This window comes from Rhodopseudomonas telluris, assembly GCF_042432815.1.
In the GTDB taxonomy this organism is placed as follows: Bacteria; Pseudomonadota; Alphaproteobacteria; order Rhizobiales; family Xanthobacteraceae; genus Rhodopseudomonas; species Rhodopseudomonas telluris.
In genome coordinates this window covers 112,846-225,414 of record NZ_JBHLWM010000001.1, presented here as the reverse complement: position 1 = coordinate 225,414, position 112,569 = coordinate 112,846, and the positions used below count along the sequence as shown (strand labels likewise).

Annotated in this window: 106 protein-coding genes, 2 tRNA genes and 1 riboswitch (2 of these 109 cut by a window edge); of the genes, 48 read left to right on the top strand and 60 right to left on the bottom strand. The window is 66.2% G+C overall.

The window, feature by feature from the left end:
- Together tlpA and ACFFJ6_RS01065 are read left to right on the top strand one after the other, a co-directional pair.
- A protein-coding gene (gene tlpA, locus ACFFJ6_RS01070) for a thiol:disulfide interchange protein TlpA (RefSeq protein ID WP_378383466.1) crosses the window boundary here: on the top strand, positions 1–595 show its 3' portion. The gene continues 71 nt to the left of window position 1, outside the view; 595 of the gene's 666 nt are visible here — the last part of the coding sequence; the start codon falls outside the window, past its left edge; it ends in the stop codon at positions 593–595.
- Positions 596–709: 114 nt separating this feature from the next.
- Positions 710–1,066, top strand: coding sequence for a DUF1428 domain-containing protein (locus ACFFJ6_RS01065; protein ID WP_378383464.1), 357 nt, complete (start codon positions 710–712; stop codon positions 1,064–1,066).
- 26 nt (positions 1,067–1,092) lie between these two features.
- Here the strand turns inward: ACFFJ6_RS01065 and ACFFJ6_RS01060 are convergent, their stop codons facing one another.
- Together ACFFJ6_RS01060 and ACFFJ6_RS01055 are read right to left on the bottom strand one after the other, a co-directional pair.
- Positions 1,093–1,281 carry a hypothetical protein gene (locus ACFFJ6_RS01060; RefSeq protein WP_378383462.1) on the bottom strand — a complete coding sequence of 63 codons (189 nt, stop codon included), beginning with the start codon at positions 1,279–1,281 and terminating at the stop codon, positions 1,093–1,095.
- Positions 1,282–1,373: 92 nt separating this feature from the next.
- On the bottom strand, positions 1,374–2,177 hold the full coding sequence (locus ACFFJ6_RS01055; RefSeq protein WP_378383460.1) for an NAD(P)H-dependent oxidoreductase: 804 nt from the start codon (positions 2,175–2,177) through the stop codon (positions 1,374–1,376).
- Positions 2,178–2,270: 93 nt separating this feature from the next.
- On the opposite strand from ACFFJ6_RS01055, the gene ACFFJ6_RS01050 reads away from it, so the two are divergent.
- Entirely contained in the window at positions 2,271–3,185 is a 915-nt protein-coding gene (locus tag ACFFJ6_RS01050; RefSeq protein WP_378383458.1) for a LysR family transcriptional regulator, read from the top strand.
- A 168-nt stretch (positions 3,186–3,353) separates the two neighbouring features.
- Here ACFFJ6_RS01050 and ACFFJ6_RS01045 read toward each other — a convergent pair whose 3' ends face one another.
- From ACFFJ6_RS01045 to ACFFJ6_RS01025, 5 genes are all read right to left on the bottom strand, one after another.
- Entirely contained in the window at positions 3,354–4,235 is an 882-nt protein-coding gene (locus ACFFJ6_RS01045) for a 3-hydroxybutyryl-CoA dehydrogenase (protein WP_378383456.1), read from the bottom strand.
- Between the two features lie 152 nt (positions 4,236–4,387).
- Positions 4,388–5,338 (bottom strand): electron transfer flavoprotein subunit alpha/FixB family protein, encoded by a 951-nt coding sequence (locus tag ACFFJ6_RS01040; protein WP_378383454.1) that lies wholly within the window; start codon positions 5,336–5,338, stop codon positions 4,388–4,390.
- Position 5,339: 1 nt separating this feature from the next.
- Entirely contained in the window at positions 5,340–6,089 is a 750-nt protein-coding gene (locus ACFFJ6_RS01035; RefSeq protein WP_378383452.1) for an electron transfer flavoprotein subunit beta/FixA family protein, read from the bottom strand.
- Positions 6,090–6,189: 100 nt separating this feature from the next.
- Entirely contained in the window at positions 6,190–6,762 is a 573-nt protein-coding gene (locus ACFFJ6_RS01030; protein ID WP_378383450.1) for a cob(I)yrinic acid a,c-diamide adenosyltransferase, read from the bottom strand.
- A 64-nt stretch (positions 6,763–6,826) separates the two neighbouring features.
- Positions 6,827–7,021: a twin transmembrane helix small protein gene (locus ACFFJ6_RS01025; protein ID WP_378383448.1), complete on the bottom strand. Its 195-nt coding sequence runs from the start codon at positions 7,019–7,021 to the stop codon at positions 6,827–6,829.
- A 121-nt stretch (positions 7,022–7,142) separates the two neighbouring features.
- Here ACFFJ6_RS01025 and ACFFJ6_RS01020 point away from each other — a divergent pair, with 121 nt between their 5' ends.
- Complete coding sequence (locus ACFFJ6_RS01020) at positions 7,143–8,036, top strand: YihY/virulence factor BrkB family protein (RefSeq protein WP_378383446.1); 894 nt, start codon at positions 7,143–7,145, stop codon at positions 8,034–8,036.
- Here the strand turns inward: ACFFJ6_RS01020 and ACFFJ6_RS01015 are convergent.
- Positions 7,963–9,192: an ATP-binding protein gene (locus tag ACFFJ6_RS01015; RefSeq protein ID WP_378383443.1), complete on the bottom strand. Its 1,230-nt coding sequence runs from the start codon at positions 9,190–9,192 to the stop codon at positions 7,963–7,965. The genes ACFFJ6_RS01020 and ACFFJ6_RS01015 overlap by 74 nt on opposite strands.
- A gap of 106 nt (positions 9,193–9,298) precedes the next feature.
- Positions 9,299–10,180: a tRNA glutamyl-Q(34) synthetase GluQRS gene (gene gluQRS, locus ACFFJ6_RS01010; protein WP_378383441.1), complete on the bottom strand. Its 882-nt coding sequence runs from the start codon at positions 10,178–10,180 to the stop codon at positions 9,299–9,301.
- A gap of 148 nt (positions 10,181–10,328) precedes the next feature.
- Between gluQRS and ACFFJ6_RS01005 the strand changes: the two genes are divergently transcribed.
- The 4 genes from ACFFJ6_RS01005 (at position 10,329) to ACFFJ6_RS00990 (ending at position 15,012) form a co-directional block, all read left to right on the top strand.
- Positions 10,329–10,988, top strand: coding sequence for a DNA-3-methyladenine glycosylase family protein (locus ACFFJ6_RS01005; RefSeq protein WP_378383439.1), 660 nt, complete (start codon positions 10,329–10,331; stop codon positions 10,986–10,988).
- 387 nt (positions 10,989–11,375) lie between these two features.
- Positions 11,376–11,729 carry a PRC-barrel domain-containing protein gene (locus ACFFJ6_RS01000; protein ID WP_378383437.1) on the top strand — a complete coding sequence of 118 codons (354 nt, stop codon included), beginning with the start codon at positions 11,376–11,378 and terminating at the stop codon, positions 11,727–11,729.
- 140 nt (positions 11,730–11,869) lie between these two features.
- Positions 11,870–13,561 carry an alpha-amylase family protein gene (locus ACFFJ6_RS00995; RefSeq protein WP_378383434.1) on the top strand — a complete coding sequence of 564 codons (1,692 nt, stop codon included), beginning with the start codon at positions 11,870–11,872 and terminating at the stop codon, positions 13,559–13,561.
- Positions 13,562–13,704: 143 nt separating this feature from the next.
- Positions 13,705–15,012 (top strand): TadE/TadG family type IV pilus assembly protein, encoded by a 1,308-nt coding sequence (locus tag ACFFJ6_RS00990; RefSeq protein ID WP_378383432.1) that lies wholly within the window; start codon positions 13,705–13,707, stop codon positions 15,010–15,012.
- A 293-nt stretch (positions 15,013–15,305) separates the two neighbouring features.
- On the opposite strand, the gene ACFFJ6_RS00985 is transcribed toward ACFFJ6_RS00990, so the two are convergent.
- Positions 15,306–16,922, bottom strand: coding sequence for an alpha-amylase family glycosyl hydrolase (locus ACFFJ6_RS00985; protein WP_378383429.1), 1,617 nt, complete (start codon positions 16,920–16,922; stop codon positions 15,306–15,308).
- Positions 16,923–17,406: 484 nt separating this feature from the next.
- On the opposite strand from ACFFJ6_RS00985, the gene ACFFJ6_RS00980 reads away from it, so the two are divergent.
- Both ACFFJ6_RS00980 and ACFFJ6_RS00975 read left to right on the top strand, forming a co-directional pair.
- The gene (locus ACFFJ6_RS00980) at positions 17,407–17,931 is read left to right on the top strand and encodes a hypothetical protein (RefSeq protein ID WP_378383427.1); all 525 of its coding nucleotides are present in this window, start codon (positions 17,407–17,409) and stop codon (positions 17,929–17,931) included.
- Between the two features lie 239 nt (positions 17,932–18,170).
- A complete protein-coding gene (locus tag ACFFJ6_RS00975; RefSeq protein WP_378383424.1) occupies positions 18,171–18,563 on the top strand; it encodes a hypothetical protein in 393 nt (130 codons plus the stop codon).
- Between the two features lie 67 nt (positions 18,564–18,630).
- Here ACFFJ6_RS00975 and ACFFJ6_RS00970 read toward each other — a convergent pair whose 3' ends face one another.
- The 7 genes from ACFFJ6_RS00970 to ACFFJ6_RS00940 all read right to left on the bottom strand — a co-directional run bounded on the left by ACFFJ6_RS00970 (position 18,631) and on the right by ACFFJ6_RS00940 (position 26,449).
- Positions 18,631–18,771, bottom strand: a complete 141-nt coding sequence (locus ACFFJ6_RS00970) for a hypothetical protein (RefSeq protein ID WP_378383422.1) — start codon at positions 18,769–18,771, stop codon at positions 18,631–18,633.
- Between the two features lie 166 nt (positions 18,772–18,937).
- A complete protein-coding gene (locus tag ACFFJ6_RS00965; protein WP_378383420.1) occupies positions 18,938–19,909 on the bottom strand; it encodes a ketopantoate reductase family protein in 972 nt (323 codons plus the stop codon).
- Between the two features lie 47 nt (positions 19,910–19,956).
- Complete coding sequence (locus ACFFJ6_RS00960) at positions 19,957–20,709, bottom strand: class II aldolase/adducin family protein (RefSeq protein ID WP_378383418.1); 753 nt, start codon at positions 20,707–20,709, stop codon at positions 19,957–19,959.
- A gap of 66 nt (positions 20,710–20,775) precedes the next feature.
- Entirely contained in the window at positions 20,776–21,540 is a 765-nt protein-coding gene (locus tag ACFFJ6_RS00955) for an ABC transporter ATP-binding protein (RefSeq protein ID WP_378383415.1), read from the bottom strand.
- The gene (locus tag ACFFJ6_RS00950) at positions 21,537–24,401 is read right to left on the bottom strand and encodes an ABC transporter permease subunit (RefSeq protein WP_378383413.1); all 2,865 of its coding nucleotides are present in this window, start codon (positions 24,399–24,401) and stop codon (positions 21,537–21,539) included. Before ACFFJ6_RS00950 ends, ACFFJ6_RS00955 begins: the two co-directional genes overlap by 4 nt.
- 117 nt (positions 24,402–24,518) lie before the next feature.
- Positions 24,519–25,664, bottom strand: coding sequence for an ABC transporter substrate-binding protein (locus tag ACFFJ6_RS00945; RefSeq protein WP_378383411.1), 1,146 nt, complete (start codon positions 25,662–25,664; stop codon positions 24,519–24,521).
- Between the two features lie 308 nt (positions 25,665–25,972).
- Positions 25,973–26,449, bottom strand: coding sequence for a MarR family winged helix-turn-helix transcriptional regulator (locus ACFFJ6_RS00940; protein ID WP_378383408.1), 477 nt, complete (start codon positions 26,447–26,449; stop codon positions 25,973–25,975).
- A gap of 642 nt (positions 26,450–27,091) precedes the next feature.
- Between ACFFJ6_RS00940 and ACFFJ6_RS00935 the strand changes: the two genes are divergently transcribed.
- The 8 genes from ACFFJ6_RS00935 to ACFFJ6_RS00900 are packed head-to-tail and all read left to right on the top strand — an operon-like array spanning position 27,092 to position 32,627.
- Complete coding sequence (locus tag ACFFJ6_RS00935) at positions 27,092–28,252, top strand: acyl-CoA dehydrogenase family protein (protein WP_378383406.1); 1,161 nt, start codon at positions 27,092–27,094, stop codon at positions 28,250–28,252.
- 52 nt (positions 28,253–28,304) lie between these two features.
- The gene (locus tag ACFFJ6_RS00930) at positions 28,305–29,576 is read left to right on the top strand and encodes an aromatic ring-hydroxylating oxygenase subunit alpha (RefSeq protein ID WP_378383403.1); all 1,272 of its coding nucleotides are present in this window, start codon (positions 28,305–28,307) and stop codon (positions 29,574–29,576) included.
- Between the two features lie 2 nt (positions 29,577–29,578).
- Entirely contained in the window at positions 29,579–30,100 is a 522-nt protein-coding gene (locus ACFFJ6_RS00925) for an aromatic-ring-hydroxylating dioxygenase subunit beta (RefSeq protein WP_378383401.1), read from the top strand.
- The gene (locus ACFFJ6_RS00920; RefSeq protein ID WP_378383398.1) at positions 30,097–30,858 is read left to right on the top strand and encodes an SDR family NAD(P)-dependent oxidoreductase; all 762 of its coding nucleotides are present in this window, start codon (positions 30,097–30,099) and stop codon (positions 30,856–30,858) included. The genes ACFFJ6_RS00925 and ACFFJ6_RS00920 overlap by 4 nt, the downstream gene beginning before the upstream one ends.
- A gap of 8 nt (positions 30,859–30,866) precedes the next feature.
- Positions 30,867–31,382 carry a flavin reductase gene (locus ACFFJ6_RS00915; RefSeq protein ID WP_378383396.1) on the top strand — a complete coding sequence of 172 codons (516 nt, stop codon included), beginning with the start codon at positions 30,867–30,869 and terminating at the stop codon, positions 31,380–31,382.
- Between the two features lie 13 nt (positions 31,383–31,395).
- Entirely contained in the window at positions 31,396–31,962 is a 567-nt protein-coding gene (locus ACFFJ6_RS00910; RefSeq protein ID WP_378383393.1) for a nuclear transport factor 2 family protein, read from the top strand.
- Positions 31,963–31,998: 36 nt separating this feature from the next.
- Complete coding sequence (locus ACFFJ6_RS00905) at positions 31,999–32,406, top strand: DUF4440 domain-containing protein (protein ID WP_378383391.1); 408 nt, start codon at positions 31,999–32,001, stop codon at positions 32,404–32,406.
- Positions 32,403–32,627 carry a hypothetical protein gene (locus tag ACFFJ6_RS00900; protein ID WP_378383388.1) on the top strand — a complete coding sequence of 75 codons (225 nt, stop codon included), beginning with the start codon at positions 32,403–32,405 and terminating at the stop codon, positions 32,625–32,627. The genes ACFFJ6_RS00905 and ACFFJ6_RS00900 overlap by 4 nt, the downstream gene beginning before the upstream one ends.
- Positions 32,628–32,644: 17 nt before the next feature.
- Here ACFFJ6_RS00900 and ACFFJ6_RS00895 read toward each other — a convergent pair.
- Positions 32,645–32,718: transfer RNA gene (locus tag ACFFJ6_RS00895), tRNA-Gly, on the bottom strand.
- 212 nt (positions 32,719–32,930) lie between these two features.
- Here ACFFJ6_RS00895 and ACFFJ6_RS00890 point away from each other — a divergent pair.
- Positions 32,931–33,509 carry a methylated-DNA--[protein]-cysteine S-methyltransferase gene (locus ACFFJ6_RS00890; RefSeq protein WP_378383386.1) on the top strand — a complete coding sequence of 193 codons (579 nt, stop codon included), beginning with the start codon at positions 32,931–32,933 and terminating at the stop codon, positions 33,507–33,509.
- A 30-nt stretch (positions 33,510–33,539) separates the two neighbouring features.
- On the opposite strand, the gene ACFFJ6_RS00885 is transcribed toward ACFFJ6_RS00890, so the two are convergent.
- Together ACFFJ6_RS00885 and ACFFJ6_RS00880 are read right to left on the bottom strand one after the other, a co-directional pair.
- Positions 33,540–34,988 (bottom strand): MATE family efflux transporter, encoded by a 1,449-nt coding sequence (locus ACFFJ6_RS00885; protein ID WP_378383384.1) that lies wholly within the window; start codon positions 34,986–34,988, stop codon positions 33,540–33,542.
- 113 nt (positions 34,989–35,101) lie between these two features.
- Positions 35,102–36,142, bottom strand: a complete 1,041-nt coding sequence (locus ACFFJ6_RS00880; protein ID WP_378383382.1) for a hypothetical protein — start codon at positions 36,140–36,142, stop codon at positions 35,102–35,104.
- 145 nt (positions 36,143–36,287) lie between these two features.
- On the opposite strand from ACFFJ6_RS00880, the gene ACFFJ6_RS00875 reads away from it, so the two are divergent.
- The 3 genes from ACFFJ6_RS00875 to ACFFJ6_RS00865 all read left to right on the top strand — a co-directional run bounded on the left by ACFFJ6_RS00875 (position 36,288) and on the right by ACFFJ6_RS00865 (position 38,711).
- Positions 36,288–37,631 (top strand): PQQ-dependent sugar dehydrogenase, encoded by a 1,344-nt coding sequence (locus ACFFJ6_RS00875; RefSeq protein ID WP_378383380.1) that lies wholly within the window; start codon positions 36,288–36,290, stop codon positions 37,629–37,631.
- Between the two features lie 79 nt (positions 37,632–37,710).
- Entirely contained in the window at positions 37,711–38,331 is a 621-nt protein-coding gene (locus ACFFJ6_RS00870) for a Uma2 family endonuclease (RefSeq protein ID WP_378383378.1), read from the top strand.
- A 17-nt stretch (positions 38,332–38,348) separates the two neighbouring features.
- Positions 38,349–38,711 (top strand): nucleotidyltransferase family protein, encoded by a 363-nt coding sequence (locus ACFFJ6_RS00865; protein WP_378383376.1) that lies wholly within the window; start codon positions 38,349–38,351, stop codon positions 38,709–38,711.
- On the opposite strand, the gene ACFFJ6_RS00860 is transcribed toward ACFFJ6_RS00865, so the two are convergent.
- A complete protein-coding gene (locus ACFFJ6_RS00860; protein ID WP_378383374.1) occupies positions 38,683–39,774 on the bottom strand; it encodes a hypothetical protein in 1,092 nt (363 codons plus the stop codon). The two genes, ACFFJ6_RS00865 and ACFFJ6_RS00860, sit on opposite strands and share 29 nt — an antisense overlap.
- 99 nt (positions 39,775–39,873) lie before the next feature.
- Positions 39,874–40,980: a 2'-deoxycytidine 5'-triphosphate deaminase gene (locus ACFFJ6_RS00855; protein WP_378383372.1), complete on the bottom strand. Its 1,107-nt coding sequence runs from the start codon at positions 40,978–40,980 to the stop codon at positions 39,874–39,876.
- 104 nt (positions 40,981–41,084) lie between these two features.
- A riboswitch (SAM riboswitch) is annotated at positions 41,085–41,164 on the top strand.
- 75 nt (positions 41,165–41,239) lie between these two features.
- Here ACFFJ6_RS00855 and ACFFJ6_RS00850 point away from each other — a divergent pair.
- Positions 41,240–42,466, top strand: a complete 1,227-nt coding sequence (locus ACFFJ6_RS00850) for an O-succinylhomoserine sulfhydrylase (protein WP_378383370.1) — start codon at positions 41,240–41,242, stop codon at positions 42,464–42,466.
- Between the two features lie 436 nt (positions 42,467–42,902).
- A complete protein-coding gene (locus ACFFJ6_RS00845) occupies positions 42,903–43,550 on the top strand; it encodes a L,D-transpeptidase (protein ID WP_378383368.1) in 648 nt (215 codons plus the stop codon).
- 13 nt (positions 43,551–43,563) lie between these two features.
- Here the strand turns inward: ACFFJ6_RS00845 and ACFFJ6_RS00840 are convergent, their stop codons facing one another.
- From ACFFJ6_RS00840 to ACFFJ6_RS00830, 3 genes are read right to left on the bottom strand one after another with little or no spacing between them, the layout of a single operon-like run.
- Positions 43,564–44,520, bottom strand: coding sequence for an SGNH/GDSL hydrolase family protein (locus tag ACFFJ6_RS00840; protein WP_378383366.1), 957 nt, complete (start codon positions 44,518–44,520; stop codon positions 43,564–43,566).
- On the bottom strand, positions 44,521–45,270 hold the full coding sequence (locus tag ACFFJ6_RS00835) for an SGNH/GDSL hydrolase family protein (RefSeq protein WP_378383364.1): 750 nt from the start codon (positions 45,268–45,270) through the stop codon (positions 44,521–44,523).
- Positions 45,271–45,320: 50 nt separating this feature from the next.
- Positions 45,321–46,589 (bottom strand): OpgC domain-containing protein, encoded by a 1,269-nt coding sequence (locus ACFFJ6_RS00830; RefSeq protein ID WP_378383362.1) that lies wholly within the window; start codon positions 46,587–46,589, stop codon positions 45,321–45,323.
- 315 nt (positions 46,590–46,904) lie between these two features.
- Between ACFFJ6_RS00830 and apaG the strand changes: the two genes are divergently transcribed.
- Positions 46,905–47,297 (top strand): Co2+/Mg2+ efflux facilitator ApaG/CorD, encoded by a 393-nt coding sequence (gene apaG / locus ACFFJ6_RS00825; RefSeq protein WP_238733171.1) that lies wholly within the window; start codon positions 46,905–46,907, stop codon positions 47,295–47,297.
- Between the two features lie 104 nt (positions 47,298–47,401).
- Here apaG and ACFFJ6_RS00820 read toward each other — a convergent pair whose 3' ends face one another.
- The 3 genes from ACFFJ6_RS00820 to ACFFJ6_RS00810 form a co-directional block, all read right to left on the bottom strand.
- Complete coding sequence (locus ACFFJ6_RS00820; protein WP_378383359.1) at positions 47,402–48,400, bottom strand: Hsp33 family molecular chaperone; 999 nt, start codon at positions 48,398–48,400, stop codon at positions 47,402–47,404.
- Positions 48,401–48,643: 243 nt separating this feature from the next.
- Positions 48,644–49,576 carry an ornithine carbamoyltransferase gene (argF, locus tag ACFFJ6_RS00815; protein WP_378383357.1) on the bottom strand — a complete coding sequence of 311 codons (933 nt, stop codon included), beginning with the start codon at positions 49,574–49,576 and terminating at the stop codon, positions 48,644–48,646.
- A complete protein-coding gene (locus ACFFJ6_RS00810; protein ID WP_378383355.1) occupies positions 49,576–50,787 on the bottom strand; it encodes an aspartate aminotransferase family protein in 1,212 nt (403 codons plus the stop codon). The genes argF and ACFFJ6_RS00810 overlap by 1 nt, the downstream gene beginning before the upstream one ends.
- Before the next feature lie 457 nt (positions 50,788–51,244).
- Between ACFFJ6_RS00810 and ACFFJ6_RS00805 the strand changes: the two genes are divergently transcribed.
- Entirely contained in the window at positions 51,245–51,754 is a 510-nt protein-coding gene (locus ACFFJ6_RS00805; protein ID WP_378383353.1) for a GcrA family cell cycle regulator, read from the top strand.
- Between the two features lie 381 nt (positions 51,755–52,135).
- Here the strand turns inward: ACFFJ6_RS00805 and phoB are convergent, their stop codons facing one another.
- The 10 genes from phoB to ACFFJ6_RS00755 all read right to left on the bottom strand — a co-directional run bounded on the left by phoB (position 52,136) and on the right by ACFFJ6_RS00755 (position 62,009).
- The gene (gene phoB, locus ACFFJ6_RS00800) at positions 52,136–52,849 is read right to left on the bottom strand and encodes a phosphate regulon transcriptional regulator PhoB (protein ID WP_378383351.1); all 714 of its coding nucleotides are present in this window, start codon (positions 52,847–52,849) and stop codon (positions 52,136–52,138) included.
- 53 nt (positions 52,850–52,902) lie between these two features.
- The gene (phoU, locus tag ACFFJ6_RS00795) at positions 52,903–53,619 is read right to left on the bottom strand and encodes a phosphate signaling complex protein PhoU (RefSeq protein ID WP_378383349.1); all 717 of its coding nucleotides are present in this window, start codon (positions 53,617–53,619) and stop codon (positions 52,903–52,905) included.
- 25 nt (positions 53,620–53,644) lie between these two features.
- Positions 53,645–54,469 carry a phosphate ABC transporter ATP-binding protein PstB gene (gene pstB, locus ACFFJ6_RS00790; protein ID WP_378383347.1) on the bottom strand — a complete coding sequence of 275 codons (825 nt, stop codon included), beginning with the start codon at positions 54,467–54,469 and terminating at the stop codon, positions 53,645–53,647.
- Positions 54,466–55,329, bottom strand: coding sequence for a phosphate ABC transporter permease PstA (gene pstA / locus ACFFJ6_RS00785; RefSeq protein ID WP_378383345.1), 864 nt, complete (start codon positions 55,327–55,329; stop codon positions 54,466–54,468). Before pstA ends, pstB begins: the two co-directional genes overlap by 4 nt.
- Positions 55,330–55,331: 2 nt before the next feature.
- A complete protein-coding gene (gene pstC / locus ACFFJ6_RS00780) occupies positions 55,332–56,333 on the bottom strand; it encodes a phosphate ABC transporter permease subunit PstC (protein ID WP_378383343.1) in 1,002 nt (333 codons plus the stop codon).
- Between the two features lie 236 nt (positions 56,334–56,569).
- Positions 56,570–57,580: a phosphate ABC transporter substrate-binding protein PstS gene (gene pstS / locus ACFFJ6_RS00775; RefSeq protein ID WP_378383341.1), complete on the bottom strand. Its 1,011-nt coding sequence runs from the start codon at positions 57,578–57,580 to the stop codon at positions 56,570–56,572.
- A gap of 153 nt (positions 57,581–57,733) precedes the next feature.
- The gene (locus tag ACFFJ6_RS00770) at positions 57,734–59,062 is read right to left on the bottom strand and encodes an ATP-binding protein (protein WP_378383339.1); all 1,329 of its coding nucleotides are present in this window, start codon (positions 59,060–59,062) and stop codon (positions 57,734–57,736) included.
- 2 nt (positions 59,063–59,064) lie between these two features.
- Positions 59,065–60,099: a lysylphosphatidylglycerol synthase domain-containing protein gene (locus ACFFJ6_RS00765; protein WP_378383337.1), complete on the bottom strand. Its 1,035-nt coding sequence runs from the start codon at positions 60,097–60,099 to the stop codon at positions 59,065–59,067.
- A 214-nt stretch (positions 60,100–60,313) separates the two neighbouring features.
- The gene (locus tag ACFFJ6_RS00760; protein ID WP_378383335.1) at positions 60,314–60,610 is read right to left on the bottom strand and encodes a hypothetical protein; all 297 of its coding nucleotides are present in this window, start codon (positions 60,608–60,610) and stop codon (positions 60,314–60,316) included.
- A 4-nt stretch (positions 60,611–60,614) separates the two neighbouring features.
- A complete protein-coding gene (locus ACFFJ6_RS00755; RefSeq protein WP_378383333.1) occupies positions 60,615–62,009 on the bottom strand; it encodes an OmpA family protein in 1,395 nt (464 codons plus the stop codon).
- 157 nt (positions 62,010–62,166) lie between these two features.
- Between ACFFJ6_RS00755 and ACFFJ6_RS00750 the strand changes: the two genes are divergently transcribed.
- Both ACFFJ6_RS00750 and ACFFJ6_RS00745 read left to right on the top strand, forming a co-directional pair.
- Entirely contained in the window at positions 62,167–63,225 is a 1,059-nt protein-coding gene (locus tag ACFFJ6_RS00750) for a polysaccharide deacetylase family protein (RefSeq protein WP_378383331.1), read from the top strand.
- Positions 63,226–63,312: 87 nt separating this feature from the next.
- Positions 63,313–64,119, top strand: coding sequence for an SDR family oxidoreductase (locus ACFFJ6_RS00745; protein WP_378383329.1), 807 nt, complete (start codon positions 63,313–63,315; stop codon positions 64,117–64,119).
- Positions 64,120–64,192: 73 nt separating this feature from the next.
- Here ACFFJ6_RS00745 and ACFFJ6_RS00740 read toward each other — a convergent pair whose 3' ends face one another.
- The 6 genes from ACFFJ6_RS00740 to htpX form a co-directional block, all read right to left on the bottom strand.
- On the bottom strand, positions 64,193–65,347 hold the full coding sequence (locus ACFFJ6_RS00740) for an ABC transporter substrate-binding protein (protein WP_378383327.1): 1,155 nt from the start codon (positions 65,345–65,347) through the stop codon (positions 64,193–64,195).
- 91 nt (positions 65,348–65,438) lie between these two features.
- Positions 65,439–66,161, bottom strand: coding sequence for an ABC transporter ATP-binding protein (locus ACFFJ6_RS00735; protein WP_378383325.1), 723 nt, complete (start codon positions 66,159–66,161; stop codon positions 65,439–65,441).
- Positions 66,158–67,930, bottom strand: coding sequence for a branched-chain amino acid ABC transporter ATP-binding protein/permease (locus ACFFJ6_RS00730; RefSeq protein ID WP_378383323.1), 1,773 nt, complete (start codon positions 67,928–67,930; stop codon positions 66,158–66,160). The genes ACFFJ6_RS00735 and ACFFJ6_RS00730 overlap by 4 nt, the downstream gene beginning before the upstream one ends.
- On the bottom strand, positions 67,927–68,964 hold the full coding sequence (locus ACFFJ6_RS00725; RefSeq protein WP_378383321.1) for a branched-chain amino acid ABC transporter permease: 1,038 nt from the start codon (positions 68,962–68,964) through the stop codon (positions 67,927–67,929). Before ACFFJ6_RS00725 ends, ACFFJ6_RS00730 begins: the two co-directional genes overlap by 4 nt.
- A gap of 192 nt (positions 68,965–69,156) precedes the next feature.
- Positions 69,157–70,578, bottom strand: a complete 1,422-nt coding sequence (locus ACFFJ6_RS00720) for an MFS transporter (protein WP_378383319.1) — start codon at positions 70,576–70,578, stop codon at positions 69,157–69,159.
- A 429-nt stretch (positions 70,579–71,007) separates the two neighbouring features.
- The gene (htpX, locus tag ACFFJ6_RS00715; RefSeq protein WP_378383317.1) at positions 71,008–71,979 is read right to left on the bottom strand and encodes a zinc metalloprotease HtpX; all 972 of its coding nucleotides are present in this window, start codon (positions 71,977–71,979) and stop codon (positions 71,008–71,010) included.
- A gap of 140 nt (positions 71,980–72,119) precedes the next feature.
- Between htpX and ACFFJ6_RS00710 the strand changes: the two genes are divergently transcribed.
- Positions 72,120–73,454, top strand: coding sequence for an adenylate/guanylate cyclase domain-containing protein (locus ACFFJ6_RS00710; protein WP_378383315.1), 1,335 nt, complete (start codon positions 72,120–72,122; stop codon positions 73,452–73,454).
- A 122-nt stretch (positions 73,455–73,576) separates the two neighbouring features.
- On the top strand, positions 73,577–74,956 hold the full coding sequence (locus ACFFJ6_RS00705) for a cytochrome P450 (protein WP_378383313.1): 1,380 nt from the start codon (positions 73,577–73,579) through the stop codon (positions 74,954–74,956).
- Between the two features lie 184 nt (positions 74,957–75,140).
- On the opposite strand, the gene ACFFJ6_RS00700 is transcribed toward ACFFJ6_RS00705, so the two are convergent.
- Positions 75,141–75,983, bottom strand: a complete 843-nt coding sequence (locus ACFFJ6_RS00700; protein WP_378383311.1) for an SDR family NAD(P)-dependent oxidoreductase — start codon at positions 75,981–75,983, stop codon at positions 75,141–75,143.
- 171 nt (positions 75,984–76,154) lie between these two features.
- On the opposite strand from ACFFJ6_RS00700, the gene ACFFJ6_RS00695 reads away from it, so the two are divergent.
- From ACFFJ6_RS00695 to ACFFJ6_RS00680, 4 genes are all read left to right on the top strand, one after another.
- On the top strand, positions 76,155–77,969 hold the full coding sequence (locus tag ACFFJ6_RS00695) for a putative bifunctional diguanylate cyclase/phosphodiesterase (RefSeq protein ID WP_378383309.1): 1,815 nt from the start codon (positions 76,155–76,157) through the stop codon (positions 77,967–77,969).
- Positions 77,970–78,153: 184 nt separating this feature from the next.
- Positions 78,154–78,591: a hypothetical protein gene (locus tag ACFFJ6_RS00690; RefSeq protein WP_378383307.1), complete on the top strand. Its 438-nt coding sequence runs from the start codon at positions 78,154–78,156 to the stop codon at positions 78,589–78,591.
- Between the two features lie 7 nt (positions 78,592–78,598).
- On the top strand, positions 78,599–78,946 hold the full coding sequence (locus tag ACFFJ6_RS00685; RefSeq protein ID WP_378383305.1) for a c-type cytochrome: 348 nt from the start codon (positions 78,599–78,601) through the stop codon (positions 78,944–78,946).
- Positions 78,947–79,018: 72 nt separating this feature from the next.
- Positions 79,019–80,281, top strand: a complete 1,263-nt coding sequence (locus ACFFJ6_RS00680; protein WP_378383303.1) for an acyl-CoA dehydrogenase family protein — start codon at positions 79,019–79,021, stop codon at positions 80,279–80,281.
- Here ACFFJ6_RS00680 and ACFFJ6_RS00675 read toward each other — a convergent pair.
- Positions 80,278–80,472, bottom strand: coding sequence for a hypothetical protein (locus ACFFJ6_RS00675; RefSeq protein WP_378385684.1), 195 nt, complete (start codon positions 80,470–80,472; stop codon positions 80,278–80,280). The genes ACFFJ6_RS00680 and ACFFJ6_RS00675 overlap by 4 nt on opposite strands.
- Positions 80,473–80,907: 435 nt before the next feature.
- Between ACFFJ6_RS00675 and ACFFJ6_RS00670 the strand changes: the two genes are divergently transcribed.
- From ACFFJ6_RS00670 to ACFFJ6_RS00630, 9 genes are all read left to right on the top strand, one after another.
- Positions 80,908–81,312, top strand: a complete 405-nt coding sequence (locus ACFFJ6_RS00670; protein ID WP_378383301.1) for a hypothetical protein — start codon at positions 80,908–80,910, stop codon at positions 81,310–81,312.
- Between the two features lie 333 nt (positions 81,313–81,645).
- Complete coding sequence (locus ACFFJ6_RS00665; protein ID WP_378385682.1) at positions 81,646–84,255, top strand: bifunctional diguanylate cyclase/phosphodiesterase; 2,610 nt, start codon at positions 81,646–81,648, stop codon at positions 84,253–84,255.
- A gap of 221 nt (positions 84,256–84,476) precedes the next feature.
- Positions 84,477–84,566 (top strand): K(+)-transporting ATPase subunit F, encoded by a 90-nt coding sequence (gene kdpF / locus ACFFJ6_RS00660; protein WP_156332441.1) that lies wholly within the window; start codon positions 84,477–84,479, stop codon positions 84,564–84,566.
- Positions 84,567–84,576: 10 nt separating this feature from the next.
- On the top strand, positions 84,577–86,280 hold the full coding sequence (gene kdpA / locus ACFFJ6_RS00655) for a potassium-transporting ATPase subunit KdpA (RefSeq protein WP_378383298.1): 1,704 nt from the start codon (positions 84,577–84,579) through the stop codon (positions 86,278–86,280).
- A gap of 15 nt (positions 86,281–86,295) precedes the next feature.
- On the top strand, positions 86,296–88,368 hold the full coding sequence (kdpB, locus tag ACFFJ6_RS00650; RefSeq protein ID WP_378383296.1) for a potassium-transporting ATPase subunit KdpB: 2,073 nt from the start codon (positions 86,296–86,298) through the stop codon (positions 88,366–88,368).
- A gap of 11 nt (positions 88,369–88,379) precedes the next feature.
- Entirely contained in the window at positions 88,380–89,000 is a 621-nt protein-coding gene (locus tag ACFFJ6_RS00645; protein ID WP_378383294.1) for a K(+)-transporting ATPase subunit C, read from the top strand.
- Between the two features lies 1 nt (position 89,001).
- Positions 89,002–91,704, top strand: coding sequence for a DUF4118 domain-containing protein (locus ACFFJ6_RS00640; protein ID WP_378383292.1), 2,703 nt, complete (start codon positions 89,002–89,004; stop codon positions 91,702–91,704).
- Positions 91,701–92,393: a response regulator gene (locus ACFFJ6_RS00635; RefSeq protein ID WP_378383290.1), complete on the top strand. Its 693-nt coding sequence runs from the start codon at positions 91,701–91,703 to the stop codon at positions 92,391–92,393. The genes ACFFJ6_RS00640 and ACFFJ6_RS00635 overlap by 4 nt, the downstream gene beginning before the upstream one ends.
- A gap of 125 nt (positions 92,394–92,518) precedes the next feature.
- Entirely contained in the window at positions 92,519–94,111 is a 1,593-nt protein-coding gene (locus tag ACFFJ6_RS00630) for a gamma-glutamyltransferase family protein (protein ID WP_378383288.1), read from the top strand.
- Positions 94,112–94,470: 359 nt separating this feature from the next.
- On the opposite strand, the gene ACFFJ6_RS00625 is transcribed toward ACFFJ6_RS00630, so the two are convergent.
- Positions 94,471–94,860 carry a hypothetical protein gene (locus tag ACFFJ6_RS00625; RefSeq protein WP_378383286.1) on the bottom strand — a complete coding sequence of 130 codons (390 nt, stop codon included), beginning with the start codon at positions 94,858–94,860 and terminating at the stop codon, positions 94,471–94,473.
- 157 nt (positions 94,861–95,017) lie between these two features.
- The gene (locus ACFFJ6_RS00620; RefSeq protein ID WP_378383284.1) at positions 95,018–96,622 is read right to left on the bottom strand and encodes a hybrid sensor histidine kinase/response regulator; all 1,605 of its coding nucleotides are present in this window, start codon (positions 96,620–96,622) and stop codon (positions 95,018–95,020) included.
- 233 nt (positions 96,623–96,855) lie between these two features.
- Between ACFFJ6_RS00620 and ACFFJ6_RS00615 the strand changes: the two genes are divergently transcribed.
- Positions 96,856–97,263 carry a YccF domain-containing protein gene (locus tag ACFFJ6_RS00615; protein ID WP_378383282.1) on the top strand — a complete coding sequence of 136 codons (408 nt, stop codon included), beginning with the start codon at positions 96,856–96,858 and terminating at the stop codon, positions 97,261–97,263.
- Positions 97,264–97,439: 176 nt separating this feature from the next.
- Positions 97,440–97,516: transfer RNA gene (locus ACFFJ6_RS00610), tRNA-Arg, on the top strand.
- Between the two features lie 593 nt (positions 97,517–98,109).
- Here ACFFJ6_RS00610 and ACFFJ6_RS00605 read toward each other — a convergent pair.
- Genes ACFFJ6_RS00605 through ACFFJ6_RS00595 form a run of 3 tightly spaced genes read right to left on the bottom strand, consistent with a single transcriptional unit; the run spans position 98,110 to position 99,801 of the window.
- On the bottom strand, positions 98,110–98,307 hold the full coding sequence (locus ACFFJ6_RS00605) for a hypothetical protein (RefSeq protein WP_378383280.1): 198 nt from the start codon (positions 98,305–98,307) through the stop codon (positions 98,110–98,112).
- Positions 98,308–98,365: 58 nt separating this feature from the next.
- Positions 98,366–98,914, bottom strand: a complete 549-nt coding sequence (locus ACFFJ6_RS00600) for a DUF2147 domain-containing protein (RefSeq protein WP_378383278.1) — start codon at positions 98,912–98,914, stop codon at positions 98,366–98,368.
- The gene (locus tag ACFFJ6_RS00595; RefSeq protein WP_378383276.1) at positions 98,911–99,801 is read right to left on the bottom strand and encodes a DUF3313 domain-containing protein; all 891 of its coding nucleotides are present in this window, start codon (positions 99,799–99,801) and stop codon (positions 98,911–98,913) included. The genes ACFFJ6_RS00600 and ACFFJ6_RS00595 overlap by 4 nt, the downstream gene beginning before the upstream one ends.
- 125 nt (positions 99,802–99,926) lie before the next feature.
- On the opposite strand from ACFFJ6_RS00595, the gene ACFFJ6_RS00590 reads away from it, so the two are divergent.
- Positions 99,927–100,538 carry a TetR family transcriptional regulator gene (locus tag ACFFJ6_RS00590; protein WP_378383274.1) on the top strand — a complete coding sequence of 204 codons (612 nt, stop codon included), beginning with the start codon at positions 99,927–99,929 and terminating at the stop codon, positions 100,536–100,538.
- A gap of 442 nt (positions 100,539–100,980) precedes the next feature.
- Here ACFFJ6_RS00590 and ACFFJ6_RS00585 read toward each other — a convergent pair whose 3' ends face one another.
- The 6 genes from ACFFJ6_RS00585 to ACFFJ6_RS00560 all read right to left on the bottom strand — a co-directional run bounded on the left by ACFFJ6_RS00585 (position 100,981) and on the right by ACFFJ6_RS00560 (position 109,354).
- Positions 100,981–101,922 (bottom strand): diguanylate cyclase domain-containing protein, encoded by a 942-nt coding sequence (locus ACFFJ6_RS00585; RefSeq protein WP_378383272.1) that lies wholly within the window; start codon positions 101,920–101,922, stop codon positions 100,981–100,983.
- Between the two features lie 166 nt (positions 101,923–102,088).
- Entirely contained in the window at positions 102,089–103,267 is a 1,179-nt protein-coding gene (locus ACFFJ6_RS00580; protein ID WP_378383270.1) for an amidase, read from the bottom strand.
- A gap of 37 nt (positions 103,268–103,304) precedes the next feature.
- Positions 103,305–104,540, bottom strand: a complete 1,236-nt coding sequence (locus ACFFJ6_RS00575) for an amidohydrolase family protein (protein WP_378383268.1) — start codon at positions 104,538–104,540, stop codon at positions 103,305–103,307.
- Complete coding sequence (locus ACFFJ6_RS00570) at positions 104,537–107,071, bottom strand: branched-chain amino acid ABC transporter ATP-binding protein/permease (RefSeq protein WP_378383266.1); 2,535 nt, start codon at positions 107,069–107,071, stop codon at positions 104,537–104,539. The genes ACFFJ6_RS00575 and ACFFJ6_RS00570 overlap by 4 nt, the downstream gene beginning before the upstream one ends.
- Positions 107,072–107,073: 2 nt before the next feature.
- Positions 107,074–107,943 carry a branched-chain amino acid ABC transporter permease gene (locus ACFFJ6_RS00565; RefSeq protein ID WP_378383263.1) on the bottom strand — a complete coding sequence of 290 codons (870 nt, stop codon included), beginning with the start codon at positions 107,941–107,943 and terminating at the stop codon, positions 107,074–107,076.
- 229 nt (positions 107,944–108,172) lie between these two features.
- A complete protein-coding gene (locus ACFFJ6_RS00560) occupies positions 108,173–109,354 on the bottom strand; it encodes an ABC transporter substrate-binding protein (RefSeq protein WP_378385680.1) in 1,182 nt (393 codons plus the stop codon).
- A gap of 245 nt (positions 109,355–109,599) precedes the next feature.
- On the opposite strand from ACFFJ6_RS00560, the gene ACFFJ6_RS00555 reads away from it, so the two are divergent.
- Complete coding sequence (locus ACFFJ6_RS00555; protein ID WP_378383261.1) at positions 109,600–110,034, top strand: nuclear transport factor 2 family protein; 435 nt, start codon at positions 109,600–109,602, stop codon at positions 110,032–110,034.
- Between the two features lie 142 nt (positions 110,035–110,176).
- On the opposite strand, the gene ACFFJ6_RS00550 is transcribed toward ACFFJ6_RS00555, so the two are convergent.
- Positions 110,177–110,914 carry a GntR family transcriptional regulator gene (locus ACFFJ6_RS00550; RefSeq protein WP_378383259.1) on the bottom strand — a complete coding sequence of 246 codons (738 nt, stop codon included), beginning with the start codon at positions 110,912–110,914 and terminating at the stop codon, positions 110,177–110,179.
- 176 nt (positions 110,915–111,090) lie between these two features.
- Between ACFFJ6_RS00550 and ACFFJ6_RS00545 the strand changes: the two genes are divergently transcribed.
- Positions 111,091–111,936 (top strand): alpha/beta hydrolase, encoded by an 846-nt coding sequence (locus ACFFJ6_RS00545; protein ID WP_378383257.1) that lies wholly within the window; start codon positions 111,091–111,093, stop codon positions 111,934–111,936.
- A 3-nt stretch (positions 111,937–111,939) separates the two neighbouring features.
- Here ACFFJ6_RS00545 and ACFFJ6_RS00540 read toward each other — a convergent pair whose 3' ends face one another.
- Both ACFFJ6_RS00540 and ACFFJ6_RS00535 read right to left on the bottom strand, forming a co-directional pair.
- On the bottom strand, positions 111,940–112,311 hold the full coding sequence (locus ACFFJ6_RS00540) for a Rieske (2Fe-2S) protein (RefSeq protein ID WP_378383255.1): 372 nt from the start codon (positions 112,309–112,311) through the stop codon (positions 111,940–111,942).
- On the bottom strand, positions 112,304–112,569 hold the end of the coding sequence (locus ACFFJ6_RS00535) for an ABC transporter ATP-binding protein (protein WP_378383253.1). Its footprint extends 439 nt past the window's final position; the window shows 266 of its 705 coding nt (coding positions 440–705); its start codon lies beyond the right edge, outside the window — the gene reads right to left on this strand; it ends in the stop codon at positions 112,304–112,306. The genes ACFFJ6_RS00540 and ACFFJ6_RS00535 overlap by 8 nt, the downstream gene beginning before the upstream one ends.

Genomic DNA, 112,569 nt, shown 5'->3' with positions numbered 1-112,569 from the left:
GGCCGTGCTGGTGGTCGCCGGAGCAGCGGGGGTATACGGGATCGCCGGGCTGCAGCGCAATGCGGGCGATCCCACCTGCCGTCCGGCCGTGGCATTGGCGCAGCAACTGAAGCCGCTGGCGCGCGGCGAAGTCGCGGCCGTGACGGTCGCCGCCGAGCCGCTGAAGCTGCCTGATCTCGCCTTCGAGGACGGCACCGGACAGCCCAAGAAGCTCTCGGATTTCCGCGGCCGCACCGTGCTGGTCAACCTGTGGGCGACCTGGTGCGTGCCGTGCCGCAAGGAAATGCCGGCGCTGGACAATCTTCAGGCCAAGCTCGGCAGCCCGCAGTTCGAAGTGGTGGCGATCAACATCGACACCCGCGACCCGGCCAAGCCGAAGAAGTTTCTCGAGGACGAGAAGCTGACCAAGCTGAGCTTCTTCAGCGACGCCTCGGCGCGGGTGTTCCAGGAACTGAAGGGCGTCGGCCGCGCCCTCGGCATGCCGACCTCGGTGCTGGTCGACGGGGAGGGCTGCGAAATCGCCACCATCGCCGGTCCGGCCGAGTGGGACAGCGCCGACGCACTGGCGTTGGTGAAGGGCGCGCTCGCCCGCTGACCGGACTCCCTGCCGCGACAAAAAGCCCCGGCGGTCCGCCGTCAGAAGCGGGCATCGTCCTTCGTCTTGCAGACGGCCGCTTCACGTGCGGCGGAATCAAGCGGGAGGAAACGCATGTCCTATGTCGACGGGTTCGTGCTGCCGGTGCCGAAAGCCAGGCTCGCGGACTACACCAAGCTCGCGCGCAGGGTCGGGAAGGTGTTCCGCGAACACGGCGCGATCGAGTATCGCGAGTGGGTCGCCGATGACGTCCCGCCTGGCAAGCGGACCTCGTTTCCGCGCAGCGTAAAGCTGAAGCCGGACGAGGTCGTGGTGATTTCCTACATCGTCTACAAGTCGCGGAAGCACCGCGACCGGGTGATGGCCAAGACGATGGAAGACCCGCGCACAAGCCGGATCATGACCGAAACGATGCCGTTCGACACCAAGCGGATGTTCTTCGGCGGCTTTAAGACGCTGGTGGATGTTTAGGACATCACCGCCACGGGCTTGCGCGATTAAGCGGTGACGTTGACGTTTCCGCCGACGCCCGCGCCGACATTTGCGAGCGACGGCGCGCCGCCCTGGCCGATGCCCAGCAGCGTCTGCACCGTGTCGCGCTCCGTGCGCGCATTCGACGCCTGGATCGTCGTCGCGGTCTGCATCTGCGTGCTGCTCGCCTGCATCGCGAGAGCCGCGCTGACCATGCTCATGTCCATGGATGAAGCTTAGCGACGAAGCGTTAACAATCTTTCGCTTCGTCGCCCGCAATTGGCCAGGCTGGCGATGACGCCGTCCGTCATCGGGGCGAGGCCGAGTCCTCCTCCCTCACATGCAGCGCGAAGCCCGTGCGGCCCGGAGCGCCGAGCCCGGGACGCAGCTCCATGCTGGGGATCAGATAGTCGCCGCCGTTCTGTCGCCGATAGGGCATCGGCGCTGTGGTGGCGAGCGTGCGCATCCGCTCGCGAAGGCGTTCGGCGGTGGCTTCGAACCTGGCTTCATCGAGGTGGCCCGCTTGATGCACGACGAACGGCGGCAGCACGTCAAAGCCCGGATAAAACAGAATGCCGTGATGGATCGGAAACAGCAGATCGTTGATCGGCCCGTTCACACCGCGAGCGCCGTAATGCTGCTCCCAACCGCCGGTCGTCACGATCAGCATCGCGCGCTTGCCGGCCATGTTGCCTTCGCCGTAGCGGTCGCCCCATCGCTTGTCGCTGTGCTCGCCGACCCCATAGGCAAAGCCGCACGCATAGACGCGGTCGACCCAGCCTTTCAGGATCGCCGGCATAGTGAACCACCACAGCGGGAATTGCAGGATCAGCACGTCGGCCCAGCGCAGCTTATCGATTTCGTCGCTGACGTCCTGTGTCAGCTGGCCGGCCTCGAACGCCGCCTTGGAGGCCGCCGCCGTCACCAACTGCTCGTCGGGCGCAAGACCGGGAAAATCCGCGCGATCGACCGCGGACTTCCAGCCCTGGGCATACAGGTCGGAGACCTTCACCTCGTGGCCTTGGCGTTGCAGCTCCGCAACCGCGACGTCGCGTAGCGCGCCGTTGAGCGAGCGAGGTTCGGGATGGGCGAAGACCAGCAGAACTTTCATGGCGGGTGTCCTCAAAGGGGGCTGACTACCTCCGAGTAGACCTCCGCCAACTATTCCGATAGACATCGAATATCGATATGATTGTGCCGAAAAATGGATAGATCAGCCGTCACGATCGAGCGCATCCGTACCTTCGTTCGCGTCGCCGAACGCGGCAGCCTCTCGGCCGTTGCCCGCGAACACAATGTCGGCCAGTCCACCGTCACACGGCAACTGCAGGAGCTCGAAGCGGCAATCGGCGCGCCGTTGCTGAGCCGCACCACCCGCCGGGTGACGCTGACCGAAGAAGGCAACCGCTATTACGCCCGCGCGGTTCAGATCTTGCGGCTGCTCGAACAGGCCAGCGACGAAGCGCTCGGCTCGTCCGGAGCGCCGGCCGGCACGGTCCGGATGACATGCACGGCATCTTTCGGCGTGATGCATATCAGCCGGCTGATCTTCGCGTTTCAGGATCGCTATCCCGATATCGGCATCGATTTCGGCCTCACCGATCAGCAGGTCGATCTGGTCGGCGAAGGCGTCGACCTGGCGCTTCGGCTGGCTCCGTTGACCGAGAGTTCGCTGAAACTGCGGCCACTCGGCCTTAGCCAGCGCCTGATGGTGGCCTCGCCTAAGTATCTGGCGATCCACGGCACGCCGACGACCCCACAGGATCTCGCCCGCCATCAGGGCATTCGCATGATGAATGTGGTCGGCAGCGACATGCTGACCTTCGAAGGACCCGATCGGGAGATCCATCGCGTGCCGTTCGGCGGCCGACTCCGGGTCGATCACGGCCTGGCGGTTCGCGAAGCCATGATGGCGGGGCGCGGCGTCGCGGCGACGCATCGCTGGCTGGTCGACGATCTCCTGGCCTCAGGCCGGCTGCAGGTCATCCTGCCGGACTACCGACTGCCGTCCGTGCCGCTCTATTTGCTGATCGTGCCCGACCGCGCCGGCATCGCGCGCGTGCGCTTACTGATCGATTTCCTGGTGAAGCAGATTCGGACCGTTCCGGGGATCGTGTGAAGATGAAGCCCCGCCGCGCCTCGTGTGCCGGCGCCTTCTCAGTAATCCGTCGTGCCCCGGGTTGTCTCTGGCATCAACAAACGAACGGACGACGCCTGACGAAAACGTTGATGGCCGGGACGAGCCCGGCCATCACGTTCAAGAAATAACAAATCAGGACGCCCGCGATCAGCGGGTCGGGACCGGCTTCTCGCCGCGGTAATCGTAGAAACCGCGGCTGGTCTTGCGGCCGAGCCAACCGGCTTCGACGTACTTCACCAGCAGCGGACACGGCCGATACTTGGAGTCGGCCAGCCCCTCGTGCAGCACCTGCATGATCGACAGACAGGTATCGAGACCGATGAAGTCGGCCAGCTCCAGCGGGCCCATCGGATGGTGCGCGCCGAGCCGCATTGCCGCGTCGATCGCCTCGACATTGCCGACGCCTTCGTACAGCGTGTAGATCGCCTCGTTGATCATCGGCAGCAGGATGCGATTGACGATGAAGGCGGGGAAATCTTCCGAGACGGCGATCTGCTTGCCGAGCTTGGCGACGAAGGCCTTGGAGGTTTCGAAGGTGGCGTCGTCGGTGGCAATGCCGCGGATCAGCTCGACCAGCTCCATCACCGGAACCGGATTCATGAAGTGAATGCCGATGAAGCGCTCCGGACGGTCGGTCGACGCGGCGAGCCGCGTGATCGAGATCGACGAGGTGTTGGAGGCGATGATCGCCTCGGGCTTCAGCGTCGCGCACAGATCATGGAAGATCTTGCGCTTGACGTCTTCCTTCTCGACCGCGGTTTCGATCACCAGGTCGCAGTCGGCGAGCCCGTCGAGCCTGTCGGTCGCGGTGATGTTGGCGAGCGCCTGCTTGCGCTGGTCCTCGGTGATGATCTTGCGGGAGATCTGCCGGGTGAGGTTGCCATTGATGGTGGCCATCGCAGACTTCAGCCGGTCTGCCGAGATGTCGTTCAGAACGACCGTAAAGCCGCCGAGCGCAGCCACATGCGCGATGCCGTTGCCCATCTGGCCGGAGCCGATCACGCCGACTTTCTTGATTGTTAAGGCCATCTGTCATCTCGTTGGACGCCCGGTCGCAGGACGGGCCGGAGCATTGTGGCAACTTTCACGCCGGAAGCGGCCGGAGCGGAGCAGTATCGCGACAAACACTTAAACTTTGCCAACGGATCCGGCCGTAGCCGGATCCGTGCGCAAGCTGGCGATTACTTGCCGAGCTTGCCGAGCTCTTCGGTCAGTTCCGGGACCGCCTGATACAGGTCGGCGACCAGACCGTAATCGGCGACCTGGAAGATCGGCGCGTCTTCGTCCTTGTTGATCGCGACGATCACCTTGGAGTCCTTCATGCCGGCGAGATGCTGGATCGCGCCCGAAATGCCGATCGCGACATACAGCTCCGGCGCCACGACCTTGCCGGTCTGGCCGACCTGCCAGTCGTTCGGCGCGTAGCCAGCGTCCACCGCGGCGCGCGAGGCGCCGACACCGGCGCCGAGCTTGTCGGCGAGCGGCTCGATGTACTTGGTGAAGTTCTCGCGGCTCTGCATCGCGCGGCCGCCGGAGACGATGATCTTGGCCGAGGCCAGCTCCGGACGATCGCTCTTGGCGACTTCCTCGCTGATGAAGGTCGACAGGCCCGGATCTTCCGCCGCCGCCACCGACTCGACGCTGGCGCTGCCGCCCTCGCCGGTCGCCTGGAAGGTCGAGGTGCGGACGGTTATGACCTTCTTGGCGTCCTTCGACTTCACGGTCTGGATCGCGTTGCCGGCATAGATCGGCCGCTCGAACGTGTCGGGCGCGACGACCTTGATGATCTCCGACACCTGCATCACGTCGAGCAGCGCGGCAACGCGCGGCATCACGTTCTTGAAGCGCGAGGTCGCCGGGGCAACGATCGCGTCGTAGTTGCCGGCGAGCGAGACGATCAGCGCGGCCAGCGGCTCGGCGAGATCGTGCGCGTAGGCCGGAGCTTCGGCGACCAGCACCTTGGCGACGCCCTGCAGCTTCGCAGCCGCTTCGGCCGCAGCCTTGGTGCCTTCGCCGCCACCGGCGACGAGGACGTGAACCTCCGAGCCGAGCGCAGCGGCAGCGGTCAGCGCCTTGTTGGTCGCGTCCTTGAGCTGGGCGTGGTCGTGTTCGGCAATCAGCAGCGTGGCCATATCAGATAACACCCGCTTCGTTCTTGAGTTTCGAAACCAGTTCGGCGACGTCCTTGACCTTCACGCCGGCCTTGCGGCCGCTCGGCTCGACGGTCTTGACGACTTCCAGACGCGGCGCGACATCGACGCCGTAGTCCGCCGCGGTCTTCTCGGCGATCGGCTTCTTCTTGGCCTTCATAATGTTCGGAAGGCTGGCGTAGCGCGGTTCGTTGAGCCGCAGGTCGGTGGTGACGATCGCCGGGCCCTTCAGCTTCACGGTCTGCGAGCCGCCGTCGACTTCGCGCGACACCTTGAAGTCCGAACCTTCGACTTCGAGCTTCGAGGCGAAGGTCGCCTGCGACCAGCCGAGCAGCGCAGCCAGCATCTGACCGGTCTGATTGCTGTCGTCGTCGATCGCCTGCTTGCCGAGAATGATCAGCCCGGGCTGCTCTTCGCCGGCGACGCCCTTCAGGATCTTGGCGACCGCGAGCGGCTCGACGACGCCATCGACCTTGACCAGGATGCCGCGATCGGCGCCCATCGCCAGACCGGTGCGCAGCGTTTCGGACGCCTGCGCGGGCCCGATCGAAACGACGACGACTTCGGTCGCCTTGCCGGCTTCCTTCAGCCGCAGCGCTTCCTCGACGGCGATCTCGTCGAACGGATTCATCGACATTTTGACGTTGGCGAGTTCAACGCCCGATCCGTCACTCTTGACCCTGATCTTGACGTTGTAGTCGACCACCCGCTTGACCGGCACCAGAACCTTCATCGATCCTCTTTCGTTTTCGCTGGGTTTATCTTGTCGTGGCGGCGGAACCTAAAGCCCCGGATATCGGCGGTCAACGCGGCAGAGCCAAAAACGACCCAACCTAACGGTTCTGGCCGGGAACCCAGAGCACGTCGCCAGCGCCGTCGTCGTTCACCGCGCGGCTGGCGACAAACAGGAAGTCGGACAGCCGGTTGACGTACTGCACCGCTGCCGGAGTGATCTTTTCCTCCGGCTTGGCGGCGAGTTCCACCATGACGCGTTCTGCGCGGCGGCATATTGTGCGCGCCAGATGCAGGTAAGCGGCACCGGGTTTACCCCCAGGCAGAACAAATGACGTCAACGGCGCGAGACGTTCGTTGAGCTGATCGATTTCGCGCTCGAGCCGTTCCACCTGCGTCGATAGGACCCGCAGCCGCTCCGGCTTACCCTCGCGGTCAGGTACCGCCAGATCGGCGCCGAGATCGAACAGATCGTTCTGAATCCGGCCCAACATGGCATCTAACTCCGGCAGCCCGCCGAGATGCACCCGGGCTACGCCGATCGCGGCGTTGGTTTCGTCGACCGTGCCGTAGGCGGCAATCCGCAGATCGTGCTTCGGCCGGCGCTCCCCGGTGCCGAGCGCGGTGGAGCCGTCGTCCCCGGTCCTGGTGTAGATTCGATTGAGAACGACCATTGCGCAGGACCTCGGCAGGCAGAACCGGCTTGTTGTCGGAAGATCTAAAGAATGGCGCCCGTGGCTAGCGGCCCAGCGCCCAGATCGCAAGCATGGTCACCACGATGGCTGCGAATTGCAGCAGCACCCGCAGCCGCATCAGCTTCTGCGATCGGTTAGGCGACCCGCCCCGCATCATATTGATCAGGCCGAGCAGCAGGACAAGCGCCACCGCGCAGAGCGCGACCGGCAGGACAAGGTTGCTGAGAAAGGTGGCCATTTCGGTCTCATAGCACCGTCATTCCGGCCGCGCCACCCGGCCGCACCCGCAACGAAGTTGGTTTGAGCGGGTTAGTAGCCGATGCTAGTGTTCCGCGCTGCAACCTTCCGTCAGGTGACCTGTGAGGCAGATCCGCTACGTCTACGCGGTCGTAATGGACGCTTTTTATACGTTTCTGGCGGATGACGGATGGGCGATCGCCAGCCATATCGCGCTGTCGTCGCTGATGGCGCTGTTTCCGTTTCTGATCGTCCTGACCTCGCTGGCCGGCTTCGTCGGCTCCAAGGACCTTGCCGATCAGGCCGCGGAGCTGATGCTGGACATCTGGCCGGCCCAGGTCGCCAGCACCCTGTCGGGCGAAATCCACGATGTGCTGACGACCACCCGGGGCGGCGCGCTGACCATCGGCCTGCTGCTGGCGCTGTATTTCGCCTCGAACGGCGTCGAGAGCCTGCGGGTCGCGCTCAACCGCGCCTATGCGGTGATCGAAGTGCGCCCCTGGTACATGCTGCGGCTGGAATCGATCGGCTATACGCTGGTGGCGGCGTTCACGGCGCTGGCGATGGCGTTCCTGATCGTGCTCGGACCGCTGATCCTGGCGACCGCCCGGCACTACGTCCCGCTGCTGGTGGAAGATAACCAGACGCTGCTGACCGTCGCCCGCTACGGCATCGCGATCGGCGCGCTGACGGTGGCGCTGTTCATCCTGCATGCGCGGCTCCCCGCCGGTCGCCGGACGATCAAGCAGATCGTTCCCGGCATCGTCTTCACGATGGTGGCGTCGCTGGTGTCGGGAATGGGATTCGGCCTGTATCTGGCGCGCTTCGCCAACAACTACGTGACGATGTATGCGGGCCTGGCGTCGGCGATCATCGCGCTGGTGTTTCTGTATTTTATCTCGGCGATCTTCGTCTATGGCGGCGAACTCAACGCCGCCATCATCAAGTCGCGACTGCCGGACGGCGTGACACTTCAAGCAGCGCAGTTGCGAGCGCACGGGGAGACACCGGCTTGAGCAGGAAGGCGTCGGCTCCCGCTGCGCGGGCCGCGACTTCGTCCTCATCGCGGCCGGACACGCCGATGATCGGGGTCGTGCCCACTGGCGCAGGCAGCCCGCGAATCCGGCGGATCGCCTCGGGCCCGCTGATGCCGGGCAGCACCATGTCCATCAGCACCGCATCGAAACCGCCTTGCGCCAATCGCTCCGGCGCCGCCTCGCCGCTGCCGATGAACTCGGTGTGATGACCTAGCTCAGTCAGGATCGCGTTGAGGACGACGCGGCCGAACGGATTGTCCTCGACGCTGAGCAGGCGCAGTGGCTGGCTCAACGCGCCGGCGGAACTATGCGGCCCTGATGTCTGCGGCTGCGGCGGCTTTGCGCGCGTGAGTTTGACCGTCAGGGTGAAGATGGCGCCGCCCTTCGGCCGCGGCGTCACCGCAACGTCGCCCTGCATCGCCCGTGCGATCTGCCGCACCGACGACAACCCCAGTCCGGCGCCGCCGAACCGCGACGCGATGCTGACGTTGGCCTGAGAGAAAGGCCTGAACAGCCGCTTGATTTCGCCGAGCGTCAAGCCGATGCCGCTGTCCGACACGGCGAAGCTGATCAGCGCGGCATTCTTGCCGCCGCTGGCGGAGCTGACCTTGAGGGCCACGTCGCCCTGCTCGGTGAACTTGACCGCATTGTCGATCAGATTTTCCAGCGCGGCGCGCAGCCGCACCGCGTCGCCGACCACGAAGGCCGGCAGCCGCGGCGAGATCGTTACGACCGCGCGCAGGCCCTTGGCGGCGGCGCGGCCGGACAGTGAATCGCCGGCGTGACGGGCAAGCGCGCGCAGATCGAAGAACTCGTTGCGGGTGCCGAGACTGGCACCGCCATCCATCGCGCCGAGCCGTGCGGCGTCGACGAAAAGCGTCGCAAGCCCAGCAAGATGCTCGGCGCCGGCCTTGATGGTTTCAACCCAGCGGCGCTCGCGCTCGCCGAGATCGGAGGTCGCCAGCAGATCGCTGACGGCGAGGATGCCGGTGAGCGGCGTGCGGACTTCATGCGCGAACACGGCCAGCGCCGTCTCGACCATGCCGGGAGCGGCCGCTTTCTGGCGTACGCGCTTGACCGGCGCCCGCTTGAGCGCCGTTCGCCCGCTCCGCAGGGCGCGCGACTTCACTGCCATAAAACCCCCACCCCAACGCCCGGCACCATGCCATGGCGTCGTTAACGGAGTCATCGGGAAAACGAAATTCCCCCGCCGCGAACCATGCGGCAAACCTGGGGCAAGCTCAGCCAGCGGGCGCCAGCCCGACCATGCTGCGAATCTGTTGCGGCGAGACGCCAGCCGCTCGCAACTCGCGCAGTCCGGTGGCCGCGGACGACTTCGACAGTTTGCGGCCCTCGGCATCGCGCAACAGTCGATGGTGTCGATATACCGGCGTCGGTAAATCGAGCAGAACCTGCAGCAGGCGGTGCACGCTGGTCGCCCAGAACAGGTCGGCGCCGCGGACCACCTCGGTGACGCCCTGCAGCGCATCGTCGATCACGACCGAGAGGTGATAGCTGGTCGGCGTCTCCTTGCGGGCGATGACGACGTCGCCCCAAGCGTCGGGCCGCGCCGCGACCGTGCCGGTCTCGCCGGCGGGCCCCTCGCCGCGTTCGGACCAGCTCAGTTCGCCGACGAGCGCGCGCGCGGCGTCCATATCGAGCCGCAGCGCATAGGGCGTGCCGGATGCGATCAGCTTCGCCCGTTCGGCCGCGCTGAGCGTCTTGCCGCTGCCGGGATAAAGCGGCGCGCCGTCGGGATCGCGCCGCCAGGGCGCGACCGCATCCCGGGCGGCGACCAGGCGGGCGATCTCGGCGCGGCTTTCGAACGCCGGGTAGACCAGGCCACGCGCGGTGAGTTGCGCGACAGCGTCGCGATAGAGATCGAGGTGATCGGACTGGCGACGGACCTCCGGCTCCCAGGCGATGCCGAGCCAGGCCAGATCCTGATAGATCGCCGCTTCGTAGTCCGGCCGGCAGCGGGTGGTGTCGATGTCCTCGATCCGCAGCAGCAACCGCCCGCCGCCAGCCCGCGCCAGATCGGCGTTCAGCAGCGCCGAATAGGCGTGGCCGAGATGCAGATAGCCGTTCGGGCTCGGGGCGAATCGGAAAACGGGTGGCGGCATCGAAACCCCGGCGTCATTGCCGGGCTTGATCCGGCAATCCATCGCGTAGACGATTTATCTTACGATCGCGGATGGATGCCCGGGTCAAGCCCGGGCATGACGGTCTCGGCGCATGCAGCCGCCCATCACCACAAGGCGACCACGAGCCATGACCATCCATCTCGACACCCAGGCCGACCTCCAAGCCGCGATCACCACGCTGGTGAAGCAGGACCCGCGGCTGCGGCCGGTGCTGAAGACGGCCGGCATGCCGGCGCTGCGGCGGCGCGATCCCGGCTTCAAGGGGCTGGCCGCGATCGTCTGCGGCCAGCAATTGTCGGTGGCGAGCGCGGCGGCGATCTGGGCGCGGGTCAGCGAGGCCTACGATCCGTTCGACCACGCCGCGATCAAACGCGCCCGCACCGACCGGCTCGGGCGGCTCGGCCTGTCCGCCGCCAAGATCAAGACGCTGAAGGCGCTCGCCAAGGAGCTGCACGCCGAACGCCTCAATCTCGACGTCCTCGCCAATGAGGACGCCGACGTGGCGCACGCCACGCTGACCGCGCTGCACGGCATCGGGCCGTGGACCGCGGACATCTATCTGTTGTTCTGCCTCGGCCACGGCGACGCCTGGCCGGCCGGCGATCTCGCCGTGCAGGAGGCGATGCGGATCGGACTCGGCCTGCCGGCGCGGCCGACCGTGAAGCAGATGGCGCCGCTCGCCGAACCCTGGCGCCCGCTGCGCGGCGCCGCGGCGCATCTGTGGTGGGCCTATTATCACGCGGTGAAGAAGCGGGAGGGCGTGATCGCCGGGAAGACGGCCTCGTAGCCCGCATGCAGCGAAGCGGAATGCGGGGCTGGGATCCGCGATTGCGCTACGCTCCATCGCGGCTACAGAGAATTCGAACTACGCGAAAAACGACAAGGCGCACCGGCGGAGTCCGCCGGCGCGCCCCTCGTAACTCGCTGGTTCCCAGGCGCCGGGGCGCCCTGGCCGAGTCGACCTTGTCAGGTCAAATCAGCGGGCGGCCCCAACGAGGTGACAGCGTTTCGAGTGAGACACTGGATCACCTCCTTTCGTTGTTTCAGGAAGCTTCAAGATAGGAATGATTCTGCCTTTTGCAAAGCCCCGTCTGCGGCCGATCGTGCCGATCGCCGAGAGAACGGAACGGGCGTGTCGTCTCGTGGTTGTTCCGGCTCACAGGGAGTAACCACAATGACAGCGGAAGCAGACGAGACCGTCAGCCTCATCGGCAGCGACAAGGTGCAAGGCACGGCGGTGTACGGCGCCGACGGCGAAAAGATCGGCAGCATCGAACGGGTGATGATCGAGAAGATGAGCGGCAAGGTGTCGTATGCGGTGCTCAGCTTCGGCGGATTCCTCGGCATCGGCGACGACCACTACCCGCTGCCCTGGCCGTCGCTGAAGTACAATGTCGAGCTCGGCGGCTACCAGACGATGATCACCAACGACCAGCTGCAGAACGCGCCGCACTATGCCCGCGACGACGAATACGACTGGAAGGGCGCCCGCAAGGTCGATGATTATTACGGCGTCGCACTGACGTAGGACGCCTCCGAAGGATGGGCAAAGGCGCGACAGCGCCGTGCCCATCCTGCGCGGCCACTTCGGCAAGAGCAACTCAGGTGGGCACGCTTCACTTTGCCCACCTGTCCTCTTGACCTTCCCTCTTACTGTCCCGCCCGACGATGATCGACGATCTCTGGTACAAGAACGGCGTGATCTACTGCCTGTCGGTCGCGACCTATATGGACGCGAATGGCGACGGCGTCGGCGATTTTCGCGGGCTGCTGCGCCGGCTGGATTATCTGGCGGGGCTCGGCGTCACGGCGATCTGGCTGATGCCGTTCCAGCCGTCGCCCGGCCGGGACGACGGCTACGACATTTCCGATTACTACAGCGTCGATCCGCGCTACGGCACGCTCGGCGATTTCGTCGAATTCACCCATGGCTGCAAGCAGCGCGGCATCCGGGTGATCATCGACCTCGTGGTCAATCACACCTCCGATCAGCACCCGTGGTTCAAGGCGGCGCGCGCCGACAAGGATTCGCCTTACCGCGACTGGTACGTGTGGTCCGACAAACAGCCGCCCCACGCCGATCAGGGCATGGTGTTTCCCGGCGTGCAGAAGACGACTTGGACGCACGATAAGCAGGCGAAGGCCTGGTACTTCCACCGCTTCTTCGAATTCCAGCCCGACCTCAACACCGCGAATCCGCACGTCCAGGCCGAGATCTTGAAGATCATGGGATTCTGGATCCAGCTCGGCGTGTCGGGCTTCCGGATGGATGCGGTGCCGTTCGTCATCGCCACCAAGGGGCCGAAGGTGCGCAAGCCGGTCGAGCAGTTCGACATGCTGCGGACGTTCCGGGAATTCCTGCAGTGGCGCAAGGGCGACTCGATCATCCTGGCCGAAGCCAACGTGCTGCCCGAGGACGATTTCGAGTATTTCGGCGACGACGGCGACCGGATGCAGATGATGTTCAACTTCCACGTCAATCAGCATCTGTTCTACGCGCTGGCCTCCGCCGATACGCGGCCGCTCGCCAAGGCGCTCGCCGACACCAAGCCGCGGCCGGCGACGGCGCAGTGGGGACTGTTCCTGCGCAACCACGACGAGCTCGACCTCGGCCGCCTGACCAAGCCGCAGCGCAAGACGGTGTTCGACAAGTTCGGTCCCGACAAGTCGATGCAGCTGTACGACCGCGGCATCCGCCGCCGGCTGGCGCCGATGCTCGGCGGCGACGCGCGGCGGTTGCGCCTCGCCTACAGCCTGATGTTCACCCTGCCCGGCACGCCCGTGCTGCGCTATGGCGACGAGATCGCCATGGGGGACGACCTCAAGCTGCCGGAGCGCGGCTGCGCCCGCACGCCGATGCAATGGTCGACCGAGCCGCATGGCGGTTTCACCAAAAGCGAACGCCCCGACGTACCAGTGATCGACCACGGGCCATATGGTTATCAGCACGTCAACGTCGCTCAGCAGCGGCGCGATCCTGAATCGATGCTGAACTGGACCGAGCGCATCATCCGGATGCGCAAGGAAGTGCCGGAAATCGGCTGGGGCGACTTCAAGGTGATCTCCGCGCGCAATCCCGCCGTGCTGATCGTGCGCTACGACTGGCGCGGCAATTCGGTGCTGTTTCTGCACAATCTCGACGAACGGCCGCACGAAGTCTCGTTCGCGACCGGCCTGGCGGGCGACGCCGGCGCGCGGCTGATCGATCTGCTGGGCGACGATCACTCCACGGCCGGCGCGAACGGCCGCCACACCATCATGCTCGAGGCTTATGGTTACCGATGGTACCGGGCCGGCGGCCTGGACTACTTGCTGAAGCGCAGCGACATCGACCATGTCCAGGATGGCCATCCGGGCTGAGCCAGACTGAGGCCCCTCGGCAGGATATTTGTTCACCTCGTTGACGATCGGCCGGAGTTTCTTCGACGGTTTTTACATAGCTTTAGTTCCATCCGGTCAAAGTCCGGTCTCGACGCGCGCGGGGCGCGGGATCGAGGCCGTCCATGCAGAGGTTGTTCGCAGACATCCGTGCAACTCGCTTGCTTCGTCGCTTTGCCAGCGACCGCTCCGGCAACATTGCGGTGATCTTCGCGATCTCCCTGCTGCCGATGCTGGGATTTGTCGGCGCGGCGATCGACTATTCGACCGCCAACCGCATCCGCACCAAGCTGGAATCCGCGCAGGACGCAGCGGTGCTGCTGGCGGTCAGCAACTCCGAAATCAACAGGTCGGCCGCGGACGCCCAGGCGGACGCCCTCAAATTCTTCAACGCCACGGTCGGCGCCTACGGGCTGACCGCGACCGTCAACCTGACCGTGGCGGACAGCAACGGCAAGCGCAGCGCCACCTCGAGCTTCTCCAGCACGATTTCGACCAACTTTCTCAACCTGGTCGGCTTTCCGACCCTGACGGTCAGCGACAAATCGACCTCCACGGTGTCGATGCCGATCTACCAGGACTTCTATCTGCTGCTCGACAATTCGCCGTCGATGGGCGTGGCCGCGACCACCTCCGACATCTCCACGATGGTCAACAACACCTCGGACAAGTGCGCCTTCGCCTGTCACGACATGTCGAATTCGAACAACTACTACAATCTCGCCAAGAAGCTCGGCGTGACGATGCGGATCGACGTCGTGCGCCAGGCGGTGCAGCAGCTCACCAGCACCGCGACCGCGATCTCCGCGGTGAGCAACCAGTTTCGCATGGCGGTCTACACCTTCGGCAGCTCCTGTTCGTCGCTGGGCCTGACCACGATTTCGAGCCTCACCTCGAGCATGTCGAGCGTGCAATCGTCCGCCGCCGCGATCGATCTGATGACGATCCCGAAGCAGAACTACAACAACGACCAGTGCACCGACTTCGACAACACGCTGGCGGCGATGAACAGCACGATCCCGACGCCGGGCGCCGGCACCTCCGACAATCCGCAAAAATGGCTGTTCTTCGTGTCCGACGGCGTTGCCGACGCGAACTATCCGTCGACCTGCTCGCGGACGCCGCTGGGCAACGGCCGCTGCCAGGAGCCGTTGACCACGGCGCAATGCACCGCGATGAAGAACCGCGGAATCCAGATCGCCGTGCTCTACACCACCTATTTGGCGCTGCCGACCAACCAGTGGTACATGGACTACATCGCGCCGTTCAATCCGGGCCCCTACGGCCCGTCGACCAACAGCCAGATCGCCGCAAATATGCAGAGCTGCGCGTCGCCGGGCTTTTACTTCGAGGTCAGCCCGACCCAGGGCATCTCCTCCGCGATGGACGCGCTGTTCAAGAAAGCCGTCGCCAAGGCGCGCCTGAGCAGCTGACGCGCGTCACGAACAGTGGCGCCTCACCCTGAGGGCCCGGCAAAGCCGGACATCTCGAAGGACGAGGAGACACATTGCCGGCGGCGCATGGGTCGAGACGGCGCGCGCCCCTCACCATCAGCTTGTGCCTCGACCCTCCCCTTGAGGGGGAGGGTCGGCGGGTAGCGCGCGGAGCGCGGTGCCCGCCGGGGCGGGGTGAGACGCGGGCACGGCGGATGAACTCTTCGCCACCCCACCCCGCTCGCTGCGCGAGCGACCCTCCCCCTCCAGGGGAGGGTGATCCTCCACCTTGGCTACACCACCGGCTCGGGGGCCGGGCCGATGATCACGCCCTCGTTGCCGCGCAGGTCTAGCGTGGCGCCGATGCGCTCGCCGGTGCGGTCCATCAGGGTCGACAGCAGCACCTCGCCGTCCAGGCCGAACGCCTCGGACGCGGCCGAGATCGGCTCGTCGCCGAGATTGAGCGCGATCAGCAGCGAGCGGCCATCATGCTGCCGGCGATACAGCAGCAATTCGCCTTCGGCCGCGAGCGGCAGATAGTCGCCGCGGGTGAGCTGCGGAGAGGCGCGGCGCAGCCGCAGCAGCGCGCGATAGAGGTTGAGGATCGACTGGCCGTCGGCGCGCAGATTGGCGACGTTGTCCTGCGCGGCGTCGGCCGCCAGCGGCAGCCACGGCCTGCCCTCGGTGAAGCCGGCGTGCGGCGACGCATCCCACTGCATCGGCGTGCGGCAGCCGTCGCGGCCGACCCCGATGCCCGGCACGTTCTTCTCGAACGGGTCCTGCACGTCCGCGGGCGCGATCGGCACCTGCGGCATGCCGATCTCGTCGCCGTAATACATCGTCGGCGTACCGCGCAGCGTCAGCAGCAGCATCGCGGCGACTCGGGCCTGCGCCTCGCCGACCCGGCTCGCCACCCGCGGCCGGTCGTGATTGCCCAGCACCCAGTTCGGCCAGGCGCCGACCGGCAGCGCCCGCTCGTAGCGGTCGATCAGCGCGGCGATCTCCCGCGCGCGCCACGGCGTCGACAGCAGCGCGAAATTGAACGGCAGCTGCGCGCCCTTCAGCTCCTTGCCGTAATAGGCGACCAGCCGTTCGATCGGCAGATAGATCTCGCCGATCAGCAGGCGATCATCGAACTCCTCCAGCACGGCGCGCATCTCGGCGACGACGTCGAGGGTTTCGAGCTGGTCGGTCGAATGCACCGGCTGCAGCGCCGCGTGCGGCGGCATGCCGGGGGCGAAGTCGGGGTTGGGCGGATTGTCGCGAAACTGGTCGTCCTTGATCAGGTGCCAGATCACATCGACGCGGAAGCCATCGACGCCCTTGCGCAGCCAGGCCCGCATCGCGTCGTAGATCGCGGCGCGAACCGCCGGGTTGCGCCAATTGAGGTCCGGCTGCTGCTTCAGAAACGCGTGGTAATAATACTGCCCGGTGGCCGCATCGAACTCCCAGGCGCTGCCGCCGAATTCCGAGAGCCAGTTGTTGGGCGGGCCGCCGTCCGGCGCCGGATCGCGCCACAGATACCAGTCGCGCTTGGGGTTGTCGCGCGACGACCGGCTTTCGACGAACCACGGATGCTGCTCCGACGAATGGTTCGGCACCAGGTCGAGGATCACCTTGAGGCCGCGCGCATGGGCGGTCAGCACCAGCGCGTCGAAATCCGCCATGGTGCCGAAGATCGGATCGATCCCGACATAATCGGCGACGTCGTAGCCGAAATCGGCCATCGGCGACGGGAAGATCGGCGACAGCCACAGCGCGTCCACGCCGAGGTCGGAGAGGTGGTCGAGCCGGTCGATGATGCCGGGGAGGTCGCCGATGCCGTCGGCGTTGGAGTCCTGAAACGAGCGCGGATAGATCTGGTACAGCACCCCGCTGGCCCACCAGGACGGGCTCGACACGCTCTCCATCGGCTTTCCTTTTCTTGTTGTGCGTCACACAAAGCCCGGCTGGCCGCCTTGTTCCGGCGGCGGCTGATTTCGCCTCATGGCACAGGGATGCGTCGGCGGCATGAACCTCTGTCCGGGCGACACCGGACAGAATTACGCCGCGCGATCGGCTAGGCGTTTCCGCGAGCGACACTCATCAGCAAAAGGCAAAGCCGGCGGCTGGGATCGATGGCGGAGCCGCCGACTCGCGTCGGCACTTCCAACATCACGTTACCGGCAAGCGAGGGACGAGGTAATTAAATCCGGCTGCAGATTGATCCTGAGCAAGCGCATTCACGCGACGCTTACTTAGTCTTGTGCGACGCGTTGTCACCGGTACGCGAATGCCTAAATTAGCTTGCCGCAACGCGAAAATGTGCGAGATTGGGAACCGGGTCACGGCCGTCGAATTGTCGGTGAATACTGAGATTCTTTTGCCCACCCATCACGATCGAGGAAGGTAAGCATGACGCAAATTGTAAAAGCATATGACGACGCGAAGAAGGCTCAGGCGGCTGTCGCCGAGCTGAAGGCAGCCTCGTTCGACAACGCCGAACTCATCACGAATGGCACCAACGGTACTTTGGTAAGTGTCGACCCGCCGTTCGGCAAGGGGGCCCAGGCCGAAGCCATCCTCAATCGCCACGGCCCGTCGAAGGCGACGCCGAGCTACGCCAGCGGCTCGCTGGGCTCGTCCGCCAACCTCACCGGCGCACCGCGGCTGACCGACTCGCGCACCACGCTGGGCGGCATCTTCCCGGAGCTGACCAGCTCGAACTTCTTCCTGTCGTCGATGTTCGGCCCGCTGCTGTCGGCTTCGCAGAAGCCGTTCTCGTCGCTGGCGTCGAGCCAGAAGCCGTGGTCGTCGCTGTCCTCGAATCAGAAGCCGTTCTCGCAGCTTGCTGCTAATCAGAACGGTTCGGCCAAGCTGATCAACGACCCGGCGCCGTTCTCCTCGATGCTCGGCCTGCCGGTGCTACTCGGCCGCTGAACTCATTCGCGCAATCCTGAACTGATCATCAGCGCCGGGCCCTCGCCCGGCGCTTTTGTTTGCGCGCGCCCGCTGGCGGGTTCCAGATTCCACTTGCGCGCCGCACGGCCTTCCGGAATCAATCGGTTCCCGAGGGCTGAGGATGCAAATTAGTCTTACTCAACGCGCTGATCGGGCACCGCTGCTAACAGGTAGCGGGCTGACGCATCGCCGCGCGCGCGGCGCGGCGGAGGCCGGCGATGCTTGAGCTCGGCATTCTCTGCATCATCGCGCTGGCCGCGATCTATTGGATGACGATGTGGCTGGTGGGGCGGCACGAGGATGTGCTGTACGGCTCATTCGTGACGCCGACGCCGGGCGCCGCGGGCAGCGAAACGCTTGAGCCAGATCGGGAGCTTCCGCCCGAACTGCCACGCCGGCCGCGTGTGGCGCGGCCGGAGCCCGCTCCGGATATGTTCGCCAGGGAGAAGCCGGTGCTGGCCGAGCGACGTCCCACGCTGCCGGTGCCGAGCTCCGCACCGCTGCAGCGCAACAGGCCGGAGGCCGAACCCACTCCGCCGCAGCGCAACGAGATGCTGGCGTCGCTGCTTGAAACCATCAAGCGGGATCTCGGCGAAGTCAGCCGCCGCTAAGCTGAGCAACCAAGCCTCGGCGGGCGATGCGGGCGATCACCCTCGCCCGCCTGGACGGGCCGGCCGATTAGTCCGGCCGGCGCGGCGGGAATGCCGCCCGGGCGTGCTGATGCTCGGCCTCATGGTCGCTCATGATCACTACACCAAACAGGATCACAACGGTGGACAGCGCCCCGGCTGCAATCAGCAGCATGTCGAAATTCATCATGATCGGATCCCCCCTGCACGAGATGCAGTAGCAGCAGCATCGCGCTGCGTCGGGAGAGCGACGTTGACGCCGATCAACTCCGTCCTCCGTCTTTAGAGGACAGCGATGCGTTCGCGGCGGAGCTCGGGCTGAAGCACGGGGAGCGAGAGCCAGTTAGCAGTCGCCGTCAGCGGGCGCGGACGTGCAGCCGCAACAGCGTCGCCACCGCCCGCAGCGTCGGCATCGGTTGGCCGACCAGTTCGGCCAGCTCCAGGGGCGCCTGCGCGATGGCGCCGAGTTCGGGCTCGCGGCCGTGGCGGACGTCCTGCAGCATCGAGGTCGCGAACGGGCCGGCGCTGCGCAGCACGGCGAGCAGTTCTTCGATCTCCGGATCGACGGCCCGGCCGACGCGCGCGGCGAGGTTCGAGACTTCCAGCGCGATGTCGGTGACCAGGCGGATGGTCTCGGCATCATGGCCGAGCTGCTCCAGCGTCGCGCCGGTCAGCGCGGTGACCACATTGGTGGCGGCGTTGCGGATCAGCTTGCGCCAGACGGCGCGGCGGATATCCGGATCGACCCTGACGGCGATGCCGGTGTCGGAGAATTGCGCCGCGAGCGCGGCGAGCGGCGGATCGCCGCCGACGGCGCCGAGCTGCAGCTCCTGCCGGCCGCTGACGATGACGTGACCGCTGCCCAGCATCGTCACCCGGCTGTAGACCACGCAGCCGATCAGCCGCTCCGGCTCGAACAGGGGCAGCAGCGCGCCGTCCGGATCGACCGCGGCGATCGGCCGGTCGCCGAGCGGCGCCCGTTCGCCGAGCGCGTACCACCACGGCAGGCCGTTGATGGCCGGCATCAGCAACGCGTCCGGCCGCATCGCCGGCGCCAGCCGCGGCAGCAGCGCCGGCAACGCGCCGGCCTTCACCGCGACGATCACCAGATCATAGGCCGATAGATCCGCGAGATCGGCCAAAGCCGGCCGGAAGGCGAAATCGCGGTCGCCGTCGCGCAGGGTCAGGCCGTGCGTCGCGATGAAAGTCTGCCGCGCGCCGCGCGCCAGCACCGCGACCTCGTGGCCGCCGGCTGCCAGCCGCACAGCCAGCGCGGTGCCGATCGCGCCGGCGCCGACCACACAGAGTTTCAGGCGAGCGGGCGCCACCGATGCCCCGATGGCGCCCGTGCCTTGCGCCCCGCCGCTCATGGCGTTCAGAACGCCGGCCCCTGCGCCTTGGTCATGCGGCGCACCGCGGCGTCGAAGAACAGCCGCGCGAAGCTGCTTTCGGCGATCAGATCGCGCGAGCTGTCGACGCATTGCTGCTTGACGTGATCCGGCAGCGGCGTGTCGGGACCGGGAATGCCGCCCGCGGCGCACTGGATCTCGCAGGCACGCTGCACCGTCCACAGCAGCATGAAGGCGCGCGGAATGTCCGGCGCGCCGACCGCGACGCCATGGTTGCGCAGGATCAGCACGTCGCCCTGCCCGAGGCTGGCCAGCATGCGCTCGCGCTCGTCGTCGTACAGCGTGATGCCCTCGAAGGTGTGATAGCCGACGCGGCCGGTGAGCTGCGCGCCGTAGAAGCTGTCGTGGCTGAGGCCGCCCTGCTTCTGCGCCACCGCCGACATCGGCGTGGTGTGGGCGTGCAGCACGCAGTGCAGATCCTCGCGCGCCGAATGGATCGCGCCGTGCAGCGCGAAGCCGGCCGGGTTCGGCTTGTAGTTGGAGGTGCCGATCAGCTCGCCGGAGACGTCGACGGTGAGCAGATTGTCGGGCGTCACCTCGTTGTAGTTGAGGCCGAACGGATTGACGAGGTAGCGCTTCTCGGCGCCGGGCAGCCGCACCGAGACGTGGTTGAAGATCATCTCGGTCCAGCCGAAGAAATCGATCAGCCGATAGCACAGCGCCAGCTCGGTGCGGAGCTGGGCTTCGGTCATGTGATTCATCGAGGCATGGGCGTTCATGAGCGTGGTGCTCCTGGTTGCTACGAAGACCGTCCCCGCCGGAGCGACGCTTCGGCGGGCCGCGTGTCAGGCGTGGTGGTCCGCCGCCGCGGCGGTGCGCACGCCCAGATAACTGGCGATGACGTCCGGATTGGCCGCGATCTCGGCGGCCGGGCCTTCCAGCACGAAGGCGCCGGATTCCATCACGTAAGCGTAGTCGGCGATGCGCAGCGCCGCCTTGGCGTTCTGCTCGACGAGGAGACACGACATGCCGAGGTCGCGCAGGCTCGCCACCGTCTTGAGAATGTCGCGGGTGATCAGCGGCGCGAGGCCGAGGCTGGGCTCGTCGAGCAGCAACAGTTGCGGCTTCGACATCAGCGCCCGGCCCATCGCCAGCATCTGGCGCTCGCCGCCCGACAGCGTCTTGGCCGCCTGCGCCTTGCGCTCGCGCAGCCGCGGCATCAGCGCGTAGACCTCTTCTAGCCCGGCCTCGAGATCGCGGTGGCCCTGTTGATAGCGGGCGAAGCCGCCGAGCCGCAGATTGTCCTCGACGCTCATCGGCCCGAACAATTCGCGCGTCTCCGGGATCAGCGTGACGCCGCGCCCGACCAGCGCCTCGACGCTCGGCTGCTCGGCGGCGGTCTCGCCGAAGAACGTCAGCGCGCCCTTGACCGGCAGCAGCCCCATCAGGCCGCTGAGCAGCGTGGTCTTGCCGGCGCCGTTGGGGCCGATGATGGCGATGATCTGGCCGCGGCGGACATTGAGGCTGACGCCGTGCACGACGTCGACGCGGCCGTAGCCGATGTTGATGCCGTCGGCCCGCAGCAGAACGTCGCTCGTCGTCGCGGTCATTCGGCGCCTCCGAGATAGGCCTCGATCACGGCCGGGTTGCGCTGGATCTCGCACGGCGTGCCTTCGGCGAGCTTCTGGCCGAACTGCATGACGACGATGCGATCGGCGAGGTTCATGACGAAGTCCATGTCGTGCTCGACCACGATCACCGCGATGCCCTCGGCCTTGAGCTGCTTCAGCAGCCGCGCCAGCGCCTGCTTTTCGAGATGGCGCAGGCCGGCGGCGGGTTCGTCCAGCAGCAGCAGGCACGGATCGGAGGCGAGCGCGCGGGCGATCTCGAGTACGCGCTGCTGGCCGAGCGAGAGGCTGCCGGCGGTCTGCGTCGCACCGCTCTCCAGCCCGACGCGGGCGAGCTGGCGCAGCGCCTCGCCGATCAGCCGCGCCTCGGTCGGACGATCGAGCCGCAGCGCCGCGGAGGCGAACGAGGTATCGACACGGGCGTGGGCGCCGAGCGCGGTGTTCTCCAGCACGGTCATCTCGGGAATGATGCGGACGTGCTGGAAGGTGCGGCCCATGCCGTCGCGGGACAGCGTGCGCGGGAAGTAGCTGCTCTCGCGGCCGAGGAAATGCACGGTGCCGCTCGACGGTCGCTGCACGCCGGAGATCAGGTCGAACAGCGTGCTCTTGCCGGCGCCGTTCGGACCGATCAGCGCCAGGATCTCGCCGGCCCTGGCATCGAGGCTGATGTCGCGATTGGCGGCGATCGCGCCGAAATTCTTGGAGACGCCGCGCACCGCCAGCACGGTTGCGCCCGGCTGCGGCTTGTCGCGCGCCGGCAGCGGCGCGGTGTCCTTGGACATCGACCACGCCTTCGGCAGCCGCATCCCGGTGAGATCGAGCAGCGCAGGCCAGATGCCGCGCGGCAGCAGCTGCAGCATCGCCATCGCCACGATGCCGAAGATGATCACCTGGAAATCGCCCTGCATGCCGATCAGCAGCGGCAGATTGGTCTGCAGCCACTGATTGGTCAGCACCACGATGCCGGAGCCGACCAGCGCGCCGCCGATCGAGCCGGCGCCGCCGATCACCGCCATGAACAGATATTCGATGCCCTGATTGAAGGAGAACGGCGACGGATTGAGGAAGCGCTGATAATGCGCGTAGATCCAGCCGGCCAGCGCCGCGAGCAGACAGGCGATGACGAAGGCGGCGATCTTCGCCCGCCAGGTGTCGACGCCGAGGCTCTCGGCCATGATGGTGCCGGACTTCAGCGCCCGGATGGCGCGGCCGGGGCGGGAGTCGAGCAGATTTGTCATCGCCAGTTGCAGCAGCAGCAGCGCGCCCCAGATGCCGATGTACCAGGCCTTCGGGCTGTGGACCGCCCAGCCCGCGATGGTCAGCGGCGGGATGTTGGTCATGCCGGCCTGCCCGCCGGTCTGCGGCAGCGCGGCGAACAGATAATAGGCGACCACCGCGAGCGACAGCGTCGCCAGCGGCAGATAGTGGCCCGACAGCCGCGCGGTGATCAGCGAGCCGAACAGCGCCAGCACGAAGGCGACCGCGAGCGCCAGCGGCAGCGTCAGCCATGGCGACAGGCCGTAGGTCGAGGAGACGTAGCCGGTGATGTAGGCGCCGATGCCCACATAGGCGGCCTGCGCGAACGAGGTCAGCCCCGCGACGCCGGTGAGCAGCACCAGGCCGAGCACCACGATGGCGGCGAGGCCGACATAGTTCAGCAGCGCGATCTCGTAGTCCGAGATCAGAACCGGCGCGGCCGCGACGGCGAGCACGAAGGCGATGCCGAGGCCGGCCTTGATCCGGCGGCGAAGCTGCAGCGCCTGCGGCGAGAGATTAGCCGGCGCCGGCAGCGGCTCGGCGCCGTGGTCGTCGTCTTCCTTGATGCGGTGCTGGCGCAGCGTCTGCACCAACAGGATCGGAATGATCAGGCTGAAGACGATGACTTCCTTGTAGGTCGAGGCGAAGAACGACGAGTAGCTCTCGAGCAGGCCGATCAGCAGCGCGCCGAGCGCCGAGATCGGATAGCTGGCCAAGCCGCCGAGAATCGCGCCGACAAACCCCTTGAGGCCGAGCAGGAAGCCGGTGTCGTACAGGATCGTGGTGGTGGGCGAGATCAGCACGCCGGCCAGCGCGCCGATGAAGGCGGCGACCAGGAACGAGGTGCGCCCGGCCAGCGAGGTCGAGATCCCCATCAGCCGCGCGCCGGTGCGGTTCAACGCGACCGCCTGCATAGCCTTGCCGTAGAGCGTGTGTTGCGAGGCGAAGTACAGCGCGGCGATCACCACCACGGTGACGCCGAGGATCAGCAGCGTCTGCCCGGCGATCGGCACGCCCATTACTGGAAACGTAACGTCGAGCAGCGGCGCCGAGCGCTGGCCGCTCGGCCCGAAGATGTACAGCGCCAGCCCGGTCATGACGAAATGCAGCGCCACCGAGACGATCAGCAGCACCAGCACCGACGCGTCGGCGAGCGGCTGATAGACGATGCGATACAGCAGCGGGCCGGCGGCGGTGATCACCGCGATCGCCACCACGGCCTTCAGCAGCAGCGGCAGGTCGAAGCTGGTCGCCGCATAGGCCAGCGCCAGCACGATCAGTGCGCTGGCAACGCTGCGCAGGCTCGACAGCAGCAGCGTGGCCAGCCGCTGCTTGCGCCAGCCGCCGACGAGGTCGAGCACGACGTGCAGCGCGATCAACAGGCCGAGCAGCGGGATCGTGCCCGGCCGCTGGCCGTCCTGCATGGTGACGAAGGTCAGCGCCCCGTAGGAGACGAACTCGCCCTGCGGCACGAAGGTGATGCGGGTGACCGAGAACAGCACCACGATCGCCACCGCCAGCAGCGCGTACACCACGCCATTGGCGATGCCGTCCTGAGCCAGAAACAGAGCGACGACGAGATTCACGAAGATCCTTTCGGGCGACGCGAACGTTGCGCCGTCTGCCGTGCGGTGGTCGAGCGAAGCGCGGGTCTGATTGAGCTCACCGCGGACCGCGTGAGGCGATCCGCGGCGAGGCGGCTGTTACTTCAGCAGCTGCCAGGCGCCGTCCTTCACCGTGATGGTGACGATGCTGCGCTTGTCGAAGCCGGAGTGATCGGCGGGGGTCATGTTGTAGACGCCCTGCGCGCCGGTCAGCTCCTTGACGTTCTCCAGCGCGTCGCGCAGCGCGGCGCGGAATTCCGGCGTGCCGGGCTTGGCCTTGGCGGCGGCGATCGGCACGGTGCGCTCGAGCAGCAGGCCCGCATCCCAGACGTTGGCGCCGAAAGTGCCGGGCGCGACGCCGTACACCTTGGTATAGGCATCGATATAGGCCTGGCCCGAAGCCTTGGACGGCACGTCGTCGCCGACCTGCGCCTGCACCAGCATCGGGCTCGCGGCCAGGATGGTGCCCTCGACCTTCTTGCCGCCCAGCTTGAGGAATTCCGGCGTCGCGGCGCCGTGGGTCTGGTAGATCTTGCCCTTGTAGCCCTGATCCACCAGCGTCACTTCCGGCAGCACCGTGGTGGCGCCGGCGGCGCCGACCAGCACGGCGTCCGGCGCGGCCGACAGGATCTTCAGCGCCTGGCCGGCCACCGACGTGTCGGAGCGGCCGAAGGTCTCCTCGGCGACCAGCTTGATGCCCTCCTTCTCGATCACCGACTTGAACGCCTTGGCGAAGTTGGCGCCGAGCGGATCGTTGGTGCCGATGAAGGCAACTGTCTTGACGCCGTTTGACTTCATGTGCGCGACCAGCGCGTCCATGACGAGGTTGTCGTTCTGGGTGGTCTTGAACACCCACTTCTTCTTGTCGTCCATCGGCAGCACCACCGCGGTGGAGCCGACCGGCGCCAGCATCACGGTCTGGGCGTCGGCGATGAACGGCAGCACTGCGACCGCGTTGGGCGAGCCGGACGGGCCGATGATGGCGTCGACCTTGTCCTCGATCAGGAACTTCTGGACGTTCTTGGTCGCCTGCGTCGGGTCGCTGTTATCATCCATGTAGATGTAGTCGACGGTGACGTCGCCGATCTTCTTCGGCAGCAGCGCCACCGTGTTCTTCTGCTGCAGGCCGACCACCGAAATCGGCCCGGTCGACGACGCGATGACGCCGACCTTGACCTGGGCCATCGCCGGGCCGGCCAGTGCGGTCAGGATCGCCGCGGCCGCGAACGCCTTGAATGTGTGCATGAGGTCCCTCTTCCGATCCGTCGTTGCGGGGCCGCCACCGGCTTCGCGGCTGCGGCCGCTCGGGTCAGGCGCGGTGATCTGCAGAGGGTTTTAACGCGACTAATTCCCGTCTGCATGACGGGTCCAATTAGTGAAATATTCCAGCGAACAATCAAGCAACTTATAACGGCGCGCTGCACAATATCTCGCGACGATTTGCTGCTTTCGCAGTCAAATCGCCTGCGATCGACGCACCCACGGGGTACCGCTCCGCGCCGACGGGCAGCCGGAAACGATCGGGATTTCCGTGGCTTGCAGGCGTCAGCGGGCTATGGCGACAGGTTGTCGTAGATCTTGACCGACAGCGTATTGAGAAGCTGCACCTCGGCCTTGGTCAGCCCGCGCAGCGCTTCCTTGAACAGATACGCGACCTTGTCCCGCACCACGTCGAGCACCTGCTCGCCCGCTGCGGTGATGAACACTTCGGTCGAACGCGCGTCGGTGCTGGAGGTCCGGACCGTCACCAAGCCGTCGTCGGTCATCCGGTTGATGATCTTGGCCATGGTGGAAATATTGACCACCGCCTCGTCGGCGATCTGCGACACGGTGATGGGCCGCCCCTCGACCAGCAGCATCAGCACCCGCCACTTCGGCACGTCGAGGCCGGCAGGCTTGAGGATCGCGTTCATCCGCGCCGAATAGCGCGCCAGCATCCGCACATTGTGAAAGAACGGCGAGCGGTTGGAGAGAAACCGGCTGTCATCGGCCCGGATTCGCCGCTTCATGCCGTCGGTCTTGCTCTGCATCTGTCCGTCCTGACTCATCGATCGGTCACGTCTCGTGCGATGCAGCGCCGCTCGCTGCACCGCCACGACACTTCCCGAGATTGTGGAAAATGACAATATCTCGCCGGGCCCATCGACAATTATTCCAGACGCTCCGGCACGACATATTGCGAGGAATGCCGAACGGTTCCTGCCATCGTGAGCTACACGCAGTTCTGCCTCTGATAGGATCAGAGCTGGCAAAGATGGCCTAGCCACAAGCACCACCTCATGGTGAGGAGGCGCGAAGCGCCGTCTCGAACCATGGGCGGCGAGTCCCGCGCGGCCCATCCTTCGAGACGCCCGGCTTCGCCGGGCTCCTCAGGATGAGGACTCAGTGCCTGTGGAGAGCGACATCGCTTCGATCCATCAACGGGCAGCTCTAGCGCTGCGCGCGGCGTGCAGCGTGCGCCGCAGCATCGCCCGATTGCCTGTCCGGTTCGCAGGATGAGTACGGCGCGTGCAGGCAAACGCCCGAAATTGATGCGCGGACGCTCGATAATTCACTGGAATGTTCGAGTAGTTCATGATTGTCTTTTGCAGGTAGCGAGGTCGTCGATGCGCGGTTCGCAGCATCGAACTCCTCGCAGCGCGGACGCCAGCGCCAACCGCAAAGAGGACACCATGACCGACGTCGCCAGCGTGATCCACCTGAAGCCGGCCGCGCCGATCGAGGATTTCGACGCGCTGGTCGCCGACATCCGGGCCCGCCGCGCCGAATTCGGCGCGCAGCAGCACGTTTCGCAGGACATCATCGAACGGCTGCGCAAGGCCGGCATCTACCGGGCGATGGTGGCCCGGATGTTCGGCGGCGACGAGAAGAGCCCGGCTGACTTCTGCCGGATGATCGAAAAGATTTCGCAGGCCGACGGCTCGACCGGATGGGTCGCGAGCTTCGGCGCCGCGGCGACCTATCTCGCCGCGCTGCCCGAGCCGACGCTGCGCAAGCTCTATGCGAACGGCCCCGACGTGGTGTTCGCCGGCGGCCTGTTCCCGCTGCAGCCGGCCAAGCGCACGGCCGATGGTTTCCTGGTCAACGGCACCTGGAAGTTCGGCAGCGGCTCGACCGGCGCCTCGCTGATCGGCGTCGGCATTCAGGTCGAAGGTGACAGTTCCGGCGGCCTGCCGCGGGTCGCGGTGATGCCGGCCGACAAGGTCGAGATCCGCCCGAACTGGAACGTGATCGGCCTCGAAGGCACCGGCAGCCACGATCTCGTGGTCAAGGATGTGGTCGTGCCGGAAGAATGGACGCTGATCCGCGGCGGCGCCGCCTCGGTCGATGCCGACATCTATCGCTACCCGTCGCTCGGCCTCGCCGCGCAGGTGCTGGCGGTGGTCGGTCTCGGCGTCGCCCGCGCCGCGCTCGACGACGTGATCGAGATGGCCGGCGGCCGCGTGTCGATCACCGGCGCGCCGAAGCTCGCCGATCGCGGCTATGTGCAGGTCGCGGTCGCGAAGGCCGAAGCCGAACTGCGCTCCGCCCGCGCCTTCTTCTACGAGGCGACCGACGAGGTCTGGGACATCGTCCGTGCCGGCGACAAACCTTCGGTCGAAACCACCACGGTGCTGCGGCTCGCCGCCAGCCATGCGGCCAAGACCGGCGCCACCGTGGCGCGGATGGCGACCGAACTCACCGGCACCACTTCGATCTATCAGGGCCACCCGCTCGCCCGCGCGCTGACCGACAGCTTCGTGGTGGCGCAGCACGCTTTCCTCAACGAAGGCACGCTGCAGAGCGCCGGCCGCGTGCTGCTTGGCCTGCCCTCGGTGCCCGGCTTCCCATGATCCCGCGCTTCCATCCGCTTCCGCCGATTTCCCAGCGACAAGGACCTGACCGATGACCAGCCTCGCGGAGCTCACCAGCAATCCGGACGAATTGATCCGCCAGGATCGCGTCCGCACGCCGCTCTACACCGACCCGGCGATCTTCGAAGCCGAGATGACCAAGATCTTCCACAACACCTGGGTCTGGGTCGCGCATGTCAGCGAGATCCCGAACAACGGCGACTTCAAAATGGCGCAGGTCGGCCTCGAGCCGGTGATCGTGGTGCGCGACCGCAAGGGCGAGGTTCACGTCCATCTCAATCGCTGCCGTCATCGCGCCGCGACGCTGTGTGAAGTCCGCAAAGGCAAGACCTCGAGCTTCGTCTGCCCGTATCACGGCTGGGGCTACTCGCTGGACGGCAAATTGCGCGGCGTGCCGTATGAGAACGGCTACAACGAGGAGCAGATCGACCGCAGCAAGCTGTCGCTGAAGTCGCTGCGCGTCGAGGAATACAACGGCCTGTTGTTCGCGACCTTCCGCGACGACATCGAGCCGCTCGCCGACTTCCTCGGCCCGGCCAAGAAGTGGATCGACCTGTTCATGAAACAGGGCGGCGGCTATCCGGTGAAGACGCTGGGCGAGCACAAATTCCGCTTTCCCGGCAATTGGAAGATCCAGCTCGAGAACACCACCGACGCCTATCACTTCCCGCTGGTGCACAAATCCTTCCTCACCGCGGTCGATAAAGAAACCGAGCAGCAGCTCGACATGCTGAACAATGGCGGCTTCGTCGAAGATCTCGGCAACGGCCACAGTGTGATGGTGATGATCCCCGAACTGATCGACCTCGACGACAATCTCGAAGCGCCGATCCCGGAGAAATTCGCCGACCTCGCCAAGGAGCTCGCGGCCGAAGGCTACTCCGACACGGACGTCCGCCGCATCGTCCGCGCCGTCGGCGGCTCGGGCTTCAACATCAATCTGTTCCCCAACCTCGCCTGCTCGATGGCGTTCTTCCGCGTGCTGCAGCCGATCTCGGTCAACGAGACTGAGATCCGCCACATCGCGATCGGCATGGACGGCGGCCCCGCGGCGGCCAACCGCGCCCGCATCCGCCTGCACGAATTCTTCCAGGGCCCGATGGGCTTCGGCAGCCCCGACGACGCCGAAGTGTGGGACCGCGTCCAGCACGGCGCCAAGGGCGGCGAGGACATGTGGATCATGCTCCATCGCGGCCTCAACAAGGAGGACAGCCTGCCGGACGGAAGGCACCGCAGCGACGTCAGCGCCGAAACCGGCATGCGCGCCGCCTATGATCAGTGGAAGCGGATGATGACGGTCTGACCATGAACATGCCCATCAACATGACGACGACAATTCCCGCGACGACCGCATCGACCATCACGCTCGCCGAGGCGATGGAATTCGCCTGGATTGAGGCCGATCTGCTCGACCATGCCGTCTATGAGGAGTGGCTGGCGCTGTGGACCGACGACGCCCGCTACATCGTGCCGATCGAACCCGGCGTCACCGACTTCGAGAACGCCGTGAACTACGCCTATGACGACCACGAGATGCGCAAGAAGCGCGTCGACCGACTGCTCAGCGGCCAGTCGGTTTCGGCCTCGCCGGTGGCCCGCACGGTACGCTCGCTGTCGCGCTTCCGGCTGCTGAAGTCCGACGCGGCCTCGTGCGAGCTGCGCTGCGCGCAGATCATCACCGAATTCCGCCGCGGCCGCGAGCGGACCTACACCGGCGACGTGGTGTTCGAACTGGTGCGCGGCGAGTCCGGCCTGAAGATCCGCCGCAAGGTGATCTGGCTGATCAACTCCACCGAGGCGCTCGGCGGCATCGGCTACATCCTATGAACGCTGCGGCGACAAACGGCGGCCGCGTCGCGCTCGTCACCGGCGGTGGCGGCGGCCTCGGCGAGATCATCGCCGGCGCGCTGCACGGTGCCGGCTACCGGGTGGCGATCGGCGATATCGACGAGGCGGCCGCCAAGGCGGTCGCGGCGCGGCTGGATGCCAGCGGCGCGACCGCGCTCGCACTCAAGCTCGACGTTCGCCGCAAGAGCGACTTCGACGCCGCGCTGGCGGCGATCCTGGCGCGCTGGAACGCCGCGCATGTGCTGGTCAACAACGCCGCCGTCACCGTCGCCCGACCGGTGATGGAGATCTCGCCCGAAGAGTTCGACGAGGTGATCGCCGTCAATCTGCGCGGCACCTTCCTCGGCTGCCAGGTGTTCGGCGCTTACTTCCGCGACGCCGGCCACGGCCGCATCGTCAACATGGCGTCGCTCGCCGGCCAGAACGGCGGCACCGCCACCGGCGCGCACTACGCAGCGTCGAAAGGCGGCATCGTCACGCTGACCAAGGTGTTCGCGCGCGATCTCGGCAAGTCGGGCGTCACCGTCAACGCGATCGCGCCCGGACCGCTCGATCTGCCGATCGTCCACAAGACCGTGCCGGCCGAACGCTTCGCCGAGTTCAAGGCGAACATTCCGGTCGGCGACATCGGCGATCCCGCCTTCGTGGCGCAGATCGTGCTGCAGCTCGCCTCTCCCGAATCCGGTTTCGTCTCCGGCGCGACCTGGGACGTCAACGGCGGGCTGTTCATGCGATGAGGGCGGCGATGATGACCACGGTCGAACGCAGCGAGTTTCGCGAGGCGATGAGCCGGCTGGGCGCAGCCGTCAACATCATCACCACCGATGGCCCGGCCGGGCTGCACGGCCTGACCGCCTCGGCGGTGTGCAGCGTCACCGACGATCCGCCGACGCTGTTGGTCTGCGTCAACCGCGCCTCCAACGTCCACGCCGCGCTGTCCGCCAACGGCGTGCTGTGCGTCAACGTGCTGGCGAGCCGGCACCAGGACCTATCCAATCTGTTCGGCCGCGGCGGCATTCCGGTGCACGAGCGCTTCGCCGGCGCGGAATGGCGCGTGCTGCATACGGGCGCGCCGGCGCTCGCCGATGCGGTCGTCAGCCTCGACTGCAGCATCGCCCAGGTGACGGACGTCGGCACCCACAGCGTGTTCTTCTGCCGCGTGCAGGCGATCGCGCTCGGCGCGCATCCCGAGGGGCTGATCTACTTCAACCGCGCCTATCACGACATCGCGCCGTCGGCGCACGACGTCTGCCATTCGTAACGAGGCCCGCATCATGACCATCGACCAACTCGCCGCCACCGTGCAGGCGCTCCAGGACCAGGTCGCGACGCTGACCGCCGAGGCGGAGATCCGCCGCATCCAGGCGCGCTACATGTTCCTGTGCGACACGCCCTGCCCCGAATTCGGCGTCGAGGACGACGCCGAGCGGATCGAGCGCATCGTCGATCTGTACGCCGAGGACGCGATCTGGGAAGGCGTCGGCGCTTACTACGACAATCAGTTCGGCCGCAGCGTCGGCAAGGACGCGATCCGCAAGCACTTCCAGGGGTTCTGGGAACAGAAGCGCGATCCGGCGCTGGCGCTCAACGTGCACTATCTCACCTCCGAACAGATCCATGTCCGCGGCGACGAGGCCGATGGCCAGTGGGTGCACTGCCAGCCCTGGATCTTCAGCGACGGCTCGTCGCTGCTACGCTCCAGCCGGCTCAATAATCTCTTCCGCAAGCAGGACGGCGTCTGGAAGATCGCCCGCACCCGTACCGAGAACCTGTTCGTGGCGCCGCTCAAAGCGGGCTGGGCCGAAAGCGTGCCGGAGAAATCCGTGCTGATGCGGCCCTGAGCGATTACGCCTCATTCGACGATTGAAGGACACCTGATGACCACCACTCTGTCATTCGCCGACGCCGTGCCGCTCGAAGCCGACGCGTTGCACCGCCTGCTGCAGGCCTGGTTCCGCGCCGAGGGCAGCGACGATCCGGCCGCGATCCGCGCCCGCTTCGACGACGGCTTCAACATGGTGAGCCCCGCCGGCAAGGTGCTGCCGTTCGCGCAATTCTCCGCCGGCCTGCCGGCGATGCGCGGCTCGCGGCCGACGCTGATCATGGAGATCAGCGAGGTCGTGGTGCGCTATCAGGACGACAGGACGGCGCTGGTCACCTATCGCGAGCGCCAGATCCAGGACAGCGGCACCACCGACCGCCTCTCCACCGCGCTGTTGATCAAGCGCGACGACCGGCCGACGCCGGTGTGGCGGCATCTGCAGGAGACCTGGATCACACCGTGACCGCCGTCACGCCCGACACGACAGAGCTGCAGGAATCTCCGATGGCCGAGGCCGAGATGTGGAAGACCTATCGCTATAACGGCTTCCGAGTGATGGTCATCCAGCAATGGGACGACCCGTTTGGCCGCCGCATGGTCCGCATCGAAAGCCTCGACGACGGCGGCGAACACGCCACCGGGATGTTCGAGGCGGATTTTCTAAAGGATGCGGAGGCGGAATAGGGCCGACCGAGAGCGGCTGGAGCGGGCGAAGGGAATCGAACCCTCGTATGCAGCTTGGGAAGCTGCCGTTCTACCATTGAACTACGCCCGCGCACTGGTCGCGAAACCTGGCCGCGACGCGGCCGGTCCCTCTGATTAGCCGAGACGGCGGCCTTCGCCAAGGGGCTGAGGCGCGATCCGCCGATCGCGGCCGCGTCCCCTACCCGCCGATTTGCACAGCACAAACGGCGCCGGCAAATTCTGAAATTAACAATTCGGTAAGATTTCGGATGCGCTCCCGAAGGCCGTTGCTATAGTCGCGCCATGGGTGGGGCTGCGTACACGATCTTCGATACATTGATGGGCCGATGCGGCATCGCTTGGGGCGACGACGGCGTTCTCGCCGTCCAGCTCGCCGAGAGCCGCGAGATCGACACCCGCCGCAGGCTGCTGCGGCAATGTCCCGACGCCCGCGAGAGCCGGCCATCAACGGATGTCACCAGCGCGCTCGCCGGCGTCGCCGCCGCCCTGCGAGGCGCGCCGGCGGATTTCTCCGACGTTCAGCTCGACCTCGGCGGACTTCCGGCGTTCGATTGCCGGGTCTATGACGCGATCCGAGCCATTCCGCGCGGCGAGACCGCGACTCATGCCGATCTCGCCAAACGGGTCGGCTCCTCCGGCGCCCTGCATGCGGTCGGCCACGCCATCCGACGCAATCCGTTCGCGCTGATCGTGCCGTGCCACCGCGCGCTGCAGATCGCCGGCGACACCAGCGGCACCTCCGCCAATGGCGGCGTCATCACCCGGCGCCGGCTGTTGGCGATGGAAGGCGCGATCGCGGCGGGCGGACCGAGCCTGTTCGACGTGCTGCTCACCGCCGCGCCGCGGCAACCCGATCTCTGATCCGGCCACCGCGAACTGCGGCGCTCCGCCTCAGTCGACCATCGGCGGCGTCATCACCGCCACCTTCTTCGGCTCCCAGCGCGTCACCAGCACGCTCAACGCGCAGCCGAGCCCGAGCAGCACCATCGAGGCGGCGGCCAGCGCGAAGAAATTGCCGGCGCTGCCGTGGTTGATCATCAGCAGCCAGCCGCCGATCACCACGAAGATCAGCCGCGCGGTCTGCGCCAGCACCGGACCCAGCACCTTGGCGGCGCCCTGGGCCGAGAAATACAGCGAGATCGACAGGCCGATGAACGCGTAGAACGGCGCCGCCGCCTGCAGATAGCGCTCGCCGGCGAGCTTGACGCCCGGGTCGCTGCTGAACAGATCGACCCACAGATGCGGGAACATCGCGATCGCGCTGCCGAACACGCCGACGGACAGGAACGACACCAGCGCCGCCGTCCAGGCGATCCGCCGCGCACGCTTGATGCGGCCGGCGCCGATCGCCATGCCGATCATCGGCACCGAGGCGATGCCGACCGCGAACGCGATCGAGGTCAGCATGAATTCGAGCCGCGCGCCGATGCCGTAGCCGGCGAGTACCGCGGTGCCGAAATGCGCCAGCATGTGGGTGAAGATGGTGATCGTCAGCACCGACTGCAGCGGCGTGAAACACGCCACCGCGCCGACCTTGAGGATGTCGAAGAACATGCCGCGCTCGATCCGCAGCCCGCTGAAGCTGGGCTGCACCCGGGCGCGACCGGAGAAGATGTACCAGGCCATCACCGCGACGCTGGTCGAGAACGCCGTCAGCGTGCCGGCCGCGACGCCCGGCATGCCGAAGCTCGGGATCGGGCCGAGGCCGAGGCCCAGCGTGCCGCCGAGCACGATCTGCAGCACCGCAGAATTCAGGATCATCAGCGACGGCAGCTTCATGTTGCCGGTGCCGCGCAGGATCGCCGCCAGCGTGTTCATCAGCCACGGCACCACCGCGCCGGCGAAGAAGATATGGACGTAGGAGATCGCCTGCGCCAGCACGTTGCCGCGGCCGCCGAGCAGTTCCAGCGCGCGCGCGCCGAAGATCAGCATGCCGAGCGTGAAGACGACGCCGAAGCCCAGCCCGATCAGCAGCGCGTGCATCGCCAGTTGGGCGGCGCGCTCCTGATCGCCGGAGCCGAGCGCGCGGGCGATCGCCGAAGCGACGCCGCCGCCCATCGCGCCGCCCGACATCGTCATGGTCAGGATCACGAACGGAAACACCAGCGCCATCGCAGCCAGCGCCTCGGTGCCGAGCCGGCCGATATAGGACGTCTCCGCCACCACCACGCAGGTGCCTGCGGTCAGCGCCAGCACATTGGGCCAGGCCAGCCGCAGCAGCGTCGGCAGGATGGCGTCGTCGAGCAGCGGATTGTTTGGCGGAGGCGGCGGCTCGGCGCCGGGCCGCAGCAGCGGCTCGGCCGCGACGGGCGGCAATTCGGCGACGGCGACGTCGGACATCGTTTCCTCCGGGGCCCGATCTGACTGCCGTGCCTTGCGTCGTTCCTAGCATCGATCCGCCGCAAAGCGAGCGCGCCCAACGCATAGGTGAAAGCCGCGAAGCTCAGGGCGGCTCAGCGCACCGACCAGACCAGCGACGACGGGCCTTCCGGCTGCGCCAGCCCGACCGTGATCCGCCGCCCGCACGCCGCCGCGAGGCCTTCGACCAGCCCCTCCAGCATCCGGACGCAGACAGGGTGCGCGTCGGCGACGCCGTCCATCAGCTTCCAGCCGTCTTGCCGCAGTTCGAAGCCGCCGCCTGTGCCTTGCAGATCGACGGCGTCGTCCTGCGCCGCAAGCAGCGCCTGCAGCAGCCGCGCGAAGCCGGCGGCATCGCGGCCGGTCTCGCCGAGGCCCGGCGCGAGATCGTCATACGACTGCATGCCGATCAGCTTGCCGGTGAGGTGCAGCAGATAGGAAGCGTCGACCGGGCCGAACAGCTGCACGGCGACCGGCGCGGCGGTGCGAACATACTCCATCGCGTAGTTGCGATAGGCCTTCTCCAGCCGCGGCCGCGGCCAGCTCTCGACCGGCAGCGCCGGCGCCTGCGCGGCATCGAACAGCGGCGCTTCCAGATGCCGGGCGAACACTACGCGCTGATCCGGCTCGAGCGGATGATCGTAGTCGTAGTAATAGCCTTCGAGCCCGTCCTGGCCGTCGACGCTCTGCTTGGTGCAGACGAAGCCGAGGCTGGGATGGCCGAGCGCGATGCCGTTGTTGCCATGCCAGCCGCGCAGCATCGCCTTCGAGACTTCGCCCGGCACGCCGCAGATCGCGGTGCCGCGCCAGATCCAGCGCGGCGGCGGATAGCGGATCCACGCCTTGCGATCGCTCTCGTGCATGTACTCGACATGGACGCCGCCGATCCAGTTCGACAGATAGTGATACTGCGCGGCCGCGACCGCCGGCGGCAGATGCGCGATCCCGAGCTTGGCAAGGCCTGCAACGAAGCGCTCCTGCTGCTGGCGGCGAAACACCCTGAACACGAATTCGGCGGCGTCCGCCGTGCCGCGCCGGCTCACCAACGTCAGCACCAGCCCGGTGAAGCAGGCGTGATACAGATCGGCCACGCTGCGCCAGCGGCGCCATTGCGCCTCGCGTTCGGCATCGGACATTCCGTCTCCCGTTCCCGCGGCCATGGTTGTCATTTTGTCGCTGCGTCACCGCAGCAGGCCGCCTCACAGACTTTTCATGGCCTTTAGGCGAACGCAACCCTGGCTCCGCTATTGGCGTTCCGTGGTTCCTGAGTGGAGAGACTTGATGCGCCGCCCCATCACCATCAGCCGCCTTGCCTTGTGTCTCGCCGTGACGCTGCCGCTCGCAGCCTGCGGCGACCAGACCCAGATCGCCCAGGGCGAGGATTTCGGCCCGTCGCCGAAACTGCCGGAGCCGAAGAGCCAGCTGTTGCCGACGGTGAACATCGCCCCCGCGGTGCGCTTCGCAGAGGGCGGCAAGCCGAAGCCCGCCGAGGGCATGGCGGTGACCGCCTTCGCCCAGGGCCTCGACCATCCGCGCACGCTGCATGTGCTGCCGAACGCCGACGTGCTGGTCGCCGAGACCAATGCGCCGGAGCGCCCCGAGCAGGGCAAGAGCATCAAGCGCATCGTCGCCGAATACGTGATGGGCCGTGCCGGCGCGCGCACGCCGAGCGCCAACCGCATCACGCTGCTGCGCGACGCCGACGGCGATGGCGTGGCGGAAGTCCGCACCACCTTCCTCGACGGCCTCAACTCGCCATTCGGCATGGCGCTGGTCGGCACCGACTTCTACGTCGCCAACACCGACGGCATCATGCGCTTCACCTACAATCCGGGCGACACGCGCATCACGACGCCGGGCACCAAGCTGGCCGAGTTGCCGGCCGGCCCGCTCAACCATCACTGGACAAAGGACCTGATCGCGAGCCCGGACGGCAGCAAGCTGTATGCGACCTCCGGCTCCAACAGCAATGTCGGCGAGCATGGCATGGACCAGGAGGTCAATCGCGCCGCGGTGATCGAGGTCGATCGCCAGAGCGGCGCAACGCGGCTGTTCGCCACCGGCCTGCGCAACCCCAACGGGCCGGCCTGGGAGCCGCAGACCGGCAAGCTGTGGGTGGTGGTCAACGAACGCGACGAGATCGGCAGCGACCTCGTGCCGGACTACATGACGTCGGTGCAGGACGGCGGCTTCTACGGATGGCCCTACAGTTACTTCGGTCAGAACGTCGACGAGCGGATCAAGCCGCCGCGGCCGGACCTCGTCGCCAAGGCGATCAAGCCGGACTACGCGCTCGGCAACCACACCGCCTCGCTCGGCCTCGCCTTCAACACCGGCGATCTGTTTCCGGCCGAGATGAAGGGCGGCGCCTTTGTCGGCCAGCACGGCTCGTGGAATCGCAAGCCGCATTCCGGCTACAAGGTGATCTACGTGCCGTTCAAGGACGGCCAACCCTCCGGCCCGCCCCGCGACATCCTCACCGGCTTCCTGAACGACAAGGGCGAAGCCCTCGGCCGCCCGGTCGGCGTCGCGATCGACAAACGCGGCGGCCTGCTGGTCGCCGACGACGTCAGCAACTCAGTCTGGCGCGTGACGCCGAGTGGGCGGGAGCAGGCGGCTCGGTAGCGCGGCGCCCGCATTGCGGGTGGGCCTCGATCAGCCTAGACTTATGCGCAATTGAACTCCCACGCGGGCCTGACGCACCATGGGCATTGCGGTTCCGGAAACGATTTCTGGCGAGATGTCGAGCGCCGAATTCCACTCCTTTCAGGAGCGGCGGCCGGATCATGAGCGGTGGGAGCTACTGGCGGGTGTGCCGATGATGATGACGCCGCCAACGCTCGTCCACAATCGGATCGCCTCCAACTTAGAACGCCTGCTGAACTCAGCACTCGAACAGATGAGCAAGCCGTGGGTCGCTGTGCAACGCCCCGGACTCGAGTTCGATTCTGGCAACTATCGCCCCGAACCCGACGTGGCGGTGATCGATGCCGATTTCGACGAAGGCCAGCGCTTCGTGCATCGCGCCTACCTGCTCGCGGAAATCGTATCGATCAGCGACGAGATCGGCGTGCCGAAGCTGCGCGAGCCATGGATCGACGTCAAACGGCGGATCTATCGCGCGCACGCGCTTTGCGAGGCTGTCTTGATCGTGCGGCAGGACCGCATCGAAGCAGAGGTCGACCTCAGGATCGGCAACGACTGGCAGTCGTCCACGCTGAGCGGTGGCGAAGCCGAACTGCATCTCCCCGCGTTCGGCGTGCAATGCGCGCTCGGCGACCTCTACGACGGCACCCCGCTCCGACCGCGCAAGCGCAGGACTTAGCCAGGAGCTATACGTCGATGATAGGCAGCGCGGTCGCCGAAATCGAGGACGCAGTGCGGCTTCGCGAAGCCGTTCGTCGCCTCGTGGCTTCTGCGCCGGTCGAACAGATTGTCTTGTTCGGAAGCCGCGCGCGCGGCGACTTCACCGAAGACAGCGACTTCGATCTTTGCGTTATCCTTCGAGACGACATTCCGGCCGGCGTCTTCACACCGGCCACACTGTGGGCGCAGGTCGCGGATCTCGGCCTGACGATCCAGATCGTTCCGTTAAGACGAAGCCGGTTTGAAGCCGCGAAGAACGACCCGAGCAGCATCAGTTATCAGATCGCGCACGAAGGAATCCCGTTACACGCTAGATATCGATATCGAAGTCCGGTGTGAGAGCAAGCAGTCCCGTTTCAATAGACCGCCAAGTCAGCCGCAGATCACGAAGGTCCTCCATCGTGAATGGATGACCAGGGTGGTGCGAACGAGCCCGCAATTGTCCGGCGCGCCGAATGAGTTCAGCCAATGCATCACGATCATCGAACGCTGCCTCAAATACCGCCGAGAAATGCTCCGGATGGCTCATTATGCGTTCATAATGAGCGTAGTCGGCATGATCCAATATCTCTCCTCCGCGGTTTTGCCATTTACCCAGCAGATCGCGGCACCCACAAACTGTTAGGCGTGACATCGCCCAATCTTCACCGTAAGTCTCGGCCATCGCAGAATCGATGATCTCTCGTAAAATTAGCTCGTAGCGATGCACAATCGATTTGGCACGTTTCAGGTGAGGCGTTTCCGCTTTCTGCTGAAGAGTAAGCTTGAACCGGCGGCGCTTCTCAGCAGCGGTTAGCAAACGAACCCGCGGCCATCGTGAGAGTGTGAAGCCTGCAGCATCGAGAAACTGCCGATAGCCCGCAAGACCGCCGAAATCGGGAATCAAAGTCCCGGAAAAGAGCGTCATCGCGCTTCTCAAGGTTGAATCGACGCGAACGCTCTGCGCCACCAAATCCGAGAATGCGGAGACCTCATTGAAAACGGAGAGATGGCTGGGACTTTGCATCCAATCGAGGCTAGGGAGAGTCGAAAGTTTCCATGTCAGCAGTTCGGCGCGTGTACGAAAATGTTCGAGCACTTCGGGAAGGGCGCAAGACTGCGCTAGTTGTGCAGCACCGCACGCGTTTTGCCAGACGGCTGAATCGATGGGATTAACATACCGACTGGCCAGAGCTTCTGCCGCATATCCACCAAGGTGCGCAAGGTAATCATCCCTCCAGGACAAGGAAGATATCATGTTCCACTGGCGCTCATCGCGCTGTATTCTCTCAAGGATCTGCTGCGTCGGACTGTTTCGCCAGAGGCCGATCGTATCTTCGACCACACTCAATCGCCCACCAAGCGAAGGAGCAGTCAATTCAGCTAGATTTGTGTTAGAGAAGCCGCGCAGAATATCTGGCATGTCTCCCTCTCACGGCCTGCGGTTACGGCCAACCGTATCCACCTATGTACCCGACGGACTACACGGAGCCTGCACCTGATGGGAACGTTAGGAGCCCCGCTACACCTTGAAATGCTTGCTCAGCTTCAGGCTCTGGCCCTGATAGTTCGAGCCGATGCGCTGGCCGTACATCGCGTCGGGGCGCGACAGCATCTTTTCATAGATCAGGCGGCCGACGATCTGGCCGTGCTCGAGGATGAACGGCACTTCGCGCGAGCGGACTTCCAGCACCGCGCGCGAGCCGAGGCCGCCGGCGCCCTCGTAACCGAAGCCGGGGTCGAAGAAGCCGGCGTAGTGCACGCGGAATTCGCCGACCAAGGGATCGAACGGCACCATCTCGGCGGCGTAGTCCGGCGGCACCTGAACGGCTTCCTTCGACGCCAGGATGTAGAACTCGCCGGGATCGAGGATCAGCGTGCCGTCCGGCCGCGCCGCGATCGGCTCCCAGAATTCGCCGACCGCGTAGCCGCCGCGGCGGTCGATATCGACCACGCCGGTGTGGCGCTTGGCGCGGTAGCCGACGAAGCCGTTGGCATTGGCGCCGGACAGGTCGACGCTGAGCGCGACGCCGCCATTGAGATCGGCGTCGTCACTGTCCACCAGTCGCTCGGCATCGTGCAGCGCGTCGAGTTCGTCGGCGTCGAGCGTCGCCTGCCCCACACGGAAGCGGACCTGCGACAGCCGCGAGCCCTCGCGCAGCAGCACCGGGAAGGTCTTCGGGCTGATTTCGGCGTAAAGCGGACCGTGATAGCCGGCGCCGATCATGTCGAAGCGGCGGGTGCCGTCGGCGATCACGCGGGTGAAGACGTCGAGCCGGCCGGTCGAGCTCTTCGGATTGGCGGCCGCCACGATGCTCTTCGGCAGCGCAAGGCTTTCCAGCAACGGCACGATGTAGACGCAGTTGGTCTCCAGCACCGCGCCGTCGGACAGATCGATCTCGTGCAGCTTCAGCTCGTCGATCCGCTCGGCGACCGTGCAATCCGGCCCCGGCAGGAAGCTGGCGCGGACCCGGTAGGCGATCGGACCGAGCCGCAGGTCGAGGCTGGCCGGCTGGATCTGGCTTTCGACGAACGGGTATTCCGGCAGGATCAGCCCGCCTTCCGCCATCGCCGCGATCATGCGGTCGGGCAGGATTCCTACGGCATCGGGCGGCAACGCAAACGGCACGGCGATCCTCACGGCGGGACAGGCCGCCAGACGCGGAAAATACTGGATTTCACCGGTTATCCGAAGGCCGGCTTGACGGGAAGGGCACGCGGGATTAAGAGCCCGACTTATCCCGTGGTGATTTGAGCCGGCCGGCTTGCAGCCACGTTAAACAAGTCGCTAAACAGGCCGGGGACAGTGCGCTCCCGGCCCGAGGGTTGATCCCCAGGCCGGTTTTTTTGTGCCCGCGCCGCCCGGCGTGGTCACGAAGGGAGACCACATGTCCGACACCACCACCCCGGCTGCGAAGCCTTCGATTGCCATTCCCGATACCGCGCATTTCCGCCGCGAGACCCGCCTGGTGCATTCCGGCAGCCTTCGCTCGCAATATGGCGAGACGTCCGAGGCGCTATTCCTGACTCAGGGCTTCGTCTACGACAGCGCCGAGCAGTGCGAGGCACGCTTCACCGGCGACGACGCCGGCTTCCAGTATTCGCGCTTCTCCAACCCGACCGTGTTCAGCTTCGAGCAGCGGATGGCCGAATTCGAAGGCGCCGAGGCGGCGCGCTCGACCGCCACCGGCATGGCGGCCGTCACCGCCGCGATGCTGGCGCCGCTGCGCGCCGGCGATCACGTCGTCGCCTCCAAGGCGATGTTCGGCTCGTGCCGCTACGTCGTCGAGGACCTGCTGCCGCGCTATGGCATCGAATCGACGCTGGTCGACGGCCTCGACCTCGACCAGTGGCAGCGCGCCGTCCGGCCGAACACCAAGACGTTCTTTCTCGAAAGCCCGACCAACCCGACGCTCGACGTGCTCGACATCGGGGCGATCGCCGAGATCGCACATGCGGCCGGTGCGCGGCTGGTGGTCGACAACGTGTTCGCGACGCCGATCTGGCAGAGCCCGCTCGAACTCGGCGCCGACGTCGTCGTGTACTCCGCCACCAAGCACATCGACGGCCAGGGCCGCTGTCTCGGCGGCGTGGTGCTGTCGTCGCAGGCGTTCATCGAAGAGCACATCCAGATGTATCTGCGGCAGACCGGCCCGTCGCTGTCGCCGTTCAACGCCTGGGTGCTGCTGAAGGGCCTCGAAACGTTGAGCGTCCGCGTCCGGCAGCAGACCGAGAACGCCGCGGCGATCGCCGAGGCGCTGGCCGGGCATCCCAAGGTGCCGCGCCTGGTCTATCCCGGCCGCGCCGACCATCCGCAGGCGGCGACGGTGAAGAAGCAGATGGGCGCCGGCTCGACGCTGGTCGGCTTCGAGGTGAAGGGCGGCAAGGCCGAGGCGTTCCGCTTCCTCAACGCGCTGAAGCTGGTGAAGATCAGCAACAATCTCGGCGACGCCAAGAGCCTCGTCACCCATCCGGCGACGACCACGCATCAGCGCCTCAAGCCCGAAGCCCGCGCCGAACTCGGCATCAGCGAAGGCTTCATCCGGCTGTCGGCCGGACTGGAGCACAAGGACGATCTGATCGAAGACCTGCTCACGGCGCTCGACAAGGCGTAAGCCCGCGCATCTGATCGACGGTCGCAGCGACCCGACGATGTCTGACATCGTGTAGTTCCGCTATCGTCGCCGTCATGGCCGGGCTGGTCCCGGCCATCCACGCCCTTTCGCGCATCATCGCCGAAAGACGTGAATGCCCCGCGACGAGCGCTGGCATGACGTGGCGATGTTGTCGTTCCAGATCGATGGCCGCATGTTCGGCCAGGTCTGGTAGTTGCGGAACTTCAGCACATCATGGAACTCGCGGGCGTCGACATGCCGCAGATGCGAAGCGTCGCGCTGACGGCGCGCAATGCTATCACCTGTTGGCTGCGTCGGTGACGACGCAGCGCGACGCGTCCGACAGGTTACGGCCGCGCCGACGCCGCACCTGCGACAAGGTGATGGTCGAGGCGCGCTCGTCATCAAGCGAAGTTAGCGAAATTCGATTGTTCCGATGAAATTTCCCGCCCTGCTTGTCCTCGCTGTCGCCGCGCTCGCGCTCGGCGGCTGCGTCACCGATTCCAGCTCGCCGATCGGCGTCACGCCGTCGCTGGTCAGCCCGGCGGTGGCGGCGCGTTATGCCGCGATCGAAACCGACAAATTTCCGATCGACGGCATCGAGCCCAGCGATCTCAACCCGGCCTATGTGCGCCAGGTCGTCGACTACGCCGGCAGCGAGCGCCCCGGAACCGTCGTGGTCGAGCCGCGCAAGCGGTTTCTCTATCTGGTGATGGATGGCGGCAAGGCGCTGCGTTACGGCGTCGGCGTCGGCAAGGCCGGCCTCGCCTTCACCGGCACCGCCGAGGTCGGACGCAAGGCCGAGTGGCCCAACTGGGCTCCGACGGCCAACATGATTGCGCGCGAACCGGAGCGTTATGGCAAGCTCGCCGGCGGCATGTCGGGCGGCGTCAACAATCCGCTCGGCCCGCGTGCGCTGTACCTGTATCGCAACGGCAAGGACACGATGTTCCGCATCCACGGCACCACCGAGCCGTGGACGATCGGCGAAGCGGTGTCGTCCGGCTGCATCCGGATGCTCAATCAGGACGTCGTCGATCTCTACGAGCGGGTGCCGACCGGCGCGCGGGTCGTGGTGCGCTGAGCGCGGAGCCGGCTCACATCGGCCGATAGGCGCGCACGTCCGCCGGCACGGTGACGCCGAGCTTGATCTGGCCGACCGAGCGGATGATGTCGTCGCCGAGCAGTTGCGCGAAGCAGGCGTAGCCCCAGTCGTTCATGTGCAGCCCGTCGGCGATGACGAAATTGTCGAACGGCAGCGCCTGACGCTCGTGCCAGTCCTTCATCACCTCGAAGCGCGGGAAGATGCCGACGCGGCGCAGCTCGGCGAGTCGATCGAGCGCCTTGATCATCTTGCCGGCGCTCTCGCCGCGCTCGTTGACGCGCGGCGCGTATTGCGGATCGACCAGCACCACGTCGGAGTTCGCCGCCTGGATGGCGCTGATGCCTTCCTCGACCAGCTTGCCGGTCTCGACCGGATCGAGATTGCGCAGGATGGCGTTGGTGCCGACCTGCCAGATCACCAGATCCGGCTTGGCATCCAGCACCGTGCTCTTCAGCCGCGCCATCATCTCGGGCGCATCCTCGCCGCCCTTGCCGCTGTTGATCACGGTGATGTCGGCCGTCGGATATTGCCGGCGTAGCCGCGCGGCCAGCCGGTTCGGATAGTTGTGGGCCGGCGAGGTCGAGCCGTAGCCCTGGGTCGAGGACGAGCCAAACGCCACGATCACCACCGGCTGACCGTCGATCAGCTTGCGGGCGACATGGGGCAGCGAGCCCATCTTCCGGCTGGTGCCCTTCGGCGCCAGGCACGGGACCCGGGTGAGAATATCGCCGGCCTGTTTGGCGGCCTGCTTGACCCGGTCGATCGCCGTGCCGGCCATGCCCTTCTGCCCGGAGGGCGCGCCCTGGTCCGGAGCCGCCTCGGCTGCGGCAGCGGCAGGATCAGGCGAGGTCTGAGCGGCCTGGGCGAAGGCACCGGACACGAGAACACCGAACACCAGCGCCGCCGCCCCGGTTCGGGCAACGAATTTCGCGCAACCTCGACTCCTCATTTAACGCAGCGTCCTCAGCTCCGACGGATTGATATGCGTCGCGTCGAGCACGAAGGTCGACAGCGCACGTGCAAGGCACCCGTGAACCCGCATCGCGAGATCGATGCCCGGCGCAGGGCTGAACAGATCGAATTCGCCGGTCTCGTTCCAGTGCCGCATCAAGGCGAAGCGGTCGAACAGCGGAACGTCGTGCTCCTGCGCCACCACCCGCATATTGTCCAAATACGGCGTGGGATTGATCATGGTCTCGGTGCGGGGACTGTATTGGAGATTCATCAGAATGACGTCCGCCCCGGCCTTCTGCGACGCCTCGATGCCTTCGCTGAGAGCGCTGCGGAAATCGTCCGGGTCGATCGAGCGGATCGCATCGTAGGTGCCGGTCTGCCAGATCACCAGCGACGGCTTGCGCTCGGTGACGAGCTGGCCGATCCCGGACGCGACCTCCGCGGCCGTCCGTTTCATCCGCATTTCGAGCGTGACGTTGACGTTGATGCCCGGCAGCTTGTCCCGCAGCAGAGTCTGCAGCCGCGCCGGATAGCCGGTGTTTTCCGCCGAATTGATGGTGGAGGAGCGGCTGCCGATCACCAGGACGTCGAGCTTGCGGTCGTTCCTGAGCGAGGCGACGACCCGGTTGAGCGTCAGGTCGGTGGCGAGCAGATAGGCCGGAGCTTCGCAGCCGACCGACGCGACTTCGGGCGCCGCCTCGGCGGCAGGCCCGGCCAGCAGCGCCAGACTCAAGGCGGCCGCCATTGCGACCAACCGGCCTCGCCTCTGTCTCCAGCTGGCCATGCTCCCGGCCATCATGCATCGCCTCCCGCGAGGTCGGCGTCCGGGTTCCCCTTCGGGGTGCCGCCCTTGGCCACCTCGTTCTTGTACCACGAAAAAAGCCAGGCCGCGGCCGACATCACAATGATACCCGTTAGGCTGACGAAGAAATGCATAACGGCGCCGCCCGAGACCTCCGCCAGCACGAAGTAGCCTGCGAAAGCAAGGAAGATGCCGATGCAGAAAATCTCCAGCGAGTGCTGACCACACAGGATCAGAGGCCGCAGCCAGATCGAGTTCAGGCCGCGCCAGTCACGGTGCAGGAAGCGCACCGTGATGGCCGCCAGCGCCAGGAAATGCGCGAAGCGCAGCACATCGAGATTGGGCTTGTCGATCGGGTACATCCACTGCTCGAGCCACTTCGGCAGGATGTGGAACAGCTGCGGCATATGCCAGGTCAGCGTGACGAAGAACGCCGCCAGCAGATAGGCGACCGACATCCATAGGGTGATGGGCGATGCGAGCACCCGCGAAAGTCGTTGCGCCCCGCCCATCGCGCACCAGACGCCGAACACGAACAGCAGCTGCCATGCGTAAGGATTGAACGCCCATACGCCACTTGGATAGGCAGTGAGATGCAGATCGAACTGCCAGGTCGCGGCGTACAGCGCGGTCGCCAGCGCCAGCGCGATGTCGGGCGAGCGGCGGGTGATCCAGAGGATCGCCGGCAGGAAGAACATCAGCACGATGTACAGCGGCAGCACGTCCATGTTGACCGGACGGAAGCGCAGCAGCAGTGCCTGCACGATGGTCACGTCGGGCTGCTTCAGGAAGTCCAGAATGCCCATTTCCTCGGTGTAGAGCGGGTTCTGGAAGCTGGTGGCGACGTAGGAGATCTCGGCCAGGAAGATCGTGAACAGGAAGACGTGGGCGACGTAGATCTGCCAGACCCGCTTCATGATGCGTGCCGACGCCACCACGAAGCCCTGGTCGCGCATCGCCCGACCGTACACGAAGGCCGCGGTGTAGCCGGAGATGAAGATGAAGATCTCGGTGGCGTCCGAGAAGCCGTAATTGCGGATCGTCAGCCAGGTCAGCACGTTCGCCGGCAGGTGATCGATGAAGATCAGCCACAGCGCGAGCCCGCGGAACAAGTCGAGCCGCAGTTCGCGCTTCGGCACCGTCTTGCGGATCGCGGGCTTGGGTGGAGGAGCCGGCGGCGGCGCAGCTTCCGTCGGCGGGGAAATCTCCGCGGGCGGCGTGGCGGCAACCGGTTCGGCAACGGATGAGGCGACGGGAGTCATGGGGCTCCGGGCAGGCGCGGCATCGCGCCGTGACGCTGATATACCAGCCTGTGTGAGCACAGGCGAGATTTTGCAGCCGAGCACGGCGACCTTCCGGCCTCCCGACATCCGCCGCAGCGACCGCGTCGCGGGCGCCACGGCACAATGCCCGGTCTGGTGCAGACCGTCGGTGCGACCCGGCGTCGCCGCGGAACTAAGCCGCAACTATGTTGAAACCACGGCTCGTCACTGTGCGTAGACTGAAAATCGTTCCGAGCGGCTGGTTTCAAAGCGGGGTTTTGCGATATGATTGCACTGCAAGCTGGAACAACGTCCATGTACCGCGCCGTAACCCGTCAGATCGAGGTGACCGTCGAGCCGAACTACCTGCCCGAACGGTCCTCCGCCGAGAACCGGCAGTTCTTCTGGTCCTACACCGTCGTGATAACCAATTCGGGCGACGAGACCGTGCAACTGCGCACCCGGCATTGGGTGATCACCGACGCCTCCGGCCGGACCCAGGAGGTCCGCGGCGAGGGCGTGGTCGGCGAACAGCCGGTGCTCGCGCCCGGCGAGCGCTTCGAATACACCAGCGGCGTCCCCCTCCCCACCGCCTCCGGCTTCATGGCCGGCCGCTACCAGATGGAAAGCGAAACCGGCGAACGCTTCGAAATCGACGTCCCGGCGTTCTCGCTGGACAGTCCGGAAGGGAAGCGGACGCTGAACTGAGGCGCCGGAGGTGGGCAAAGGCGCATCGCGCCGTGCCCACGTCCATCAGCGGCCTCGTCTGCAATCGGTGGGCACGCTTCGCTTACCCACCCCACGCGTCTGAACTACTCGACGCCGGCTTCCTGCGGCGTGAATTCGTACACCGAGCTGCAAAACTCGCAGGTCACGACGACCTTGTCGTCCTTGACCATGTCGGCGCGGTCCTGCGGGGAGAAGCGGGACAGCATGCCGGAGACGGCATCGCGCGAGCACGAGCATTGCGCGCGCAGCGGCAGCGAGGAGAAGACGCGGACGCCGCGCTCATGGAACAGGCGGTACAGCAGCCGCTCGCCGGACAGCGCCGGGTCGATCAGCTCGATGTCCTCCACGGTGCCGATCAGCGACTGGCCTTCGACCCACGCGTCGTCCTCCGGCACGGCATGGACCGCGGCGCCTTCGGGCGCATCGCCCGGATCGAGATCGGCCTGCCGGGCGCGCTCCGGCGCCTTGGGCAGAAACTGCAGCAGCATGCCGCCGGCGCGCCAGTGGTGCCGACCGCCCTCGCCGCCACGCCATTCCTCGCCGACCGCGAGCCGCACTCGGGTGGGGATCTGCTCGGAGCGCAGGAAGTATTCGTGCGCGGCTTCTTCCAGACCGCCGCCATCGAGCGCGACCAGGCCCTGGTAGCGGCTCATGTCGGGGCCTTGGTCGATGGTCATCGCCAGATGGCCCTTGCCGAGCAACGCACCGGAATCGAGCCCCGGCTCCAGCCGGCTCTCGTCGAACCGCGCATAGGCGCGCAGCCGGTCGGGCGCCTGGAAATCGACGATCAGCAGCGACACCGGCCCGTCGGTCTGGGTCTGCAGGATGAAGCGGCCGTCGAACTTCAGCGCCGAGCCGAGCAGCGTCGCCAGCACGATCGCCTCGCCGAGCAGCTTGGCCACCGGCGTCGGATAGGCGTGCTTTTCCAGCAGCTCGTCGAGCGCCGGGCCGAGCCGAGTCAGCCGGCCGCGCAGGTCGAGCGGGCCGACTTCGAACGGCAGCACGCTGTCGTCGATCGGAACGGCCGACGGCGCGCGGACGGGCGTTTCGGGGGTATTGGGATCAGGGGTCTGTGAGGTCATGGGCGCTTATCTGGGGGCGGGAGACGGGGATCGGAAGGGCTGAGCTGAAGGGTGAATGGCTGCGTTGCCGCGGAGCAGGCTAGTCCCCCCCCCCTGCGGGGAGGGTGGCCGGCCGTAAGGCCGGTCGAGTGGGGAGCCCCACACTCAGTGCTCGGGGTACCCCCACCCCGGCCTCCGCTTCGCTCGGCCGCCCCCCGCAAGGGGGGGCACCGTGGCCGCTTCGCTCACATGGGAAGAAAGTAACTACGCCACCGCGCCGAGGCACCAGGCCAGAATGCCCTTTTGCGCGTGCAGGCGGTTTTCGGCTTCGTCGAACACTACCGATTGCGGGCCGTCGATCACCTCGTCGGTGACCTCCTCGCCGCGATGCGCCGGCAGGCAGTGCATGAAGATCGCGTCCTTGTGGGCGAGCGACATCAGCTTGGCGTTGACCTGATAGGGCTTCAGCAGATTGTGGCGGTGCTCGCCGTCCTTGTCGCCCATCGACACCCAGGTGTCGGTGACGACGCAGTCGGCGCCGCGCACTGCCTCTTCCGGATCGGTCCCGATGGTGATCGCCGCGCCGCTGGACTTGATCCAATCGCGCAGCGCCTTGTTGGGCGCGAGCTGCGGCGGGGTGGCGACGTTGAGCTTGAAGTCGAAGCGCTGCGCGGCGTGCGCGAACGACGCCAGCACGTTGTTGTCGTCGCCGGTCCAGGCCACGGTCGCGCCCTTGATCGAGCCGCGGTGCTCCTCGAACGTCATCACGTCGGCCATCACCTGGCAGGGATGCGACTTGCGCGTCAGGCCGTTGATCACCGGCACGGTGGCGTTGGCGGCGAGCTCGAGCAGCGCGTCGTGATTGAGGATGCGGATCATGATGATGTCGACGAAGCGCGACAGCACCCGCGCGGTGTCGGCGATGGTCTCGCCGCGGCCGAGCTGCATCTCCTGCCCGGTCAGCATGATCGACTCGCCGCCGAGCTGGCGCATGCCGACGTCGAACGACACCCGCGTGCGGGTCGAGGGCTTGTCGAAGATCATCGCCAGCGTCTTGCCGGCGAGCGGCTTGTCGTCGAGGCTGCCAGCCTTGCGCTTGGCCTTCATCGACACCGATGCGGCCAGCATGTTGCGCAGTTCGGAGGTCGGCACCTCGGTGAGGTCGAGGAAATGCCGCGGAGTCGGGAGCTTGCTCATCACACCGCCTCCCGCTGCGCGGCCTGTCCGCTCAGCACCGTGCAGGCCCGCTCCAGCCGCGTCACCGCCTCTTCGATCTCGGCCTCGCTGACGATCAGCGGCGGCAGCAGGCGGACGACATTGTCGCCGGCGCCGACGGTGAGCAGCTTCTGATCGCGCAGCGCGGCGACCAGATCGGGCGACGGCACCACGGCCTTGAGGCCGATCAGCAGCCCCTCGCCGCGCACTTCGCTCAGCACCTGCGGAAAGCGATCGACCACGCCGGCGAGCTTCTGCTTCAGCAGCACCGAGATCTTCTTGACGTGGTCGAAGAAGCCGGGCTTCAGCATCACGTCGAGCACCGCATTGGCGGACGCCACCGCCAGCGGATTGCCGCCGAAGGTCGAGCCGTGCGAGCCCGGCGCCATGCCGGTTGCCGCCTCGGCGGTCGCCAGGCACGCGCCGATCGGGAAGCCGCCGCCGAGCGCCTTGGCGAGCGACATCAGGTCCGGCGTGACGCCGATCCGCTTGTAGGCGAACAGCTCGCCGGTGCGGCCCATGCCGGTCTGCACCTCGTCGAAAATCAGCAGCAGGCCGTGCTGATCGCACAGCTCGCGCAGCGCGCGGAAGAACGCGGTCTCGGGCGAGCGCACGCCGCCCTCGCCTTGCAGCGGCTCGATCAGGATGGCGGCGGTGTGCGGGCCGATCGCCTTCTTCACCGCTTCGATGTCGCCGAGCGGCACCTGGTCGAAGCCGCTCAGCGGCTCGCCATAGCCTTCGAGATACTTGGCCGAGCCGGTCGCCGCGAGCGTGCCGAGCGTGCGGCCATGGAACGCGCCCTCGAAGGTGATGATGCGGGTGCGCTCCGGCGCGCCTTTCGAGAAGTGATAGTGCCGCGCCATCTTCAGCGCGCATTCCATCGCCTCGGCGCCCGAATTGGCGAAGAACACCTTGTCGGCGAAGCTCTGTTCGCACAGCCGCGCCGCCAGCCGCTCGCCGTCCGGGCTCTTGAACAGGTTCGACATGTGCCACAGCTTCGTCGCCTGCTGCTGCAGCGCCTCGACCAGATGCGGGTGGCAATGGCCGAGCGAATTGACCGCGACACCGCTGGTGAAGTCGAGATAGCGCTCGCCGTCGGCGCCGTGCAGCCAGACGCCCTCGCCGCGCTCGAAGGCGACGTCCGCCCTGGCGAATACCGGCAAAAGATGGGACGTAGAAGCTGCGCTCGACATGGCCGATCCAATCGGAAAAGCGGGCCGCCGGCCGGCCGCTTGCGACGCGGTCACGGGCCAACGTACCCCGAAAACGAAACGTGCCGCCTTTCCAGGCGGCACGTAGGGACATTCTAGGTGCGCTGAAGTGCCTGTCAACCGGGGCTTTCAACGACCTGCGTCGGGGCTGCCGCAACATCGCCGCTGTGACGGTTATGACTCACTTGATGAGAAGGTGTGGACGCACCAGGTCTGACTCTTGCGCGTGAGTCACGGCATATTGTAGCGTTTTGGCTGTCGGGTACGACATCTCGTGCGCGGTTTGTAATCCTTATTGAGCTCTCGGTGGGTGCGTATCGCCCGGGCGGCAATGGTCGTCCGGCGAGGGCTAAGGGATTCTGCCGGCAAGACATTTGGACGACCTCACAGCTGCGGTTCCGCGCTGAACCAGCGCCGCGCGGCAGGAAGGGATAGAACGATGACGGCATTGACCTGGACGGACGAGCGCGTCGAGCAGTTGAAGAAATTATGGGAAGGCGGGCTGTCGGCGAGTCAAATTGCCGCGGAGCTCGGCAACGTGACGCGTAACGCCGTGATCGGCAAGGTGCACCGTCTCGGCCTGTCGGGCCGGGCCAAGAGCCCGACCTCAGCCGCGCCGCGCCCGCGCAAGGCGCGTCCGGCCCAGCATATGATGCGGGTCACACGTCCGGTGGCGCGCGGCAACACCGCGCTCGCGCATGTGTTCGAAGTCGAGGCCGAGCCGGAACCGGTCACCTACGACAACGTGGTGCCGATGAACCAGCGGCTGTCGCTGCTCGAGCTCAACGAAGCCACCTGCCACTGGCCGATCGGCGATCCGAGCAATCCGGAATTCTTCTTCTGCGGCGGCAAGTCGCTGCCCGGCCTGCCCTACTGCGCGCACCACTCGCGCATCGCCTACCAGCCCGTCGGCGACCGCCGCCGCGCTGCCCCGAAGACCACGCGGTAACACGCCCCCTCACCCGACCGCACGGGCGGCCGGCGCCGAGGCTGCCCTCTCCCGCGAGCGGAGAGGGCACTGATACCAGCGCCGCTTGGGCGCCATGTTAGTCGCCGCTCAAACGGCAGCGCCTGCGCAAGACGGGCGACCCAGCATTCCAGAGCGCCAGTTGCTCCACACGCCCCCGCTGCAATCCGAGATCCTCCGCTTTCGCGGAGGATCTCGGCTGTGATGGCGTCAAAATCATAGCCCGCATGAGCGGAAGTGATATGCGGGAAGCACCGGTCACCCCCGCATGTCGCTTCCGCTCATGCGGGCTACCGATGAGCTACCGTTCAGGCGCTGCGTCGCTCACGCCACCTTCGCGCTCGATCCCGATCGAACTAACAATCAGGACGGGCTGCTTTCCGCCTTGGCGAAGCGGTCGTCCAGCGCGTAACCCGCGCCGCGGACGGTGCGGATCGGGTCCTGTTCGCGGCCGGGGTTGAGCAGCTTGCGCAGCCGGCCGATGTGCACGTCGACGGTGCGTTCGTCGATATAGATGTCACGGCCCCAGACGCCGTCGAGCAGCTGCTCCCGACTGAACACCCGGCCGGGATGCTCCAGGAAGAACTCGAGCAGGCGATACTCCGTCGGACCGAGGTCGATCGGCCGGCCGGAGCGTGCGACGCGACGCTTGTCGCGGTCGAGTTCGAGATCGCCGTAGGACAGCACGGTGGCGAGCCGCTCCGGCGCCGCGCGCCGTAGCAGACCCTTCACCCGCGCCAGCAGTTCCGGCACCGAGAACGGCTTGACGATGTAGTCGTCGGCCCCGGTGGCGAGCCCGCGGACGCGCTCGCTTTCCTCGCCGCGCGCGGTCAGCATGATGATCGGTAGCTGCTTGGTCTCCGGCCGCGCCCGCAGGCGACGGCACAGTTCGATGCCGGACAGGCCCGGCAGCATCCAGTCCAGCACCACCAGATCCGGAATCCGCTCCTTCATCCTTGTATCGGCGTCGTCGCCGCGTGCGACGGTCTCGACGTCGTAGCCGTCGGATTCCAGATTGTAGCGCAGCAGCGTGGTCAGCGCTTCCTCGTCTTCAACTACCAGAATGCGCGCGCCCATATGTCGTCCTCGTCTTCATCGTTGGGCACCGTCCGCGGTTCGCGGACGATACGTTAGTTGCCCGGCGTGGCGTTGGCGAAGGTGGTCATGTCGCCCTTCGGGCGCTTGTCCAGAATCTGCTGGCCTTCGATCATGTAGAACACCGTCTCGGCGATGTTGGTGGCGTGGTCGCCGATCCGCTCGATATTCTTGGCGCAGAACATCAGGTGGATGCAGAACGAGATGTTGCGCGGATCTTCCATCATGTAGGTGAGCAGCTCGCGGAACAGCGAGGTGCAGATCGCGTCGACTTCCTCGTCGCCGTTCCACACCACCATCGCGGCGGGCAAATCGTGCGCCGTATAGGCGTCCAGCACCGCCTTGACCTGGGACTGCACCAGATCGGTCATGTGCTCGAGGCCGCGGATCAGCTTCAGCGGGTGGAAGTCGCTGTCGATGGCGTTGACGCGCTTGGCGATGTTCTTGGAGAGATCGCCGATCCGCTCCAGGTCGGTGGCGACCCGCATCGCGCCGACGATGTCGCGCAGGTCGACCGCCATCGGCTGCCGCCGCGCGATCGTCAGCACCGCGCGCTCTTCGATCGCGCGCTGCATCTGGTCGATTTCCTGATCGGCCGCCACGACGCGCGCGCCGAGCGCGACGTCGCGCCGGACCAGCGCGTCGACCGAGTCGACGATCTGGCGTTCGGCCAGACCGCCCATTTCGGCGACCATGCGGGTCAGTTCCTGAAGGTCGCCGTCGAACGCCTTGGTGGTGTGCTCGAAGCCCATGTCCGTTCTCCTCGCGCCTGGCGCGTCAGCCGAAGCGGCCGGTGATGTAATCCTGGGTCCGCCGATCGTTCGGCGACGTGAAGATCTTGTTGGTCGGGCCGAACTCGATCAGCTCACCGAGATACATGAACGCGGTCGACTCCGAGACGCGGGCCGCCTGCTGCATGTTATGGGTGACGATCGCGATCGTGTAGTCTTCCTTGAGTTCGTCGATCAGCTCTTCGATCTTGGCGGTCGAGATCGGATCGAGCGCCGAGCACGGCTCGTCGAACAGGATCACTTCGGGCCGCACCGCGATGGTGCGGGCGATGCACAGACGCTGCTGCTGGCCGCCCGACAGGCTGAGGCCGGAGGCCCCGAGCTTGTCCTTGACCTCGGTCCACAGCGCGGCGCCGCGCAGCGCCTTCTCGACGCGGCCGTCCATCTCCGACTTGGAGATCTTCTCGTACAGCCGGATGCCGAACGCGATGTTCTCATAGATCGTCATCGGGAACGGCGTCGGCTTCTGGAACACCATGCCGACGCGGGCGCGCAGCAGGTTGAGGTCGAGCTTCGGATCCAGCACGTTCTGACCGTCGAGCATCACCTGCCCCTCGGCGCGCTGCCCCGGATACAGATCGTACATCCGGTTGAAGATCCGCAGCAGGGTCGACTTGCCGCAGCCCGACGGGCCGATGAAGGCGGTAACCCGGTTGGTGGCGAGCGCGAGGTTGATGTGCTTCAGCGCGTGGTTCTGGCCGTAGTAGAAGTTCAGATCGCGCACCACCACCTTGGCCGGGCCGTCGGGCTGGCTGGCGATGGCGGGGCCAGGTCCGCTCGGCAGCGTGGTGGCAATCGAAATCTCGGTCATTTCGTGGTCCTCTCGGCGCCGATGATGCGCGCACCAATATTCAGGGCAAGCACGGTCAGGGTGATCAGCAGAGCGCCCGTCCAGGCGAGCTGCTTCCAGTAATCGTAGGGGCTCTGAACGAAGTTGTTGATGGTCACCGGCAGGTTGGCCATCGTCTTGGTCAGGTCGAAGCTGAAGAACTGATTGCTGAGCGCCGTGAACAGCAGCGGCGCGGTCTCGCCGGCGACGCGCGCCGTGGCCAGCAGGATGCCGGTGATGAGACCGGCCCGGGCGGCGCGGTAGGCGATCCGGCGGATCACCAGCGAGCGCGGCAGACCGAGCGCGGAAGCCGCTTCGCGCAGCGAGCTCGGGACCAGCAGCAGCATGTCCTCGGTGGTCCGCACCACCACCGGAATGACGATGACGGCCAGCGCCAGCGAACCCGCGAGCGCCGAGAACCGCCCCATCGTCACCACTACCGCGCCGTAGATGAACAGGCCGATGATGATCGACGGCGCGCTGAGCAGGATGTCGTTGATGAAGCGGATCACCGAGGTGAGCCGATCGTGCTTGCCGTATTCGGCGAGGTACGTGCCGGCGAACAGGCCAAGCGGCGCGCCGATGCCGACGCCCAGCACCGTCATGATGATCGAGCCGACGATGGCGTTGAGCAGGCCGCCTTCGTTCGAGCCCGGCGGCGGCGTGTTCTGGGTGAACACCTGCAGATGCAGGCCGGCGAGGCCGTTCCAGAACAGCGTGAACAGGATCAGCGCCAGCCAGGTGACGCCGAACAGCGCGGCGGCCGAGCACAGCACCTTGATGATCACGTCGGTGCGGTGGCGGCGCTTGTAGATCGGATTGACGGCTTGGGTCGTCGACATGATTACTTGCCCGCCTTCAGTTCGAGCCGCAGCAGCAGCAGGCGCGCGGCCGCCAGCACGATGAACGTCAGAATGAACAGCAGCAGGCCGAGCAGGATCAGGCCGGACTGATGCAGGCCGTCGCTCTCGGCGAACTCGGACGCGATCGCCGCCGAGATGGTGGTGCCGGGACCGAAGATCGAGCCGGAAATCCGGAACGAATTGCCGATGATGAAGGTCACCGCCATGGTCTCGCCGAGCGCGCGGCCGAGCGCCAGCATGATGCCGCCGATCACGCCGACCCGGGTGTAGGGGATCACCACCTTGCGGACGACTTCCCAGGTGGTGCAGCCGACCCCGTAGGCGGCTTCCTTCAGCACCGGCGGCACGGTCTTGAACACATCGACCGAGATCGCGGTGATGAACGGCAGCACCATGATGGCGAGGATCAGCGAGGCATTGAACAGGCTGAGATAGGACGGCGGCCCGGCGAAGATGGTGCCGAGCACCGGCACGCCATCGAACAGCGCGATCATCGCCGGCTGGAAATGATTGGCCAGGAACGGGCCGAGTACGAAGAAGCCCCACATGCCGTAGATGATCGACGGAATGCCGGCGAGCAGTTCGATGGCGAGGCCGATCGGGCGACGCAGCCACATCGGGCACAGCTCGGTGAGGAAGATCGCGATGCCGAGGCCGACCGGGATGGCGATCACCATCGCGATCACCGAGGTCACCAGCGTGCCGTAGATCGGGCCGAGTGCGCCGAGCACCGGCGGATCGTTGGCGGGAGCCCAGCGGGCGGTGGTCAGGAAGGAGAAGCCGAATTCGCGCAGCGCCGGCCAGGCGCCGACCATCAGCGAGATGATGATGCCGCCGAGGATGAGCAGGACCGAGATCGCGCAGGCGCGGGTGGTCCAGTAGAACGCCGAGTCGCTGAGCTTGAAGGCACTCAGGGCGCGGGCCCGATCATAAGGTCCAGCCGCCGCTTGCAGCCCCGTGCTGTCTACTGCCATGTCCGCCACGCCTGTCTCCTTGCGCTGATGCAGGTTACGATAAACGAGCCGCGTAGCCTGGAGATTTCTGGTTGAACCGAGCGCCAGGCCGCGTCTGCGGCCAGGGCCTCATCCGCACTGCGCCCCTCAGTGCGGCCTCGAAACCGGCCGGTGCGGGCCGGATCGCAGATAGTTGGAAAGTAATCCCGAAAGCCGGGAGCAACCGTGCGACCGGCCGAAGCCGGTCGCACGACCGATGGTTCAGATCAGCTCTTGATATCCGACGACCAGGTCTTCTCGATCAGCTTGACGACCGGTTCCGGCATCGGGATGTAGTCGAGCTCTTCGGCAGCCTTGCCGCCCTTCTCGAACGCCCACTTGAAGAACTTGATCGCCTCGGCGGACGCCGCCTTGTCGACCGGCTCCTTGTGCATCAGGATGAAGGTCGCGGCAGTGATCGGCCACGAGGTTTCGCCCGGCTGGTTGGTCAGGATCAGGTAATAGCCCGGAGCCTTGGCCCAGTCGGCGTTGGCCGCCGCAGCTTGGAACGCCGCGATGGTCGGCTGAACCGGCTTGCCGGTGCTGTTGATCAGGCCGGTGTAGGTCAGCTTGTTCTGCTTGGCGTAGGCGTACTCGACGTAGCCGATCGAGTTCTTGGTCTGGCTGACGTTGCCGGCAACGCCTTCGTTGCCCTTGGCGCCGACGCCGACGGGCCATTCGACCGCGGTGCCCGAACCGACCTTGGTCTTCCAGTCGGCGCTGACCTTGGAGAGATAGTCGGTGAAGTTGAAGGTGGTGCCCGAACCGTCCGAACGGCGGACGACCGTGATGGCGTCGGACGGCAGCTTCAGCTTCGGATTGAGCTTGGCGATCGCCGGATCGTCCCACTTGGTGATCTTGCCGATGTAGATGTTGGCCAGAGTTTCGCCGTCGAACACCAGCTCACCCGGCTTGATGCCTTCGAGGTTCACGACCGGAACGATGGCGCCCATCACCATCGGCCACTGCACCAGGCCTTCCTTATCGAGCTGCTCGGGCTTGAGCGGCGCGTCGGTGGCACCGAAGGTCACGGTCTTGGCAATGATCTGCTTGATGCCGGCGCCCGAACCGATCGACTGGTAGTTCAGGCCGTTGCCGGTCTCTTTCTTGTAGGTGTCGGCCCACTTCGAATAGACCGGGAACGGGAACGTGGCGCCAGCGCCGGTGATGTCAGCCGCAAAGGCCGAGGTCGACGCCGCAACCATTCCGGCCGCGACGATTGCCTTGATGAAATTCATGGAAGGTCTCCGTTGACAAGCGAAGCGCTCATCGCGCCCGACTGCGCTTGCCTCCCGCCATTTAGGGGCGGTCGATTGACCTTTTATGAGGGTTTGATGACACTCATGTGACTACGTCAAGCCACTGAAATCAAATCGAAATCTCGATCCGCCCTAGGACTTTACCGGGGGAAAACAGACGGTGAAAGTCGCGCCCTTCCTGAGAACGCTTTCGATCAGCAGACGGCCGCGATGGCGGTTAACGATATGTTTCACCAGCGACAATCCCAACCCGGTCCCGCCCTGGGACCGGCTGTCGCCGACGTCCACGCGGTAGAACCGTTCCGTCAGCCGCGGCAGGTGTTCGGGCGCAATGCCGGGGCCGAAGTCACGCACCGCCACCCGGTATTCCGATCCACCGTCCGCCACCGACGCGGCCACCACGGAAACCGCGACGCGGCCGCCCGAGGCGCCGTATTTCAGCGCGTTCTCGATCAGATTCTCGAACACCCGCAGCAGCTCTTCACGATCGCCCGCGATCATCGCCGGACTGTCCGGAAGATCGAGCTCGATCGCGACCTGTCGGTCCCTGGCGAGGGATTCGAGCCCGTCCGCGACCTGCTTGATCAGCGGCGCCAGATCGATGTGGGCTTCCGGGCGGACGTGGGCGGTGAGTTCGACACGCGACAGCGACAGCAGATCGTCGATCAGCCGCGCCATCCGCGTCGCCTGCGCCTGCATGATGCCGAGGAACCGGGCACGCGCCTTCGGATCGTCGCGCGCCGGCCCCAGCAGCGTGTCGATGAAGCCGGACAGCGCCGCCAGCGGGGTGCGCAGTTCGTGGCTCGCATTGGCGACGAAATCGGCGCGCATCTCCTCGGCCCGGCGCAGCGGCGTCAGATCGTGGAACGTCATCAGCATGCACTGGTCGGTGCCGCCGAACGCGGTCGGCACCTGGACCGGCGCAATGATCAGCTCCATCCAACGCTCGATCGGCGCGTGATCGAGATAGCTGACGCGGCGCGGCTCGGCGGTGGCAATCGCCTCCCGCAAGGCGGTAACGATCTCCGGATTGCGCAGCGCGAACTGGGCGAGTTCGCGAACCCGCAGCGCCGGAGCGAGCTGGGCCGCCGCCGCGTTGAGATGCAGCACCCGACCGGCGCGATCGAGCAGAACGGCGGGATCCGGCATTCCGGCCACGATGGCGCGCACCACCGGGGTCTCGACCGGACTGATGCCGTAGGTGTCCTCTCGTGCATTGACGGCGTTGTGCAGCCGCCAGGGCACCAGCGCCGCTGCCGCGAGGCACGCGAACACGACGCCGGCCGCGCGCGCCGACATTTCGCCGAGCACGGTCAGCGCCGTCACGGCGATGCCGCCGGCCAGCAGGATGATGGCGGCATGGCGCAGCCGGTCGATCCAGGGAGTCGCAATCGGCGCGGCGACCTGATCCGTGAGCGGAGCGAGCGAGCGGGCAGTGTCGTCGGGCGCCTGGGCGATCATGGTCAGCCTGGTGTGGGATCCTGTCGGACCGGCTTCGGGTCGAGCGCGTCGGCAAGCCGATGCATCCGTTTCAACCTCGTTCCGATGACAATCTCACGAATGGCGAGAATGATCACCGACAGCATGAACGGCACCATGTAGTAGAGGATGCGGAACAGCAGCATGCCGGCCAGCAGCCCTTCCTTGTCCATCTGCCACAGGCCGACCAGCATCGCGGCGTCGAACACGCCGAGACCACCCGGCGAATGGCTGGCGAAGCCGAGTAGCGTCGCGGACACGAAGATCACCGCCACCACCACGAAACCGAGATTGGGCTCGTCCGGCACCAGCACGTACATGGCGAGCGCGCAGAAGCCGAGATCGACGATCCCGATTCCGATCTGCAGCAGCGTCAGCGGCCCGCCCGGCAGCTCGACCGTCCAGGTGCCGCGGCCGACGCGGCGCGGCCTGAACGAAACCCAGGCGACATACACCGTCAGGCCCGCCAGAATGACGAAGGCCAGCACGCGGTTGAGCCAGGGTGGCAGCTGATCGATCGAGGATGCCGCCTCCGGATGATAGGCGATGCCCATGCCCAGCACCGCTGCATTGCCGAGCCAGAAGGTCAGGCCGGCGAGGAAGCAGATCTTGGCGACGTCGATACCGTCGAGGCCCCAGGCCGAATAGATGCGGTAGCGCACCGCGCCGCCGGTGAACACGCTGGCGCCGACATTGTGACCGATCGAGTAGCTGGTGAAGGCGGCGAGCGCGGCGGTGCGGTACGGCACTTCCTTGCGGCCGATCGTCCGCAACGCGAACAAATCATAGAACGTCAGGGTGAAATAGCCGGCCGCGACGAACAGCGCGGCGAGCGCGATCGCCCGCGGTTCGGTCTGACGGATCGCTTCGAGCACCTTGTCGAGGTCGATGCCGCGCAGCAGATGATAGAGCACGTAACAGGCAGCCGCGATGACCGCGATGCTGATCGCAACACCAACCTTGTGCAGGATTTGCTTCTCGCGCAGGAACGCGATCACCCTGCCGATTGCGGCCACCATCTAAACCTCGAATCCCTTTCCACCACCCGGGACAACAGGACCGGTATCACGACAGCCGTTACCGGACCGTGGCCAGGAAGCTCTTGGAGCTCGTTTCCGGGCTGAGTGGAATTCGGACGATACCGCCAATCCCGCTCCTCTGCGTCAATTCCCGGTCGGGCAGACCGGTTTCATCATTCGCACCCTCCGCGAAGTGGCAGGGTGCCGCGGGAGGTCACTGCCCCCGCATCTGCCGCGCCACAACCCAGTAGCGCAGCCACGAACCGATCGCACACCCCACCAGATAGGCAGCAATCATGACAAGGAAAAGATCGAGCCAGTAACCGAACCGACCTGGAATGATCCGGGCGAGCGACAGGCCGACGAGCACCGCCGCCACCCCGCCGATTCCCATTGCGGCATTCTTCGACAGGCCGGGCCCGTGTTGCACCACCGAGATCCAGCCTGCGGCGAACCCCAGCAACAGCGCCCCGAGCAACCAGCCCCAGTAGAAATTCGCCATCACCATCATGCCGTCACCTGATCACGAAATCGATGCGGCGATTTTTCGCCTTCCCGGCCTCGGTGTCGTTTCCGGCCAGCGGGATGGTGCTGCCGTAGCCGAACGCCTGGAAGCGCTCGGGTGGCAGACCGGCCTTGACCATGTAGTCGACCACCGCTTTGGCGCGCTTCTCGGACAGCGCCTTGTTGAAGGCGGCGTCGCCGTCGCCGTCGGTGTGACCCGATACCTCGATCACGGCGCCGGGGCACCGCAGCGCGGTCTCGATCAGCCGGTCGAGCAGGCCCGCCGAGTCCTTGTCGATGGTGGCGCTGGAGGGTTCGAAGCGCACCGTGCTCTTGGCGAGCAGCTCGTTGAACAGCTGCTGGCAGACCGTGGCATCGACCGGGGATGCCGCAGGTTTGACCGAAAGGTCGGCCTTCACGGTCCAGCCTTGCGGCATGTCCTTGTTCAGCTCGCCGCGGATCTGGCTGACCGCCGCCTCGAACAGTGCGTCACCGGACAGTCGCACCTCACGGTCCGAGACCACCAGGGTACCGGTCGAGAGCCGCGACAATGCGCCGAGCGCCGGCGCGACCGCAGTGGCAAAGCCCGACGGCGCGCCGATACTGGCCTTGAGATTGTCGACCACCTTCTCGTTGAAGAACTTCTGCCCGGCGGCGGAAGCCAGCGTCGCGTGCACGGCGTTGTCCGGCACGTAACCGGACAGCGTCACCGTCGAAGCCACTGGGTCCTTGTTGGCCTGGAACACGTAAGGCGGCGCCTTGATGTCGTTCTCGGCGACCGAATAGCCCTCCGGCAGGTTGCGCAGCGCCGCCGCGATCGCCTCGCGGCCGCCCAGGTCGCGCGCCATGCCGGTGAGGCTGACCTTGGTGTCGGAGAGCGTGATCTTGCCCTCTTTCAGCTTGCCGATCTGATCGACCAGCAGCATCGCAACCGCGTCGAACCGGCTCGGCGCCCCGCGCGCCAGCGTCATCCGGTCGGCGACCTCGACACCGCCCACCTCAGCGCGGGTCGCGTCGGCCAGGCGCGCCCGGCTCGCCGGCAACGGCGCGCTGCCGCCCAGCGTGACCCGCACGACGTCGCGCTCGATGGTCCAGACGAACGGCGTCGCCTGCGGCACCAGCCGCGTCTGGTCGACCACCTGGCGGACGCCCGGAACAGCTTCGACCGCCGCGACCGCGCTGCGCCGCCCCTCCTCGGAGAACGCATCGGCCGAGAACGTGACGTCGCGACCGGACGGCGTCAGCCGCGTCTTGTCGAGGACGGTATTTTTGAGCGCCTCAGCGGCCCGCTCGGCGACATCGGCTTCCACGGCGGGGGTGGTCATCCACGCCGCGATAGCCCACAGAGCGCAAAGAACGATGGCGCCTCGCCACCACTTGCCGCTCGATCTGAAAAGTCCGCGCATTCCGCTTCCCGTGGATCAGAAGCAGAGAGAAATCAAACCGTTGAGGGGCTGTCAAACGCAATTCCGCGGAAATGCCCGAGCTACTGCGGTTCTCAATAACCGTTTCTTCAAACGTGCGACGCTAACAATGTCCTGAAATGAACCGGCCCGCAGCCCGATGAAGCAGTTTCGCCACAACATCATCCGCGCCGGGCTCGATGCGCTTTATTTTACCGGCGCATATCACGTGCTGCGACCGATCTTTTCCGGAATCGGCGCGATCCTGATGCTGCACAATGTGCGGCCGCCGCGGAACGACCCGTTCCAGCCGAACCGCCATCTCGAAGTCACGCCGGAGTTCCTGCGCGCCACGCTGCGGCATCTGCGCGCCCAGGATATCGACATCATCACAATGGACGAGTTGCACCGGCGACTGTCGACGCGTGCCTTCGGCCGTCGCTTCGCCTGCATTACGCTCGACGACGGCTATCGCGACAATCGCGACTTCGCGCTGCCGGTGTTCGAGGAGTTCCAGGCGCCGTTCGCCGTCTACGCCGCCAGCGACTTCGCCCAGGGCACCGGCCGGCTGTGGTGGATCACGCTCGAAAGGCTGATTGCGCGCGCCGACAGCATCGAGGTCCAGATCGGCGACGCCGAGATCCGGCTCGACGCAACGACCGCCGTGGCCAAGCAGGAGACGTACGACCGGCTGCACGCGCTGCTGCGCGGCCTTCCCGGCGGCGACGATCTGCAGCGCATGATGAGCACGCTGTGCGCCCGGCACGGCATCGACGACACCGCTGCGAGCCGTGAGCTGTGCCTGCCGTGGGACGAACTGCGCGCCTTCGCCCAGCATCCGCTGGTGACGATCGGCGCCCACACCATTACCCATTGCATTCTGTCGAACCAGCGCGAAGCCCTGGCGCTGCACGAGATGTCGATCAGTCGCGCCCGGATCGAGGCTCACATCGATCGGGAGGTCGCGCATCTAGCCTATCCGTATGGCGACCGCGCGGCGGCGGGGCCGCGCGAATACGAACTGGCGCAGCGGGCCGGCTTCAAGACCGCGGTGACGACGCGGCCGGGCATGCTGTTTCCCGGTTTTGCCGATCATCTCACCGCGCTGCCGCGCGTCTCGCTCAACGGCAACTACCAGGACGATCGAATCCTGCCGGTGCTCACATCCGGCGCCGCGACCGCAATGTGGAACGGCTTCCGCCGCGTCGATGCGGCGTGAGGCTTTGCCGGAACGCCGCGGGCGCGCATCCTTGACTCACTCCTGACCGGGCCGCAAACCATCCCGGCAAACATACGGGGAGATCGAATGTTCAAGGATCTGTTTTCGCTGCAAGGCCGCACCGCCTTGGTGACCGGCGGCTCGCGCGGCATCGGCAAGATGATCGCGGCGGGCTTCCTCGCCTACGGCGCGAGCCGCGTCTACATCACCGCCCGCAAGGCCGCGCCCTGCCTGGCCACCGCCGACGAGCTCGACGAGATGTATCCGGGCGAATGCATCGCGCTGCCGATCGACATCTCCACCATGGCGGGCATTGACATGCTGGCGGCCGAGATCAAGCGGCGCGAGTCCAAGCTCGACATTCTCGTCAACAACGCCGGCGCCGCCTGGGCGGCCGATTTCGATGAGTTCCCGGAGAGCGGCTGGGACAAGGTCATGGACCTCAACGTCAAGACGCCGTTCTTCCTGACCAAGGCGCTGGCGCCGCAGCTGCGCGCCGCCGCGAGCGCGGAGCAGCCCGGCAAGGTGATCAATATCGCCTCGATCGACGGCATCTTCGTCAATCCGCTCGAGACCTATCCGTACGCGGCTTCGAAGGCCGGCCTGATCCATCTGACGCGGCGGATGGCGGTGCGACTGATCAAGGACCACATCGTGGTGACGGCGATCGCTCCGGGCCCGTTCGCCTCCGACATGAACAAAGCGGCGCGCGACGAGGCCGACGCGGTCGCCAAGCGCGTGCCGTCGGGCCGGATCGGCACCGATGAGGACATGGCCGGCACCGCGGTGTTCCTCGCCTCGCGCGCCGGCGACTACGTGGTCGGTTCGACCATCACGGTCGATGGCGGCGTCGCCTTCGCCAATCCCGGCATCAAGGGCGACGGCTGGGCCTGAGCGGGCTCGTCCGCCTCTCTGTCATTCCGGGGCGCCGCCCCGGAATGACTTCGCGTGCTGATCAGCGCCGCTATTACTGTTGCTTCAGCCGGAACGCGCCGTCGCGGATTTCGATCAGGAAGGCGGAGCGTTCGTCGTAGCCGTTGTGGTTGTCGGGCGTCATGTTCGACAAGCCGTTGTTGAGCGCGAGGTCTTTCGACTTCTCGATCTGGTCGCGGATCGCGGCGCGGAACTCCGGCGTGCCGGGCTTGGCGACTTTGAGCGCGCCGGGAATCGCGTTCTCGACCAGCGTCATCGAATCCCACAGATGCACGCCGAAGATGGTCGGCGACGCGCCGCCATTGGCGGCCTTGTAGGCGTCGACGAACCGCGCCTTGACCTTGCGGAACGGGCTGTCGGCCGGCATGTCCTCGGCGCCCGAGAACGCCTCGCCGGTGAAGATCGCGCCCTCGACATCCTTGCCGCCGAGCTTGATGAACTCTTCGGTGGCGACGCCGTGGGTCTGGTAGATCGGCCCCTTGAAGCCGCGCTCGCGCAGCGCCTTCTGCGGCAGCACCGCGGGCGTGCCGGCCGCCGCGATGAACACCGCGTCGGGCTTGGTGGCGATGATCTTCAGCACCTGGCCGGTGACGCTGGCGTCGCTGCGGGCATATACTTCGTGCGTCGTCAGCTCGAAGCCGAGCTTGGGCGCGGCGGCGGCCAGCACCTTGTAGTAGCCTTCGCCGTAGGCGTCCGAGAAGCCGATATAGCCGACCTTCTTGGCGCCGGTCTTGGCGATGTACTTGCCGATCGCCTCCGCCATGATGTCGTCGTTCGGCACCACCTTGTAGACCCATTTGCGCCGCTCATCCATCGGCGCCACCAGGATCGCGGCGGCCGCCATGGTCATCAGCGGCGTCTTGGCTTCGGCCGCGATGTCGATCAGCGGCAGGCTGACCGGCGTCAGCGACGAGCCGATCAGCACGTCGACCTTTTCTTCCGACAGCAGCTTGCGGGCGTTCTGCGCCGCCTTGGTCGGATCGGATTCGTCGTCGAGCGCGAAGTAGGTGATCTTCTCGCCACCGATCTCCTTGGGCAGCGCCGCCACCGTCTTCGACTGCGGCTGGCCGAGCGCGGCGCCGGGGCCGGACGCGCTCATGGTGATGCCGATCTTGATCTCCGCCGACGCGGCGCTAACGCCGGCCAGCATCGCCGCCATTGCGACGATCAGGGTCTTGGTCTGTTGCATGGACGTCCTCCTCCGTTTGTTATCGTTGGTACGCGTCTTCCTGGAGCATGATCTTGTTCGAAAACCGGTATCCACTTTTCGGGATCACGCTCTAGTAATCATGGCCGCCGAGGCCGAGATAGCTTTCGACCAGCCGCGGATCGGCCGCGATGTCGGCGGGCGATCCCTGTTTGGTGATCGCTCCCAGTTCCATCACGTAAGCATAGTCGGCGACTTCGAGCGCCGCACGGGCGTTCTGTTCGACCAACAGGATCGAGACACCGCTCTTCCGCAAATCCGTCAGGATGTGGAAGACGTCGCGCACGATCCGCGGCGCCAGCCCGAGACTCGGCTCGTCGAGCATCAGCAGCGTCGGCCGCGCCATCAGCGCCCGGCCCATCGCCAGCATCTGGCGTTCGCCACCGGAGAGCGTCCCAGCGAGCTGGGCGCGGCGCTCCTTGAGCCGTGGCAGCCGCGCATAGATTTCCGCGATGGTCTGGCTGCGCTCGGCACGGCTGCGGCGGAAACCGCCGAGCAGCAGATTGTCCTCCACCGCCATATCGGCGAACAGCTCACGCCGCTCCGGCACCAGGCACAGCCCGGCCTTGACCCGCGACTCCAACGCCACGCCGCTGATCTCGGCGCCGCGAAACACCAGCCGGCCGCGCGCCTTGAGCAGCCCCATCACGGCGTTGAGCAGCGTCGTCTTGCCGGCGCCGTTGGCGCCGATCACCGTCACCAGCGCGCCGGGCTCGACCTTGATCGAGACGTCGTGCACCACCTCGGCGCGGCCATAGGCGACGCTGACGCTCTGCACCTCGAGCAGCGCGCTCACGACACGCCTCCGAGATAGGCTTCGAGCACCGCCGGATTCTCGCGAATCGCGGCCGGCGCGCCTTCGGCGATCTTGGTACCGAAATCGAGCACGACGAGGCGATCGGCGAGGCTCATGACGAAGTCCATGTCGTGCTCGACCAGCAGCACGCTCATGCCCTCGGCCCGCACCTCGCGCAGCAGCTTGGCGAGCGCCTTCTTCTCGCCGACGCGGAGCCCGGCGGCCGGCTCGTCGAGCAGCAGCAACACCGGCTCCAGGCACAGCGCGCGGGCAACTTCAATTAGCCGCAGTTGGCCGAGCGCCAGCGTGCCGGCCGGCTCGTCCGCCACCTCGGCGAGGCCGACGCGGGCGAGCGCACGCCGGGCGCTGTCGAGCAGTTGCGCTTCCTCGGCGCGGTCGAGCCGGAAGATCGCCCGTAGCACGCCAGCCTGCCCGCGCAGATGCGCGCCGAGCGCGACGTTCTCGACCACGCTCATGTCGGCGACGATCTCGACATGCTGGAAGGTGCGGCCGAGCCCGAGCCGCGCCGCGCGCTGCGGCGTCTGCGCGGCGAGCGGATGGCCTTCGAACGCGATCTTGCCGGAGGTCAGCGGCAACACGCCGGTGATCAGGTTGAATGTGGTGCTCTTGCCGGCACCGTTCGGCCCGATCAAACCGATGATGCGGCCGCTCTCGACCTCGAAGCCGACGTCGTTGACGGCGACCAAACCGCCGAAACTCTTGCGCGCCTGATCGGCCTGCAACAGCTTGGTGCCGGGCGCAGGCAGCGTGCGCGCCGGCAAGCGATCGCCGTCGGGCGGCGGCGGGACTTTCGGGGCCGGCGGCGGGCCGAACAGGATCGGCCACAGCCCGCCGGGCGCGGTCTGCAGCAGCAGCACCAGCACGGCGCCGAACGCGATGATCTCGAAATTGCCGGTGTGGCCGAGCAGCCGCGGCAGCCAGTCCTGCAACTGATCGCGCAGGAAGGTGATGCCGGCCGCGCCGAGAATCGCCCCATAGACGCGCCCCGCGCCGCCGAGCACGGCCATCAGCAGATATTCGGTGCCGGCCGTGATGCCGAACGGGCCGGGCGACACCGAGCGCTGGAAATGCGCGTACAGCCAGCCGGCGAGGCCCGCCAGCATCGCCGCATAGACGAACACCATCAGCTTGGCGCCCGCGGTGTTGACGCCGAACGCTTCCGCCGCGCGGGTCGAGCGCCGCAGCGCCCGCACCGCGCGGCCGACCCGGCCGCCGAGCAGGTTCTGCGTGGCGATCACCGCCAGCACCACGGCGATCCACACTACCACGAAGTAATCGCGCGGCGCGATCAGCGCGTAGGAGCCGATCTTGAGCGCCGGAATGCCCGGCAGGCCATCATGGGCGCCGAGCCAGCTCAGATTGCCGAACAGGTAGTAGAACGCAATGCCCCAGGCGATGGTGCCGAGCGGCAGGTAGTGACCACTGAGCCGCACCGTGATGGCGCCGACCAGCAGCGCCGCCACCATGGTGACGGCGATCGCCGCCGGCAGCGTCAGCCATGGCGAGATTCCGAAATACACCGTCAGCACGCCGGTCGTGTAAGCGCCGAAGCCGACGAACGCGGCCTGGCCGAACGACGTCATGCCGCCGACGCCGGTGAGCAGCACCAGCCCGATCGCAACCAGGCTCGAGATGCCGATATAGTTGAACAGCGTGATCCAGTAATCCGGCATCAGCCCGGTGAACGGGAGGATCAGGATCGCGGCGGCGATCGCCGCGGGGATCAGTTTCGGCGCGCGCGGCTTCATTCCGATTCCTCGGCATGGGGCGCGACGATCGAGCGCCAGGCGAGCACCGGGATGATCAGGGTGAACACCAGCACTTCCTTGAAATTGCTGGCCCAGAACGAAAACAGCGCCTCGGCGAAGCCGACCGTGAGCGCCGCCAGCACGGTCAGCGGATAGCTCACCAACCCGCCGAGAATCGCGGCGACGAACGCCTTCAGGCCGATCAGGAATCCGGAGTCGTAGGCCACCGTCATCAGCGGCCCGACCAGCGCGCCCGACACTGCGCCGATCAGCGCCGCCAGCGCGAACGCGATCTGCCCGGCCGCCGAGATCGGAATGCCGACGAGGCGCGCGCCGGTGCGGTTCGACGAGCAGGCTTTCAGCGCCTTGCCGAGCAGCGTGCGGCCGAAGAACAGCGCGAACAGCCCCAGCAGCGCGGCCGTCACCACCAGCACCGCGACGCTCTGCCCGGTGATCAGCAACTCACCCAGCGAGAAGCATTGCGACGACAGCGGCGTGGTGCCGGTGCCTTCCGGCCCGAAGAACAGCAGGCCGAGCCCCATCAGCGAGAAATGCACGCCGAACGACGCCATCAGCAGCACCAGCACGCTGGCATGGGCGATCGGCTCGAATGCGATGCGGTACAGCATCGGCCCCATCGGGGTGATCAGCGCGATCGCCAGCAGGATGCTGCCGACCTGCCCGATCTTCATCGGCGCCACCGCGCGCGTCAGCAGCAGCAGCGCGATCGGCAGCGCCAGATCGAACAGCGCGATGAAAGCGACGCGGCGCAGCGTCAGATCTTTGAAATGCCGGATCAGTCCGGACGCCGCGGCGAGGACGCCGAGCGCCAGCAGCAGCCACGGCGTCGCCGGCGCAACGCCGTTCTCCAGCGCCGCAATGGTCAGCGCCGTGAACGCGACGAATTCGCCCTGCGGCACCAGAATGACGCGCGTGACCGCGAACACCAGCACCAGCGCGATGGCGACGAGCGCATAGACCGCACCATTGATGATGCCGTCCTGCAAAAGAAACAGGAATATCGTGCTGTCCACGCGTCCTCCCCCGGCGCGATCCAGGCACTTGGCGGCCCGGTTTCGCTAAGGCTGGTAAAATTCACCAACCGATCGTTTAATTCAAGGGAAATGACGCGCAGGCGTCAGGCGGCGGCGCCAGCCGATCCGGCCGCGCGGTCCCCGACGCGCGGCGACGAAAGGCTAACGCAGCTCCGTTCGACGTTACATCCCCTACGATGGGACCAAAGCCGCCCGTCGCATCCGGCGCAGCAGCACGATGCACCCAACCAGCGAGACCGCGAGCACGGCGAGCGCGACCAGCAGGGCGAAGCGCCCCGACGACACCGCCGCCAGCGCGAAGTACAGCGAGCCGATGGCCGCAATGCCGGCGGCGCTGGAGATCTGGGTCGTCGTTCCGTACAGGCCGGAGCCCGAGCCGGCGCTGTGCGCCTGCACGCTGGCCAGCACCGCGCCGGACAGCGGCGCCATCACCAGCCCCTGCCCATAGCCGACCACGATCAACACCAGCGCCACCAAGGCCGGCGACGGTGCGGCGACGCTCGCCACAGTCAGCGCGATCACCCCGAGCCCGGCGATCTGCAGCAGGCAGCCTTCGATCAGCACCAGCGTGCCGCGCCGCTTGGCGCGCGCACCCGAGTGCCGCGCCGCAATCACGAAGGCCAGCGCCAGCGGCAGGAACACCAATCCGGCCGGCAGCGGCGGGATCTGCAGCGCCATCTGCATGTACAGCGTGATCACCAGATAGAACGACTGGTTGGCGAAGAAGAAGCAGAACACCGCCCCGAGGCCGCGCATGAAGGCCGGATCGGCGAGCAGGCCAAGATCGATCAGCGGCATGCCGCCGCGTGCGGCCAGCGCGCGTTCGTAGCGCAGGAACAGCGCCACGATCGCGCCGCCGCCGGCCATCGCCAGCCAGATCCATGGCGCCCAGCCGAGTTCCTGGCCGAACAGCAGCGGACCAATAATACTGAGCAGACCGATGAACAGGATCACCGCACCCGGCAGATCGAGCCGCGTGCCGGGCCGGCGCGGCGCCTGCGGCACGATCAGAGCGGCCGCCGCGATGATGATCAGCCCGATCGGGCCGTTGACGAAGAAAATCGCCCGCCAGCCGAAGCCGCCGAGATCGAGCGTCACCAGCAGGCCACCGAGCGCGAAGCCGGCCGCGCCGGCGAGGCCGAGCACGATGCCGTAGATCGCGAACGCCTTGGTGCGGGCCGCATCGGGAAACAGCACGTGCAGCGTCGCAAGTACCTGCGGCACCATCAGCGCCGCGGTCGTGCCCTGCGCCAGCCGCGCCAGGATCAGCTCGGTGCCGGACTGCGCCAGCCCGCACCACAGCGACGTCAGCGTGAAGCCGGCGACGCCAAGAAGAAACACCGTCTTGGTGCCGTAGATGTCGCCGAGCCGGCCACCGGTGACGATCAGCGTCGCATAGCCGATCAGATAGATCGCGATCACCGCGCCGAGCTGCGACGACGACGCGTTCAGCTCGACCGCGATGGTCGGCAGCGCGACGTTGACGATGAAGGAATCCACTCCGAACATGAACTGCGCCGCGACGACGATCGCGAGCACATGCCAGCGGCGAGACGATGCAGCGGTGACGGCGGCAGCGGACGTGGAATGCATGGCGACGATCCCGGGCAATCAAGCTACGGGCCACAGCCTCGCAGCCGGTCGTCGTCGGGTCGATTACCCGACAGGTAAGTGAAATCAGTATTGGTCGACGGGGTTCACAAACGGCCCGGTCAGCGCCACGCAATTACTTAGAATCAACGCGCATCCGCAACGGCGGACAATGAAGTCAATCGAAACCAAGCGAGTGTGCAGAGCGCCGCGCCAGCCGTCAATGGACTGTGCATCGCACCACGTGCGGTGCTGGACCGAGCTATGTGCTCTCTCCCCGTCATTGCGAGCGAAGCGAAGCAATCCAGAGCGCAGTGCACTGAGCTGGATTGCTTCGTCGCTTCGCTCCTCGCAATGACGGGGGAGAGGTGGTGCTCAACAAAAAGGCCCCGGCGGACCGGGGCCTTCGACGCTCAGCATGAAGAGGAAGCACTACCCCCAGGGACCGCGCGACGAGCCGCCGCTCCACGGGCTGCGCGAGGCGCCGCTGCCGCGCGGCTGACCGCTCCACGGGCCGCGCTGCGACTGGCTAGCCGGTCGGCCGAAGCTCGCGCCATCGCCGCCGATTTCGCCGGCGAGCCGCTGCAGCGCAGCGACGCGGTTGTCGGTTGAAGGATGGGTGGCGAACAGATTGTCCATGCCCTGGCCCGACAGCGGGTTGATGATGAACATATGCGCGGTCGCGGGCGCCCGCTCGGCGTCATAGTTCGGCACCTGATGCGCGGCGGCCTCGATCCGGCGCAGCGCCGAGGCGAGCCACATCGGCTGGCCGCAGATCCGCGCGCCCATCTCGTCGGCGGCGTATTCGCGGGTCCGGCTGATCGCCATCTGCACCAGCATCGCGCCGAGCGGCGCGAGGATCATCAGCGCCAGCGAGCCGATGATGCCCGGGCCGTTATTGTTTCGGTTACCGCCGAAGAACATGCCGAACTGCGCGATCATCGAGATCGCACCGGCGATGGTCGCCGTGATGGTCATCAGCAGCGTGTCGTGATGCTTGATGTGCGCCAGCTCGTGCGCCACCACACCGGCCAGCTCCTCGCGGCTGAGCTGGCCCATCAGGCCGGTGGTCACCGCCACCGCGGCGTTCTCCGGATTGCGGCCGGTCGCGAACGCGTTGGGCTGCGGATTGTCCATGATATACACGCGCGGCATCGGCAGCGAGGCGCGGCCGGCCAGCTCGGCGACCATCCGATACAGGTCCGGCGCGGTGCGCGCGTCGACCTCCTGGGCGCCGTACATCGACAGCACCATCCGGTCGGAGTTCCAGTAGGTGAAGATGTTCATCGCCGCCGCGACGACCAGCGCGATCAGGGCGCCATTGGCACCGCCGATCAGGTAGCCGACGCCCATGAACAGCGCGGTCAACCCGGCGAGCAGCATCGCAGTCTTGAAGTAACTCATGGTCCTCCTCCTGCGTCCCACTCCGGAGGAGCGGATAACGCATCCGTGAGATGGGTAACTCTTTGCTTTCGAACAAGATCGGCGCGTGCGGCCGCGCGTCGCGGCTTGCGACGCCGGCCCCAAAGGGGCAGATTGTCGCAGTGACCGATCCTGCCATTTCAGAAACCGCCACCGACCTGGCCGCGCCGCGCGACGCGGTCCGCGTCTATCCGCCGGGCGTGACCATCATTCAACGCAGCCAGCGCGGTCGCAGCTGCGCGCCTGCCGCCGGCACGGTCGAAGAATTGCAGCGCTGGCTGCTGCTCGAGGCGGCCGGCGAGCGCGAGTTGCTGCTGACGTTCGAAGCGCTGATGTGGCGGATGAACGCGGCCGGGCTGCCGATCGATCGCGCCACACTGCATATCGGCACGCTGCATCCGCAACTGCTGGGCTTCGCGTGGAACTGGCGCTCATCGGACGGGCTGTGCGACGAAGTGCAGGTGCCGCAAGCAACTGCGGAGACCGACGCGTTCAAGCTCAACCCGCTGCGCTGGATCTTCGAGCAAGGCATAGCGATCCGCCGCGATCCGCAGGACGCCGCTGCGCAGGCTGAATTCCCGATCATGCGCGATCTGGCGGCCAGCGGTTACACCGAGTATCTGGCGCTGCCGCTCGGCGGGGAAGGCTTCCGCCACGCCGTCACCCTCGCGACGACACGCCCGGGCGGCTTTGGCGACGAGCACCTGGCGGAGATCAGGCGCGTGCTGGTGCTGTTCACACTGCATGTCGAACGCCACATCGCGGCGCGGATCTCCACCAATGCGCTCGGCGCTTATCTTGGTCCGGTGGCCGCCGCCAAGGTGCTGAGCGGCGACATCAAGCGCGGCAGCGGCGAGCCGATCCGCGCCATCATCTGGGTCTCGGATATGCGCGGCTTCACCGACCTGTCGGACCGGCTCAGCGGCTGGGACACCATCACGGTGCTCAACGCTTATTTCGAGGTATTCGTCGACGCCGTGCTGGCGCAGGGTGGCGAGGTGCTGAAATTCATCGGCGACGGTCTGCTGGCAGTGTTTCCGCTCAGCGACGAGGGCTGCGCTGCCGGCAACGCGGCGCTCGCTGCAGCCCAAGCTGCGCAGGCCGGGCTGACGCGGCTCAACCTCGAACCACCGCCCGGCCTCGCCGATGTCGAAGGCTGGCGCCCCCTGCGCGCCGGCATCGCGCTGCACGAGGGCGAAGTCTTCTTCGGCAATATCGGCGCCCCGAACCGGCTCGACTTCACCGTGATCGGTCCCGCCGTCAATGAAGCCAGCCGCGTCGAGGCGCTGCAAAAGACTCTCGGCCACAACATCCTGATCACCGCCGCTGCGGCGCGTCATATCAGCTTACCGCTGGAACCGCTCGGCGAGCATCCCTTACGCGGCGTTGCAGCACCGATGGCGATCCTGACACCCCACGAGCCCGCGGCGGCTCGCCCGCAGACCGCGGCGTCCTGACCGGTCGCGCGCCGAGTTAGCGCTTGCCAAGCCGATCAAGCGCCTCCTATTTTCAACTGCAATAAAGCCGCAAGACGGAGGATCACCTCCGCGCAGGCTGCAGGAAACGCCGAGGAAACCCTATGTCGATCCAGGTCGCGGACTCATCGCTCGTCGCACGGCTGCCGCCGCCGAAACGCAGCGCCCTCGCGCACATTCCCGGAGACGAGGGCTGGCCGGTGATTGGCCGCACCTTCGAAGTGCTCGCCGATCCGAAGGGCCAGGTCGAGATGATGGCCCGCAACTACGGGCCGGTGTATCGCAGCCGCGTGCTCGGCGAGACCTCGATCACCCTGCTCGGGCCCGAGGCCAACGAGTTCGTGCTGTTCGATAACACCAAGCTGTTCTCATCCAGTCACGGCTGGGGACCGATCCTCAACCTGCTGTTCCCGCGCGGCCTGATGATGCTCGATTTCGACGAGCATCGCCTGCACCGCCGCGCGCTCTCGGTCGCCTTCAAGGCGGGGCCGATGCAATCCTATCTGGCCGCGCTCAACGACGGCATCGCCCGGCGTATCGCCAAGTGGCAAAGCAAACCCGGCGAGATGCTGTGCTATCCGGCGATGAAGCAGCTCACCCTCGACCTCGCCGCGACATCTTTCCTCGGCACCGAAATCGGAGCCGAGACCGAGGAGATCAACGCCGCCTTCGTCGACATGGTGGCGGCCTCGGTGGCGCCGATCCGCAAGCCGTGGCCGGGCACCGCGATGGCGCGCGGCGTGCGCGGCCGCAAGCGCATCGTCGCTTACTTCTCCGAACAGATCCCGATCCGCCGCGCCAAGGGCGGCGACGATCTGTTCTCGCAGCTCTGCCACGCCACCCACGAGGACGGCGCGCTGCTGTCGACGCAGGACATCATCGATCACATGAGCTTCCTGATGATGGCGGCGCACGACACGCTGACATCCTCGCTCACCTCCTTCGTCGCGGCGCTCGCCGACAATCCGCAGTGGCAGCAGAAATTGCGCGAGGAGATCGCCGGGCTCGGGTTGAAGCCGGGCGAAGCCATCAGCTTTCAACAGCTCGATGCGCTGCCGCTGACCGAGATGGCCTTCAAGGAAGCGATGCGGCTGCGACCGCCGGTGCCGTCGCTGCCGCGCCGCGCCACGCGTGAATTCACGTTCCGGGGTTACACCATCCCGACAGGCACCATGGTGGCGGTGAACCCGCTGTTCACGCACCACATGCCGGAGATCTGGCCCGAGCCGAACCGGTTCGATCCGCTGCGCTTCACCGACGAGGCCCAGCGCGGCCGCCACCGCTTCGCCTGGATCCCGTTCGGCGGCGGCGCGCATATGTGCCTCGGCCTGCACTTCGCCTACATGCAGGCGAAATGCTTCGCCGTGCACCTGCTGCAGAACGTCAGCGTCAGTCTGCCGCCGAACTACACGTCGAACTGGCAGATGTGGCCGATCCCGAAGCCGAAGGACGGGCTGCGGGTGAACGTGGCGCCGGTGAGGTAAGCGCCGGCTTTAGCGAAATTCGCGACTATTCGATGAGCCTACCCCGTCATTGCGAGCCACCGGGTCGGCGCTTAGCGCCGCCCGATGACAGGCTCCGCGAAGCAATCCAGCGCAGTGCACGGGGCTGGATTGCTTCGTCGCTACGCTCCTCGCAATGACGGGGATAAGCTTGTGCTTAAAGCGCCTACCCCTCGCTGTGGTCGAAAGCCTTGCGCAGGGCGACGTAGCCTTGCTGCTGCTGGGTCCAGTTGCGGCCGCCGGTGATGCCGCCGTCGATCACCAGGTCGTGGCCGTTGATGAAGCTCGACTCGTCGCTGGCGAGGAACACCGCGGCCTGCGCGATATCGTCCGGAATGCCGGCGCGCTGGATCGGCTGCGCGGTCTTGTAGATCTCGCGCATCGTCGCCGAGGTCTTTTCCGCCGCCTCGGTGGTGAGACCGAGCGCCTTGCCAAAGATGCCGGTGGCGATCGCACCGGGCGAGATGCTGTTGACGCGGACGCCGGACTCGCCGAGCTCCATTGCGACGCATTTGGTGAAATGGATCACCGCCGCCTTGGCGGCGCCGTACACCAGCGACGACGAAAAGCCGGCGAGCCGGCCGGCGATGCTGCCGTTGTTGATGATGCTGCCGGAGCCCTGCTTCTTCATATGCGGCGCGGCGTGCTTCATGCCGAGCATCACGCTGCGCACCAGCGTCGCCATCGCGGCGTCGAAGCGGTCGACCTCCAGCCCCTCGATCCCGCCCGTCTGTGCCGGACCGCCGGCATTGTTGAACAGGCAGTCGATCCGGCCGAACGAGTCCACCGCCTGAGCGATCAGCGCCTTTATCTGGTCTTCTTCGGTGACGTCCGTCTGGCGGAAGATGCAGGCTTCGCCGAGCCGCTCCGCCAGCGCCTCTCCCTCCGGCGCCCGCCGTCCCGCGATCACCACTTTGGCGCCCTCGGCAACGAAGACTTCGGCCGTTCGCAGGCCGATGCCGCTGGTCGCCCCGGTGATTACCGCTACCTTGCCGTTCAGCCGTCCCATCGCGCCGCCTCCCTGTTGGACGAGGTCTGATGCCCCGCCGGCTCGTTCATTGACTCTCTGTTAATGACAAATCGGGCCACCGCAATCCAATTCCATGGCGGGCCGGCTGCGGCATCGTTTGAACGTGGAACTTAACCAAACCTACAACCGGCCGCGCCACAATGGCGCGCCATGTCCAGTGCAGTCTCCCCCGAACATGTGTCTTCCGCCGCGGAAACAGCGGGAGAGGTACAGTCCGCAACGCCCGGCGTGGCGGATGGGCTCGACGCGCCCGCGCTGCGCGAGATCCTGCGCGCGCTGCCGGGGGCTGTCACGGTGCTGGACGAGCGCGGCGAATTCCTGATCGTCAGCGACGGTGCCGCCGCACGAATGAACCTGGCAACGCGCCAGCCTGCGACGACAGCCGGAGAGGCGAATTCGGCGATCGAGCACCGCCGCGTCGAGGGCCTCGCCGTGCTGGCGACCGGCCGCGCCTCGATCGGCGAGGAGCAGATCGGCGACGGGCCGGCCGCGCGCACCTTGCTCACCGCGCACCGCCCGGTCGACATCGCCGGCCGGCGGCTGCTGCTGTCGACCTCGCTCGATATCACCGAACAAAAGGCCGCCGAGGACCAGCTGTTCCGGCGCGCCTATTTCGACGAACTGACCGGCCTGCCGAACCGCAGCGTGATCGAACGCCGGGCCGACGTGCTGCTGCGCCGCGACGGCCCCGACAGCCGGTTCGCGCTGGCATTTCTCGATATCGATAACTTCAAACACATCAACGATTACTACGGCCATGCGGTCGGGGACGCGTTGCTGGTGGGCGTCGCCAAGCGGCTCGGCATGGAGCTGCGCGACACCGACATGCTGTCGCGCATCAGCGGCGACGAATTCCTGCTGCTGCTCAATCCGATCCGAAGTCCGGACGAAGTCGCCGACTATATCGACTTCCTGCTGCAACGGCTGAAGGCGCCGTTCTACATCGACGGCACCGAGCTGTTCGCCTCGGCCTCGACCGGCATCAGCCTCTATCCCGAGCACGGCCGCAGTTTCGACGCGCTGCGCCAGAACGCCGATATCGCGATGTACCGGGTCAAGAGCGCCACTAAGGGCTCCGCGGCGATGTTCAACGTCGCGATGGAGCGCGAGGCGCTGGAGCGGATGGCCATCGAGCAGTCGCTGCGCCAGGCGATCCTCGACAAGCGCTTCTGCTGCGCCTTCCAGCCCAAGGTCGATATCCGCACCCGCGAGATCAAAGGCATCGAGGCCCTGGTCCGGCTGCGCGACGACGATGGCGTGATCCAGGCGCCCGGCACCTTCGTCGACCTCGCGGTCGAGCTGGGTCTGATCGACGAGCTGACTCATCTGGTGCTCGCCGAGATTACCAGGTCGATCGACCTGATCGACGCCGCGTTCGGCGCCGGCGCCAACATCAGCATCAACGTCGCCGCCCGTCAGGCCGGCAATTTCGCGTTCATGCAGTCGTTCGCGGCGGCGCTCGCCGCCACGGGATTTCCGTCGCGCTTCGTGGTCGAAGTAACCGAAGATGCCTTCGTGGCCAAGAGCCACTTTCAGGGCGAGATCCTGCCGCTGCTGCGCAAGATCGGTGTCGGTATCTCGATCGACGATTTCGGCATCGGCTACTCGTCGCTGTCGGCTCTCGCCGATATCACCGCCGACGAAATCAAGATCGACCGCTCCTTCATCACCGACATCCATAAACGCCCGCGCAGCCAGGGCATCCTCAAGGCGATCGAATCGCTCAGCGAGGCCCTCGGCATGACGGTGATCGCCGAGGGCCTGGAGACGTTCGAGGAGCTCGCTTATCTGCAGGCCGCGACCAATATCCGCTACGCGCAGGGTTACTACTTCTCCAAGCCGATCTTTCTGGAGGAGTTGAAGCCCGCGGTTCACACCATCGGCAGCGGACGTCCCCGCGCCGCGGGCCGCGAGATCGAACCTGCGCGGACGCTCGTCCCGCGCTCAAACGCCGGGCGGATGTAGCACCGTCCCGGCCCGCCCCGCTGTCGGGACAACGCCCCTCGTAGTTTGTACAGAATCCGAATGAACCCGCGCGGTGCAGGCGCGGGATTTGCATTGTGGTATCCCCAGCTTGATCTAACGCAATGTGACACACCGGATCATCGGCGATTGTCGCGCCACTCCCGGACAATCTCTGGAGGGCGCCATGCCTGCCCATACCCGCCCCTATCCGTTCGTCGATCGCCTGATCGACACCTTCGCTGCCTGGCTCAAGCATCGCCGGGAAGTCACCGAGATGTGTCAGTTCGACGCCGCGGAATTCGGCCGCATCGCGCATGATCTCGGCGTCACCGCGTCCGATCTCGACGAGCTGGTCCGCCAGGGCCCGCACAAGGTCGAGGAACTGCCGCAGCTTCTCAAGGCGCTCGGCATCGACGAAGACGCCATCGCCCGAACCCAGCCGCTGGTGCTGCGTGATCTCGAGCGCGTTTGCGCGCTGTGCCGCCACAAGGCCGAATGCGATCACGACATCGCCGACGGCTCGCTGGCCGAGCACTACCAGGCGTATTGCGCCAACAAGGTGACGATCGACGCCCTCGGCGACGACGTCCACGTTCCCGCGCCCTCGACTGCGCGGCACTGATCGGCCGATGTCGCGAAGCGCGATCCGTCCGCTTGCGACCGCCGCTCTGGCCCTGACCGCGGTGCTGCTGATGCCTCGGCTGCACCGCGCCGACGCGACCACCTTGTCCGACGCCGTCGTGGCCGGGCATCGACTGGCGGCGAGCTGGTGCAAAGAGTGCCACGCGATCGAGCCCGGCGACAGCACGAGCGGCAAGGGACCAGCGTTTCAGCGCATCGCCGACATGCCGTCCGCGACCGAACTGTCGCTCAAGGTCTTCCTGCGCTCGAACCACACCAACATGCCGAACTTCGTCATCGCTCCCGGCGATGCCGACGAGATCGTGCGCTACATCCTCAGCCTCAAGCGCAACTGAGGCGGCCCGACCGCCGCGCTTGACGATCCTTCTTTGCGCCGCGCAGCGGCTTTCCCACCTCTAGGCCGCAGCATGGATTTCGAATACAGCGAGAAGGTCGACCGACTCCGCGCGCAGCTGTCCGATTTCATGCGGTTTCACGTCGAGCCGGTGAATATCGACTGGCATCGGGAGACCGCGGCCGGCCGCTATCCGCTGGCGCTGATCGAACGGCTGAAGTCGCGCGCCTTCTCGGAGGACCTGTGGAATCTGTTTCTGCCGGGCCTCGGCGACGACGATCCCGGTCAACGCCTCTCCAATCTCGAATACGCCCCGCTCGCCGAAATCATGGGCCGGATCCACTGGGCGTCCGAAGTCTTCAACTGCAACGCGCCCGACACCGGCAACATGGAGCTGCTACAGCTCGCCGCGACGCCGGAGCAGCGCAGGCGATGGCTCGAGCCGCTGCTGATCGGCGAGATCCGCTCCTGCTTCGCGATGAGCGAACCCGACGCCGCCTCGTCCGACGCCCGCAACATCCGCACCACCATCACCCGCGACGGCGACGACTACGTGATCAACGGCCGCAAATGGTTCATCACCGGCGCCGCGCATCCGAACTGCAAGCTGGCAATCGTGATGGGATTGACCGGCGAGCATCTCGACCCGTCCTCGACCGAGCGGCATTCGATGCTGCTGGTGCCGATGGACACGTCGGGGCTTAGCGTGGTCCGCGACATTCCGATCATGCACCACCATTCGCCCGAAGGGCATTGCGAGCTGCTGTTTCGCAACGTCCGCGTGTCAGTGGCCAATCTGCTCGGCGAAGAGGGAAAAGGCTTCCGGCTGGCACAGGATCGTCTCGGGCCGGGCCGGGTGCATCACTGCATGCGTACCATCGGGCAATGCGAGGTCGCGCTCGAGCTGATGTGCGAACGCGCGCTCGAGCGCAAGACCTTCGGCAAGTATCTGGCCGATTACGCGAACATCCAGGACTGGATTGCCGAGTCGCGGCTCGAGATCGACCAGGCGCGGCTGCTGGTGATGAAGGCGGCGCATCGGATGGATCGTGAAGGCAATGCGGCCGCCCGGGTCGACGTCTCGGCCATCAAACTGGTGGCGGCGCGGCTCCAGACCCGGATCGTCGACCGCGCCATGCAGGTGTTCGGCGCGATGGGCCTGACGCCGGATACGCCGCTGGCCTATCTCTGGACCTGGGGCCGGGCGATGCGCTTCCTGGACGGTCCGGACGAGGTGCATCTGCGCGTCGTGGCGCGGGCGGAGCTGGCCAGAGCCCGCGGACAGGCCGGCCGCAACGCCTGTCAGTTCGTCCCGCCGGCCCCCCTTTTGGGTTAGGCCCGCTGCGGCTTCTCGATCACCGTCACGATCCAGCGGGGGGTCTCGCCGGACTTGTCTTCCTTGACTGCGCGAACGATGCCGGTGATGGACGAGCCGCCGACCTTCAGGGTTGCCGCACGGCCGCTGAACTGCGCAATGCGCGAGCGGCGGGCTTCCTTCACATCGGTCGTTTCCAGTGTCTGCGTCATCATGGTGCTGATCTCCATCGCGGCGACTATTCGGGGAACGTCGTTACGCAGAGATTAAATTACCGGCTCGTAGGAATACCGATGGCGGCGCGGCAAGACCGACGATGGCCAATCCGCCGGCGCTTCGTCGTCGCTCTCCAGCAGCACCATCCGGTCTCGTCCTAAGCGTCGGCGAATGACTTTCGTCGGATGGCCACTGTCAGCAATTCGCCTGACTGGCGGCTGTATCTGGTTTGTTTTATTTGAACAAAACTGGCATCGGCGCGCGCCGGTCACTCCGTCGGCATGATCGTGAGTCCAGTCTGGAAGTCCGACGTGACTGCGCTGGCGTGCATACTCATCTGTCCTTCCGGCCCCGCGACGCGCGCGTGGACGGACCCGAGTGGACGAACCTGAAAAGGCACCCGCCATCCCGGGTGAACATAGGTATCTCACATGCAATTCTGGCTCGCTGCATTTGCCGTCGCCCTCGTCGTCGTGATCGGCTACGCGGGTGGTCCGCCCGGCGCTCTGGTCGCCCTGCTCGCCTTCGTGATCGCTCTTTTCCTGCTCTGGGCGCGCGAGCTCGGCTTCAAGCAGGCGTGGGAGAAGTTCGGGCTGCAAACCCTGACCCCGCCGCTGTGGAAGCCCGAGAACCTCGAGCGGTTCAAAGCCCTGTTCGCGGATGAGCAGAAACTGGTGAAAGCGTGCACGATCGCAGTCGCGCTGATCGCCGTCTCGATGCTGCTGCCGCGTAACCTCGTCGTCTTTATTTACGTGGCGGCGATCGCGCTCGGCATTTTCGAAGTGTACCGCAACAACAATTCGACGACGACGCAGCCGGGCTCCCGGATCAACTGATCCGACCGAAACCCGCTCGTTCGAAATCTGCGAATAATTTCAAGGCCGGCCCCTCCGGGTGCCGGCCTTTTTCCTTGCCGAAACGGCATTCTCGGGTGCCCCCAATGAGGCGTGAGGCCGCTCCGACGGCGCGACCGGAAGCCCGACCTGCTCGGAGTTCCTTTTAAGGTTTGATTACCGTGATTGCTAACTCCGTTTCCATCACTGGTAGTTATTCCTGTCAGAATGAACATCGACCCGCGTCACAACGCCGGGGACGCTTCGGTTTCGTCAAGCCTGGCGGCCACCGCGACAGTCGGTAACATCCTACACCATCGCCCGGTGGTGCTGTTGATGGGATGCGGCGCGTTGTTGATTGCGCTGATCGCCGTCGTGACGGCCGCGATGGTCGGAGATCTCCGCGGCAAGGCTCTGAAGAACAGCGAACGAGAGCTCGCCAACACCGCGATGCTTCTCTCCCATCACTACGAACGCGAATTCGAAGACTTTCTGACCACACAGTCAGAAGTCGTCGCGATGGCTCTGCAGTCCCCCTTCAGTTCGCCCGACAGCTTCGGCGGCCAGATGGCGACGCTGGCGACCCATGAGATGCTGCGCGCCAAAACCCAATCCGGCCCGGATATTTCCAAGCTGGCGATCTTCGACCACCGCGGCGTTCTGATCAACAGCTCGGCCCATTGGCCTGTCTCCGAACTTTCGATCGCCGATCGCGATTACTTCAAGGCACTTAAATCGGGCAAAGCGCCGCGTGTGACCGTCGAACTGATCCAGAATACGCTAGCCGGCGGCTGGATGATCGTAATGGCGCAGCGACTCGTGAACATCGACGGGGAATTTCTCGGCGTGGTCAGCCGGTCCCTGACGCCCTCCTACATCGAGCACTTCCTCGCCTCGGTTTCGCTCGGAGGAGATTCCGCCATCTCCATTCACCACCGGAACGGCGTGCTGATGGCGCGCTATCCGCACGCCGACGACAAGATCGGCCATAATGTACGCGCGGGCGCGATCGAGCGGGCCAGGCTGTTCGAAGCGAACATCAACGCTCAACTGACGAGTCCGATCGACGGACGCGACCGCCTGGTATCGTCGCATGCACTCAGAGGCTTGCCGATCGTCGTGGTCACCGCCACGACCACGGACGAAGCACTGGCTGCCTGGCGCAAGCAGACACGGCTGCTGATCGGCGCCGCCGCCGTTTCGGCTCTGGTCGTCGCGGTGATCCTGCTGCTGATCGTCCGTCAGGTCAGCAAGCAGCACGAGGCGACGCAGGTAAAGCTGGCGGTGGACAAGCAGCGGCTGAACACCGCGATCAACAACATGTCCCAGGGCCTGTTGCTGTTCGACGCGCAGGCCCGGCTGGTGGTCTGCAATCAGCGCTATATCGAGATGTACGGGCTGTCGCCGGAGATCGTGAAGCCGGGCTGCAGCTTCCGCGACATCGTCGCCCATCGCCAATCGGTCGGGTCCTTCAAGGGCGACGTCGACGAATATTGCAGCCGCATCATTCAGGCGGTGATGGTGGAAAAGACCACCGCGAAGCACGGCTCGGACGATCGCTCGATCCAGATCTCCAGCGTGCCGGTGCCGGGCGGCGGCTGGGTCTCGACCCACGAGGATATCACCGAGCGGATCCGCGACAGCGAGCGGATTGCCTATCTGGCGCATTACGACAGTCTGACGGATCTGCCGAACCGCAGCCTGTTCCGGCAGCGGCTCGAGCTCGAGCTGCAACGCAGCCAGCGCGGCGGCACCTTCGCGCTGCTGTATATCGATATCGACGAGTTCAAGAGTATCAACGATACGCTGGGGCACCCGGTCGGCGACGACCTGCTGAAGCAGGTGGCGATCCGGCTGCGCGGTTGCGTCGATGCCGGTGACTTCGTGGCCCGGCTCGGTGGCGACGAATTCGCGATCATTGCCGCCAATGCCGGCGACAGCAATCGCGCAACGGTGCTGGCCGAGCAGATCCACCGGGCGATCCGGGCTCCGTATCAGTGCCTCGGCCATCATCTGTCGACCGACGCCTCGATCGGGATCGCGATCGCGCCCGGCGATGGCGCCGACATCGACCAGCTCATCAAGAACGCCGACCTCGCGATGTACGGCGCCAAGGCCGGCGGCCGGCGCACCTTCCGGTTCTTCGAGCCCGAAATGGACGCCGTCGCGCGTTCCCGGCGTGAACTCGAATTCGATCTGCGTCACGCCATCTCGAGCGGCGGCTTCGAGATCCACTACCAGCCGGTGATCGATCTGCGCACCGACGCCATCACCGGTTGCGAGGCGCTGCTGCGCTGGCGGCATCCGACACGCGGCCTGATCTCACCGGCCGAATTCATTCCGATCGCCGAAGATACCGGCCTGATCAACGAGATCGGCGGCTGGACCCTGGCGGCGGCCTGCGCCGAGGCAGCGCAGTGGGACGACGACATCACGCTTGCGGTCAACATCTCACCGGTGCAGTTCAGGCAACAGACGCTGGCGCTGCTGGTCGCCTCGATGCTCGGATCGACCGGGCTGCCGGCACGGCGTCTCGAACTCGAAGTCACCGAAGCGGTGCTGATACACGACGACGATGCGGCGCTGACCACTCTGAATCAGCTCCGCACTCTTGGCGTCCGGATCTCGCTGGATGATTTCGGGACCGGCTATTCGTCGCTGAGCTATCTGCAGCGATTCCCGTTCGACAAGATCAAGATCGACCGCACCTTCGTCGACAGCGTCGATCGGACCGACACATCGAAGGCAATCATCGAAGCCGTCGTCAACATCGCGGCGTCGCGCAGCATGACGACGACCGCAGAAGGCGTCGAGACTGAGCCTCAGCGCGACATCCTGCGCGCGCTCGGCTGCACGCAGATGCAAGGCTGGCTGTTCAGCCCGGCCGTTCCGGCGCGCAAGTTCCGGGCCCTGCTCGACGAACATCGCAACACCCGGGCCGCCTGACGCTCGTCTGCGGTTCGGCCGGATCACCCTGGTCTTTATGCCGGCTTTATGCCCGCACGGGCATTTCCGCATCGCTTCCTTACGGGCCGGGGCCTAGCTGCATCGGAGCCATCATCAGGAGGCTTCGATGCTCGACTTTCTCATGCTCCTCGCCGGCTTCGGCCTGTTCGCCGTCACCATAGGCTACGCCTATGCGTGCGAACGGATTTGAGGAGCGCCCCATGACGTTCGACTACCTGTTCGCCGCGTCGGTCAGCGCCCTGCTGCTGATCTACCTGGTTTATGCGCTGCTGCGCCCCGAGCGGTTCTAGGAGCATCGCGATGACCCTCATCGGTTGGACCCAGATCTTGCTGTTCTGCGCGATCATCGTCGCGCTGACGCCGCTGTTCGGCGCCTATCTCACCCGCGTCTTCAACGGCCAGACCACGCCGCTGTCATTCGCATTTCGGCCGGTCGAGGCCGGCCTTTACCGGCTCTGCGGCGTCGATCCGCAGCGCGAGCAGCATTGGCTGACCTACACGGTCGCGATGCTGCTGTTTCACGCCGCCGGCTTCCTGCTGCTGTACGGCCTGCTGCGACTGCAGAGCCTGCTGCCGCTCAACCCTGCGGACCAGTCCGCGGTGGCGCCGGATCTCACCTTCAACACCGTGGTGTCGTTTCTCACCAACACCAACTGGCAGAACTACGGCGGCGAGACAACGATGTCGTATCTGTCGCAGATGCTCGGCCTGACGGTGCAGAACTTCCTGTCGGCAGCGACCGGCATCGTGCTGGCCGTCGCGCTGATCCGCGGCTTCGCCCGCGCCTCGGCCAAGACTGTCGGCAATTTCTGGGTCGACGTCACCCGCTGCACGCTCTACGTGCTGCTGCCGATCAGCGTGATCTTCACGTTGTTCCTGGTCTGGCAGGGCATCCCGCAGACGCTCGGCGCTTACGTGGACGCCACTACGCTCGAAGGCGGCAAGCAGACGCTGGCGGTCGGCCCGGTGGCCTCGCAGGTCGCCATCAAGATGCTCGGCACCAATGGCGGCGGCTTCTTCAACGCCAATGCGGCCCATCCGTTCGAGAACCCGACCGCGCTGTCGAATTTCGTGCAGATGCTGTCGATCTTCCTGCTCGGCGCGGCGCTCACCAACGTTTTCGGCCGCATGGTGGGCGACCAGCGCCAGGGCTGGGCGATCCTCGCCGCGATGGGCGCGCTTTTCATCGCCGGCGTCGCGGTCTGCTACTGGGCCGAAGCCAACGGCACGCAGATCCTGCAGTCGCTCGGCCTGGCCGGCGGCAACATGGAAGGCAAGGAAGTCCGTTTCGGCATCGTCGCCTCGGCACTGTTCGCCGTGGTCACCACCGCGGCGTCCTGCGGCGCCGTCAACGCCATGCACGACTCCTTCACCGCACTCGGCGGCATGATCCCGATCATCAACATGGAGCTCGGCGAGATCGTGATCGGCGGCGTCGGCGCCGGCCTCTACGGCATGCTGCTGTTCGTCATCGTCACCATCTTCCTCGCCGGACTGATGGTCGGCCGCACGCCCGAATATGTCGGCAAGAAGATCGAGGCCCGCGAGGTCAAGATGGCGATGCTGGCGATCCTGGTGCTGCCGCTCTTCATGCTCGGCTTCACGGCGATTGCCGTGGTGTATCCGCCGGCCGTGGCATCGATGGCCAATGCCGGTCCGCACGGCTTCTCGGAAGTGCTGTACGCCTTCACCTCACAGGCCGCCAACAACGGCTCGGCGTTCGGCGGCCTCACCGGCAACACGCCGTTCTACAACCTCACCGGCGCGATGACGATGTTCTTCGGTCGTTTCTGGATGATCGTGCCAGCCATGGCGATCGCCGGTTCGCTCGCCGGCAAGAAGAAGGTCGCCGCCACCTCCGGCACCTTCCCGACCAACGGTCCGCTGTTCGTCGGCCTGCTCGTCGGCGTCATCGTCATCGTCGGCGGTCTCACCTTCTTCCCCGCACTCGCTGTCGGCCCGATCGTCGAGCATCTCGCGATGCTGAACGGCGCCGCGTACTAATCCGGAGTTCCACCCATGCAAGCCTCGAAAGTAAGCAAGCGGAGCAAGGCGTCGACCATGCTCGATCCGGCGGTGCTGCTGCCCGCGATCGGCCAGGCCTTCGTCAAGCTCGATCCGCGCACGCTGATCAAGAACCCGGTGATGTTCGTGCTCGAGATCGTCACCGCGCTCACCACCGTGCTGCTGATCCGCGACCTCGTCATCGGTCAGGGTGACATCGGCTTCGAACTGCAGATCACCATCTGGCTGTGGTTCACGGTGCTGTTCGCCAATTTCGCCGAAGCCGTCGCCGAAGGCCGCGGCAAGGCGCAGGCCGACACGCTGCGCGCCACCCGCGCCTCGACGGTCGCCAAGCGACTGCTGATGGAGGGCAACCACGAACTGTACGAAGGCGTCGCCGCCGAGCATCTCCAGGTCGGCGATTTGGTGCTGTGCGAAGCGGGCGACACCATCCCGGGTGACGGCGAAGTGATCGAAGGCATCGCCTCGGTCAACGAAGCGGCCGTCACCGGCGAATCCGCCCCGGTGATCCGCGAATCCGGCGGTGACCGCTCGGCTGTGACCGGCGGCACCACGGTGATCTCGGACCGGATCATCGTGAAGATCACCTCGGCGGTCGGTTCGTCGTTTCTCGACCGCATGATCAAACTGGTGGAAGGCGCCGAGCGACAGAAGACGCCGAACGAAATCGCGCTCAACATCTTGCTGGTCGGCCTCACCATCATCTTCGTGTTCGCCACCGTGACGATCCCGAGCTTCGCCACCTACGCCGGCGGCTCGATCTCGGTGATCGTGCTGGTGGCGCTGTTCGTGACGCTGATCCCGACCACGATCGGTGCGCTGCTCTCCGCGATCGGCATCGCCGGCATGGACCGGCTTGTCCGCTTCAACGTGCTGGCGATGTCCGGCCGCGCGGTCGAAGCCGCCGGCGACATCGACACGCTGCTGCTGGACAAAACCGGCACCATCACGTTCGGCAACCGTCTGGCCTCGGAGATCATCCCGGTGCCCGGCGTCAGCGACGCCGAGGCGGCGCAGGCCGCACTGCTCGCCAGCGAAGCCGATGAGACCGCCGAAGGCCGTTCGATCGTGGCGCTGGCGCGCGAGAAGTATGCTGTGTCGGGCGAAGCAGTCCCGGCCGGTGCGCAGTTCATCGCCTTTTCGGCGACGACGCGGCTGTCCGGCGTGGATATTGGTTCCCGCAAGCTGCGCAAGGGCGCGGTCGACTCGATTCTGAAGTTCGTCCGCGATGCCTCCGGCGCCGACGTCGCCGAACCGTCGGCGTTCCGCGCCGCGGTCGACCGCATCGCCCGCTCCGGCGGCACGCCGCTCGGCCTCGCCGAGGGCGGCCGGCTGCTCGGCGTCATCCACCTCAAGGACGTGGTGAAGCCGGATGTCAAGGAGCGCTTCGCGGCGCTGCGGCGGATGGGCATCAAGACGGTGATGATCACCGGCGACAATCCGGTGACCGCCGCCTCGATCGCCTCGGAGGCGGGCGTCGACGACTTCATCGCCCAGGCCACTCCCGAGGACAAGCTGCGCTATATCCGCACCGAGCAGGCCAACGGCCGGCTGATCGCGATGTGCGGCGACGGCACCAACGACGCCCCGGCGCTCGCGCAGGCCGACGTCGGCGTCGCGATGCAGAGCGGCACGCAGGCGGCGCGCGAGGCCGGCAACATGGTCGACCTCGACAGCGATCCGACCAAGCTGATCGAGGTGGTCGGCATCGGCAAGCAACTGCTGATGACCCGCGGCGCGCTGACCACGTTCTCGATCGCCAACGACGTCGCCAAGTACTTCGCCATCATCCCGGCGATGTTCGTGGCGTTCTATCCGCAGCTCGGCGCACTCAACGTCATGGGCCTGTCGACGCCGCAAAGCGCGATCCTGTCCGCGATCATCTTCAACGCGCTGATCATCATCGCGCTGATCCCGCTGGCGCTGAAGGGCGTGACCTATCGCCCGGTCGGCGCGGCCGCGCTGCTGCGGCGCAATCTGCTGATCTACGGCCTCGGCGGCCTGGTGCTGCCCTTCGTCGGAATCAAGGTCATCGATCTTGCGGTGACCGCTCTCCATCTCGCCTGAAAGGTGACGTCATGTTGAAAGAAATCCGCCCGGCGATCGTGTCCTTCGCGGCCCTTGCCTGCCTCACCGGCCTGATCTATCCGCTGGCGATGACCGGTCTCGCCCAGTTATTGCTGCCGAGCCAGGCCAATGGCAGCCTGATCGAGAAGGACGGCCAGGTGATCGGCTCCGCCCTGATCGGCCAGTCGTTCACCGCGCCGAACTACTTCCACGGCCGGCCCTCGGCCACCACGGCGCCCGATCCGCAGGACGCCACCAAGACCGTGCCGGCGCCCTACAACGCCGCCAACTCGATGGGCTCCAATCTCGGCCCGACCAGCAAGGCGCTGGCGGACCGGCTCAAGGACGACGTCGCGGCGCTCGAAAAGGAAAATCCGGCCCAGCCGGTACCGGTCGATCTGGTCACCACCTCGGCCAGCGGCCTCGACCCGGACATCTCGCCGGAGGCGGCGCTGTTCCAGGTGCCGCGTATCGCCAAGGCCCGCAACCTGCCGGAAGCCCAGCTGCGGGCGCTGGTCGACAAACAGACCGACGGCCGCAACCTCGGCGTGCTCGGCGAACCGCGCGTCAACGTACTGAAATTAAACCTCGCTCTGGATAGACTGCGGGCTCCGAAGCAGCCGGGTTCCTGATTTGTCGACCTCGACCGTCACCGCACGCGCCTCGCCCGACGCCCTGCTGGCCCTCGCCAGCAAGGAAGGGCGCGGCCGGCTCAAGATCTTCGTCGGCGCCGCTCCCGGCGTCGGCAAGACCTTTGCGATGCTCGCCGCCGCGCGAAGCGAGCAGAGCGGCGGCCGCGACGTGGTGGCGGGTCTGATCGAGACCCACGGCCGGCTCGAGACCGAGCAGTTGCTGCAGGGCCTCGAACTGCTGCCGCGCCGCCCGATCGTCTATCGCAACCGGGTGATGCGCGAATTCGACCTCGACGGCGCGCTGGCTCGCAAGCCGAGCCTGCTGCTGGTCGACGAATACGCGCATACGAATGTTCCGGGCAGCCGCCATCCAAAGCGCTGGCAGGACATCGACGAACTGCTCGCCGCCGGCATCGACGTCTGGACCACGCTGAACATCCAGCACCTCGAAAGCCTCAACGACGTCGTGCTGAAGATCAGCAAGGTGCGGGTGCGCGAAACCGTGCCCGACAAGGCGTTCGACCGCGCCGACGAGATCGTGCTGGTCGACCTGCCGCCCGACGAGCTGCTGAAGCGGCTCGCCCAGGGCAAGGTCTATGTGCAGGACACCGCCGCGCGTGCGGTGGAGAGCTTCTTCAAGCCGCAGAACCTCACCGCGCTGCGCGAGCTGGCGATGCGCCGCGCCGCCGAACGGGTCGACGCCGCGCTGGTCGAGCGGATGCAGGCCCACGCCATCGAAGGGCCATGGGCGGCGGGCGAACGCATTCTCGCTTGCGTCGGACCCGACAGTGGCTCACCGGGCGTGGTGCGCACCGCCAAGCGGCTCGCCGACCTGATGGATGCGCCGTGGATCGCCGTGACGGTGGAGCGCTCCGGCGTCAATCCGGACACCGCCGCCCGCAAGCAGATCGACGAGGCGTTGAAGCTGGCCGAGAGCCTCGGCGCCGAGATTCACACGCTGACGGGCGCCGACATTCCTGACGAACTGCTGCGCTTCGCGCGGTTCGAGAACGTCACCCAGATCGTGATCGGCCGGCCACGCGACACCACATGGCGGCGGATGCTGTCGCGCTCGCTGCCGCTGCAGCTGATGCGGCGCTCCAACGACATCGCCATTCACCTCGTCCCGCCGCACGCCGAGACCGGCGAACGCCCGCCGCGGTCGCTCGCGGCGCGGTTCGAAGCCTCGACCCCGGCCCATTTCCTCTATGCGGCCGTCGCGGTCGCCGGCGCGGTGCTGGTCGGCAAGGGCGTTGGGCAAATCATTCCGGCCGCCAATCTGTCCGTCGTGTTCCTGATGGCGGTGCTGTTCAGCGCCGTGAAGTCCGGGGTGTGGCCGGCGATCTTCGCCTCGGTGCTGTCGTTCCTGGCCTACAATTTCTTCTTCATCGCCCCGCTCTACACCTTCACCATCGCCGAACCCTACGAACTGCTGGCGCTGCTGGTGTATCTGGTGGTCGCCTTCGTGGCCGCGACGCTCGCCGGCCGGCTGCGCGAGCAGGCGCGGATTTCGGCCGGCCGCGTCCGCGCGATGCGGCGGCTGTACGAATTCACCCGGCGGCTGTCGGGCCTCGCCACCAGCGACGACATAGCCGAGGGCGCCGCGAGCGAGATCCACGCCAGCCTCGGCCGCCCGGTGATGGTGCTGCTGCCGCGCGGCGACGATCTGGCGCTGGCCGCCGCCTGGCCGCCGGAAGATGCGCTGGACGAAGCGGAGATGACCGCGGCGCGCTGGGCTTTCACCCACAACGAGCCGGCCGGCTTCGAAACCGGCACGCTGCCGATCGTACCGTGGCGCTTCGTCCCCGCCCGCACCGGCACCACGACCTACGGGGTGATCGGCGTGAGGCAGCAGCAGGGCAGTGCCGCACTGGACGCCGAGGCGCAGGCGCTGCTCGATACGCTGACCGAGCAGACCGCGGCGGCCCTGGAGCGCGCGGCACTGACCCGCGACATGGTCAGCGCCCGCACCGCTACCGAGACCGAGCGGGTGCGCAACACGCTGCTCGCCTCGATCTCGCACGATTTCCGTACCCCGCTGTCGTCGATCCTCGGCTCGGCCACGAGCCTGTCGACCTATGGCGACAAGCTCGACGAGGCCGCGACGCGGGACCTGCTCGCGAATATCCGCGAGGAAGCCGAAGGCCTCGACGAGATGGTGCGCAACCTGTTGTCGATCACCCGGATCGAATCCGGCGCGCTCGAACTGCGGCGCGACTGGGTCGATCTGCGCGAGATCGCCGCCCGCGTGATCGAGGCGACACGGCGACGCGGCGCCGCACAGCGGCTCGAACTCGACTGGCCCACCGACATTCCGCTGGTGCAGGCGGACGCCGCGCTGGTCGAGCAGGCGCTCGGCAACATCGTCGCCAACGCGGTGGCGCACACGCCGCCGACCTCGCACATCGTCGTCGATGCCGAGGCGAGCGACTTCGCGGTGCGGCTGCGCATCACCGACGACGGCCCGGGCATTGCCGCGGCCGACCTGCCGCATATCTTCGAACGTTTCGTGCGCAGCTCGGGCGACACTTCGCCGTCGTCCGATCGCGGCCAGGGCGTCGGATTGGGGCTCGCCATCACCAAGGGAATCATGGAAGCGCATGGCGGCGCGGTGTCGGCAGTCAGCCCGGTGGCGGATCAGCACGGCACGCGCTTCGTGCTCACCTTCATGCGGGACAGGACACAGGAGACGCCCGAGCCATGAGCGTCAAATCGCGCGTACTGGTCGTCGACGACGAACCGGCGATCCTGCGCTTCCTGAAGCCGGCGCTGGAAGCCAACGGCTACGATGTGGCGCATGCCGCGACCGTCGCCGAGGCGATCAAGCGGATCGCCGCGGATGCGCCCGACATCGTGCTGCTCGACCTCGGCCTCGCCGACGGCGACGGCAAGGAGGTGATCCGGCAGGTGCGCGCCTGGTCGGACCTGCCGATCCTGGTGCTGTCGGCGCGCGAGCGCGAGGCCGAGAAGATCGAGTCGCTCGATCTCGGCGCCGACGACTACGTCAACAAGCCGTTCAACACCGGCGAGCTGATGGCGCGGATGCGCGCCGCGCTGCGCCACCGGATGCAGCGCAAGGCCGAACCGGTGACGCTGTCGGTCGGCGGCATCGAGATCGACGTGCTGCGTCATCGCGTCACCCGCGACGGCACGGAGATCAAGCTGACGCCGAAGGAGTTCGAACTGCTCGCCTTCCTGGTGCGCCATGCCGGACGCGTCGTCACCCACCGCCAGATTCTCGCCGCGGTGTGGGGCCCGGCGCACACCTCCGACACGCAATATCTGCGCGTGTATATCGGCCAGCTGCGCCAGAAGATCGAAGCGCGCGCCGACGCGCCGCAGATCATCCTCACCGAGCCCGGCATCGGCTATCGGATCGGCGAGGCCGGCTGACGCCGCACGCAGACCCGCATGCCGTGCGCGAGGATTGTCGTGGCGTGACGGCGTGTGGTTTGATGCGGCGCGCCGCGCGTCCGCGCAGGCGATCTCCCACGCACGCAGCGAGAGCACAGTCCGACATGGCCGACCAGTTCAGCAATCTGCAGCAGATCCGCAAGCGCGCGGTCGTCTCCAAGGGCGGCATCGTCGCAGCGCAATCGCGCCGTGCGGCGGAGGTGGGAGCGCAGGTGCTGGCGGCGGGCGGCGACTGCATCGACGCGGTGATCGCCACCACCTTTGCGCTCGGCGTGCTGGAGCCGTGGATGAGCGGCATCGGCGGCGGCGGCGCGATGGTGCTGTACCGCGCCCGCGACGACAAATACGAAGTGATCGACTACGGCATGTGCACGCCCGGCAGCCTGCGCACCGCGGACTATCCGCTGACCGGCGCCGGCGCGGCATCCGATCTGTTTCCCTGGCCGCGCGTCAAGGACGACCGCAATCTGCACGGCCCCGGCTCGGTCGCCGTGCCGGGTGTCGTTGCCGGCATGGAAGAAGCGCATCGCCGCCACGCGCGGATGCCCTGGAAAGAGCTGGTTGCGCCGAGCATCAGGCTGGCCGGAGAAGGCCTCGCGGTCGACTGGTGGACCACGCTGATGATCGGCAGCGCCGCGGCGGATCTGCGCCGCTACGCGGCGAGCACCGCCTCGTATTTGCTCGACGGCCTGCCGCCGCAGGCGCCGTGGGGCATCCAGTCCGAAACGCGTATGTCGCAAGAACGGCTCAAGGCGACGATGGCGCAGCTCGCCGCGAAAGGTCCGCGCGATTTCTATGAGGGCGATCTGGCTCACAGCATCGCGGCCGACATGGCCGCAGCCGGCGGCTCGCTGACGGTCGACGATCTTGCAGCATTCCGCGCGCATGTGCGCGAGCCGTTGCGGATTCCGTATCGCGGCGGCGCCGTCTATGCGACTCCCGAACTGACTGCCGGCCCCACCCTCGCCCACACGCTGCGCGTACTGACACAGGAGCTGCAGCCGCAGGGCGGCGATCCCGGCACCGAGGCCTATGCCGCCTATGCGCGCGCGCTGCAATCGGCTTACGCAGAGCGGCTGTCCGACATGGGCGATGCCGACGGCCGACGCGCGCTCGGCGCCGAGCATCTGGCGCCGGCCTGCACCACGCATTTCTCGATCGTCGATCGCGACGGCAACATGGCAGCCGTGACGCAGACGCTGCTGTCCAGCTTCGGCTCGAAATTCGAAACGCCGCAGACCGGCATCATGATGAACAACGGCATCATGTGGTTCGACCCCGAGCCGAACCGGCCCAACTCACTCGCCCCCGGCAAACGCTGCCTGACGAACTACACGCCAGTGGTGGCGCAGGCGGCGGACGGTCGCCGCTTCGCGCTCGGCGCGTCCGGTGGGCGGCGCATCCTGCCGGCGGTCGCACAGATCCTGTCGTTCGTGATGGACTACGGCATGGATCTCGATGCAGCGATTCATCAGCCGCGGATCGACGCCAGCGAGGGCGCGGTCGTGATCGGCGACGTGCGCCTTCCAAATGCGACGCGCACGGCGCTGGCGCAGCGCTTCACCTATGAGGAGGCGCGCGTGCAGACGGTGCCGATGAAGTTCGCCTGCCCCAGCGTCGTGCTGCGCGAAAGGGACAGCAATTCCGGGGTGACCGAAATTGCTCAGCCATGGGGCGACGCCGTCGCCGAAAACTGAGCGACCGCAAGTCAGAACAAGTTTCGCGCAGTTACCACGTACAACTACGTGGGCACCTGCGCGAACTACGAAGTCGTACACACCATAGAGATGAAGACCGATGTAATCATCGCGATCTAGTTGGTGGCGATCCTGTCGCGGACGTTTTACAAGCTTCGACTAAACAGGTTTCCGCCCGGCCGCGCACTCGGCCTCACCCTGTGAACGACCGCGATGCCCGAAACCTGCCGTGAGCACAAGCTGGCGACCCCATGCCCCACTTGCTCGGGCCGGATGCTGTTGATCGGCTCGCTGCCGAACCTGCCGCCGCGCAGGCGCGTCTCCGTATTCCGCTGCGAGAACTGCGATTACGTGATCGCTCAGGAAGACGCGAGCGCCAGCGCCTTCTCCGCATCGTTGCTGCGCGCGTCGGCCAACCAGGGGCCGTGAGGCTCCGCGCGCCACGGACCGTGCACTTCCTCGGACGGCAGGAAAAAATCCGGACCGGATGCCGATGCAAGCGGTGTCTTCGTGCTTCGTGACAGCTCACTGTTTTTCAGGAACGCGGACAGCGCCCTGAATTTTTCCGGCTTGAACGATGTCAGTTCGTCGAGCTGCGCGATGGCGTGCTCGCGCCCCTCCGGATCGGCGATCGAAACCCTCCAGCCTTCGCTTTCCCACACGCGCGCTTTGGCGAGCGCGATCAGTGCGCTGCTGCGCACGCTCTGCATCTTCTCGTCGTTGCGGATGGCCGTGACGGTGTAAGGCAAACGTCGATTCCTTGTCGTTGTCGCCGCCGGAGACTGGCCGAGGCCTTTGGCCGCAATTCGCCACCACGATGGCGAATTTGCGTTCTCGATTTCCACAAGGTGGGATGATTGCAGCTCGCCACTCGCAGCTGCGGGCGCGTGGCGACGTCCGCGGCGGTCAGCTCACGCCGGTGGGACCATCGAGCAGATGGCGGACGCGGCGAATCAGATCCGTGCGGCGATAGGGCTTGTTGATGATGTCGAATTCTTCCGACGAGGCGTCGTGCTGTTCCAGCACGGCCTCCGAGTAGCCCGTCGTCAGCAGCACCTTGAGTTTGGGCTGACGCTTGCGCGCCTCGCGCGCCAACACGGCGCCGTTCATGCTGCCCGGCATCACCAGGTCGGTGAAGAGCAGATCGAACCGCGTTTCGGCGTCGAGCAGTTCGAGAGCCTCGCGCGCATTGCTGGCCATCTCGGTGCTATAGCCGAAATCCTCCAGAATGGAGCGCGCCAGCTCGGCGACCTCGGGCCGATCCTCCACCACCAGAATGCGCTCGCTGCCGGCGCGATCCATCGCCATCGGGGCGCGGATCGACGGCTTGGGCAGATCCTGTGTCGTCGCTGGGAACAGCAGCTGCACGGTCGTGCCATGACCGATTTCACTATAGATATGCGTGCTGCCGCCGGACTGGCGCGTGAATCCGTACACCATGGCGAGGCCGAGGCCGGTGCCCTTGCCTTCCTCCTTGGTGGTGAAGAACGGCTCGGTGACACGCTTGAGGATGTCGGGCGCAATGCCGTTGCCGGTGTCGGTCACCTTGAGCGCCACATAGCGGCCGCCCCGTGGCACACCGAATTGCAACGTGTCCTCTTCGGCAATCTCCTTGTTCTCGGTACGGATCGTCAGCGTGCCGCCGTTCGGCATGGCGTCGCGCGCATTCACGAACAGATTGAGCAGCGCGACCTCGGCCTGGGTCTGATCGATGCGGCTGTTCCAGAGGTCGCTCTGCGTCTTCACCTGCACGTCGACGTTTTCGCCGAACGTCCGGCGCGCGAGTTGCACCAGCGTCTCGATCATGTTGTTCAGATTGATCGGCCGGCTGTCGAGCCGCTGCTTGCGGGCAAACGACAACAATTGCTGCGTCAGCGTCGCCGCGCGGGTCGCCGCCGAACGGATATTCTCCACCGCGCGCTGATGCCGCGGCGCCATCGAGTCGGCGGCCGACTGCAGCGTGTCCGCGTAGCCAATGATCACCTGCAGCAAATTGTTGAAGTCATGGGCGATGCCGCCGGTGAGCTGGCCGATCGCCTCCATCTTCTGCGCCTGCACCAGCGAGGTCTCGGCATCGCGGCGGCGCGAGACGTCGAGCTGCGAGCCGAAGAAGTAAACCAACTCGCCCTCCCGGTTGTACACCGGGCTGACGAACAGCGCGTTCCAGAATGCGGCGCCGTTCTTGCGATAGTTGAGGATCTCGACCGCGATGTCGCGACGATTGGCGATCGCGTCGCGCACCATGTCCACGGTGTCCCGATCGGTCTCCGGTCCCTGCAGGAATCGGCAATTGCTGCCGACGATCTCGGACAGTTCGTAGCCCGTCATCTCCAGGAAGGCGCGATTGCCGAAGATGATCGGATTGTCGGGCTGCCGCGGGTCGGTCACGATCATCGGCATCCGCGTGGTCTCGACCGCCGCGAAAAAGATGTCGTGATTCTGATGACTGAGATCGATGGCATCACCGCGATCGACAACGGCGCGTTCGCGGTGAGGCTTATCGTCGGACATTCAGTGGGGGCTCCTTAGCGGCGGCACGGGATCGGTAATGCTGCAGAGACAGTTCCGTTCCGGTCGCCGGGTTCCGCACGACCGCGCCCCGCTGCAAAACCGCTCAAATATCCAATAAACGCATGGTTCGCTGCAAAAACGAATCATCGTTCGCGTCGGCCGCAAGATCGTGGACGGCGCCATCCCGACTCAGCGACAGTCGCCGCCACGTCTTCGTCTGGGAGAAATGCCCCATGTCGCCGGTCTCACTGGTTCTGAACATCTTCTGGATCGCCCTCGGCGGCTTCTGGATGGCGGCGGGCTGGGTGCTCGCCGCGGTGATCATGGCGATCACGATCATCGGACTGCCCTGGGCGCGGGCATCGTTCAGCATTGCGGCCTATACGCTGTTCCCGTTCGGCTACATGGCTGTGCCGCGCGACATGGTCACCGGACGCGACGACGTCGGCACCGGTCCGCTGGGCCTGCTCGGCAACATCATCTGGTTCGTGTTCGCCGGCTGGTGGCTGGCGCTCGGTCATCTGGTTACGGCCGTCCTGCTCGCCGTCACCATCATCGGCATCCCGTTCGCCTGGGCCCACATCAAACTCGCCGGCATCGCGCTGTGGCCGATCGGCAAGGCCATCGTCCCGGCGGAGTGAAGGGCTGCCGGCAGAACTGGCGCCGACGATGACCCAATCTTTGGGCGGCAGTTTTTGGCTCTCTAAGGACAGGCGGACGCCGTATGTCCTCCAGCCTGTCGGCCACTGCGAACGTATCGCCCCACCCGTCTCACCCGTTGCCGACCCGCCGCCAATCGGCTACAGGAACGGGACACGCACCCGTAGCTCAGCTGGATAGAGCGTTGCCCTCCGAAGGCAAAGGTCACACGTTCGAATCGTGTCGGGTGCGCCATTTCGGTTAAAGCCGGGCACTCCAAAACCTGCCGGTTTCGCGCTTGATGCGGCGATAAGCGTGCGCAGGACCATGCTTTTTGACCCCATGGTGCGAAGCTCTTTCGCGTCCACTTCGACCCGTTGGGCCAGCGCACGGAGGTGGGCGCGGCGGTAGCCGCCGCCTCGGTCCGCATCTGTCTGCGGGTCTGGCTGGCGAACGTCTTGAGCGTCGCGGTGCGATGCTGGGTCCGGCTCGATCGACCGCTCCGTCGGCCCGGCCTGTGTCGGCGCGCGCCTGATAGCGAACCGCCTTCAGCTCGGTCACGCGCTCTTTGAGCATCGGATTCGAGACGTCAGCGACTCCGTTTCGATGGCGTCGGCTGAGATCCGCGACCAGCTCTGGGCCGGTAATGTGCGGCATAGTCAATGTGGACCCGAGGACGGACGAGGCAGAGCCGACGCGAATGCCCTCCCGGAGCAACCAGGACATCAGCACGCGCAGGTGTTGAGCTACTCGGCATGATAGTCCAGCTTTGTTGCGCCTGAGATAATCGGTCTCGCTTCAGCTCATCCCAGAACTGTGTTCTCTCGGCGATGGTCTCGCTGGTCGCTTCATCCGTCCGTCAGCAAGAGGTACACGCACCCCGCCGCAATCGGCATACAGGCGACGAGAATCATGAGCCAGAAGCCGGGTTCGAGCAAGAAGCCGTAGTCGTCATCCTCGCAAGCGGTCGCGCGGGCGCCGCTGGTGCCGCGCCAGCTTTGATCGGCCACAAAGAGCGACTGCCGCGGTTCCGCTGCGGCAGCCACCCCGCGCGTCGTCCGTTCTCTGGAGCGGCATCGCGGAGAATGCGGAAGCGCGTGCATGTTAGTTGCCCTTGTTAGTTGCCTTGCCGAAACTGCGCGTGAGCAGTTTTGCAGTTTCGGCCGATGCAGGAACGCGATGCCAGACTTGGGTCTGACCGAACGTCTCAATCGCGAGATAGCCGCGCACGGAGAGACTCTTGCCGTCGCCGCTCAGATCCATACGCGCGCGGTACTCGGCACCATCACGCGGATTGAGAATGCGGCCGCCTTCGTATGCGAGCCCCTTTCGCTGCATGCCCTTGATGAAGACGAGTCCTAGCACCGGAGCGTTCTTCTGGTCTCCCTCGCATCTGATGCAACGTTCGGCCGCCGGCTCCTCTCCGGCGTCCGGAAACATCTTCACGATTTGGCCTTCATAGACGCCGTTCTGCTCCGCAATCCGAAACCAGCCCTGCGGTCGGCCGGAATGGTCGGCCAGTTCCCAGATGCCGTCAGCGGTCAGCTCGGCGCCCTTCGATTCAGACATGTAGGTGGATGCGGAGAGGACAATCAGCATCGTGAGAATCTGCCTCGGGGTGCTGAGCAGGATGGCGGCAAGAAATCGTTTCACTGGGTTACTGTTCCCTGGTCGGTGCGGGGGGAATGGTGCTTGGCTCCCTTGTCTGTCCAGCCCGGCGGCAGGCCGATGCCGTCTCCGATCAGGCCGACGAGGCCCGGCAATCTTCCGAAGGCTTCGCAGGCTGGATATTTGGGTGCCTCGCCGAGGGCAGCCATCAGCGCGTTGGCCGACGGAGCTGAAGGGAGGCCGCCGAACGGCGTCTTCCCGATCACGAGCATCTTGCTGAAATCGTCACCGAACGATGCCGCGAGACCGTAGGCATCGCCTTCCTCGGCCACCCGACCCGGATCGAGCGCTGTAGCGCCGCGCCCCCAGATCATCGCGGCTTTTTGGTTGCCGCGATCGTCAGTCGCTTCGGCCTCAAGCGACAGGCTGCCTAGGCCGATCGGGATGCGAGGAATGGGGACTGGTACGCCAGGAAGAAGCACCGTCTTCGCCACGAACGCGCCTTTCGACAGGCCGACCGCAACGGCGTTCGTTGGTGTCACGTGGGTGATGACGGCGCGCACGGTGAGATCGGCCGGCTCCGCTGCGCTCACGACCCGAAAACGCTCACTCAAACCGTAACAGAGTGTCCTGTCGGCGGCATTCGTGACGAGGCTGCGCTGTATAGCCGTGAGCGGAGCGATGCCTTCGGGGTCTGGAAACGCCGTCGGGACAATCCGCACCGTCTTCGCTGCAAGTACGTCTTCCCGGCTCACCTTCAGGAGTGAGCGGGTCACGAGCCCGTCCGACGGCCTGAGATCGGCATAGTCGTGGAGCGATCCGGCACGGTTCAGGGGCGCGGTGGCACATCCCGACAGCAATCCCGACAGCACCACCGCCGTGCAACACGTGAAGTCGGCCGAACGGCGAGGGGACGGCGCGGGAGGGGCCATAAGGATGGTTTCCAGGGACGGTGAATAATTACACTAGGGTGTAATTTTAAAGTGCGGCCGTTTTGTGAAATTATCGCACTCAAGTGTAATTTTACTTCGGGCGCGATTGATGGGAAAAGGTGCTCATGAGAGACCTGCAGCCGAAACAGGACGTTTCCCAAAAGCCGGAGGGCCTTCGCGAGCGAAAGCGGCGAGAGACGTCGCAGCGCATCTCCGACGTCGCGCTCGAGCTGTTTCTGGACAAGGGCTTTGATGCGACGACGCTGGATGAGATCGCCGAGAACGCCGGCATCTCGCGCCGGACTTTCTTCTATTATTTCGCGAGCAAGGACGACATTCTCACCGCCTACCTGGGCCGCCGCACGGACGAACTGAGGGCGGCTGTGCTCCAGAGCGCATCGGCCGGCGAGCCCATCGATGTCGTTCGCAACGCATTGCTCACGCTCGCGTCCAAGTTTGGCGATCGCACAACGATCGCGACAGCTGGGCTGGTGTCGGGCAGCACGTTCTTGGGCATCCGCAGTCAGGGCCGGTATCTGACATTCGAGCAAGCTGTTGCCGACGCTCTGATCGAGATTTGGCCGAAGAAAGAGCGCCGCGACGGCTTGCGGTTGGTCGCCATGGTCTCGATCGGTGCCCTGCGGCTCGCCGTCGATGGCTGGCTCGAACACGGCGGCAAGCGTCCGCTCGCGAAGTACATCGAGGACGCCTTCAGGAATTTGAAGGCCGAGATCTAGGCTTCAAGAACAAAGCCAACTCGGACCGCGCGAATATGATCACCGCGGGATCGGAGTGGGCACCAACGCTACTAAGCCGCGTCACGCCTCGCGCGCGCACTTCCTCACCAAAGTCGCCTTCTGGCCCATTGGGCTATTCCCAGGGATCGACCGAAATGGCCAAAGCCGAGGGGTAACCGGCCCCGGAAGCGAGAGGATGCCGCCGATGAGGCGTAGCGCAAGACCGCAGCCCATCGCTCGTTATCCGGCCGGATCATCGCGTCGGCGGCCGCTGCGTGATAGCGCGACGACGGAGCATGGTGCCCAACTTCTTCGGCCGCGACGCGCCGTTCCGATCGTGCGCTCTGGCGACACGACGCTCCGGTTGCATTGCTGGCGGAAAGGCCAGCGGGCTACCCGGCGCTGTGTGCAGGGATCGCTGCGAAGCACGAGCAGCTCCGCGCTACGCCGCCCGGCTCTGGGCCTCATCGCCAATCAGGTGGACGCGATTCCGTCCCGCGGCCTTGGCCTGGTAGAGGGCGAAGTCGGCTTCTTCGAACAGGTCGGCGATACGCCGACGATGCGGCCGATTGATCAGCACCGCGCCGATCGAGGCGCTGACCTCGATGCGGCGCCCGTTCCAGAACAGGGGCCGGCTGAGCATCATGATGGTCTGCTGCAGCACGTCGGCGATCCGCGCCGGAGTCCTCGGTGACCGCAGGATGATGGCGAACTCGTCGCCGCCAAGCCGGCCGACCAGGCCGGCATTGTGGAAAGCCCGCCGCAGACGCTGCGCGACCTCGCACAGACAGGCGTCTCCGGCCAGATGGCCGAGCGTGTCGTTGAGCTCCTTGAAGCCATCGAGATCGATCAGGACGAGCGCCGATGCGAAGCCGTAGTTGAGGCTGTCGTCCACGACCTCGCGATAGCGAGCCTGGAAAATCGCCCGATTGGCAAGCCCGGTGAGCGGATCGGTTTCGGCCTGCTGCCGCAGGCGCTCGATCTCCTGCCGGTCGGCGGTGACATCCTGTTTGGCGCCGAAGATCCGCGCCGGCCGGCCGTTCTCCTGCACCGCGTTGATCGACAGACGCATCCAGCGCCTTTCGCCGCGCCAGGTGCGGATCTCGGCGTCGAGCGTGACCGGGCGACCGCTCCGGATCACTTCGGCGCGGGCAAGCTCCATGTTGCGCCGGGATTCCTCGATATAGAGATCGACGATGGCGGCGCGCCGCAGCGGGTTGCCCATCGGATAGCCGAAGATGTCGTAGACACCCGAGGTCCAACTCAGGCGCTCGGTTTCGACATCGCACTCCCAGACACCGATGCGTGCCGCAGTCAGGGCTTGATCATAGAGTCGTGCGCGTACCTCGTCCGACAAAACCGAGGCAGCAGGGTGTTCCCTCATCGTCGATCCGGCAGCGTTACACGACCTTATTCAAGCACCGTCCAGCCTAGGACCGCGACGTTAATGATCCCTCTATCCGCAGCTGCGTCGTCCCGGCGCAGGAGGCAGTCAGTCCTCGCTTATCGGCATCGATCAATGCCAGACTCGTGGACGAGTGGCAGGCGTCTCAGACCGCGCGCTCGAGTTCCACGGCGAGCGCCAGCAAATCCTCGTCACAGCCGCGGCCGCCGATCAGCGACAGGCCGAGCGGACAGCCGTCCAGCGTCGCGAGCGGCAGCGACAGTTGCGGCAGACCGGCATGGCCGGCTGGGCACAGCAACTCGATCGAACGGGCGCGGAAGGCTTCGAGCGCATCGCCCGAGGAGTTGCGCAGCGGCGCAATGCCGGGCGCAGTCGGCGCGATCAGCACGGCGTCTTCGACCAGTTGCAGCATCTTCGCGGTGATACGCTGGCGCAGTGCCTCGGCATCCGCGACTTCGGCCGGATCGAGTACGGCAGCAGCGGCGAAGCGCTCCTTCACGCCGGGACCGAACGCCGGCTTCACCTCGGTCACCCAAGCGCCATGCGCCGCCCAGGCATCGCGCGACTGCAAAACACGGAACGTATTCCGCCACGCCGCACGTTCGTCACCCGCAACTTCCACCGGCTGCGGCGTCCCGAACAGCGCGGTCAGGCGGGTCAGGCCAGGCTGTAGTGCCTCGACAGCGCGCGGCTCGATTGCGTCGAACAGATCCTGCGCGATCAGGACACGTGCCGGCCGTCGCGGCGCGTGGACGTTGTCGAGCAACACGTTGCCGATCGTCGCCATCAGCTCGGCGCTTCGCGCGAACCAGCCGACCGTGTCGTAGCTCGGCGCCAGCGGCACGGCGCCATCCAGCGGGATGCGGCCGTGCGTGGTGCGAATGCCGTAGATGCCGCAATAGCTCGCCGGCAGCCGCACCGAACCACCGGTGTCCGAGCCGAGCGCAAAGTCGACCAGCTTGCCGGCCGTGGCCGCCGCCGAGCCGCTCGACGAGCCCCCCGGAATGCGGCCCGGCGCGGCCGGATTGATCGGCGTGCCATAATGCGCGTTCTCGCCGTTGAGGCTCCACGCCATCTCGTCGGTGCGAGTCTTGCCGACCATCCTGCCGCCGGCATCGAGCAAGCGATCGACCACCGGCGCCGAACGCTCGGGCACCGGATGCGTCGTCAGCCATTCCGGGCTTCCGGCACCAGTCGGCACGCCAGCGACGTCGAAAAAATCCTTCACCGCGAAGGTCAGTCCGGCCAAAGGCCCCTGCTGATGCGTCTGTCGTTCGATCAATCCATGCACACAGAACGCGTTCAGCGTGTCGTCGACCGGCATCTCGTCTCCGTCAATTGGTGGTGTCGCCGCGGCGAAATCAGTTCGGCTTGTGCAACATCGCTGCGGGTTTGTCGAATGTCCGAATGCCGCGCTTGAGGCCGAACAGCGGCTGCGCGATCTCGCACACCGCCTGCGCCTTGGTGGCGCAGTCCAGCACGACGAGATCGGCCGGGTTGCCAACCGCGATGCCGTAGTCCGCAAGATTCAAAAGCCGCGCCGAGGCCGACGTCACCATGTCGAGACAGCCGGAGAGTTCGGCGGTGGCGCCGACCTGCGCCACGTTGGCGTAGAGATTGATCATCCGGATCAGCGAGCAGTCACCGAACGGCGTGAACGGGTTGAGCACGTTGTTGGTCGAGATGTTGGCGTTGACGCCGCGCGCGCGCAGCCGATGCGCCGGCGTCACGCCGCGCGGCACGTTATGATCGCTGTCGCGGCCGGTCAGAAACAAATCCGTCGCCGGCAGCACGGTGACGGCCACACCCGCCGATGCAAGTCGATCCGCCGCCGCCTCGAACGCAGCGGTCAGCATCGCCGACAGCTTGGTGACATGGCCGATCGCGACGCGCCCGCCCCACCCGGTCGCATCCGCAATCCGGCAGACTTCGTCGAGATCGAGATGGGCCGGGTCGAGACCGAAATCGAGATGGAAGTCGATGTCGACGTCGAACTCCTTGGCCATCTCGAAGATGCGGCCGATCTGGCCGTGCGAGTCCTTGTCCATATAGGGCGCGCCGCCGACCACGTCGGCGCCTTCGCGCAGCGCCTGCAACATCACCTCGTCACAGCCGGGATCATCGAGCAGCCCCTCTTGCGGAAACACACAAAGCTGCAGATCGACCGCCCAGGCGTAATCCGCCTTGAGCTGCTTCAGCGCGCGGAAGCTCGTCAGGCCCACGCGCGGATCGACCTCGACATGTGTGCGCATCCGGTTGGTGCCGTGCTTGATCGCTTTCTCCAGCGTCTGCGAGGCGCGCCGGTACACGTCCTCTTCGGTGAACGCCTTCTTGGCCTTGACGACCTCGGCGATCGCCTCGTCGAGCGTGCCCATCTCGCAATTGCAACGACCGAGCAGACAGGATTTGTCGAGATGGATATGCGTCTCGACGAAGCCCGGCACCACCAGCCGTCCGCCGCAATCCTGATCCGGCGCGCCGTCACCCGGCAGCCCGGCTTCGATCGCCGCAAAGCGCCCCGCCTGGATGCCGATGTCGACCGCCGGGCCCGGACGGTCAGCGATGGCGGCGTTGCGGAGAATGAGATCGAAGGTCACGACGAAACTCCTGATGCGGTGGGAAGCGGCCGCTCCGGCGCGGCGTCGACATGGCCGAGATACGCAGCCTCGACTTCTGGATCGCTGGCGAGCGCTGCGGCGCTGTCGTCACGCACGATCTTGCCGCTGTCGATCACGTAGCCGCGGTCCGCGACCGCGAGCGCCAGCACGGCGATCTGATCGACCAGCAGAATCGTGATGCCCTCGTCGCGCAAATCGGCGAGCACGTCGTAGAGTTCGTTGATCATCGCCGGCGCGAGGCCAAGTGACGGCTCGTCGAGCAGCAGGATGCGCGGCTTGGCCATCATGCCGCGCGCGATCGCCAGCATCTGCTGCTCGCCACCGGACAGCAGCCCTGCCCGGCCGTGCAGCCGCTCGCGCAGCCGGGGAAACCGCTTCAGCACAGCTTCGATCTCGGCCGCGTAGTCCACATCGCGCCGCGTATTGGCGCCGAGCTCGAGGTTGTCGTAGACGCTGAGCTCGGGAAACACCTGCCGCCCTTCCGGAACCAGCGCGAGGCCGCGCGCGGCGATGCGGTGCGCGGCGATCTTGTCGATGCGCTGATCGTCGAGGATCACGTCGCCGTCGATCGGCCGCAGCAGGCCGGCCAGCGCGCGCATCATCGTCGACTTGCCGGCGCCATTGGCGCCGATCACCGCGACCATTTCGCCCGGCCGGACTTCGAGATTGAGATCCGACAACACCGGCGCGGCGCCATAGCCGGCAACGAGATTGATCGCGGTGAGCACGGCGTCGCGCGAACCGTCCCACGGCGCGTCGCGACCACGCGCCCGCATTTCGGCGCCGCCGAGATAAGCCGCAAGCACTTTCGGATCGCGGCGGATCATGTCCGGCGTGCCGGCGGCGATCGGCGTACCGGCGTCGAGCACCACGATGTGGTCGGAGATCCCCATCACCAGCCGCATGTCATGCTCGACCAAAATGACCGCGATGCCGAGATCAGCGATCCGCCTCAAAAGCCCGCTGAGCGCGTCCTTGTCGGAGGCCATCAGGCCGGCGGCCGGCTCATCGAGCAGCAGCACGCGCGGCCGCATCGCCAGCGCGCGGGCGATCTCGACGAGTCGCCGATCGACATGCGGCAGGTCGCCGGCGGTTGCGGCGAGCGGTCCGCGATAGCCAACGAAGGCGATCAGCGCTTCGGCGGCGGATTCATCAGCAGCTATTGCGGCGGTGCTGACCATCGAACCGAGCTTGCCGCCGTGCATCGCGATCAACACGTTGTCGACGACGCTCATCGTGTCGAACAGTTTGGTCGTCTGGTAGGTGCGGCCAATGCCGGCCCGCGCCACGCGCCAGGCCGGCGCGCCGGCCAGTTCCGCGCCGCCCAAGCGGATGCTCCCGGCGCCCGGTTTATAGAAGCCGCCGATCATGTTGAGCACGGTGGTCTTGCCGGCGCCGTTCGGGCCGATCACGCTGGTGACCTGGCCAGGCTGCGCCGAGAACGACACGTTCGACGCGGCCTTGATGCCGCCGAAGCTGATGCCGATGTCCGCGACCTCGAGCGGATCGCTGCGCCCGGCATTCGCTAAGTAAGCACCGACATCGCCCGGTGCCGCCGGCCGCGGGTCGGTCCGCCGCATCAGCCGCGCCAGCGTGCCGAGCACGCCTTCCGGCGCCAGCCACAGCACCGCGAGCAGCAGCGCGCCGAAGAACAGCAGACGATACTCGGCGAGTTGCGACAACAGTTCCGGCAGCACGACGGTGATCGCAGCGCCGACCGCCGGACCCAACACCCAACCGGCGCCGCCGACGATGCAGGCGAACAGGAACAGGATCGACTGCGAGAACGGAAACGAGTCCGGCGCCACGAAAGCGAGTAGCGAGGCGAAGATGCCGCCAGCGAGCCCGGTGAACACCGCCGACAGCATGAACGCCGCCGCCTTGACGGTCACCGGATTGAGCCCGATCGATCGCGCCGCGACCTCGGCGTCGCGCACCGCGACCATGGCCCTGCCCCACGCCGAGCCAGCCAGCCGATGGAAGAAGTAGGTCGCCGCGCCGGCGAGGCCGATCGCCAGCAGCGCCATCTCGCGTTCGGTGAAGACATGGCCGCCGATCGCGGGCGGTGGCAGTCCCATCAGGCCATTGGAGCCGCCGGTGACGCCGCGCCACTCGATGGTGAGATGCTGGACGATGAAGGCGAAGGCGATGGTGATCATCGCCAGATACGGCCCCGTGACCCGCAGCGCCGGCAGCGACAGCAGCAAACCGATCGCGCCGGCGATCAGGCCGGCGAGCGGCAGCGCCAGCCAGAAGCTGATGCCCTGCAGCGTCAGGATCGCGACCGTGTAGGCACCGATCGCGTAGAAGCCGACATGGCCGAGCGAGATCTGCCCGGTCAGCCCGACCAGGATGTTGAGGCCGACGCCGACCACGCAGGTCAGCGCCACCATCGCCAGCACGAACGGCGCGTAACCTTCCGCCCGCGCCGCGTACAGCGCGGCGACGAGCGTGAGCAGCAAAATGGCGGCGGGCGTCGCGTAATTGCGCAGAGGTGATCGCGGCTGCATGGTCAGACCTTGTTGATCGCTGCGCGGCCGAACAGGCCGTTCGGCATCAGCGCCAGCGCCAGGATGACGACCGAGAACACCACGATCTGGGTGTAGACCGAGCCGAGGAACGAGGTGACCAGCGCTTCGATCAACCCATAGACAAGGCCGGCGATCACCACGCCCCACGCCGAGCCCATGCCGCCAAGGATCGCGACCGCGAACGCCTTGATGCCGAACAGCGTGCCCATCTCCGAACTGACGCTGAACAGCGGCGCGATCAGGATGCCGGCGAGGCCGGCGAGCGCGGTCGAAACCATGAAGGAGATCGCGATGGTGCGATTGACGTTGATGCCCATCAGCCGTGCCGCATCCGGATTCTGCACCACGGCGAGCAGCGTCTTGCCGCGCCTTGTATGGCGCAGCAGCAGATGCAGCGCCAGCGCGCAGCCGATGCCGACCAGCGGGATCAACAATTGCAGCGGATAGACGCCGGCGCCGAAGATGCGGATCGGCTGACTCGCGAGCGGCGACGGAAAGCCGCGGGGCTCCTTGCCGAAGGTGAACAGCACGATGTTGTCGAGCACGATGCCGGCCGCGACCGTCGCCATCAGCCAGGCGTTCGAGCCGCGCGCCACGAACGGCCGCACCAGGAAGCGCTCGATCACCAGCCCGACCAGCGCACAACACGTCAGCGCCGCCAGCACCGCCAGCGGCATCGGCCAGCCGTAGCGGATGCCGAACGTGTAGCCGAGCACGGCCCCCAGCATCATCGCCGAGCCTTGCGCGAAGTTGACGGTGCTCGACACCACATAGGTGATGTGAAAGCCGAGCGCGATCAGCCCGTACATGCTGCCGAGGCCGATACCCGAGATGATGGCGGAAGCGAGCATGGTAGTCCGTAAGGGTTGTCGCAATTACAAATTATCGTTTGTCATTCCGGGGCGCGCGAAGCGCGAGCCCGGAATCCATAACCCCTGTGCTTTGTTGTGAATGCAGCCGTCACGACGGCTGTGCCGACACGCACGCTCGGGGGTTATGGATTCCGGGCCTGCCCCTTCGTCGGCTGCGCCGACGCAGGGGCAGGCCCGGAATGACGAACGTGGGCGTTGTTGCCGAACCTCAATTCGTCAGCGGCAGGATTTCGTCGCCCTTGAAGTAGGTGAAGATGTAGTCCGAGGGCGACAGTGCGTCGTGGTTGTCCTTGGTGAACGGCTTGCTGTAGGTCTTGATTAGGCCGTCGTAGCCGCCGATCTCGTAGAAGCCGTCGCGGATCTTGGTGCCGTCGGTCGAGCCGGCCTTGGCGATCGCCAGCGCGGTCAGATGCATGGCGTCGTATGCGTTGGCGATGCCGACGGCGGGCGTGACATCGGCGGCGGATTTGATCTGCGGATATTTCGCCTTCAGCGCCTCGAACACGGTCGCCGCCTTCGGGCTGGTGTTGCCGGAGAAGCTGAAGGTCTGGATGAAGTGGACCTTCTCGGCGCTCGGCCCGGCGAGCTCGGTGAAGCGGCCGCCGGCCGGTCCCCAATGCGACACCACCGGCACGTTCCAGCCCATCCGGTCGAGCGACTTCACCACCTGCGCGGAGGGCGCGACGTTGGCGACCATGAACAACGTATCGGCGCCGGCATCCTTCAGGCGGGTGAGCTGCGGCACCAGATCGACGTCGCCGGTCTCGAATTTCTCCACGCCGGCGTTCGGCATATTCTTCGTGGCGAGCGCCGCCTTCAGCCCCGCCTCGTTGGATTCGCCCCAGGGGTTGTTGATCAGGATCATGCCCGGCTTCTTGGCCGCGTACTTCTTGACCGCGTAGTCCACCAGCGCGACGTCGACCAGCGCATCCACGGCGGAGACGCGGAACACGTAGTTCTCGGCGGCGCCGTTGCGAGTAATCGGCGTGCCGGCTGCCCAGACGCCGATGAACGGAACCTTGGACTGATTGGCGAACGGCACGATCGCCATCGACACCGGCGTATCGATGCCGCCGAAATACGCCACCACCTTCTCGCGCTGCACGAGTTCGCGCGCCGCGATCACGCCCTTGGCGGGATTGCTTTCGTCGTCGCGCACCACCAGCTCGACCTTCTTGCCGAGCACGCCGCCCTTGGCGTTGATGTCGTCGATCGCCAGCGACAGCCCGCGAACGATCGCCTCTCCCGACTTGGCCGACTGTCCGGACATCGCCGCGACCAGCCCCACCTTGACGGTCTCCTGGGCCCAGGCCGGCACGGCGGCCAACGCCAGCGACGTTGCGCCTGCGGCAATCAGCAAGCGGCGCGAAATTCTCGGCAATGCGAACATGCTCACAGCCCTCTCTCCAATGGATGCGGACTGAAGCTAGCAAGCGCTGTGCCAGACGGCGGTGGTGCGGAATCGCGGCAGAGTCGCGCGAAACCCCGTCAAATCGGAGTTTCAGCGCATCAGGCTGCTCAACATGCAGACAGCGGTCGCCCAAATCGTATACAATCTTGACCACGAACGGATACGATTTTTGGCACCCGGCTTGCTTCGGTCGGCACGTCAGACAATGTCACGGAGATCACTTCATGTCCCAGGTCCACCCGGTCTCGGCGCCCGCAACGGCCAACGACACCGCGGCGGCGGCCGCGCTGGTCGAACGCTTTCTGGTCGCCTCGATGGTTCCCGATCCCGAGACGGCGGCGACCTACATGGCGCCGGACGTCGCCATCACCTTCACGGGCGGTCGCAAATTCACGCATCCGCGCGACGCCACGGCGTTCAACGCCAGGCGCTACAAATGGGTGAAGAAGAAGATGGAGCGGACCGACGTCGCGCCGGGCGACGGCGAGACCGTCGTGTACAATACCGGCACGCTGTACGGCGAATGGCCCGATGGCACGCCCTTCGAAGGCAACCGCTACGTCGACCGCTTCGTCGTTCGCGGCGGCAAGATCGTCAAGATGGACGTCTGGAACGACAGCGCGGAACGGCTGCTGACGCAACGGGGGATCGAAGCGTAGCGACGTTGAACGCATGCGGTTGAGTGGGACGAGAAACTCTCCTCGTCATTGCGAGCCGAAGGCGAAGCAATCCAGAAATGCCGCGCACGGCGCTGGATTGCTTCGTCGGCTTCGCCTCCTCGCAATGACGAACTGAGAGGCACTACGTCCTTCTCGAAGAAGCCTTCTTGCCCTTTACCTGCGCGGCATCCTTCACGTACGGCTCGAGGATGTCCTGAATGTCGCGCTCGGGCTGCGGCTGTTCGAAGATCATCGCCCGGTCCGCCACCGCGTCGAGATGGTGATCCATCAGCGTCATTGCCGCCGGAACGTCGTTGGACGACAGCGCCGCGATCAAGGCGCGATGCTCGCTGACGGCGCAATCCGACGAATGCGGCCGGCTGAACCGCGCCAGGATCAGGCCGCAGCGCGACGCGACTTCGCTGACATAGCGCTCGAGCACCGGATTGCCCGTCATTCCCGCAAGCTTGATGTGAAAGTCCGTCGCCAGCCGGATCGACAGCGGCACGTTGCTGCCGCGCGCCTCTTCCTCGGCGTCGACATGCTGCTTGAGCTGTTTGATCTGCTCGCGGGTCAGCCTGCCGGCGAGCCGCGCGACCACCAGCCGTTCGAGGCCGATCCTCACGTCGAAGATATCCCTCGCCTCGTTCCAGCTCGGCGTCGCCACTGCCGCCCCGCGATTGCGGCGCAGCTCGACCAGGCCTTCGGCCGCCAGCCGGGCCAACGCCGCGCGCACGATAGTGCGGCTGGCGCCGAACTTCTCGCCGATCGCATCCTCGGGCAGCTTGGCGCCGGGCTGCAGCGCCTGCTCGATGATGGCGTGCCACAGCGCCTTGTAGATCACCGCGCCGCGATCGGGCGCTCCGGGTTTGTCGGCCATGGTCTTCGACGCCGCTGAACTATCCTGATGAATTGCCACAGCAGCAAGCCGAATGCAATTTGCGACGCGTAGCAAGACTGATGCGCGATACGGCAGATGCCGCAAAAATGCAATCGACACGTACGGCGCTTTGCTGCCATGGTCGATCAGAACACACCAACAAGGAATGACGCGCGATGACGACCAACCGCCCTGCCGATCCCCGCTCCAACTGGGCGCAGCTATCGCAGAGCGAGCGTGACGCGGCCTACGACAATAACAGCGCCGTCAAGAACAGCCCCGAGCTAATCGCCGAGCGCAACTCCTCGTCGGCGCAGGCGCGCGCCACATTGAAGTCGGTGCTCGACCTGCCCTATGGCCCGCGCCCGAACAACAAGATCGACCTCTATCCCGCGGCCGAGCGCGATGCGCCGTGCCTGGTGTTCTGGCATGGCGGCTATTGGCAGAAGAACTCGCGCGAACTGTTCGCCATGCTGGTCGAAGGCATCGCCGCGCACGGCTGGTCGATGGCGATTCTCGGCTACTCGCTGGCGCCCGATGTGTCGCTGACCACCATCGTCGACGAGAGCCGCGCCGCTCTCGACTGGCTCGCCGCGCACGGTCCCGAGCACGGCGTCGCCGGTCCGGTAGTGACGTCGGGATGGTCGGCCGGCGGTCATCTGGTGGCAATCACGCTGGACCATCCGCTGGTCACCGCGGGGCTGTCGATCTCCGGCGTGTTCGATCTCGGCCCGATCCGCGACACCGGCCTGAACAAGGCGTTGCAACTCACCGATGACGAGATCGAAAAGCTGTCACCGATCCGTCTGCCGGTCATTAACAAGCGCCTCGATCTCGCGTACGGCGCCAACGAATTGCCGGCGCTGGTGCTGGACTCGGTGAATCTGCACGCGCAGCGCGAAGCTGCGGGTGCGCCCGGGCGATTGCTATCGCTTCCCGGCCACGATCACTTCTCGATCCTCGCCGAACTGCGCAAGCCCGACGGCGCGCTGGTGAAAGCCGCGCGTGAGCTGGTCAGTTAAGGCTTAGGCCTCGCGCCCGGATCTCAAACACGCGGCGTTGATGAACACTTCGCCGCGTTCGACTCGTACCGGATAGAGCCGCAGCGGCCGGCTCGGCCAGCCATCCGAGATCGCGCCGTCGACCAGGCTGAACGACGCGTCATGGCGCGGACAGGCGAGCCGCCCGTTGACAATGTGCCCGCAGGCCAGATCGGCCTGCTCATGCGGACAAGCCCGCTCGCAGGCCGACACCAAACCACCATCGGCGACCAACGCCAAATCCACGCCAGCAACGCGCACCGCCACGATGCCGGCGGATGTCAGGCGCGGCAGACTGCAGACCGGAAGCCACTGCTCGTGCGTGTGTCCAGCTCCAGTCGTCCAGTCGTCAGGCACCGAGATAGGCCTTGCGGACATGCGGATTGGCGATCAGCTCGGCGCCGCTGCCCGACAGCACGATCCGGCCGCCTTCGAGCAGATAGGCATGGTCGCACATGTCGAGTGCCGCGAAGGCGTTCTGCTCGACCAGCAGCACAGTGGTGCCGGTGTCGCGGATGCGGCGGATAATCGCGAAGGTCCGCTCGACGATGTTGGGCGCGAGACCAAGCGACGGCTCGTCGAACATCACCAGTCGCGGCCGGCTCATCAGCGCGC

Coding starts and splice junctions, on each gene's coding strand:
- ACFFJ6_RS01055 (WP_378383460.1), bottom strand. CDS start 2,177: ATGAAAGTTCTGCTGGTCTTCGCCCATCCCGAACCTCGCTCGCTCAAC.
- ACFFJ6_RS00955 (WP_378383415.1), bottom strand. CDS start 21,540: ATGACCGCGACGACGAGCGACGTTCTGCTGCGGGCCGACGGCATCAAC.
- ACFFJ6_RS00590 (WP_378383274.1), top strand. CDS start 99,927: ATGAGAGACCTGCAGCCGAAACAGGACGTTTCCCAAAAGCCGGAGGGC.
- ACFFJ6_RS00620 (WP_378383284.1), bottom strand. CDS start 96,622: ATGTCCGACGATAAGCCTCACCGCGAACGCGCCGTTGTCGATCGCGGT.
- ACFFJ6_RS00675 (WP_378385684.1), bottom strand. CDS start 80,472: ATGACGCAGACACTGGAAACGACCGATGTGAAGGAAGCCCGCCGCTCG.
- ACFFJ6_RS00760 (WP_378383335.1), bottom strand. CDS start 60,610: ATGATGGTGATGGCGAATTTCTACTGGGGCTGGTTGCTCGGGGCGCTG.
- ACFFJ6_RS00805 (WP_378383353.1), top strand. CDS start 51,245: ATGACGGCATTGACCTGGACGGACGAGCGCGTCGAGCAGTTGAAGAAA.
- ACFFJ6_RS00935 (WP_378383406.1), top strand. CDS start 27,092: ATGACCGACGTCGCCAGCGTGATCCACCTGAAGCCGGCCGCGCCGATC.
- ACFFJ6_RS00975 (WP_378383424.1), top strand. CDS start 18,171: ATGCTTGAGCTCGGCATTCTCTGCATCATCGCGCTGGCCGCGATCTAT.
- ACFFJ6_RS00550 (WP_378383259.1), bottom strand. CDS start 110,914: ATGGCCGACAAACCCGGAGCGCCCGATCGCGGCGCGGTGATCTACAAG.
- ACFFJ6_RS00970 (WP_378383422.1), bottom strand. CDS start 18,771: ATGATGAATTTCGACATGCTGCTGATTGCAGCCGGGGCGCTGTCCACC.
- ACFFJ6_RS00835 (WP_378383364.1), bottom strand. CDS start 45,270: ATGGCGGCCGCCTTGAGTCTGGCGCTGCTGGCCGGGCCTGCCGCCGAG.
- ACFFJ6_RS00865 (WP_378383376.1), top strand. CDS start 38,349: ATGATAGGCAGCGCGGTCGCCGAAATCGAGGACGCAGTGCGGCTTCGC.
- ACFFJ6_RS00940 (WP_378383408.1), bottom strand. CDS start 26,449: ATGCAGAGCAAGACCGACGGCATGAAGCGGCGAATCCGGGCCGATGAC.
- ACFFJ6_RS00740 (WP_378383327.1), bottom strand. CDS start 65,347: ATGCAACAGACCAAGACCCTGATCGTCGCAATGGCGGCGATGCTGGCC.
- kdpF (WP_156332441.1), top strand. CDS start 84,477: ATGACGTTCGACTACCTGTTCGCCGCGTCGGTCAGCGCCCTGCTGCTG.
- ACFFJ6_RS00885 (WP_378383384.1), bottom strand. CDS start 34,988: ATGTCCGACGTCGCCGTCGCCGAATTGCCGCCCGTCGCGGCCGAGCCG.
- ACFFJ6_RS00750 (WP_378383331.1), top strand. CDS start 62,167: ATGAAGCAGTTTCGCCACAACATCATCCGCGCCGGGCTCGATGCGCTT.
- ACFFJ6_RS00745 (WP_378383329.1), top strand. CDS start 63,313: ATGTTCAAGGATCTGTTTTCGCTGCAAGGCCGCACCGCCTTGGTGACC.
- ACFFJ6_RS00570 (WP_378383266.1), bottom strand. CDS start 107,071: ATGCAGCCGCGATCACCTCTGCGCAATTACGCGACGCCCGCCGCCATT.
- ACFFJ6_RS01015 (WP_378383443.1), bottom strand. CDS start 9,192: ATGGCAGTGAAGTCGCGCGCCCTGCGGAGCGGGCGAACGGCGCTCAAG.
- ACFFJ6_RS00680 (WP_378383303.1), top strand. CDS start 79,019: ATGGATTTCGAATACAGCGAGAAGGTCGACCGACTCCGCGCGCAGCTG.
- ACFFJ6_RS00880 (WP_378383382.1), bottom strand. CDS start 36,142: ATGTCCGATGCCGAACGCGAGGCGCAATGGCGCCGCTGGCGCAGCGTG.
- ACFFJ6_RS01060 (WP_378383462.1), bottom strand. CDS start 1,281: ATGGTCAGCGCGGCTCTCGCGATGCAGGCGAGCAGCACGCAGATGCAG.
- ACFFJ6_RS00720 (WP_378383319.1), bottom strand. CDS start 70,578: ATGCATTCCACGTCCGCTGCCGCCGTCACCGCTGCATCGTCTCGCCGC.
- ACFFJ6_RS00920 (WP_378383398.1), top strand. CDS start 30,097: ATGAACGCTGCGGCGACAAACGGCGGCCGCGTCGCGCTCGTCACCGGC.
- phoB (WP_378383351.1), bottom strand. CDS start 52,849: ATGGGCGCGCGCATTCTGGTAGTTGAAGACGAGGAAGCGCTGACCACG.
- pstS (WP_378383341.1), bottom strand. CDS start 57,580: ATGAATTTCATCAAGGCAATCGTCGCGGCCGGAATGGTTGCGGCGTCG.
- ACFFJ6_RS00705 (WP_378383313.1), top strand. CDS start 73,577: ATGTCGATCCAGGTCGCGGACTCATCGCTCGTCGCACGGCTGCCGCCG.
- ACFFJ6_RS00690 (WP_378383307.1), top strand. CDS start 78,154: ATGCCTGCCCATACCCGCCCCTATCCGTTCGTCGATCGCCTGATCGAC.
- ACFFJ6_RS00630 (WP_378383288.1), top strand. CDS start 92,519: ATGGCCGACCAGTTCAGCAATCTGCAGCAGATCCGCAAGCGCGCGGTC.
- ACFFJ6_RS01000 (WP_378383437.1), top strand. CDS start 11,376: ATGACAGCGGAAGCAGACGAGACCGTCAGCCTCATCGGCAGCGACAAG.
- ACFFJ6_RS00615 (WP_378383282.1), top strand. CDS start 96,856: ATGTCGCCGGTCTCACTGGTTCTGAACATCTTCTGGATCGCCCTCGGC.
- ACFFJ6_RS00915 (WP_378383396.1), top strand. CDS start 30,867: ATGATGACCACGGTCGAACGCAGCGAGTTTCGCGAGGCGATGAGCCGG.
- ACFFJ6_RS01045 (WP_378383456.1), bottom strand. CDS start 4,235: ATGGCCTTAACAATCAAGAAAGTCGGCGTGATCGGCTCCGGCCAGATG.
- ACFFJ6_RS00580 (WP_378383270.1), bottom strand. CDS start 103,267: ATGCCGGTCGACGACACGCTGAACGCGTTCTGTGTGCATGGATTGATC.
- ACFFJ6_RS00925 (WP_378383401.1), top strand. CDS start 29,579: ATGAACATGCCCATCAACATGACGACGACAATTCCCGCGACGACCGCA.
- ACFFJ6_RS01005 (WP_378383439.1), top strand. CDS start 10,329: ATGACCATCCATCTCGACACCCAGGCCGACCTCCAAGCCGCGATCACC.
- ACFFJ6_RS00595 (WP_378383276.1), bottom strand. CDS start 99,801: ATGGCCCCTCCCGCGCCGTCCCCTCGCCGTTCGGCCGACTTCACGTGT.
- ACFFJ6_RS00820 (WP_378383359.1), bottom strand. CDS start 48,400: ATGACCTCACAGACCCCTGATCCCAATACCCCCGAAACGCCCGTCCGC.
- ACFFJ6_RS01065 (WP_378383464.1), top strand. CDS start 710: ATGTCCTATGTCGACGGGTTCGTGCTGCCGGTGCCGAAAGCCAGGCTC.
- ACFFJ6_RS00685 (WP_378383305.1), top strand. CDS start 78,599: ATGTCGCGAAGCGCGATCCGTCCGCTTGCGACCGCCGCTCTGGCCCTG.
- pstB (WP_378383347.1), bottom strand. CDS start 54,469: ATGACCGAGATTTCGATTGCCACCACGCTGCCGAGCGGACCTGGCCCC.
- ACFFJ6_RS00870 (WP_378383378.1), top strand. CDS start 37,711: ATGGGCATTGCGGTTCCGGAAACGATTTCTGGCGAGATGTCGAGCGCC.
- ACFFJ6_RS00565 (WP_378383263.1), bottom strand. CDS start 107,943: ATGCTCGCTTCCGCCATCATCTCGGGTATCGGCCTCGGCAGCATGTAC.
- ACFFJ6_RS00985 (WP_378383429.1), bottom strand. CDS start 16,922: ATGGAGAGCGTGTCGAGCCCGTCCTGGTGGGCCAGCGGGGTGCTGTAC.
- apaG (WP_238733171.1), top strand. CDS start 46,905: ATGTACCGCGCCGTAACCCGTCAGATCGAGGTGACCGTCGAGCCGAAC.
- htpX (WP_378383317.1), bottom strand. CDS start 71,979: ATGAGTTACTTCAAGACTGCGATGCTGCTCGCCGGGTTGACCGCGCTG.
- ACFFJ6_RS00905 (WP_378383391.1), top strand. CDS start 31,999: ATGACCACCACTCTGTCATTCGCCGACGCCGTGCCGCTCGAAGCCGAC.
- phoU (WP_378383349.1), bottom strand. CDS start 53,619: ATGGGCTTCGAGCACACCACCAAGGCGTTCGACGGCGACCTTCAGGAA.
- ACFFJ6_RS00850 (WP_378383370.1), top strand. CDS start 41,240: ATGTCCGACACCACCACCCCGGCTGCGAAGCCTTCGATTGCCATTCCC.
- ACFFJ6_RS00560 (WP_378385680.1), bottom strand. CDS start 109,354: ATGTTCGCATTGCCGAGAATTTCGCGCCGCTTGCTGATTGCCGCAGGC.
- ACFFJ6_RS00585 (WP_378383272.1), bottom strand. CDS start 101,922: ATGAGGGAACACCCTGCTGCCTCGGTTTTGTCGGACGAGGTACGCGCA.
- gluQRS (WP_378383441.1), bottom strand. CDS start 10,180: ATGCCGCCACCCGTTTTCCGATTCGCCCCGAGCCCGAACGGCTATCTG.
- ACFFJ6_RS00765 (WP_378383337.1), bottom strand. CDS start 60,099: ATGGTGGCCGCAATCGGCAGGGTGATCGCGTTCCTGCGCGAGAAGCAA.
- ACFFJ6_RS00990 (WP_378383432.1), top strand. CDS start 13,705: ATGCAGAGGTTGTTCGCAGACATCCGTGCAACTCGCTTGCTTCGTCGC.
- ACFFJ6_RS00930 (WP_378383403.1), top strand. CDS start 28,305: ATGACCAGCCTCGCGGAGCTCACCAGCAATCCGGACGAATTGATCCGC.
- ACFFJ6_RS00730 (WP_378383323.1), bottom strand. CDS start 67,930: ATGAAGCCGCGCGCGCCGAAACTGATCCCCGCGGCGATCGCCGCCGCG.
- ACFFJ6_RS00700 (WP_378383311.1), bottom strand. CDS start 75,983: ATGGGACGGCTGAACGGCAAGGTAGCGGTAATCACCGGGGCGACCAGC.
- ACFFJ6_RS01050 (WP_378383458.1), top strand. CDS start 2,271: ATGGATAGATCAGCCGTCACGATCGAGCGCATCCGTACCTTCGTTCGC.
- ACFFJ6_RS00830 (WP_378383362.1), bottom strand. CDS start 46,589: ATGACTCCCGTCGCCTCATCCGTTGCCGAACCGGTTGCCGCCACGCCG.
- ACFFJ6_RS00770 (WP_378383339.1), bottom strand. CDS start 59,062: ATGATCGCCCAGGCGCCCGACGACACTGCCCGCTCGCTCGCTCCGCTC.
- ACFFJ6_RS00810 (WP_378383355.1), bottom strand. CDS start 50,787: ATGTCGAGCGCAGCTTCTACGTCCCATCTTTTGCCGGTATTCGCCAGG.
- argF (WP_378383357.1), bottom strand. CDS start 49,576: ATGAGCAAGCTCCCGACTCCGCGGCATTTCCTCGACCTCACCGAGGTG.
- kdpB (WP_378383296.1), top strand. CDS start 86,296: ATGCAAGCCTCGAAAGTAAGCAAGCGGAGCAAGGCGTCGACCATGCTC.
- pstA (WP_378383345.1), bottom strand. CDS start 55,329: ATGTCGACGACCCAAGCCGTCAATCCGATCTACAAGCGCCGCCACCGC.
- ACFFJ6_RS00960 (WP_378383418.1), bottom strand. CDS start 20,709: ATGAACGCCCATGCCTCGATGAATCACATGACCGAAGCCCAGCTCCGC.
- ACFFJ6_RS00555 (WP_378383261.1), top strand. CDS start 109,600: ATGTCCCAGGTCCACCCGGTCTCGGCGCCCGCAACGGCCAACGACACC.
- ACFFJ6_RS01025 (WP_378383448.1), bottom strand. CDS start 7,021: ATGGCCACCTTTCTCAGCAACCTTGTCCTGCCGGTCGCGCTCTGCGCG.
- ACFFJ6_RS00665 (WP_378385682.1), top strand. CDS start 81,646: ATGGGATGCGGCGCGTTGTTGATTGCGCTGATCGCCGTCGTGACGGCC.
- ACFFJ6_RS00755 (WP_378383333.1), bottom strand. CDS start 62,009: ATGCGCGGACTTTTCAGATCGAGCGGCAAGTGGTGGCGAGGCGCCATC.
- ACFFJ6_RS00635 (WP_378383290.1), top strand. CDS start 91,701: ATGAGCGTCAAATCGCGCGTACTGGTCGTCGACGACGAACCGGCGATC.
- ACFFJ6_RS01035 (WP_378383452.1), bottom strand. CDS start 6,089: ATGAAGGTTCTGGTGCCGGTCAAGCGGGTGGTCGACTACAACGTCAAG.
- ACFFJ6_RS00545 (WP_378383257.1), top strand. CDS start 111,091: ATGACGACCAACCGCCCTGCCGATCCCCGCTCCAACTGGGCGCAGCTA.
- ACFFJ6_RS00910 (WP_378383393.1), top strand. CDS start 31,396: ATGACCATCGACCAACTCGCCGCCACCGTGCAGGCGCTCCAGGACCAG.
- ACFFJ6_RS00860 (WP_378383374.1), bottom strand. CDS start 39,774: ATGCCAGATATTCTGCGCGGCTTCTCTAACACAAATCTAGCTGAATTG.
- ACFFJ6_RS00875 (WP_378383380.1), top strand. CDS start 36,288: ATGCGCCGCCCCATCACCATCAGCCGCCTTGCCTTGTGTCTCGCCGTG.
- ACFFJ6_RS00945 (WP_378383411.1), bottom strand. CDS start 25,664: ATGCACACATTCAAGGCGTTCGCGGCCGCGGCGATCCTGACCGCACTG.
- ACFFJ6_RS01030 (WP_378383450.1), bottom strand. CDS start 6,762: ATGGTCGTTCTCAATCGAATCTACACCAGGACCGGGGACGACGGCTCC.
- ACFFJ6_RS00845 (WP_378383368.1), top strand. CDS start 42,903: ATGAAATTTCCCGCCCTGCTTGTCCTCGCTGTCGCCGCGCTCGCGCTC.
- ACFFJ6_RS00645 (WP_378383294.1), top strand. CDS start 88,380: ATGTTGAAAGAAATCCGCCCGGCGATCGTGTCCTTCGCGGCCCTTGCC.
- ACFFJ6_RS01040 (WP_378383454.1), bottom strand. CDS start 5,338: ATGGCCACGCTGCTGATTGCCGAACACGACCACGCCCAGCTCAAGGAC.
- ACFFJ6_RS00980 (WP_378383427.1), top strand. CDS start 17,407: ATGACGCAAATTGTAAAAGCATATGACGACGCGAAGAAGGCTCAGGCG.
- ACFFJ6_RS00890 (WP_378383386.1), top strand. CDS start 32,931: ATGGGTGGGGCTGCGTACACGATCTTCGATACATTGATGGGCCGATGC.
- ACFFJ6_RS00670 (WP_378383301.1), top strand. CDS start 80,908: ATGCAATTCTGGCTCGCTGCATTTGCCGTCGCCCTCGTCGTCGTGATC.
- kdpA (WP_378383298.1), top strand. CDS start 84,577: ATGACCCTCATCGGTTGGACCCAGATCTTGCTGTTCTGCGCGATCATC.
- ACFFJ6_RS00840 (WP_378383366.1), bottom strand. CDS start 44,520: ATGAGGAGTCGAGGTTGCGCGAAATTCGTTGCCCGAACCGGGGCGGCG.
- ACFFJ6_RS00995 (WP_378383434.1), top strand. CDS start 11,870: ATGATCGACGATCTCTGGTACAAGAACGGCGTGATCTACTGCCTGTCG.
- ACFFJ6_RS00695 (WP_378383309.1), top strand. CDS start 76,155: ATGTCCAGTGCAGTCTCCCCCGAACATGTGTCTTCCGCCGCGGAAACA.